This window comes from Brevibacterium moorei, from assembly GCF_024580735.1.
Classification (GTDB): Bacteria; Actinomycetota; Actinomycetes; order Actinomycetales; family Brevibacteriaceae; genus Brevibacterium; species Brevibacterium moorei.
The window spans coordinates 115,344-208,894 of the sequence record NZ_JANIJX010000003.1; the positions used below are offsets into that span (position 1 = coordinate 115,344).

The window sequence follows — 93,551 nt, forward strand, 5'->3', positions numbered from 1 at the left end:
ACTCCACCGGCGGGGTCGGGGACAAGATCACCCTGCCGCTGGGTCCGCTGGTGGCGGTCTTCGGCGCAGCGGTCCCACAGTTGTCCGGCCGGGGGCTGGGGCACACGGGCGGAACCCTGGACAAGCTCGAATCGATCCCCGGCTGGAGCTCCCGGATGGACCACGCGGCGATGCTGGGCCACCTGTCCGAGGTCGGGGCTGTGGTCGCAGCCGCCGGAGACGGCCTGGCACCGGCGGACAAGAAGCTCTACGCACTGCGCGACACCACCGCCACGGTCGACTGCATTCCCCTCATCGCCTCCTCGATCATGTCGAAGAAGATCGCCGAGGGCACGTCGGCCCTGGTGCTCGACGTCAAGGTGGGCTCCGGGGCCTTCATGAAGGACCTGGATTCCGCGCGTGAACTGGCGCGCACGATGGTGGACCTGGGAACCGCCCACGGGGTACGGACCTCGGCGCTGCTGACCGATATGTCCACCCCGCTGGGCCGCACCGTGGGCAATGCCCTGGAGGTCCGCGAGGCCCTCGAGGTCCTGGCCGGCGGCGGGCCCGCCGATGTGGTCGAACTGACTGTCGCGCTGGCCCGCGAGATGCTGCGCCTGGTGGGCATCGTCGACGTGGACGTCGCCGCCGCCCTGCGCGACGGCCGTGCGATGGACCGGTGGAACGCCATGATCGCGGCCCAGGGCGGGAACCCCACGGCACCGTTGCCGCAGGCGGCGCACGCCCACACCGTCACAGCACCGGAGACCGGCGTGCTGACCGGATTGGACGCCCTGGACGTGGGCGTGGCCTCCTGGCGGCTGGGTGCCGGGCGCGCCCGCAAGGAGGACCCGGTGTCCGCCGGAGCCGGTATCGAACTGCACGCGAAACCCGGTGATTCGGTGGTGGCGGGAGCCCCGCTGCTGACCCTGCACACCGACGACGAGGCGCGCCTGCCCCGGGCACTCGAGGCCCTGGAATCGGCGGCGACGATCGGCCCTGCCGGGGGCACTGCGCCGGGTTCGGTTGTGTTCGAACAGATCAGTGCCCGATGACAGCCGTCGCAGAGGAGAACAGGCGTCGATGAGGAAAGAGGATAGGAACATGCCCACTCGTGAACAGGTCGCCGGACTGGTCGACCACACCCTGCTCAAGCCGGAATCCACCCGCGCGGACGTTGCGGCCCTGGTGGCCGAGGGCCGCCGTCTGGGCGTCAAGGCCGTCTGCGTCTCCCCGAACCAGCTGCCGCTGGAGGATACGGGCGAGTTGACGGTGGCCACCGTCGTGGGCTTCCCCTCCGGTGCGGTCAAGAGCCAGATCAAGGCTGCAGAGGCGGCGCTGGCCGTGGCCCAGGGCGCCACGGAGATCGACATGGTGATCAACCTGGGGGCCGCCAAGGCCGGCGACTGGGAACTGGTCGAGGCCGATATCCGCGCCGTCGTCGCGGCGAGTGCGGCCGCTGCCGCCGACCTCGAAGTCCCTGTTCTGGTCAAGGTGATCATCGAATCGGCAACGCTGGACGATGAGGAGATCGTCGCGGCCTGCCGTGCCGCCGAAGCCGCGGGCGCGGACTTCGTGAAGACCTCGACCGGTTTCCATCCGGCCGGCGGCGCCAGCGCCCACGCCGTGGAACTCATGCGTCGGACCGTGGGGGACCGCCTGGGGGTCAAGGCCTCCGGCGGGATCCGCACGGCCGAGGTCGCATCACAGATGATCTCCGCCGGCGCCAGTCGACTGGGCCTGTCCGGCACCGCCGGAGTGCTCGACGGACTGGAGTAGGCCGGTGGGAGGGATCAGCGGACCAGCGTATCCAGGCCCCAGTCGGTGAGCGCCGTGGCCACACAGGCCCACAGCGCCGAACCCGCCAGCTGCCAGGCGATCACCTTGCGCCGGTTGACGCCCAGGGCGATCATCGCGGCGGTGCTCAGCTGACTGGGGATCACGACCTGGCCCAACAGGGCGAACCCGGCGACCCCGTAACGGTCGATCGCGCGTCTGACCCGACGCTCCAGTTTCGACTTCCGCCGGCGGATCGGCAGTCTGCGGCCGAAACGGCGCATCTGCCGCCTGGCGCGCTCGGCGACGGCGGCGGTAGCCAGCAGCGCCGCCGCGTTGCCGCCGAAGGCCGAAGCCAGGGTGACGGGATTCGACACACCGGCGAGGGTGCCGAGCAGGGCCGCGAAGTGCGATCCGACATAGGGCACGGCGCCCATCACCAGGACTACCACCCAGTGCAGCCAGTCCGGCAGCGATTCGGTATACGTCTGGAGGTTCTCCAGCAGCGATTCCACGCTCGTCATCCTTCTATTGGGGAAGTTGGCACAAAGGCGCCCGGACGCGAACGCCCGGGCTGCGTCCATCCTATCGACGGCCCCTGACACGGATGCCGGAGTGGGCGTACGGTTGAGATGTACGTCACCGGAATCCACTGGAGGAACACATGGCAGAGCACTACCACGACCCGTCGGACTTCGCCTACGCCAAGGAACTGGCAGAAGTGGCGCCCGCGCAGTCCGCCGGCTTCAACGATTTCAATGCGGCCGTCTTCGACCCGAGCGACGAGGTGCTGCCGATCAAGACCAAGGAGCTCATCGCGATCGGCGTCGCCGCGACCACGCAGTGCCCCTACTGCCTGGACGTCCATGTGGGCAATGCGAAGCGCGCCGGTGCGAGCAAGGCCGAGGTATCGCGTGCGGTCTTCGTCTCTGCGGCACTGCGCGCCGGAGGAGCCTTCACGCACGGCTTCCTGGTCCACAAGGCGGCCGACCAGGGCGCTGGGCTGGAGCACTTCACAGAACCGGGCGACAGGAGTTATGCCCGGATCCTGCGCCAGACCTCCGGCGGCGGTGTCGAGGGCTTCCAGGGCTTCGACAAGGCGGTGTTCGACCCTGCCGACGAGGTCCTGGGGGTCAAGGAGCGAGAGCTCATCGCGATCGCGGTGGCGGCGACGACCCAGTGCCCTTTCTGTGTGACCGGACACACCGGCAATGCGAAGCGCGCAGGGGCCAGTGACGAGGAGATCTCGCGCGCAGTGCTCATCGCCGCGGCCCTGCGCGCCGGCGGCGCCTACACTCACGGGCTGTTGGCCCTGAAGCTCTACGACGAGAAGTGAGTAGTCGCCGGCGTCCGGCGGGCCAGCCACCTGCCGGGCGCCGGCGCGCAGCGCAGTACCATGGGGGTATGCGTCAGCTTCCCTTCTCCAAGCACAGCCTTGGCCTGGCCATCATCGCTCTGGCCTTCGGACTGCTCAACCTCGCCTGGACCCAGTGGTTGCCCGGCATCGTCCTCGTCGTCATCGCATTTCTGCAGGTCGGCGGATCCTGGTGGGTGCGGGACCCCGACCGTCCCGAGGCTCCCTCGGGGCCCGTCCCGCATGGGACGGGGGCGCTGGCATTCACCGGGATGATCGCGGTGGGCCTGACGATCACCGTCTACGGGATCGCGGGGCTGATCAGTAGCGCAGGCAGCGACGCCCGCATCCTGGCGACCACGCAGCTGGTCGTCGTCTACGTCGCCTGGCTGGGCGCACGGCTGTACCTGCACAAGCTGGGCTGAGCCGCCCGCCCCGGCCCCGGAGAGCGCCGGCCGTCACCCGGGTGGATGTCCGCCCGGCCGGAGCGTGGCCTAGCCGAGGTCCAGATCATTGGTGAGGCCGTCGGCCATCGCCGCCAGCCTTGCCGCGGCCCTGGCCTGGGCCGCCGGGACCTCGGCCGCGGCATGGCCGGGAACCGGTTCATAGGCTTCCAAGTAGCACTTGAGTTTGGGCTCGGTGCCCGAGGGCCGGATGATCACCCGATCCCCGGTCTCGGCTTCCAGCAGCAGCCCGTCGGTCGGGGGCAGCTGCGCTGATCCTTGCGCCAGGTCGGTGACGGTGACGATGGGGACATCGCCCAGGGCCTGCGGAGGCCGGCCTCGCAGGCGCTCCATGGCGTCGGCGATCAGCGTGGTATCGGTGACGCGGAAGGTCAACGGACGGGTCAGATAGACTCCGTCGCGGGCCCGGATGCGCGCCAGCTCGTCGTCCACCGACATGTCCTTGGCCGCGAGCTGGGACACCAGCCCGGCGAAGAACACGGCAGCGGATATCCCATCCTTATCGCGCACCAATTGCGGGGCGACGCAGTAGCCCAGTGCCTCCTCGTAGCCGTATGCCACCCCCGGAACCCGGGAGATCCACTTGAAACCGGTCAGCGTCGTGCGGTGTGCGATTCCGTGCGCGGCACAGGCGGCCCCCAGGCCGCGGCTCGAGACGATCGAATTGGCGAATACCGCCTCGGGCCCCACATGGCCGAAACCGGCCAGGTACTCGCCCAGCAGCAGGCCCACCTCGTCCCCGGCCAGCTGCCGCCAGCCCACGGCAGCCGAGGCATCCGGGATGGCTGCGGAGAACCGGTCAGCATCCGGATCGTTGGCCAGGATCAGATCCGCGTCGACCTCACGGGCCAGCTCCATGGCCAGGTCGAGGGCGCCGGCCTCCTCCGGATTGGGGAAGACCACCGTGGGGAACTCCGGATCCGGCTCGGCCTGTTCGGGCACCGGATGCAGGTCCTTGCAGCCGGCGCGCTCCAAGGCCGCCAGCGCCGTGGTGGTGCCCACCCCGTGCATTGCGGTGTGCACGATTCGCAGCGGTGCGGTCTGGGTGACCCCGGCGGAGCCGATGGCCTCCAGATAGTCCATCACGATGGCCGGGCCCAGCCTCTCCCAGCCGTCGGCGGCCCTGGGCACCGCCGCCACGGACGGCACCCGGGTGATCTGCTCGGAGATGAGCGCGTCGAAGGGCGGGACGATCTGTGCGCCGGCGCCGGCCGCTGCCAACTCGTCTCCGGCCGGATCGCCGGTGCGCTCGTAGACCGCGCGCAGGGGGCGCACGCCCAGATAGACCTTGTAGCCGTTGTCGTCCTTCGGATTGTGGCTGGCCGTGACCATAACGGCCGCATCCGCGCCCAGATGCTCCAGCGCAAAGGCCGTCAGCGGGGTGGGCAGGCGCACGGGCAGGAGTAGGGCCCGCCCGCCCGCGGCCGTGACGACCGCCGCGGTGTCCTCGGCGAACTCCTCGGAGTGGTGCCGGCCATCGCAGCCGATCACCACTGAGAACCCATGGCCCACATAATCGTCGAGGAAGGCCGCCAGCCCCGCCGCGGCCCGGATCACCACGGCCCGGTTCATCCGATTGGGCCCGGCCGCCATCGCGCCGCGCAACCCCGCGGTGCCGAACTCGAGGGGTCCCGCGAACCTGTCCTCCAACTCGGTGCGGGCCGCGGCCTCGGCCGCGGTGCCGCCGAGCGCGAGGTCGAGCAGGTCGAGCAGAGCGGCGCGATCGGCTGCGTCCGGATCGTCGAAGGCCCAGGCCCGTACCACAGCCGGGTCGAATCCGGCTGAGAAGTGGTCGGGCACGCGCGCGGGTCCGTCGGACGCTGTCGTCTCAGAGGCCATCTCAGTCCTCCTCGGCGGCGATGCCGGCGACGATATCGGCCAACAGCCGGGAGATCCGGGGGCCGGCTGCCTGCCCCGCGGCCAGCACCTCGGCGTGATCCAGCGGGGTTGCGGATACCCCGGCTCCCAGGTTCGTCACCAGGGAGATGCCCATGAGCTCCATGCCGCAGGCGCGCGCGGCGATCGCCTCGAGCGCGGTCGACATGCCGACCAGGTCGGCACCCAACGTCCGGGCCATCCGGACCTCGGCCGGGGTCTCGTAGTGTGGTCCGGGGAACTGCGCGTAGACGCCCTCGGCCAGGCTCGGGTCGATGTGCTGGGCCAGGGCGCGCAACCGGGCGGAGTAGAGATCGGTCAGATCGGTGAAATCCGCCCCGTGCAGGGGAGAGACCGCGGTGAGGTTGAGGTGATCGGAGATGAGCACGGGGGATCCCGGCGCGAATTCCTCCCGGGTCGAACCACAACCGTTCGTCAAGACCAGGGTGGTGCAGCCGGCGGCGGCGGCGGTGCGCACTCCATGGGCCACCGCATCGACGCCACGGCCCTCGTAGTAGTGGGTGCGCGCCCCCAGGACCAAGGCGTGGCGGCCGGTGTCGCCAATGGCCACCGTGTCCAGCCGTCCACCGTGGCCGGCGACGACGGGGGAGTGGAAACCGGGCACCTGCTCAGCCGGCAGGGAGGCGACGGTCTCACCCAGCAGGCCGGCCGCCTCGCCCCATCCGGAGCCCAGTACCAGGGCGATATCGTGGCGTTGCACACCCGCGTTCCCATTGATTGTGGCGGCCGCCGAACGGGCTGTTTCCATATAGTCGTTCATGCCCGCTACCCTACCTGAGACCTTCTGCGCCCACGGTGTCCGCGATGCGGGAGGACCGGCCTCGTTAGACTTGTCCCATGGTGAAGATTCGACCCTTCCGGACCGGCGACGACCTGCGCTTGACGGAGCTCCTGCACGACCCGACGACCCCTGCGGAACACTTTGCGCGCTCGCTGCTGCGCGCCCCCTCGAGTGGGGCCACCGGAGAGGGCCCGGCCCTGTGCTGTGTGGTCGCGACTCTGGACGACGACGATGTCGTCGTCGGCGCCGCGGCAATCGCCGCGGCACCCCTGCACCCGGCGCGGGCCTGGGTGCATGTGGAGGTCGCGGCCGAGGAACGCGGCCACGGTATCGGATCCGCCCTGCTGGCGGCGGTCCGGGAACAGACAGTGGGGACGGACCTCGAGGGCCTGCCACTGCGCGCCAGGATCGCAGCCGAGGCGCCCGGCGCCGCGATCGCCGCCCACTGGGGCTTCGGTGAACTGTCCACCACCCGGGTGATCCGGGTACAGCCCATGGCCCTGGGCAATCTGGGCGCCGACCGGGTCGAGGACTTCCAGGTCACCGCGACCGGATCGGTCGCACTGACCCAGGCGTTCGGGGCCTGGTACGCGGGGGTCAACCGGGTGGACCCGGTGGCGCCCCTGAGTCCCGGGCGGATCAACGCAGCCTTCCTGTCCGAGGCCGCCGGCGCCTATGGAGCGGCCCTGCTGCGCCGCGCCGGCCGGATCAGCGCCTTCGCGGTGTCCTACGCCGTACCCGAAGCCGCGGGTCGGCCGGAGCAGGCCGCCCCGGGATCGGCGGATGCCGGGCCGGACGGCGTGCCAGAGGAGGCCACGGAGCTGACCGTCGGCGTGGCATTCGACGCCGAGGAGGCCGCTGTGGCCGCCACATCCTCCGATACCGACTATCAGGCAGCGCTGCAGGACGCGGGAGTGATCATCGCGCGCCTGTCGACCGATGTGCCGGTGGACGTGGAGGTCACCAGTGAGATGCCGGTGCTCGGTGAACTGCTCGACGGTCTGCTGACAGCGCACCTGGCCCGCGTGCTCTACACGTACACGACCCTGGGGGACTGAACTCCGGGAGACTGAGCCGGGAGAGCAGACAGCGCCGCGCCGCCACAACTCGTGGCGGCGCGGCGCTGTGCTATCACCGGGCCAGGGGGCTCAGCGCTTGAGCGCGTTCGCCTCGATGTCCTCGAGTGTGCGGCCGCGGGTTTCGGGCACGCGCAGGCTGACGAAGACGACGCCCAAGACGCAGATGACGCCGAAGATCGCGAAGACCGCCTCCTGGCTCATCCGGGCGGTCATGATCGGGAACAGCAGGCCGACGAGGAAGGAGCCGATCCAGTTGAAGGAACTGGCCAGGCCCGAGGCGCGTCCGCGGATCGCCAGGGGGAAGATCTCACCGACGATCACCCAGGTCAACGGAGCCCAGGTGAAGGAGTACAGGGCGACGTAGACGCACAGGAAGACGACGATGAGCATGGGCGAGGAATTCGGGGCCACCGTGTTGATGATGGCCGGCAGCAGGAACGACGCCGCCATGATGATGCCGCCGCCGATGAGCAGGAAGCGACGGTTGAAGCGTTCGGCGATCGCCATGTAGAGCAGGGATCCCAGGACCAGGATGACGCCCTGGATGATCGGCCACATGAGTGCCGATTCGGCGGAGTTGCCGGTGGCCTTCTCGACGATCAGCGGGATGTAGTAGAAGATCGCATTGGCGCCCTGGAACTGCTGGAAGGCGGCCACGCCGATGCCGGCGATCACCAGGTAGCGATAGCGCCCTGACAACAGGGTCGCCCAGCCGGCCTTGGCCTGCGCCGATTCCTCCAGGACCGCGGTGTTCTTGATCAGGGCCAGTTCGGCGTCGATCTCGGCGGGTTTGCGGATGTAGCCGAGTACCCTGGCGGCCTCTTCGTCCTTGCCGTGTTTGACCAGGAAGCGCGGCGATTCCGGCAGGCGGAGCACGCCGAGGAACAGGATGATCGCGGGCACCGCGGCCAGGGACAGCATGAGTCGCCAGGCCCAGGTCTCCGGCAGGTCTTTGAGCAGGAAGTCGACGACATAGGAGATGAGCATGCCGGAGACGATCATCGTCTGGTTCAGCCCCGACAGGCGCCCGCGCAGGCGGGCCGGTGCCAGTTCGGACATATAGGCGGGCACCAGGGCCGAGGCGGCACCGACTGCCAGGCCCAGGAAGATGCGCACGCACACCAGGTAGATCGAGCCGTTGTGCGGGGAGAGTCCGCACAGCACCGAGCCGAGGACGAAGACGAGGGCGGAGGCCAGGATCATATTGCGCCGGCCGAAGCGGTCGGAGAGCTGGCCGGCGATAGCGCCGCCGAAGATAGCGCCGAACATCACGCCCGAGGTGATCCAGCCGATCACCCCGGCGGAATCGCCCAGGCCCCAGTCGTTCTGCAAGAACGGCAGGGCGCCGGTCATCACACCGATGTCATATCCGAAGAGGATGCCGCCGAAGGCGCCGAAGAAGTAGATGAAGGCGCTGGATATTTTCTTGTCGCTGCCCAATTGTGCTCCTCGAGGCGTGTGGGTCGGCGTTTCGCAGAGGCGTCCGCGCTGACTCTCCGCCCAGTGTCTTATGCCCAGTACTGATGGGGATGGGGTGGGACCCACGTCCGGGAGGAGCCCGGAAGTGAGCGCTAACATTCGATCGTGAGGAAGCCTAGACCCGTGTCGGCCGAGGTGTCAAAGGGGTGCGCCGGTGCGGCGCGCCGCCGCGCGGTTCAGTCCTCGACTGTGGACGCGCGCACCACCAGGGTGGGTGCGATCGGGGTGGTGTCCGGCTCCCGGCCGTCGACCAGGTCGAGTACGGCCAGGACCGTGCGGTGGCCCAGTTCCACGAAGTCCTGGTGCACGGTTGTCAGCGCCGGACTGTAGAACCCGGATTCGGGGACGTCGTCGAAGCCCGCGACCGCGATCTGGCGCGGTACCCGGATCCGGGCGCGGTTGAAGGCGGCCAGCAGTCCCAGTGCCATTCCGTCATTGGCGGCGAATACCGCAGTGGGCCGCTGTTGAGGGGCTCGGGTGGCCAGCTGCGAGCCGAGTGCGAAGCCACAAGCCGCCGACCAGTCGCCGGGGAACACTTCGAGCTCGATTCCGAAGCTGGCGCAACAACCGCGGACCGCCCTGGTGCGCGCCTGGGCATCGGTCCAGTGTTCGGGACCGGCCAGCAGGGCGATGTGGCCGTGTCCCCGGTCCCGCAGATGCTCGATCACGGCCTCGGCGCCGGCTGCCTGGTCGACGCTCAGAGTGGTCAGGCGGGGCAGGTCGGCGGCCGCCGGCCCGACGGCCACAATCGGCACGTCGGTGTGTAGGCCGGCCAGGAACTCCACCACCCGGTTACGGGCGGCGATGACGACGATGGCCTCGACGGCGCGGTTCAGGCAGGTGTCGATCGCCGCGGCGAAAGCGGTCCGGTCGGATTCGGGGATGGTCGACAGGAGGGTGGCGAAACCATGGGACCTGGCTGCCTCCTCGATCCCGGAGAGCGTGCGGGTGGGGCCGTAGAGGAAGGACCCGACTGCGATCACGCCGATCAGCCCCGACCGGGAGGTGGCCAGGGTGCGTGCGGCGTTGTTGGGGCGGTAGCCCAATTCGGCGATCGCGGCCATGACGCGCTCACGGGTCGCCGGGCGGACTCCGGGGATGTCGTTGATGACGCGGGAGACCGTCTGGTGGGAGACACCGGCCAGTCCTGCGACATCGGCCATCGAGGGCCGCCGGCCGGCGGCCTTGCGGCGGGGCGCCGGTGGAGTGGGGCGCGGAGTGTCGGCTGGAGGGGTGGGCATTGTGAAATCGGTCCGTTCCGGGGATGAACAACGGGGGGCGAAAGGGATTCGACCCACCGTCAAGACTATTACCGGCCTGCGGGCCGAAGGGTGCCAGGGTGGGTGGGCGGTCCGGTCCTCCTCATCCCGCGGCCAGGTGCCAGAGGGCCCGGTGCTCCTGCCCGGGCTCCAAGACGATGAGGTTCGTGCCCGAGTTGAAGGCGTCGGGCGGACACGTGGACGGTTCGACCGCGAGCCCGCGCCGATCCATCCCTGCGATGCCGAGGTCCGCGGTGAATACCTGCACCCACGGCATCTCCCGGGAATCCCAGCTCAGGGTGACCCGCGGTTCCTGGGCGGCGGCACCGCACAGGGTCAGTGATACCGGCGCGGGTGGCAGACCGGTGTAGGCATGATCGATCCGGGCCGGACCGATTGGGCCGCCGGTGCGCAGATCGAGCTCGCCTGCGACCGGTTCCAGGGCACGCGGCAGCAGGGTCTGCGGATCGGGGACGAGGACCTCTGCGGCGGGCAGGCACAACCGCCACTCGTCGACCCGGCCGGTCGGCAGGGTCAGATAGGGATGGACCGCGACGCCGTAGGGCACGGGACCAGGGCCCACGCCCTGCGCCTCGACCCGCCAGGTCAATCCGGAATCGTCCAGCTGATAGGTGCAGCTGACGTCCAGCGCGCCGGGATACCCCGGCTGGGCCGGCACGCGGATGGTCAGGACGACCGAATCCGAGGTGGCCCGCGCGATCCGCCACTGGGTCCACATGGCCAAGCCGTGGATCGCATTGCCGCGGTCGGGCTCGCTCAGCGGCAGCTGCTGGATGCGGCCGGCGAAGGCGTAGCGCCCGCCGCCGATCCGATTGGGCCACGGTGCCAGCACAGAGCCCTGTGCGCCGCGGCGTTCGGAGCCAGGGGCGAAGGGGAGGATCAGATCGCGCTCGGCGTGGCGCAGGGCGGCCAGGGCGGCTCCGACGGGGTCGATCACCGCGGAATAGTCCCCGTGGGCCAGGTTTACGGACTCCGGTGCGTCGCGCAGTTCCATGCTTCCCTCCCGTCCGGAACACTGGCGGCCCGGACTCCAAGGCATTAATGTTAGCGTTAACAGTCGTGTCTGAACAGAAGCAAGGTGGATCGCCCACGATGGTCGAGAACATCCCCGAAACCGCCCAGCTCATCGCCTCAGGGTCCTGCATCCTGGGCCTCGAACTCGGATCGACGCGCATCAAGGCGTGTTTGACCGCACCGGACGGCCGCCCCCTGGCCACCGGCGGACACACCTGGGAGAACCGGCTGGTCGACGGCCACTGGACCTACGCGCTCGACGCGATCTGGGAGGGCATCGCCGCAGCCTACGCCGACCTGAGCGCCCAGACCACTGCCCGCTACGGCGCGGCCCCGACCAGGCTGCACGCCATGGGCGTGTCGGCCATGATGCACGGCTACCTGGCCTTCGACGCCCAGGGCGAACTCCTGGTGCCGTTCCGCACCTGGCGCGACACCACGACCGCGCGCGCAGCCGGGGAACTGACCTCGGTCCTGGGCGTGAACATCCCCCTGCGCTGGTCGGTCGCCCACTACTACCAGGCGGTCCTCGACGCCGAACCCCATGTGCCACAGGTTGACTTCCTGACGACCCTGTCCGGCTACGTCCACTGGCGCCTGACCGGTGAGAAGGTCCTGGGCATCGGCGATGCCTCGGGGATGTTCCCCATCGACTCCACGAGCTGCGACTACGACCGCGGAATGCTCGACGCCTTCGACGCCCACATCAGGGCCCTGGTGCCCGAGTCCGACCTGTCCCGCCTGCTGCCCCGGGTGCTCACCGCCGGCACCCCGGCAGGCACCCTGAGCGCCGCCGGCGCCCTGCTGCTCGACCCCACCGGGGCTCTGCAGCCCGGAACGGCACTGTGCCCGCCGGAGGGCGACGCCGGCACCGGAATGGTCGCCACCGACTCCGTGCGCCCCCGCACGGGCAATGTCTCCGTTGGCACCTCGATCTTCGCCATGGTCGTGCTGGAGAAACCCCTGCGGGAGATCCACCACGAAATCGACCTGGTCACCACCCCGGCCGGCGAGGCCGTGGCCATGGTCCACTGCAACAACGGGGCCGACGAGCTCAGCCGCTGGGTGGCCCTGTTCGTCCAGGCCGCGCGCCTGTTCGCCCCCGAGACCGAGATCGACCCCGACACCGCCTACGCCGAACTCCTGGCGGCGGCCCTGCGGGCCCAGCCCGACGCCGGCGGGCTGCTGTCGTACAACTACATCTCCGGTGAACCCATCACCGGCCAGGCCGACGGCCGTCCGCTCATGGTGCGCGGACCGGAGACGGCACTGAACCTGGAGAACATCATGCGCTCGCAGATGTTCTCCGTCTTCGCCACCCTGGCCATCGGCCTCGACGTGCTGCGCGCCGAGGACGTCGCCCTGGACTTCCTCAACGCCCACGGCGGCCTGCTCAAAACCGCCGATGTGGCAGCCCGGCTGCTGGCGGCGGCCGCCGGCACCCCGATCGTGGTGACCGAGGGAGCCGGGGAGGGCGGGGCCTGGGGCATCGCCCTGCTGGCCGCCTACCTGGACCACGCGCAGGCGCCCCTGCACACCTTCCTGGCCAATACCGTCTTCGCCGATGCTCCGGCGCAGACCGTGCGGCCAGAGCCCGTGGACGCCAACGGCTTCCGCCGCTTCCTCGACCACTACCGCCGCGGCCTGGACCTGCAGGCCACCGCCGTCGCGGCGACCGATAGGACCGCGCACTGACGAGCTTGCGCCCTGACCAGGTTGCGCACCGACCGGCTGCCGGGAAATCGCAGTATAGAAAGGACCGAATCACCCATGTCCGAGAAGACCACTCCGCACAAGACCGCGCGCCTGTCGACCACGGTGCGCGAACGCGTGGAGATCGCCAAGCACCGGGTCGCCGAACTGCACGCGGAACTGCCCCGCTGGGGCCTGGTCGTGTGGACGGCCGGCAATGTCTCCGAGCGCGTCCCGGTATCCGAGGACGCGACGCCGGGGGCCGATGACCTGCTGGTCATCAAACCCTCCGGCGTGCGCTATGAGACGCTGACCCCCGATGCGATGGTCGTGTGCGATCTGCACGGAAACCTGCTCGAGGGCGACTATGCGCCGTCCTCGGACACCGCGGCCCACGCCTACGTCTACCGGCACATGCCGCAGGTGGGCGGAGTCGTGCACACCCACTCCACCTACGCCACAGCCTGGGCCGCCCGCGGCCAGGAGATCCCCTGCGTGCTCACGATGATGGGCGATGAGTTCGGCGGCCCCGTGCCGGTGGGCCCGCTGGCGATCATCGGCGACGAATCGATCGGCAGGGGCATCGTGGAGACGCTGACGGGCAGCCGCTCGCCGGCCGTGCTGATGCGCAATCACGGCCCGTTCACCATCGGCCGCAACGCGGAATCGGCGGTCAAGGCCGCCGTGATGGTCGAAGAGGTCGCCCGCACCGTGCACATCGCACAGCAGCTGGGCGAGGTGCAGCCGATCGACCAGGAGATCATCGATCGGCTCTACGACCGCTACCAGAACGTCTACGGCCAATAAGCCCCGCCGCCCCACCCATCCCTGCGAAGAAACCTAGGAGCACCCACCATGATGGCCAATCCATTCGAATCCAAGGAGATCTGGTTCCTCACCGGCAGCCAGGGCCTCTACGGTCCAGAGACCCTGGACCAGGTCGCCGCACAGTCCCAGCAGCTGGCCGCCACATTGGACGCCGCATCCGATATCCCCGTCAAGGTCGTTTGGAAACCGGTCCTGACGGACTCCGAATCGATCCTGCGGACCATCCTGGACGCCGGAGCGAACGACGATGTGCTGGGCGTCATCACCTGGATGCACACCTTCAGCCCCGCGAAGATGTGGATCCGCGGCCTCGAGGCGCTGCGCAAGCCACTGCTGCACCTGCACACCCAGGTCCACGAGCGCATGCCGTACGCCGACATCGACATGGACTTCATGAACCTCAACCAGGCCGCCCACGGCGACCGTGAGTTCGGCTACATCCTGACGCGGCTGAACATCCCCAGGGTTACCGTGGTCGGACACGTCACCCACGCCGATGTGACCGGGCGGATCGGCGTGTGGGCCAGGGCCGCCGCCGGCTACGATGCCGCACAGCACATGAAGATGGTGCGCTTCGGTGACAATATGCGCAATGTCGCCGTGACCGAGGGCGATAAGACCGAGGCGGAGATCCGCCTGGGCGTGTCCGTGAACACCTGGGCCGTGAACGACCTGGCCGCTGCGATCGAGGCCGTCGACGAGTCCACGGTCGACGGGCTCATCGCCGAATACCTGGAGGCCTACGATGTGGCAGCCGAGTTGCTGCCAGGGGGAGCGCGGCACGAATCCCTGCGCTACGGGGCCCGGCAGGAGGCCGCGATCCGCGGCTTCCTCGAACAGGAGGGCGCCACCGCCTTCACCGACAGCTTCGAGGACCTGGGCGCCCTCAAGCAGTTGCCCGGCCTGGCCGTGCAGCGGTTGATGGCAGACGGCTACGGCTTCGGTGCCGAGGGCGACTGGAAGACCGGCGTGCTCATCCGCATCGCCAAGGTCATGGGCTACGGGCTGCCGGGCGGGGCCAGCCTGATGGAGGACTACTCCTACAACCTGGAACCGGGCAATGAGAAGATCCTAGGCGCCCATATGCTGGAGGTCTGCCCCTCACTGACCACCGGGCGCCCCAGCCTGGAGATCCACGAACTGGGCATCGGCGACCGCGAGGACCCCGTACGCCTGGTCTTCGACGCGGATCCTGCCCCGGGCGTCGTCGTCGCCCTGTCCGATATCCGCGACCGCTTCAGGCTCACGGCCAATGCCGTGGAAGTGGTGGGACCCGATGAGCCGCTGCCCAAGCTGCCCGTGGCCCGCGCCGTCTGGGAACCCGCTCCGGACTTCAAAACCTCCACGACCTGCTGGCTGTCGGCGGGAGCGGCCCACCACACGGTGATGACCACCGCCGTGGGCATGGACGCCTGGCGCGATCTGGCCACCATGGCCGGCATCGAACTGGCCGTGATCGACCAGGACACGACGGTGGCCGGGTTCCAGGACGCCCTGCGGTGGAACAACGTGTACTACCGCGTCGCGCAGGGGTTCTAGACCCCCGGTGCTGCGGCCCGTGATCCTGCATCCCGGGCTCCGGGCCGGAGCCGATCGGGTTCAGATCACGAGGTCGATGGGCACCGCCCGTGATTCGTCGACGAACCAGCCGTCGGCCCCGTGCAGCCGCGGCAGGCTGCGGCGTCCGTCGACAAACAGGTCCCCGGCTCCGCGCGGCCACAGCAGCAGAGTGGGGCCGAGACCCACGGCGGCCATGAAGTCCGAGCCGAACGGTGGCTGCCAGCCGTGGGCTGTGAGCATCACACGCGGCGAATCCCCGGTGGCGGTCCCCGCGGACCGGGCGGTCGGGCCCGCCTGACCGGCTAAACCAGCCGTTTCCACCGGCGGGCCCAGGGCGCGCAGCCGCTCTCCCAGTTCTGTTACGCGCCCGGGCGGGACCCGGACGTTCAAACACGGGCCCATTCGGTCGGGCCGCCAGACGATGGCCTCGCCCAAGGGCCCGGTGCCCAGCAGGAGGGCGCCGGGTCTGGCGTGCGCGCCCGGTTCGGGCGGGCTCTCCAATCCCAACAATGAGCGCAGTACGGCTGTCGGCGATGTGCCCGGCTGGGTGCCGTTCACGGTCATGACTGCAGCATTGGTCGTCGGATCGTGGACGCCGTCCGCGGGCCTGGCGATCTGTGCATCCCAGCCGGACTCTGGACCATCCGGGGTCAGGAGCACGCCGCGTCCCGGCTCGGACGGGTCCGCGAAGCGCTCGGGTTGCAGACCGTAGTACACGGCCTCGGCCGGCGCCGGGGTGGGGAAGATCAATCGGTGTGGAGCCGAGCTACCCGGGCCCGTCGACAGTGACCGCCGTCCGGCGACGATCCCCATGACCGACCCGGGTACGCCCACGGTCAACAGGTGTTCCAGGCGTTCGACGAGACCGCGGTTCGCCGGGGCCGCGAGGAGGTCCTCCCAATCGTCCAGGGCCAGGACCAGCGGCCCGATGGGGCGTGCTCCGGTCAGCAGTCCCACCAGGTATTCGAGAAGATCAGTGCGCGCCGGATCGATATGCACGGCGCAGGGGACGGCATCGGAACCGCGTGTGGAACCCCGTCCCGGCACGGGGTCGGCGACGATGATCGCCGGCGCCCGTAAGGAGGAGCAGGCCGCCTGGACGAAGGTGCGCAGCGCAGTGCTGCGCCCTCGCCCGTGGCCGCCGGTGATCAGCAGGTCCCCGCCGGCATAGCACCACGGTTCGGCCCCCGGCGAGCGTGGGTCCTCGACCGATCCCAGCTGTAGGGGATCGGTGGCAGGGAGTTCGGCGGGCAGCGGTGGGGGCACGATGCTGTGCGCACCGGCCCGGTCTGCGGAAGTCCTCGCCGCCGGGCCGGTGAGTTGTTCCCACAGGCCGTGTCCTTCTGTCCCCGGCAGGGGGATGCTCGTTTCCTCGCCCGAATGCAGGTCGCGTATGCGCAGCATCTCCGGCCCCGGAACCCGGGTGAAGTCCACATGGGCACTGTGGAATGATCGGACACCGGCTCCGGCGGCGATAACACCCAGGCCGGGACGGTCCGGATCCAGTTCGGCGGCAGCGGGACAGTCGACGACCTCCAGGGAATCCTGCGGATCGCGGACCCGCAGGGCGATGCGCAGGTTGATATTGGCCTTCATCCTGGCGGTCACCACACCGGCGGGACGCTGAGTGGCCAGCACACAGTGGATGCCGAGCGACCGGCCCAGGGCGGTCAGGGACTCCAATAGGGCCACACCTCCCGGGTCGTCGTCGATCAGCGCCTGAAACTCATCGATCATCAGCACCACGCGCGGCAGGTGACCCGGTCCGGAACCATCTGCCGTGTCCACCGCGGCATTGTGTGCGTCGATGTCGGACGCACCGCTGGCGGCGAGTACCGCCTCCCGGCGCGTGACCTCGGCCCTGACCGCGCGCAGTGCCCGCACCGCCAGACGTCCGGACAGATCGCTCGTGACCGAGTCGACGTGCGGCAGCGCGGCCAGGGGCGCGAAGGCCGCGCCGCCCTTGAAATCGACCAGGACCAGGCGCAGTTCCTCCGGGGACAGCGCGGCGGCCAAAGCCGTGGCCCAGGTCTGGAGGAATACCGATTTCCCGCTGCCAGTGGTGCCCGCCACCAGTGCGTGGGGGCCCTGGCCGAACAAGTCGAGGGCGATCGCGCCATCTTTCCCCACCCCGATCGGTACGGCAGCGGTCGGCACCGGGCCGGGTGGCCCGGACAGGACGTCGCCCAACTCGACCGGTTGTTCCCAGGCGGGAGTGCCGGTGGACCAGCGGGGCCAGGAGACGGCGAAGAGTTCGGGGCGGACCAGCCGTAGGTCCACCGGGCCGTCGATCACGATGCTCCAGTCGGCCGGCCCCGGGCGCTCGCCGGTCAGGAGTGACCGGTCCGTGGAACATTCCAACCTCCACAGCTCACCGCCCGCCGGTCCGGCGGTTTCCGTATGACCGGCCTGTCCGGTACCGCGCCACAGGTCGATCCCCGTGCTGCTGAGGAACAGGTGGATTCCCGCAACGGCCGCGCCCACGCAGGAGACTACCCGCCCCGTGCACGGGCACAGGATCGCGTCGACCCCGGCCAAGAAGTCCGGCATTCGCTCGCCGTGGACGTACAGGGCGGTCCGCTGTTCTGACCGGTGGCCGCCGGCTGCAGCCGGGGGTGGCGGAGTGGAGAGGACCCGATCGGCCAGGGACTGTAGAAGCAGTGAGCGGACCAGGGCCGTTACTGTGTCCGCGGGGCCCGTCACCCTGAGGCCATCGGCCAGGTCGATGCGTACGGGCACCTGTTCGAGCAGAGGATGCCAGCGTCCGTCCAGTCGGATGCCGGGGCGTCGGGGTGCCGGGGGCAGCAGCTCGGAGTGTCCGCGCAGGGGCTGCGGCAGGTCCTGCGGATCGGATTCGCCGATCGTCATCCCGTGGGCCGCGGCGACGGTGCCGTAGCCCAGTTCGACGTGTCCGGGCGGGGCGCGGCGGGTTGAGGAGAGCTCGTGCAGTTCGTGGCACAGCCGATCGATGTCGTGCTCGCGTTCGCGCACCCGCCTGCGGTATTCGGCTGCCGCCAGCAGACAGTCGGCGCGGTGCCTGCGTCGTTCGACACACCCGGTGAGCGCTGCCGTCAGCGGTCCCGAGAGGCTGAACAGGAGGAACCACCACATGCCCGTGGTCAGCGCCAGGACGACACCCAACAGGGCGGGTACCAGGTACAGCAGCCAGTGCGCACGGGTGGGCTCCGGGACCGGGCGCAGCACGGGCCAGTCCGCCGGGCCCTGGCCGCGGGGGGGGGGGGGGGGGGCGCCGAGCCACCACCGGCCGTCGAGCCCGCCCGCAGCAGGACGAGGGAGTGCCCGACGCGGATCCGGGACACACCGTGGTGGTTCGGCAGCTCCACCGGGGTTCCGGCCTCATCGGTCACGGAGAAACCGTGGGAGCTGGGCGAGACCGTCAGCGGCGCGCGGCTCAGGTGCGGGTCCGCCAGGGGCAGATCGGAGGGGCCGCGCGCGATCGTCCACGCACGTGCCGGCAGCGGCAGGATGTGGCCGGAATCGGGGCCGGTGACGACCTCGGCCCGCGGGCCGACAGCCGGCGGGGCGGGTGCGGAGCCCGGGTCCCAGAGGACCGTCGCCGCGGCCCTGCCCACCCAGCGGCCCCAGGTCTCGCCGGTGTCCGGCACGACGGTGCCCGAAGTGGTGTGCCCGGTCGCGGTGTGCCCCGCCCCGGGACGATCGTTGGCCTGTGAGGTTGGAGGTGGGCGGTGGCGGGCCGTCAGCACGTGGGCGAGCACTTCGGCGACGGGACGACCGGCGGGCGCGTCGACGCACAGGGCGCGCAGGGCGAAGGGAGAGCGGAGGAGGACGATCTGTTCCATGCGCGCACCGTAGACCGGGCCGCCGGCGCGGCGGAAGCCCGGAGAGACGGGCTGTGGACAACGTCCGCCCGTCCACAGGCGGATGATGCGCCGGTGGCCGGTGGACTCACACGGCGCAGCGGAAGCCCAGATGGGTGCTTGCGGAGTCCTCCGTCTGCGGTTGTCTGGCCGCCGGCCGGTACCTGTGGCAGTATTCGGGAGCGCACAGGTGGGATCCGCCCTTGACGGTGAAGGTGTGCCGGTCCGGGCCGAGTGCGGCCGGAGCCGTTGCACAGCAGCTCCCACCGGGGACGGCACCGGGCGAGGTGCCGGCCCGGTCGAAGGGACTGGCCGTCCATTCCCAGACATTGCCGATCATGTCGAGCAGGCCGAGGCCGTTGGGAGGATAGCTGCCCACCGGTGAGGTGGTCCGCCAGCGCCCGGTGTTGTGGTGGGGGAATTCGCCCTGCCAGGTGTTGGCCATGATGCGCCCGCCGGGGCGGGGCTCATCGCCCCAGGCGTAGACGGTAGCGGCCCCGGGTCCGCGCGCCGCGTACTCCCATTCGTCCTCACTCGGCAGCCGCCTGCCGGCCCAGGCGGCATAGGCCAGGGCGTCGGCGCGGCTGATGTGCACGACAGGGTGCGAGTCCTTGCCGACAAGGTCGTCGTCGGGACCGTGGGGATGGCGCCAGTCGGCTCCCTGGACCCAGGTCCACCAGCGTTGCCAATCGTCCAGTGGGACCGGCCCGGGGGTTGGGGTGAATACCAGCGAGCCCGGGGTCCGGCCCGGTCCCAGTGCCAGATCCGGGGGCAGGGGGAGTTCGGCCGTCGTCAGGTAGCCGGTGGCGGCGGTGAAGTCCGCGAACTGGGCGTTGGTCACCGGATGGGCCTCGAGGCGGAAGGCGGGGATGTGAACCCGTCTGACCGGTTTTTCCTCAGGATAGAAATCCTCGCTGCCGAGTTGTCCACAGCCGGCCGGTACGTCGATCAGCGCGGTCAGCTCAGACATGGCGGGCATCGTCGATGACCTGTTCGGCGTCGGAGAGCCAGCCGATCTGGTGCCAGTCGCCGTCGGGTCCGGGCCAGTCATTGACCCCGTCGGGTCCCGGTGTGGAACGGCCCCGACGGATCCGTTCGGCCAGTAGTTCGGTGAGTTCGGAGACGAGCAGTGGGTGCGCGGCGATGACGTTGTCGGTTTCCCCGGGATCGCTTACCAGGTTGTAGAGCTGGGCGGGCTCATAGGACGTGGTGGTGTGCGGGTCCTTGAGCACATCCATGCCGTCTCCGGTGGTGACGAACTCGAGCTTCCAATCACCGCGGCGGATGGCCAGGCCGCCACCGCCGGAACTGGAGATCAGGTCGGGGCGCACGGCCTCGTCGCCGCCCAACCACAGTGGGAGGTTCGATATCGAATCCTCGGCGGCGTCCTCGGGCACTGCCACGTCCAGGATCTGCGCGAAAGTGGCGAACAGGTCGCTGTGGGCGACGGTTCGGTCACTGGTCGTTCCCGGGGCCACTGTGCCGGGCCAGCGGATCACCGTCGGTTCGCGATGGCCGCCCTCCCAGATATCGGATTTGTGCCCGCGCCAGCCGTTCGAGGGATCGTGGCCCTGGGCGGCCAGGGTCTCGAAGCCCGCAACGCCCGATGGCCCGTTGTCCGAGGTGAAGACGATGATGGTGTTCCCTCCGGCACCGGCGGCATCGATCCGGTCGACCAGCTGGCCCACGTAGTCGTCGAGCTGGAGTACCCAGTCGCCATAGGGGCCTTTGCCACTGGCGCCCCTGTACTCGGCATCGGGGATGACGGGCCCGTGTACGAGATGGCTGGGTACGTAGAGGAACCACGGGGTATCCGGATCGGCCAGGAACCCGTCGAGCACGTCGAGCGCCCTGGCCTGGAAGTCGGAGGCGACACGGCCGATGTCGTAGCCGGGGACCATCGGACCCTTTTGGATCTGCTGCTGTTGGGAGTCCGTCACCCGGTCGAGGTTGAATTGGTCGCCTGCGAAGACGCTGGGTACGCCCTGGGGCATGCCGTTTTCGAGGTAGACGTAGGGTGGCTGGTCCAGGCTGGCCGCCGTGATGAAGGAGTAATCGAATCCCACTTGGTTCGGGCCGCGGCGCACGGGCTGCATGTAGTCGATGTCCAGGCCCTCGACATGCCACATATCGCGGGCTGCGAAGTCTCCGTTGCGGCCCATCCGGTTGGCGGGTTCCGGGTGTTCGTCCGCTGACAGGCCGAAGGCGTCGTAGTCGTTTCCGGAATCCTTGAGATGCCAGTCCAGCCCCAGATGCCACTTGCCGACCACGGCGGTGCGGTAGCCGTTGTCCTGCAGCAGCCGGGGCAGGGTCGGCCGGTCCGCCTCGACCAGGGCCATGGAGTCCCCTGGCAGGACCAGGCTTTTCAGCCGCGAGCGCCAGTTGTACCGGCCCGTCAGGGCGGCGTAGCGGCTGGGCGTGCACAGGGAACTCGTCGCGTGGGAATCGGTCATCCGCAGTCCCTGGGCGGCCAGGGCGTCGATGTGGCCGGTGTGCCAGCCGGCGTGGGGATTGAAGCAGGAGACGTCGCCCTGGCCCAGATCGTCGGCCAGGATGAACAGGATGTTGGGGGACTGTGATGGGGTGTCCGGCATGATGCTCACCTTTGTGTACTGGTATTTACTGCTGGTATTTTCCCGACACCTGTACACTATCGTGGGAGATCCGTATTCGGCATATGAACTTGAAAGATTAACATGCTGCACTTCCTCCAGGTGGCCGTCGGCTGGCTGACTCCCGTCTTCGTCGTCAGCAGCATGCTCAACGTCGGCCTGACCCAGCATCCCCTGAAGATCGTGGCCCATCTGCGCAATTGGCGCTTCCTGGTGCGGATGCTCATCGTCAGTTTCCTGGTGGTGCCGGCGCTGATGATCCTGGCCGCCGATGTCCTCCACGTCGAAGAGGTCTATCGGATCGGCCTGGTGCTCTTCGCCTGTGCGGCGGGGGCGCCCCTGTTGATCAAGCTGACGGTGCAGAGCCATAACACCGTGGCCCTGGGGGCGACGGTCCAGCTCGTTCTGATGGTGGCCACGATCGTGTTCCTGCCCTTCCTCCTGCCGTTGTTCCTCGGCGATGTCACGGTCGACAGCTGGGCGATGACGAAGTCCCTGGTGGAGCAGATGGTGTTGCCGATGGCCGTGGGCATGCTGTTGCTGTGCTTCGCCCGAAAGGTCACGGCGGTGGTGCAGCCATGGGTGGCGCGGATCAGCAGTATCGCGCTGTATGCGATGCTCGCGGCCTCGGTCATCGGGCACGCCCCGGCGATGGTCGATCCCGGTCTGTGGGTGGCCATCGTGGCCGGCGTGGTCGCCCTGTTGTTGTCGTTCTTCCTGGGCTATGGCAACGGCCAGGGCCGTCGGGAGCTCTCCGAGATCGGCGCCCTGGGCACCGCGCAGCGCAACACCGCGGCCGCGATGATCGTGGCCCAGGGGAATTTCGAGGACCCGCGGGTGTTCATCGTCGTCGCATTGCTCAACACCTTCATGATGTTCATCCTGATGGTCCACGCCGCGCTGTTCGCCAAGGACGTCGACATGGTGTTGTTCGAACCGCTGATGGCCGATGAGCCGACCGTCCCCACCGGCACTGGGGCGCCGGCCGGGCCTGCGAAGTAGCCCCGTACGGATCCGGTGTGGCGGTCTCAGCGCCGCAGCCCGCCGCGCGAGCTCGCCGAGACTTCCAGTGTGATGCCGCGTGGAGTCAGTGGTGCGATGAGCACCGGACGGTAGTGCGCCTTGATGCGCACCTCGATAGAGGCGCCATGGGCGCTGCCGCGCACGGTGGTTGCGCTCAACCGCGGATCGGCGGCGGTGCGGGTCACGAAGCGCTTGGCGGCGGCTTCGACGCCGGCGTCCGTGAAATCGATCGAAGGAGCGTCACCCGTCCCCGGTTCGAAGGATTCGGCGGCGGCCAGTACGGCGGAGTCGGCGATGGCGTGCAGCCGGGCGCGGGCCAGATAGATATCGGTGATCTGTACGGCGAGCACGATGAACAGCAGGCCGATCGTGGTGAACCCGATGATGAGCGGCAGTGTCGAGCCGCGGTCGTCTACGGGCTTCATCGGAACCCACTCGGGGAGTCGGCACCGCTGCGCGCTATCTGGTCGGTGTGCGAGGCGCGCACCGTGACGGTGCCGGGGCCCTCGCGTCCGAAGATCAGCGCGACTCCTGGCAGAGGCACTCTGAGCGCCACCCGGGCGGTGACCAGGGTACCGGCGGCCCGGCAGTCTGTTTCGCAGTCGGTGGACAGGTCCAGGCCGGCGTGCGTGACGCCGAAGTCGGCGAAGTGCATGCGCGCGAGTTCGTGCGCCGTGGCCGAGGCCACCTCCGGAGTACGGGCGGCGGCCCTGGCGGCGTCCACCGCGGTCGCCTGGGCCGCCATGGACGCCGCCTGGATCTGTGCGAAGGCCACCAACAGGTAGATCAGCGGGATCAGCAGGACCACCGAGCCGAAAATGAACTCCACGGGTGCGCTGCCGCGATCTCTCATCGTCGGCCCTCCTGTGGATCCTCGGCCAGGGACCGGGCCGAAATCTCCCAGAGCCGTGGTCCGACCGGACCGATCAGGGGCACCGGCACCCGGACCGTCACGGTGACGATCCGCCCCGGGCCCGGCGCGTCGACGGTGATGTCGCGGGCATAGGCCTCGCCCAGGGACACCGAAAGCAGTTCACGGGCCGTATCGCGTCCCGCCGCGCCGCCCTGGTCGGCCAGGCCTGCCGTGCGCGCGCCGCTCAATGCGGAATCGATCACGGTATTGCGCACGTGCACCGCGAAGCCGATCTGCAGGACGGCGGCGAAGATCAGCGACAGCAGGCCGGCCACCAGGGCGAACTCGGCGACGGCCGAACCCCGGTCCTCGCGCAGCCTCATCGTGGCCTCACCCCGCCCGCCGGACCTTGTCCATGCTGTCGTTGAAGAACTCGGTGAAGGCCTGGCCCGCGAGTGCCCATAATCCGACTACCAATGCCGCAGTCATCACCATGACAGTCTCGTGAGGCTTCCGCTACTCATCTTCTGTCCACGCTGGCACGATCCGGATCGTACCGGCTGGCTTCCTGGGGGTGACGACTACTACGCGGATGAGGCGGGACAGGGCCTCCCTACGCTGGGTGACGGGGAGTACATCCCAGTGTGTCAGGATGTCCCGAGCGGCTGCAGACATGTCCACTGGCAGTCGTGCCCGCTCCGCCGCGGCCGCAGACCTCCGACTCGCCAGATCCGACAGATCGGCCTCCATCTCGTCGACAGCCCCCTGATAGGCGCCATGCGTGATAGCACCCTGCGCCAGGAGCACCGTGAGATGGGCACGGCTCTGCCCCAGCCGGTGGATCTGCCGGTCCATGTCGGCCACATCGGCCACGATTCGTGTCCGCCGCTGCTCTGCTGCTGCAGCTGCAGTCGTCGCATGATCTAGGTCGTCGGCCAGCCGGCGCAGCCAGTCCAGCACTGCCCGTTCCACATAGTTCGCGTTGACATACCCGCCACGATGGGTGTTCTTCTCGCTGGACTGCCTGCACCGATACTGGGACCGTTCCTGGGGAGTCCCACGCCGCCGGGTCCCTCCCGTCATCATGCCGCCGCATGCGCAGCGGATGAACCCGGAAAGTAGGTAGGGGGAGCGGGCCACGTTTCGCGGTCCAGACTGTTGCTTGCGGCGCCGCGCGAGGTACGCCTCCCATTCCTGAGGAGTGATCACGGCTTCCTGAACGCCAGGGAGAAGCTCGCCATGTGAGCGGATGAACCCGGCTCCGAACCCAGTATCAAGACAGCGGATGAGAGTACGCCGTGACCAGAGGGAATCCACGGAGTGGCCGTATCCGCTGGCAGGGTGAAGGCCCAAGCCGTTGAGCCACTCCACAATCGGGCCGGAGCTCTCACCGGAGACGAACCGCCTGTAGGCCTCCGCCAGGACGGGCCCGGTCTCAGGGTCAGGCTCGAACCCCTCACCGGCCCGCCGATACCCGAACCGCGGTTTGCCGTTCGCCGGCAGACCCATCGACACGCGCCGTGCATGGGCCTCCCGCCACTGGTCCCCGATCCGCTCCGACTCGAACGCCGCAAACTCCACCATCATCCCGCGCGCCAACCGACCATGACTGGTGGACACGTCAATGTCCTCCGTCGCCGACTCGATCCGCCCGCCGGCCACACGCACCCGGTCATCCGCCACCGCCCAATCCCGCCGCGACCTCGACAGGCGGGACCATTTCCACAGCACGATCACCTCAGCCTCATGCTCCTCGATCATCTCCATCGTCTGAACCACCGCCGGCCGCCGCCACGTCCGCCCCGAGATCCCCGGATCCGCCTTCACCGCCACCACCTGATAGCCGCGCTCCTCACAGTGTCGCCGGCACGCCGACTCCTGCAGCTCCAGACTGATCGACTCCTCCCGCGCCACAGACTGACGCAGATACAAAACTGCCCTATCGGACATGATGGTTCTCCTCGAAAATGGGGTGCGCGAACACCGCCACGGGCAGGGCCCGGGCGCTCGCAGTGGTTACGGTTGCTGCCAATGACCACGACACACAGAAATCAGCGCATCGCGCTCGCTGGTGGTGAGGCAGTGGAGGCGGTCGATGAGGACGTCCTCGGTGACCCAGAGGGCTTCGGCGGCCTCGGCCGTGCTGGATGCCCAGCGGGCCGCGTCCTCGAGGTGTTCGGGCAGGATGAGGCGCCGCGCGGTCTCCCGCCGTACGCGGGATTCGATAGCGGGCGATTGCCCGCAGGTATGCCCCCAGTCGACGTGCACGAGCTCATGGGTGAGTGTGCAGCGTCGCTCCGGCTGCAGGCGCAGGCGGGTAGAGAGCAGGATGATGTCTATGCCGTTGGTGGCGCCGCGCATGCCCGGGGGCAGGTCGCCATGCCAGGACACGACGACGTGCTCACGGGCCAGCAGATCGGCCCACGGATGGGGGTAGGGTCGCACGCTCGCAGCTAATCACGAGGCACTGACATCACTCGGTTGGTAGCACGGTGTCTTTCGCCAAGCCGATCGATTTCGGGGAATCGATCCGCAGCCGCCCAGACTGTGTGCGGACGAGACCTTGTACGATCACGGTCTCGCGTTGCTTGAACCAGTCGTGGACCGCTGCACCGTCTCTAGTCGATACGCGAACCGAGAGTTCGACAGATCTGTTTCGCCTTGTGGTGTCGATGGTCAAGTCGGCATAGGAAGTAGATTCTTCGTCCCGCAGCTGGACAATCGGGCCGGTGAAAGTCTCCAAGTCGTGCTTTGGCGGGCGGACGAACCTCTTTGCCGTACGCTCTAGAAGCTCAGCCGCCTCCGACTCTATGGAGAAATGATGCTCGATGCTTTTTGGCAGGTCGCCGCCACGCGGAGACCATTGGAAGTCGACGTCCAGTCGATCCACCATGGATTCTGAGATCGTGGACTCGACAGCAGAGATGAACTCACGGCTGATACCCAACATGACCAGGTGGTTGACGAGCTCCTTACCGGGCACAACCGCCGGCTCGATAACCTCACGGTACAAAGCATCAAGAGACTGGGCCATCATGCGAGTAGCACGCCGGCCCACCGATTCACCATGGGCCGTCTTCCCAAACACCTCATCGTCCTGCTTAAGCTCATCGACCTGCTCCGTCGTACTCGGTGCAGGACTCACGACAGGGACCAAGAGCGGCACAATGTACGAGCCCTCACGAGTCTGCCCAAAGCGGGATTGGGAGAGAAGAACATCCCCCGCCGTCGAGTAGTTACCATTAATCTGAGCAGTCTGGTTCCGCGAGGTGGTGGCGCTCGCTCGCAGGACCTGACGCGCCGTCTTGAACAGGTTATAGCCGGTATCTACTGGGACGGAGCGGGACCAACTGGTGCCGGCCGCACGGAACTCTGATACGTCGAAGCGGTTTGAGATGAGCGTCTTGGACAAGTCGGGCACAGAGATCTTGTCAGCGGCTGCTACTCGGATGAGCACATCAGACCACGCGGAAGTAGACGGACGCACGTCGTATGGGATGCCAACCTCTGCCTCGGACTGACTGTTGCGCCAGAGCTCGCCAGCCGGTCCTCGTCCGATGAGAGTCCAAGCGCCGTTTTTGAGCGTGGACGTGAGGTCTTCACGATCGATGTCGGTCATTACTCGCCTCCCATGAACTGTGATTTGATCTCGCGTTCCCAGTCTCCCACTGTTTCTGGAGTGAACAGGTTGCGCTTCGGAACGTGGATGGATGTCTGCTTTTCCAAGGGCTTCAAGGTAGTTCTGTCCAAGGGGGCCCAATAGGCAGACGTGTGGTGCAAAGTGCTGCCATCTTCGTAGTCGATCCAGTCAGCTGGTTCTTCCGGGACTTGGACGACGACAAGGTATGGGTGAACTAGCATGCCTGACCACAACTGGGCCCACTTGTCCTTGATCGGCCAGGAGATGTGGGGTTCCTGCTTTGTGAACGCTTTGGTAGTGCACTTGATCTGGATGCGTAGCGGGCTGACCTCATACTCAATCTGCCCATCGACACCGATCGTATCCTCGTCGGCCGACGTCTCACCGAAACCGACACCGAATTGCGTGCACACTGATCGGACGTATGCCACTCCGTAGCGGCCCTGGCGTTGGGTGGCCAGGTGGAACGTGCTGGCCGAATCCCATCCCGGCTTGAACCGGCTCACTCGCCGGTCTCCTCGTCGTCGCCGGATGCGTGGCCGTGGTCTGCGGCCAGGCCGATCATGTCCTTCGTGGACATGCTGTCAGCCCTGGCCTGCAAGGCTTCGATTTCCGGGCTCGGCCCGGGCCGGGTCTTCTGCTCTTGATTGTCGGTCGGGCGTGGTGTTCCCGGTGCCGGCGGGTCAGCCACGGTAGTGGCTTGGGCGTCGTGTCCGTCGTCTGTGGTAGGTGTGTCGTCGTCTTGTGCATCGCTGGTTCCTGCTTCCGCGTGGACCAGGGCCGAGAGCATCGCCAGGGCGGCCTTCCGGGACCGGGCCGACAGGTTGTCGACTCCGGGTGGGAGTTCCGCGGCGAAGGGTGGCCCTGGGATGGGCTTTCCTGCTGCGGTGAACGCCTCAGCCTCGGGCACGCCGGCCAGCCACGCGATCGCACGGATCGTCTCATCGGACGGGTTGAACTTGTAGGTCCCGTTCCGAATCCCGTTGATGGTGGTACCGACGATCTTGTGGCCATGCTTCTGTGCCAGCAGCCCAAGGGCGCGACCTGATGCTCCGCCATGCTTGGCGACAGCTTGGTCGATTAGAGCCTTGAGCGAGGTATTCACGAGGTCCAGCCTCCTGGAGTGCGCGGCGGTAGGTACAGAGAGTCAAGTTTTCCCATGACAACTGACAAGTACATAATCCCACACGATCACAGGGCAAAAGTAGGGTGAGGCCACTTGTCGGCTTGACAAGTAGATAACAAATCGCGCACACTTAACTTGTCAACAGGACAACAGGAAGGCAGAATGATGACGACACGCACGCGGCGACACCTCAACCTCGTACGGAAGGAGACGTGGATGAAGGTCAAAGACCCGGCGATGATCCGCCGAAAGCGGAAGAATCGCCAGTACAGCCAGCGCGACCTGGCATTCCTGTGCAAGCGCTCGCAGGCGGCGATCTACCAGATCGAAAAGGGCACGCTACCGACGATCACGGAAGACTTCGGGCTCCTGCTGGCGGCCCGCCTCGGCGTCGACTGGGAGGACCTCTTCGAACTCGAAGAAGCTGAATTCAAGCCCAAAGTGACAAATCAAGCGCACGCGACAAATAAGTCGCCTCGCGCTCGCGGAAAGGCGGCGGCGTGATGGCAGTACGATTCCCTGATTCGGATCGGCCCATGCACTACAAGGAGATGCAGCAGTTAGAGGGCACGATCGCGTATCTGTCCGGCCGGCTCCGAGAAGCGGAACGCGAGGCAAGCGGCGCACGGGAACAGGTCGGACAGCTATCGCAGGAGATCAAGAGCCTGCGGTCTCGAATCCGCGCTCAGTCACTCGGACTCGAGGATCAGCTCTTCACCGCCGACGTAGGCGACGGCAGTTCGCCCCGCACGTCGCGTGTCGTAAAGCTCATCCTCGTACATCATCCGGTCGGCTTCGGGAACACGCGGGGGAGCGGACGGGTCGAGGTGGATGACCTGGAGATCGTAATCCACGTGCGGGCCAACCCAGAGACGCTGCTCGACTCCGTTCTCATCCGGACCAACGACGAGGACGCCGTCATTGAACCCAAGGTTCTCTCGGATCACGAAATCGAGGTCGTTGTGGACCCTGACGTTCATCTGGATCGTGACGTTCTCGATGGTCAGCATGGCGAGTCCGCTCATGATTCTTCTCCTTCGGTAGGTGGTTCTAGGGGTAGCGCCAATCCTACCGAGGGAGAGGCCCGCAAAGGCCACGACGAGAAAGGGGCTGCGTGATGGACAGCTACTGGGCCACGACACCCGACGACACCCTGGACCTGCGCATCGACGAGTTCGGCCGGGACATCGCGCACTGCGTGGCATCGGGTCTGCCTGTCACCGAGAACGACCCGACCGTGGTGCTGTTCCGCGAGGCGATCGCCGAGCGAAACAGCCGGAACGCCGGCCGCCAGAAGGCGGAGGTCGCCAAGCCCCCGCACGTGCATGCCGGTCACCAGTGGGCGCGCAAGACAGAAACGAAGTGAGCCCCCACCTACGGCAATAGGCGAGGGCTCTGACCTCCAGGAAGGAGATCGAGATGAACGAGCTGAACATCTTCAACTACCAGGGTACCGAAGTGCGGACGGTCCTGATCGACGGCGGACCGTGGTTCGTCCTCGCGGACCTCATCCGGGTTCTCGGGCTCAAGCAGTACCGACAGGACCGATTGGGTGACGACATGATTCAGAATCACCCCATTGCCGACACCCTGGGGCGGCTGCAGAGCACGGCAGTCGTTTCCGAAGCGGGAATGTACGAGGTCGTCATCCGGTCGGATAAGCCGGAAGCGGCGGTCTTCCGACGCTGGATCACTTCGGAGGTCCTGCCTTCGATCCGCAAGACCGGCAGCTACGGGACCGGTGCGCCGGCGCTGGATGATCAGCAGATCGTAGCCCGGGCGCTGCAGATCACCACAGCGCAGATCGCCGAGTTGGAGCAGACGGTCGAGCAGCAGGCCCCAATCGTCGCCTACCACGAGCGGTATGTGGCGGAGTCCGACGACATCATCACGATCGAGAATTTCGCAGGCCAGTACCAGACGACTGGCCCGCGGGTCCGTGAGCTCCTCGATCAGAGGCGGTTGGCCACACGCAAGAAGGTCGGTAGTCACTGGTCCCGCAAGGAAAACCGCATGGTCGAGGACTTCGAGTGGCGGGCGCGGCAGGGCCAGCGGTCGTCCGAGTGGTTTGACCTGAGACCCCAGCACAATGCGCCGCGCCTGCACAACGGCCAGGTCCGACAGACGTTGTACGTCCGCCAGTACTACGCGCCCGACCTCGCCGGGCGCCTCGGCCTGGTTAAGTCCACCGCGGTAGAGGTACAGGCCGAGATGCAGTTGGGAGGCCCCGATGCCGACGCGTGATGAGGCGATTGCCGGCGCCGGGCAGATCCTGGCCCGCGGGCTGGTGCGCACCTACATGGAGGGCACGGTCGCGGAGGCCGCGGCTCGCGCGTACACGCCGGGCGGCCCGCCCCTGGCTGAGCTGGAGGCCCGGATCGCGGCACTCCGCGCCGGGGCCCTCCCCACCACAATCCCCGCGGCTGCTGCCGCATAACCCCACACCCATTACCCGATAGGAGACCCCCATGGAATCGCTGCTGAATCAGATGCTCAACGACGCCCAGACCGAACAGGCTGCCCAAGCCAGAGCCCGACGTCGGATGCGCGCGAAGCACGAGAGGCGCCGTTTCTTCCTCCTGTACACGCCCCCGGCCCTCGCCCTCTCGGCCGGCTACCTGGTCGCGGTCGTCCACGACAACGTCAGCGGCCAGATGGGCGCCCTGGCTGGCGTGGCGATCCTCGCCCTGGCCGCCCTGCTCATCGAGGACCGGTGCCACTGATGACACCGAGGATCACGATCCGCCGAGCCCGCCCGGGCCAGTGGGAGGCCCGCCACGACACGGCCGGCACCATCGCCCTGACCATCACCCACCAGGCAGCCCTGGCCGCCGTCGACGTCTGGACCTGGGGCCGCCCCGAGTACCGCGCCGATCGACAGCCCCGCATGATCAGGTGGCACCGAAACGACCCGTGCCAGGTTCGTCCAATTCTCGATGAGAGGATTCTGGCCCTGCCCAGCGAGGACGCGCCAGACACCACGGTCTACGTCACCCCGACCAAGGTGGCCCCATGCTTCGGCGTGGCTACCTTCCAAGCCATCGGGAGCCTGCGGAACCTGTTCATGCCTCCGCTGACTCAGGATGACGTGGCCCTCGTCCCGCCGATGGAGGCGCCATGCTGATCGAAGAACTCAACGCCAGCGACGACCGGTTCACGCCGGGGGAGAAGTGCGAAGTCGAGCACCGCGACGAGTGCTACCACCTCGCCCGCCCAGCGGTCCTCACCCAGACGGTGCCCCTGCGCGGCACCCCGCGTGAGCAGTTCGAGGCCCGCCTCGTCCGGATCCGCAACAACCACGTGACCGTCCACCACATCGACAAGGCAGCGCTCACGATCACCCTGATCAACAGCACCGGCGGCCACGAACGACTCATCTACCGCCCCCGCTCACCACACCCGGCACCGCGCTCGCTGACCCCGATCCCGATCTACCCGCAGGCCCCGGCCAGGAAGGACGGCACCCGATGACCTCCTACACAATCACGCCTGACGCGCGGTGCCTGGTGCACACGACGATCACGCACACGGAGACCACCCCGCCGGTGGCCGAGGGGTTCGAGCAGGTCCGACCGGGAACGGCAAAGGAGCAGTTCCTCAACCGGCTGAGCCAGCTCAGCCGCTCCCCGGTGGGCATCCGCAATGTCAAGGGCAACCATTCGACGCTCACGATCACCTACCTGCAGGGCTCCGTGGAGTCGGGGTTCCCGCGGTGGCGCCCGGTCGAAGAGAAGTTCCACAAGCTGACCACCCGGCCCAGACGGGCCGATGACGACGAAGAGGAGATGCACCATGCAGCCTGAAATCAACCCGCAGGCAGAACCCGAGCAGCAGCATGACGAGGCCCGGGCCCGCAAGCATCGGCGCGAGGATCATGCACGCGAGTACCGGCGGGGCCGCTGGTTCATGGCCATCGCCGGGGTCATCGCCGTGGTGTGTGGCCTGACTGCCGTGATCACCTCCGGCTTCCGGCTGGCAGCGAGAGGTGGTGAGCCCGGGGACATGGTGGCGCTGGTCGTCTCCGCGGTGATCCTGACCGCCGCGATGCTCATCGTCGGGGGCGGGTGGACGTCGCACGCACTGACGTACCGGCATGCTCTGGACATGGACCGGGCCGGCCACTTGGTGGGGTCCGCGGCGGCGGAGATCTTCGACCTGCGCATGCAGCTCGACGCGGTCCGCCGTGGCTATGAGGCGGCCGCCCCGGCACACCAGATCGAGCCGGAGAAGATCCGGAACCGTATGGCGATCGCCTACGTCAGTCAGGGCGGTGACATCAACGATTCGGACACGTCGGTGCGGTATGTGGCCGGGTTCAACGGGGACACGGGCCAGCAGGACCCGACCGCCGGCACGTTCTTCCACGTGCATGTCCCGACTGGGGAGGCTGCCTGATGGCCGGGGAAACGATCATCACGCTGGTTGGCAACCTCACGGCCGATCCGGATCTGCGTTTCACCCCGAACGGTGCCGCGGTCGCGAACTTCACGGTGGCCTCGACGCCGCGCACGTTCGACCGTCGCAGCAACGAGTTCAAGGACGGCGAGACCATGTTCCTCCGGTGCGCCGCGTGGCGCGATATGGCGGAGAACGTGGCAAGTTCCTTGTCCCGCGGGACGCGCGTGGTCGTGCAGGGACGCCTGCGCACCCGCTCGTTCGAGACGAAGGAGGGCGAGAACCGCACGGTATTCGAGCTCGACGTCGACGAGGTCGGTCCCAGCCTGCGCTATGCCACCGCGAATGTGCAGCGTAATGCCCGGCCGGACCAGCGCGCTCAGGCCGATCAGCGTGGTTACGGTGGCGGGTCGGATTGGGGTCGGGCGCCGCAGGGCGACCCGCAGAACGTCCACGGTGCTGGCACGGGTACCGGGCAGACGACCGACGACCCCTGGGCCTCCGCCGCACCTGGTGGTGGCGCTGATTGGAGTCAGCAGCCCGCCCCGGCCGATAACGGCGAACCACCCTTCTAGCCCTGAAAGGGGAACCCATCATGCTCAAGACCACCTTTACCTTCACCGCGGGGGTCCTGGTCACACTCGCCGGCCTCGTCGTGGCGGGCCTCATCCTTGAGGCCCGCGACCAGCCAGCCCCACTGCCGGACGTCGACGAGGACGTCGACGAGCCCATCCCCGAAGACGACGAGGAGGAGGACGAACCGGCATACGGCTTTGTGGAGATCGACGAAGACTGGTTCGGCCCCCACCACCTCCCGGGCTGGATGAACGACACCAACATCTGACCCGCCCGCACCCATCCCGAAAGGCCCCACACCATGAGACTCAAGACGAAACTCCGTCACTTGCCGTACCGCCCGTTCCCCGTCCGCTCCCGGTACACGCCGAAGTCCGCCCGCCGGTTCCGCAAGTACATCAACGCGCAGAACCGCCGCGCCGGCCGCGCCCTGGCCGACCTGCGCCGCGCCCACGGGATCTCCCACCAGGAACTCGCCGCCTGGACCGTCTCCCCGAAGCTCACGCAGCAGGACATCCACCGGGTTGAGACCGGTGTCGGAACGACCCTCGACTACGAGGTCTATGACGGGTTCCTCGCCGCGTACATCGACATGAGCCCCGCCGGCCGCGCCTGGGTTCGCAGGTGACCAGCCATGTGGCAGCAGACCCCACTCCTGATGGCCCTGCCCGGCGGCCGGGAGTTCGACCTGCCGCCGCGGTGGGACGGCCGGCGGGTGGCGTGGTCGCCCTGGGAGACGGTCAACCTCGGCTCCCTGGCCTGGCACGGCGACCCGACGTGCTGCACGGCCTGCGGCGTCATCGACGAGCAGTACCAGGTCACCGCGTTTGGAACGATCCACCCGAACCCGGGCGAGACCACCACAGAGCAGGCTCTCCGGCGCACCCGGTCCGGCCGGCTCTACACGGTCGACGTCCGGCGCCCAGCCCGCCCACTCAAGGACCTGTGCGCCACCCGCTGCCGCCACTGCGGCCACGACAGCATCTACCAGCGCTCGACCGACACCGCCTGGGACCTCGACGACACCGACTACACCGCAGAAGGGAGCACAGCGTGACCACCGCCGCACCGCAGACCGGGGACCTGTTCGACCTGCTGGACGACAACGACCGACCTGCCGAAGAATTCATCTACCTCGGCCTTGGGCTCCCGGACGCTGAATTCCGGGAGCAGTTCACCGTGGCCGTGGGCCCGCTCAAGGGAAAGAGAATCTGGCGCGATCGAAGATTCGGAGATCCGGAAGGGACCCGATACGGCATCGACCTAGAGACTCACGACCGCCAATGGTGGCACCAGTACCTGAGCGACGGGAAGTGGATCTTCAGCTGGGAGATGGAAGCCACCTGTCCAGCATGCGGGCAGAAATGGCGGCGCATCTACTCGCCGAACTTCACTCAGGAAGCCCACTGCCCAGCAGCAGCCGAACGCCCAGACCGACCGGTCAAAGGCTGGCAGCCATGACCGCGCACCCGCCCGGCGACAAGTTCTCACGATGCCAGCTATGCCAAGTCACCTGGCACTCATGCAAGATCCTCACCCGTGACCGCGGCCGCCCCTGCTGCCCCAACTGCAACCACAACCCACCAGACGACGATACGGGCAGCACGCAGAAGAAGGAGGAAGTGAATGAGTGACCAGCCGATGCCCGGCCATGAGGACTGTCCCCACGACCTCACCGAGGAGCAGTCCATGAACGGCGCCTATCAGCGCGTCTACCGAGTCTGCGAACACGAGCACCTAGAACCGGTACACGCGGCGACCCCGTTCGATCTGATCGACCCGGAGGCCGGCCCGATCGTCGCCGACCACTGCAAGTGCTGCAACCGAATCATCACACGAGAGGAATACCGATGAAACACCAGACAATAGAAAGCTTCCTTGACGCCGCGCATAGCGACCAGCTGCTGATGCGATCCGGAGGTGAAGTCTGGCTGGCCTGGGAGACCGAGGAAGGGGAATGGTTCGCGGCCCGCCCCCGGAACGAGGACGACCCGGTCATAGTCACTGGCGACCGGTGGCGCCCATGTGGCCCGACCCTGGTCGAAGACCTGAAATTCCCCATAGAGGTCGTAGAGGCCACTGCCGCGTTCAACGCCCAGCGGGCCATCAACGATCTGAACCGGCGCACGAAGGAAGCAGAGAAGGCCTACTCGGACGCCGGGTGGGCGAGGCACATGGACCGCCAGGGAGGCGCGTGATGCCTGATCTGATCGCGGAGACGCTGGCCCGGCATCAGGCGGCGATGGTGCATGAGGCTGGGCCGGATATAGCGATGGCATGCGAATGTGACGACACCTACCGGACCTACCGCCAACATGCCGCCCACCAGGCGGAAGCCGTGCGTGCCGCGCTGCTGGGAGACGAGGCCGTGGAGATGGCCGCAGATGCCGCCGCAACTCATACCGCGATGCTCGGACGTACCTGGAGAAGTGCGGAGAACATGGCCCGGGCCGTCCTGACAGCCGTCACGACGAAGGAGGAAGAGGAATGAGCTGGACAAGTCCACTGCCAGGGAACCCATACGTACCAGGGCCGGAGGCCTCAATGTCGGCTGACCAAGGGAAGTTCCAGGCGCTCATGGCCCAGGCATACGAGACGCGGACGGCGACGCTGGTGGCCTATCTGGCGATGGTCAACGACCCGGACCGAGACCCGACGCCGGGCGAGATCGCCCTGGAACAGACGGTCGCACAGCGATTGGGGATCGAGTGATGAGCGAAAAGGAGACGCTTAAGGGCTACTTGGCAGAGCGCCACCGGATCGCAGCCGCGGCCACACCAGGTGAGTGGAAAGCCGACGTCGATGGAGAATTTGGAATCCTGCCGGGCATCATCCCAGACGACACTCACTACGGGGTCGGGAGCGCGGCGGACATCAGAGCCATCGCAGATGCACGCGCAGCGCTCCCACACCTCCTGACGGCCCTGGAAGGCGTGCTGCAGGTGCACCAGCCGATTGAAGCCGTCGACGAGCTGGGGCGGACGAAGCGCCCGATCCGCGTCTGCGCCGGGTGCGGGACGGATTCGGGACAGTGGCAGCTCTACCCCTGCCGCACTGTGCGCCCGATCTGCGCGGCCCTGGGGGTGGACCCAAATGAGCGGAGCTGAAGCGCGTATCGCGGTCTATGACCCGAACCGAGGCCAATGGATCATCGCAGAAGGCCACTTGGCCGGCGATGGGATGACGATCACCCACGGATACGAAACGCCTGACCTTATGACACGACTAGGCACAACAATGCCCCGCAGTGCTCGCACCACGATCAGCCTGACCATCGAGGTCCCGGTCTACTGGATCGTCACCGACGAGTACATGCGCCACTACCGGCCCGCCGCGGCAGATGACCCGCAGCTCGACCGGTCCCGCCAGATCAACAGAGGAGACGACCACCAATGACTCGTCCCAAGAAGACCGCTGCGTTCGCAGCTGCTCTCGTCCTCGCTGCCGTAGCCCTAGGCGGATGCGCAGGCCACGCGGAGAGCGGAAAGGGCCGCCTGACCTCGGACACGGTGAAGCTCAAGGACGGAAGGTCCATCGAGTGCATCTATCTGGACGACGTCAATCGCCAGGGCCAGGGCGGTATCTCCTGCGATTGGAGCGCGCAGTGAAGATCAGCCTGACCCTGGGCCTGTCCATCACACGCGCCCAGCCCCAGCCCGGCCCAACTCCGGAGCCTCTGCGCGAGGTCGACATGGGCGCCTACCTGGAGAACGCCGGACACCGGCCGGTCGGTTTCCACGCCCCACTGCACACGGAGGAGGACGACGAATGACAACGATCATCCTGGGCGACGGCAAGACGATCGACGAGTCCAGCGGCGTCTACAAGCCGCTGCGGCAGGTCGTGAACCTGGCCCAGGCCTACTACGAGCGGCCTGACCGCAGTCCGGTATCGCTCTACCTGCACTGTCGCCTCCGCACGGCTTGGGCACACTACGCCCTGGCCGACACGTCGAAAGCCCAGATCGTTTACGGCCGCGACAGCACCGACCAGACCCGAATCGACGTGATCTGGATGGTCGAGTGGCGCGACGAGATCAAGCTCGCCGAGGTCATCGAACCAACCCTGAACCTGCCTCGGGCCGTCGACGTCTACCCGTGGATGAACAGGCCCACCACCTAACAGCACGCGCCCACCCACAACGGTGCCGGCAAGTCCCCACGGCCTGCCGGCACCCACCCCTACCGCACACCACCGCAAAGGACACGAACCGCATGTCATGGGCCAGATTCGGCGACACCTCCGCCAACCACCCCGTCGTCAACCGAGCACTGGCGCTCGCCGACGCGGACGAGCGGATCGCCAACGAACTCTTCGGGTTCGTGGCCAGATGCGCGCTCGAATCCACCGCCCACAACATCGAGTACAAGATCCCCAAGGGCACCGCGCTCGCATTCGGTGGTTCCCCTACCCGCGCCCGCCTGCTCATCGACGCGGCGATCGCCTGCGGGTACTGGTCCGTCCCCGCCGACCCGGAAGCGGACTATTATGAGCTGCTCCAAGATGACGACTTCATCCACCTGGTCCCGTACGAGGAGCGGGAATGGGCGAAACAACAGAAGCGCGACCGGAACAAATACCAGATCGTCGTACCCGTGCGCCTGCGCGACGGTGACGGCTGCCGGTACTGCGGCCGCGTCGTCCAGTGGGGGTCGAACAACTCGGCCATGGCAGGCACCTACGACCATCTCGTCCCCGGCGTCGAGGCCGAGACGATCTCGGATCTGGTTGTGGCCTGCCAGAGCTGCAATGGCAAGTTCGGCGACATGCCCGCCGAGGACAAAGCCATCCACCTCATGCCCGTCCCGCTCAGCCCCTACCTCAGCGAGTCCACAGTGACGTGGCTCCGGGGCTTGAAGTGGGTCATCAACAACAATGTGAAGATCCCGTCCCCGTCGAAGCGCCAGTCCGCTCCGGGGGCACAGGTGTATCTCACCAAGAAGACTTCGGCCGGCAGCCAGCCGGTCAAGAACGCAGGCGGTCCGCAGGGCATCCCCACCACGGTGGGTGGCCCCGCGCCTGCAGCTGCTGGCCCGAAGGGTCCCCACACCAGGGACGACCCCGCAGCAGCACCCACGCCCGGTCCGAGGGAAACAGCCGCCAGCCAGGCGGCACCGGACCCCGCGGGCGTGGCCCAAACCGCTGGCCCGCGGGTCCCCGACCACCAGCCAGGTGGCCGGGACGACCCCGCAGCGTCCACGCCTGGTCCGCAGGGCATCCCCACCACGGTGGGTGGCCCCGCAGGCGCGGAAACCTCCGGTCCGAGGGAAACAGCCGCCAGCCAGGCGGCACCGGACCCCGCGGAGGACAAACAAGCACTAAGGCAACCCTTAGCGAGCGCGAAACCACGCGAGCGCAAGACCGGGTTGCAGGGTGTCTCACCTGGGAAAACACGGGCCATGCCACGGCCTGCCCGATCCTGCCCGGAACTGCCCGAAGGCGACTCCACGTCGACGGGCAGTTGCGGGTCGGGTCGGGACGGGTCGGGTAGGGCCTTGTCAGGAGGGGACGGGGCTGGGACTGGCCGGGAGCACGATCCTGCCAGCCTCAGACCTGCCCCTGCTCCTGGCACTAAGAGAAAGCGACGCCGCAGATGAAAGCCGCCGACTACCGCGCACTCCAAGCTCGGTCGTGGACAGAGGCTCAGTTCCAATCGCAGGTTGTGGCGATGGCTCGCAGTCTGGGTTGGATGAGCTATCACACTCACGATTCACGTCGGTCTGATCCGGGGTTTCCTGATCTGTGCCTCGTCCATCCTGGTCGGGCTCGGGTGATGTGGCGGGAGTTGAAGACGGAGACAGGCAGGCTTCGACCGGCGCAGAGGGATTGGTTGGGGGCGTTGGCTGATGCTGGGCAGGATGCGGGCGTGTGGCGGCCGAGTGATTTGGTGTCGGGTCGGATTGGACGGGAGTTGAGATGACGGTTTCGAAGCGGGAGTTCCAGCGGGTGTTGGCGCAGTTGGTGGTGTTGGTGGGTGATTTGGAGGTGACGGTGCAGCGGCGTGATGTGGTGGCCCGGAATCAGGGTGGCCATGGCGTGGCGGGAAATCCGTTGGTGTTCAATGTGGGTGCCGCCGAGGTGCTCGATGGGATTCGGGCGCTGGTGCAGGAGGTGTATGTGGCCGGCGTCCGGGTGGGGAACTTGAGGCAGTCGGGGTTCGTGTACTGCTCGGACGTGGGGGAGTTGGTCCGGGCGGCGTGTAAGTGGGCGTGGTGGATGGCGCGTCGGGATGAGGCGGACGCCTGGTTTGAGCGTCTGTCCGATCTGCTGGTGCGGGGTCTGCGTGTGGTGGATCTGCCGGTGGAGCGGGTGAGCCTGGGGGACTGTGGTGCCATTGTGGCGGGCGGGGAGTGCTTCGGGCAGGTATGGGCGGTCGAGGGTGAGCCGGTGGCGGAGTGCCCGGACTGCGGCGCCCGGTGGGACGTAGCCGAGAGGCAGGCGGCCCGGGTGGCCGAGGCTGCCGGGTATGTGGCCCGTCTGTCGATCGTGGTCGGTGTGCTGCAGCGTGAGGGCGTGCCGGTGAAGCTGGGTACGGCGAAGCAGTGGGTCAAGCGTGGCCGCCTGACCGCGGTGGATCGGGACGATGATGGGGTGGCCCTGTACGCGGTGGGGGACGTGGCGGCGTTGGCTGAGGCCTCGCGCGCGTCTCGGGCGGCGTCTTGACATTCGGCGGGTTTGTACCCTACCTTGAAGGCATAGTCGAATGATTGTCGGAAGGGCCAGGTTGAGCGTTGCTCACCCTGGCCCTTCTGCATGTTCGACTGTTCCTCGGGGTCACGCCTGATGGATGGGGATGGTTACCGGGCCCGGGCTTCGTGGGGAGGCTCGGGCCCACACCACCGGCAACGCTGGTTGCCGGTAGCATGGTGGCCATGAAGATCCCCACACTTCCCATAGTCCTGACCGTCGCCGGCGTCCTCGCATTGGCCGGCTGTGGTTCCAGTGACTCTGCCCCGGCCGAGACTCCGGCAGCATCGCCGGTTGAATCGATCGTTGATACTGCTGCTGATGAGCAGGCTGCCGATGATCCGAACGGAATCACCAAGGGTGCGACTGAAGAGTATATGAACTCCGATCAGACGGACCATTACAAATTGCGGGTACTCAAGAGCGAGACCAGCACGAGTATTAAAGACGGTGGGTCGAATCCCGATTACGACGGTGGCAATGACCGATACACCACGGCTAAGCCGAAGCAGGGAAAGCAATTCCTCGTCGTCGAATACGAAGTTGAGAACGTCGGTAATAAGCCGTCGATGCCAAGCCTGACCCCGATGGCGGGAATCGGGAATGGATCATTCGCCCAGACCGGCGCCGATGACGATATCAGCGGGAACCTGAGCCGGGAGAATGATGAGGCCTTCGGGCAGTTCATCAACCCCGGTGACAAGGTGAAGGTCATTGCAGTCATCTCGGTCCCGGCAGATGCCAAGCCCGAGTACTTCATCCTGTCAGACCCGGCCTTCGACGGCACCGCGCAGGTGCCGTTCAAACTGTAGGACCAGCAGCAGGCGCGCGGCCTCGACCATCACGGTCGGGGCCGCGCGGGTTTGGGGAGTGAGCATGGCGGCGTCGCGCACGGGCACCACGAAGTGGATGCGCATCCGCGACCGTCGCATCCAGGCTGCGATCAACGACGGCCTGACGCACTGCCCGCGCTGCCGTGTGGTCCTCGACTATGAGCGAGGGAAGCGGCCGAACTCGGTCGAGGTCGATCACATCGTCCCTGCATCACTCGGTGGTCTCGACGTTTACGAGAACACGCAAGTGGTGTGCAGGCGGTGCAATCAGTCGATGGGGGATAAGCAGCCCCGCCGGCGGAAGCAGGTGCGCCGGGCCCGGGAGATTCGGCCCACGGTGGCAGCCCGGTGGTAGCCCGGTCGGGGTATTCGAGGGTATCCCGTCCGGGTGGTATCGCCGGGTGGTGGCGGGGTTATCAGACTAGTGTTATTCTTATCCGGTAAAGAGGTACCCAGGGGGTATACCCCAAAGGGGCCTGATTCCCGTACCCCGCGGCATAGCGAAATATCTCCCCGATATTTTTCCAAATCTGTCCCCGGAAATGTGGCATAGGCCCGATTGGCACCACGATTTCCCAGAAATGCCCAGCGATTCCCCGAATGAAGCATTTGACTTGGCTCTGATTGTGGCCCTTCTGAGGCGATTCCCTGACGGCATCAAATCACACGGTATTAACCCTGGTGAGAATAGTATTTCGTAACGCGCCCCGATAGAATTGGGGTATGGGGAAATGTGAATGCGGGAAGGATATCGCGCCGGCCGGTCGTGGCCGTATCCCGCGGTACTGCTCGAACGCCTGCCGGCAGCGCGCCTACCGCGCCCGCCGGGCAGCTGGCCCCCAGGCCCTGCCGGAGCGGATGACCTCCCGGGCCCGCTGGACCCGCGCCGCCGGCAAACGCCCCCTGACAGTCCGCGGTCGGCCCGCCTCCTCGACGAACTCCTGGACCTGGACGACATTCGACCAAGTCCAGGACGGGCCCGGCGACGGCTACGGCATCATGCTCGGCGGCGGCCTCGCCTGCTGGGACCTCGACCACTGCATCGACGATGCGGGCGCGCTCGCAGCCTGGGCCGCGGACCTGCTCGCCGGCATCCCGGACCCCGTCTGGGCCGAAGTCTCCCTGTCGGGCCGCGGCCTGCACATCTTCGTTGAGGCGCCCGAGGCCCGGGGCCGCCGAGACGGCAACATAGAGTACTACTCCCGAGCGCGGTTCATCCGCGTCACCGGCAACCCTTGGAGGAAGCATGGCCGTGAAACTGCACGCCGTAGCCGCCGAGGAACCCCACGTGCAGCCTGACCAGCCCGAGGCCCAGTCCGTCGCCGCCGCGGCAGCCGCCGGCGACCGTGTCGGGGAGCTCGCCGCGATGCGCCGGCGGATCGCCCGCGCGATCGACGATGAGGGCACGCCCGCCCGGGACCTGGCCGCGCTGACCCGCCGGCAGATCGAGATCGGCAAGGAGATCGAATCGCTCCAGGCTCAGGAGGAAGAGGAGGCGACCCATGGTGGCGTCTCTGAAGACGAGGCCTTCGACCCGGACGAGGTCTGAGCGGAAGCTCTCGGAGGTCGCCTCCCACCTGGTCATCCCCTCGGGGATCACCACCACCGCCTGGCCCGGCGTCCGTGACCGCTGCGCGAGCTTCGGCGTGGGCTTCGACCGGTGGCAGACCGGCATCGGCCAGGTCGCCCTGGGCAAACGCGAGACCGGCAAGTACGCCGCGGGCATCGGCGGCGTCGTCATGTCCATCCCCCGCCAGGTCGGCAAGACCTACCTGATCGGCTGGATGCTCTTCGCGCTGGCCACGATCCTGCCGAAGCTGACTATCATCTGGACGGCCCACCGCACCCGCACCGCCGACGAAACGTTCATGGACATGTCGGCCATGGCCAAGCGGCGCCGCGCCGCGAAGCACGTCGCCAACATTCGCTCGGGCAACGGCCGCCAGGAGATCGAATTCACCAACGGCTCCCGGATCCTCTTCGGCGCTCGCGAGTCCGGATTCGGCCGCGGTTTCGCCAAGGTCGACGTGCTGGTCCTCGATGAGGCGCAGATCCTCTCCGAGAAGGCCATGGAGGACATGGTCCCGGCCACGAACGCCGCACCCAACGGCCTGGTCTTCATGATGGGCACGCCACCGCGGCCCACGGACCCCGGAGAAGTGTTCACGAATCGTCGCCAGAAGGCCCTGGACGGCAACGAGAACACCCTGTACGTGGAGATGTCCGCCGACAAGGACGCGAACCCGGACGACCGCCGCCAGCTGCGCAAGGCGAACCCGTCCTACCCGCACCGGACCTCCGAAGAGGCGATCCAGCGTATGCGCGACCTGCTCGGCCCCGACAGCTTCAAGCGTGAGGGACTAGGCATCTGGGACGAGACCCTCAAGCGCAAGCACCCGATCCCGAAGGCACGCTGGGACAAGCTGCGCGGCACCCCGCCAGACGAGGGCATCGACGCGTTCGGCATCAGGTTCTCCGCAGACGGCGCCGAGGTCGCGCTCGCCGCGGCCCGCCGCGACCCAGACGGCCAACTCTTCGTCGAGGGCATCCGGTCGGCGCCCATGTCCGCCGGCACTCAGTGGCTCGTCGACTTCCTCGTAGACCGCAAGGACACCGCCGCGCAGTTCGTCATCGACGGCCGTAACGGCGTCGGCTACCTCGTCGAAGCCCTCCGCGAGGAAGGCGTGCGCAACAAGCGGCTCATCTGGACGCCGACCGCAGACCAGGTCATCACCGCCCACACGATGTTCCTCGAGGCCGTCAAGCAGGGCACCCTGTCCCACTCGGGCCAGCCCGAACTCGATGCCCAGGTCGAAGGCGCCGGCCGCCGCGCGATCGGCAAGGCCGGCGGCTGGGGCTGGGAAGCCCCCGAAGATGGCTCCGTGACCCTGCTCGAAGCCGCCACCACCGCGGCCTGGGCCGCCAAGACAACCCGCCGCCGTCCCCGCAAGGGAGGCCGCAAACAGATCCTCTAGAAGGGAGTCGCCGTGGAGTGGACCGCCAACGATATCCAGAACATCAAGATCACTGGCATCGACGACGCGGAACTGGCCACCATCAAGAAGCTCTTCACCGTCTGGCGCGCCCGCCGCGAGAAGAACATGAAGCGGTCCCTCTACTACGACACCGAACAGGCCTTCAAGGACCTCGGCATCGCCCTGCCGCCCCAGCTGAAGAAGGCCAAGTTTTGCCTCGGCTGGGCCACCCAGGCCGTCCGCAAACCCGCCATGCGCTCGCAGTTCGACGGCCTGCGCCTACCCGGTTCGGAAAATCCGTTCGAACTCGGCGAACTGTTGGCCGTGAACAATTTTGGCCTGTACCTGGGTCAGGCGATCGTTTCGGCCTACACGCACGGCATGGCCCTGTACACGGTCACCAAGGGCGGTCCGGGGGAGTCCCCGGTGCAGATGCACGCCCACTCCGCCGAGAACGTCGCCGCCCTATGGGATCCCCGCCTGCGTCGCCTGGCCGCGGCCCTGACGATCGCCGAATACTCCACGGACAAGCCCAAGCGGTTCACCGTCTACCTGCCCGACGCCGTCATCGAATGCCAGTTCACCAAGACCACCGGCTGGACGGCCGAACGGCTCCCGAACCCGATCGGCCGCGTCCTGGCCGTGCCGATCACCCACGACCCCCAGCTGCGCCGCCAGTTTGGCCGGTCCCGCCTGACGAACTCCGTCATGGGGCTCACCGACATGGCAGCCCGCAGCTACGTCCGCATGGAGGGCAACGCCGAACTCTACTCCGCCCCACAGCTCGCCCTACTCGGCGTCGACGAGGCAGCCTACGAGGACATGTCCGAAACGCGCCGTTTCAAGCTGGCCATGCGCCGCCTCCTGGCGATCACGAAGGATGAGGACGGCGACACCCCCAGCCTGCAGCAGCTCACCCAGGCATCCATGACACCGCACAGTGACATGCTGCGCACCATCGCGATGGCGTTCACCGGAGAGACCGGCATCCCACCGTCGTCCCTCGGCGTCCTCCACGACAACCCCGCCAGTGCCGAGGCGATCCGCGCCGCCGAGCACGACCTGCTCATCGACGCGACCTACCAGAACAAATACGTGCTCTCCGCACAGGTCCGCGATCTCATGATCCTCACCGTCATGGTCCGCGACACGCTGACCGAAGAGCCGGCCGACTGGTGGAAGCTCACCACCAGGTTCGCCGACCCTGAGTTCCGCAGCCAGGCCGCAGGCGCCGACGCAGTCCAGAAGCTCTCCGCCTCCATGGACCAGCTCGTCAAACACCCCGTCCTCCTCGAACAAGTGTTCGACGAGGGTCAGGTGCAGCGCATCCTCGACGACCAGCGCCGCGCCCGCGGATCCAACCTGGTCGACAACCTCCTCGGACAGGCCCCGGGCAGCGAACCGGAACCGGCCACCACCGACGCCCCCGGACGGGGTTGACGCCACCGACATGAAGGCCCGCTTCGACGCCCTCGGCATCGCAATCCGCTCCGGCGTCGACCCCGACGACGCAGCACGCCGCCTGGGCCTGACCGGGGTGAAGTTCACCGGAGCGATCCCCGTATCGTTCCGCCCACCCCGAACCGAAGCGGACGACCTCGAGGACAAGTAAATGCCAACCCGCGCCCAGACCAACCGCCTCGCAGACGCTCAGAACGCCGTCACCGACCAGGTCCAACAGGAACTGGCCCGCATCTGGGCCAAGCTCGACGCCGACCCGCTCCGCGCTCGCCAACAGCTCGAGGAGATCTTCCCGGCCCTGCTGGAGAAGTTCGGCGATGTGGCGGCCACGGCGGCGGCCGAATGGTTTGAAGAGCGCACAGGCCAGCGTGCAGTCCTCGCCGACCCCATACCCGCCGACCAGGCCAACAGTTCACTCCGTTGGGCTATGGGCCCCGCCTTCGACGGCGACTGGGACACTGCGCTCGCCAACCTGGCCAGTGTCGCTGATCGCCTGGTAAGGGCCCAGGGCAAGGACACAGTGCAGACCTCGGCTCAGCGACGGAAGGTCCGCTTCGCACGGGTGCCAGCCGGGCGGACCACCTGTTCGTTCTGCACCATGCTCGCCTCCCGTGGATTCGTCTACACCGACCGGAATACAGCTGGTGGGCTCAATCGGTATCACGCGCACTGTGATTGCCAGATCGTCCCGGAAGATGGCACTGTGCCGGCCGGGTACGACCCGGAAGCGCTCTACGACCAGTACCAGGAAGCCCGCTCTCAGCTGCCCGATGACGGTAAGTACGCCACCGCCGAAGAGATCATGACGAAGATGCGCGAGCTTCACCCGGAGAGGTACACGGACGGTATCTGGCCGAGACTCCCCACCGGGACGAGCAAGGATGGGACGCTCCAACTGAGCAAGTACGAGCAGCATAGACGCGACCTTCTGGCCCGCCTATACCAAGAGGGGAAGACCTCAGGGGGCGACTACCTGATGCCTCCAAAGCACCCAGCAGAACCGCCCGAATGGTGGCCGACTGATCTGCCGGCACTACGCTCTAAAGAATGGAACCACATTCTCTATGGATTCGGGTCCGGGGGTGCTCACCAAAAGGGGTACGAATGGATCAGCGGAGGGACGCCGTTTCCGCCGACATGGGGGCCTGAGAAGATCGCCCAGAACATCGCAGAATTCCTCCAGACGGTTGACATAACCGACACGTCGCAGGCGACCTACGAGGGTATGATTGAGGGATCACCGATCAGAGTGGCCATTGGACGAAGGAAAGGAAAAGCCCGTGTTATCACAGCGTTCCCTCCTAGCTGACCAACCCACGATGGAAATGATCGCCCAGGACCTCATCGACCTCATCCGGTCGGAGATCGGAGATGACCGGGCCGTCGAGATCCAAGACGTGCTGCACGCCGATGGGCCAATGGCACCGGTGACCATGGCCGTTGATCAGCTTGTCGAACACCACGTCCGGGTGCCAGCCGACCTGATGCAGCGCTTCGCGCGGGTGGCTGAAGAAACTGGCGACACCGAAGACTATGCCGACCTGTATGCCGACCAGCAAGCGATCGTAGCCAGACAGCCGGTCTAGACCGGCTCAGCATATAGTCCAACCCCCGACCACCCATCGGGGGTTTTCTTATGCCCGGAAGCGCTCCGGGCTCCACGATTTTCGGGCCCCGCACGGGGCCTGTGCCATATCCGATTGCCGCACGGCATGAAAGGACGGTGCCCTCATGGGTGACACCACCGCCAGCACCACCGACCCGAAGACCCCGCCGCCGGCGCCCGCCGGGGACCAGACCGATTGGGAGGCGAAGTACCACGCCGCCGTCGCCGAGTCCCGCAAGTGGGAGACCCGCGCGAAGTCCAATCGTGACGAACGGGACGCGGCCCAGACTCGGGCGACCGAGCTGGAGCAGGCGAACCAGGGCCTCACGGACAAGGTCGCGGGGTTCGAAACGGCGAAGGCCCGCACGGACCTCGTCGCGAAGATCGCCGGTGAGAAGAACGTCGACGCCACAGTCCTGGCCCTCATGGCCGGGGACACGGAGGACGCGCTCACGAAGGCGGCGGAAACCCTGCAGGGCGCGGCACCGTCAGCGCCGGTCGTTCCCAGCGCCGGTGACAATCCTCCGGCGCCGCCGGTGTCCGAGGAGATGCAGGCCGTTCGCAGCCTGTTCAGCAACGACTAACAGAAGGAGGCCCTGATGGCTGTATTCGACAGCAAGCAGGCCAAGGTGCTCATGCCGCGCACGATCGCTGACGGCATGATCACGAAGACCCAGTCCACATCGACGGTCGCGAAGCTCTCGGCGTCCGAGCCGCAGAAGTTCGGCGAGGTCGACTACATCATTTTCGACGACTTCCCCCGCGCCGAGTTCGTCGAGGAAGGCGCCGACAAGGGGTCGACCTCGGGCGGGTTCCGATCGGTGACTGCGAAGCCGCACAAGGCTCAGGTCACGATGCGGTTCAACGAGGAAGTCCAGTGGATGGACGAGGACAACCAGCTCGGTATCCTCGACCAGCTGGGCGCCAAGGGCTCCGAGGCCCTGTCCCGCGCCCTGGACCTGGGCCTGTACCACCGCATCAACCCCCTGTCCGGAGCGGTCATCACCGGGTGGGACAACTACCTGACGTCGACGACCAACGTCGTCACCGACGACGACGAGTTCGATCAGGTGATCCGCGAGGCCGTGGGCCTGCTGGTCAACCGCGACGACGACCCCATTACCCCGACCGGCCTGGCCCTGGCCCCGGATGCGGTCTGGGACCTGGCCAACCTTCAGGGGAAGCTGGCCAACGGCGACCCGTCCGGCCAGCAGCGCTACCCGAACCTCGGCTTGGGCGCCAACATCGAGTCCTTCCTGGGCCTGAATGCGGCCTCCGGCTCGACCGTCTCCGGCAAGCCCGAAGCCGCCAAGCCCACGGGCGTGCGCGGCATCGTCGGCGATTACACGAACGGAATCCGCTGGGGCATCCAGCGGGATCTGCCAATCGAGCTGATCCGCTTCGGCGACCCGGACGGCGGCGGAGACCTCAAGCGGAAGAACCAGATCGCCCTTCGCCTCGAGCTGGTCTATGGCTGGTACGTCTTCGCGGACCGCTTCGCCGTGATCAAGGCCGCCGGCGCCGATGAGGGTGGCGACGCGGGGGAATGACCGCCCGCTACCAGGCCGCGTACTGACCGGCCTGGTAGCGGGCGGCCCCGCGCCCACCCACACCCCGAATGACTGATTGGAGACCACCATGGCCGAATGGAAGGCGCCCCTCCCGGCGGAAGCCAAGGAGGGAAACTCTGGACACCCGGAGGACCACAACAAGCTCAACGCCGCAGTGAAGGAGATCCGCGATCTGGTGGACTCCGGCGCGCTCAACGGCAAGGACGGTAAGGGTACGCCCGGCGATGATGGCCACAGCCCGGTCATCACCTTCGACGGCACCAAGATCGTCGTGGACGGCACTGCGGGCCCGGACCTGAAGGGAAAGCCCGGCGACGCTGGCAAGTCCCCCAAGGTGACCATGAACGGCACCAAGATCGTCATCGACGGTGTCGAGGGCCCGGACCTGAAGGGGGCACCGGGCGACAAGGGTAAGGACTCGGACGTGACCAAGGCGGCATTCGATGCCCTGGCCGCCCGCGTGACCAAGCTGGAAACGCCGCCCACCGAGGGCTGATAAGGAGGTCTGGCCATGGCCGATGAGACACCACCTCCGGTCGAGCCCTGGCCCATGGCCACGGTCGAAGACCTGAAGGCCCGCTGGCCGGACTTCCCACCCGGGGCCGACGCCCACGCGGGAGTCCTCCTCGAGGACGCCTCGCAGTTCATCATCGACGTCTGTCCCACCGCGGTCCACGCCACGGCGTCCACGCGCCGGCGGATCGTCTGCGCGGTCGTCCGCCGGGCCATGGCCGCCGAAGCCTCCGACATGGACGGCCTGTCCCAGCAGTCGCTGACCACGGGCCCGTTCGCCATGTCCCAGACACCCGCCAACCCGCACGGGGACTTCTACCTGACCAAGGCCGAGAAGAAGGCCCTGGGCCAGGGCGGGCAGAAGGCATTCGGCGTGGACATTGCCGGTGGCGGCCCGGCCTGTGAGCACCAGCCCTGGTGCTCACAGTTCTTCGGCGCTCGCTCCTGCTCGTGTGGCGCGGACCTGACCGGGGGTGAGCCCCTATGGGAGCGGTGAGGCACCCGCACGGGGAGACCATCACCGTCCACCCCTACATAGACGGAGCCTTGGACGCCAACGGCAACCCGGTCCCGGCGTTCGGCGACGACTACACCCGCACGGGTATCGCCGTCGCCCCGCACGTCGAACCGGCCGAGATCGATCCGAACCGACGCATGGTCGTCGACGGATTCGACCTCTACGACACCGTCGACACGCCAGTCACCGACCGGGACCACATCACCGTCCGCGGCCACCGCTACCGCGTCGTCGGCGAGATCGCACGATGGTCCGACCCCTTCAAGGCTGCACAGTCCGGGGCCGTCATCACCATCACCCGAGCGAAAGGCTGACCATGGCCAAAGGCAAGATCAAGCTCAACACCAAGGCCTTCGCCCAGCTGCGCAACTCCGCCGAGGTGATGGCCGACCTGAACCGCCGCGCCCGCAAGATCTCCAACGCCGCCGGCGAAGGCTTCGAAGCCCACGACGCCCAACCGGGCACCAAGGGCCGCAACCCCCGCGCACGCGCATCAGTCGGCACCGACAGCCTCAAAGGCCGCCGCCGCCAAGCCCAGGACAACGTCCTCCAAAAGGCACTGAACGCAGGGAGGCAGTAATGCCCGAATTCCCCAGCGCTCGCCGCCTGCTGCGGGAGCATCTGGCGGGCCTGCTCGACGTGCCCGTGGTGACGCGGGTGCCTGCGGAGAGGCCGCCGGGGTTCGTGCGGATCCTCAACGCCGGGGGCGCCGGCCGCCTGGGTCCGGTCCTCGAGGAGGTCGCGCTGACTGTCGAATCGTGGGACGACTCGGAGGTCGTGGCCGAGGATCGCGCCAACCATATCCGGGGACTCCTGTGCGAGGCACCGGAGTGGGCGGGCCGCCCGGTCTACCGGTATCGGGAGTCGGGCCCGCCGGTCGATCTGCCGGACGAATCCGAGCAGCACCGGTTCACATTCACTCTCACGATCCGGCTCAGGGGAACCTGAGCCGGCACGCTTCATGCACTCCAAAGGGGCCTACGCAAATCCTGCTGAGGAGCACGCATCATGGCTGGTACATCCACCCAGAACGTCGCCGTTGGAAAGCCGAATCTCAAGGTTTCCGGCGGCGTCATGTTCGCCCCGCTGGGCACGACCCGGCCCACGTCTCTCGAAGCCGCGATCGACGCGGCGTATGCCTCGCTGGGGTATGTCTCCGATGACGGTGTCACGGAGACCTCCGAGCGGTCCACCGAAGACATTCGAGCGTGGGGCGGCGACAAGGTCCGCACCGTGCAGACGGAGTTCGGCACCACTCTGCAGTTCACGCTCATCGAGTCTCTCCGCGCCGAGACGCTGAAGTTCGTCTATGGCGCCGACAACGTCTCCACCGAGGGCGGTGTCATCACGGTCAAGCGGAACTCGCAGACCCTGCCGCACGGTCAGCTGCTCATCCCGATGCTCGACGGCACGAACTCGCGCCACCTCGACGCGGGCCTGGCCCAGGTGACCGAGGTCGGCGACATCTCGTATGTCGACGGGGAGGCAATCGCTTACGAGGTCACCGTCTCGTGCGACCCCGACGACGACGGCAACACCCTCATCGAGCGCATCGCAGTCGCCCCCGCTGATGGCGGCGGGGAGACCGGTGGCGGCGATGAGGGCGGTGCCACGGGGGAATGACCGCCCGCTACCGGGCCGAGTACTGACCCGGTAGCGGGCTCCACAGATTCCCAGGGCGGCGGAACCCATTCATGCGTAGGCTCGCCGCCGCCCTGGGTCCACACACTTTTTCGAGCCTGCGCGCACCACACGATAGGAGCCTCGCATGGCAACCGGACGCAAGACGATGAGCCCGAAGCGCAAGGGCGAAAAGCAGTACCCCATGGTGTCCTTCGAGATGCCCGATTTCGATGGGGAGTTCACGCTGCCGAAGCTGGACACCCTCCCGCTGGGCATCGTCGCAGCCCTCGACACGGGCAGCTTCGGCGAGTTCATCACGTTCCTGGACAAGCACGCCCCGGACTCGGCGCCCGCGGTCCGGGATATCGCCGGGGAAGAGGTCGAGGTGCTCATGGAGCACTGGTCGACCGCGTCCGGGGTCACCGCGGGGAAATAGTCGGCCTGGCCCGACTCATCGACCAGCACAGTCACGCGCTCAACGCCGACCTGCTCAAGCACGGTCTGCGGCTGCGTTGGCTCGATGATCCGGACCAGGACTTGACCATGGGCGACCTGCTGGACTTCGTCGAGTACGCCACCCCGGACATGGCGATCGTGCAGGTCACCGTCGATGACCACGAGTGGTCCATGACGAACCAACTGCTGGCCGCCATGGTCGACCGCCTCAACATGGACGCCTGGGCTCAGGGCGGCGGCAAGGGCCGCAAGCCCAAGCCGATCCCGCGCCCGGGTGTCGTAGACAAGTCGACGAAGACGTACACGGTCGAAGCACCGTCGACCGTCACTGAGATCGACGCGTGGATTGCCTCCAAACGATCCGCCTGACCGAACCGTAGAAGGGGAGACCGCATGTCTGTCGAACTGGCGACCGCCTATGTCAGCATCCTCCCCACCACTCGTGGTCTCGGTCAGGCGCTCGTCAAGGACGTGGTCCCGCAGGCCGCCACCGCAGGGCAGAAGGCCGGCTCGTCGATGGGCGCGTCGATCGCGAAGTGGGCCGGCCGCGCGGCGAAGACCGGCGCGGTCGCGGCCGGCGCCGTGATCGGTGCGACGCTGATCTCCGGCGTGAAGTCTGCGATCAACCAGCAGACCGCGGAGAAGGTCCTCGGTGGCCTGTACGGGTCGGCGGACAAGGCCATGGAGACGATGGCGAAGCTGCGCAAGGTCGCGGCCGCCAGCCCGATGGAGTTCGACGCCTATGCCGGTGCCGCCCAGTCCCTGGCCTATGCCGGGGTCGAAGGTGACAAGGCCGTCGGAATCCTGAAGAACGTCGGCACGGCGATCACCGCGGCCGGCGGCGACACGGACAGCATGGATTCGGCGTCCTCGGCGATGCTGAAAATGGTGAACAGCGGCGAAGTGCAGCTGGACACGCTCAACATGCTCTCCGAGGCCGGTGTCCCGATTTTCGCGGGCCTGGCAGAGGCCTCGGGGAAGTCCGCCAAGCAGATCAAGACGGACGTGTCCAAGGGCAAGGTGCAGATCGACCAGGTCATCGACGTCATGGCCAATGCCGCGGGGCCCACGTGGGAGAAGACCCTCAAGGCCGGCGAAGAGGGCGCGCAGTCGTTCGGCAATCAGTGGAAGATCCTCGTCGACCGGATCAAGGTCGCAGTCGGTGAGCAGATCATGCCGCTGCTGGAGAAGCTCGCGCCAATGATGAAGCCCATCGGAGACGCGATCATTGCCGGGATCGGCAAGCTCCCGGACATTTTCGACACCATCGGCCGTGTCGGTGGGACCACGATCGGCATCCTGAAGGATTGGGCGCCGATGATCCTGGGGATCGCGGGCGCGGTCGCCGCGTGGATCGTCGTGCAGAAGATCCAGAACGCCCTGTCGTGGGCGGCCTACCTGTGGTCGTCCAAGGACGTCATCCTGGGTGCCGCGCGGATCGCGATCACGAACGGTATCGCAGCAGCCCAGGCCGGCCTGAACGCGGTCATGTCGGCGAACCCGATCGGGCTGATCATCGCGGGCATCGTCCTGCTGATCGCCGCGTTCGTCATGATGTACAAGAAGGTCGGCTGGTTCCGCGATTTCATCAACGCGGTCTGGAACGGCATCAAGGTCGCGGCGAAGGCCGTGGCCGACTGGTTCATGACGTACGTCGTGCCGGTCCTGGCGGCCGTCTGGGACGGTATCGCAGCCGGTGCGATGTGGCTGTGGAACAACGCCCTGAAGCCCGCGTGGGACGGGATCAAGACCGCGGTCGCCGCGGTCGTCGACTGGTTCTCCACGAACGTCGCCCCAGTCCTGCAGGCCGTCTGGGACGGTATCGCGACCGGTGCGATGTGGCTGTGGAACAATGCGCTGAAGCCCGCGTGGGACGGGATCAAGACCGCCGTGGCCGCGGTCGTCGGCTGGTTCTCCACCTATGTCGCCCCGGTTATCCAGGGCACCATCACGGTGCTCGGCGCGATCTTCCAGTGGCTCTACACGTACATCATCAAGCCCGTATTCACCGGCATCAAGATCTACATCACCGTGTGGTGGACGATCATCAAGGCGATCTTCACCGCGGTCGTCTGGTTCATCAAGACTGTCCTGGCGCCGATCTTCACGTTCCTGTGGGGTGTAGTCCAGGTCGCATTCAACCTGATCAAGGTCGCCATTCAGGTGGCCTGGGGCATCATCAAGATCATCTTCGCCGCGATCAAGATGTTCATCCAGAACGTCCTGGCGCCGGCGTTCACGTGGTTCTACAACTCCGTGATCCTGCCCGTGTGGAATGGCATCAAGGTCGCCATTCAGGTGGCCTGGGCAGTTATCAAGGTCATTCTCGTCGCGATCAAGGCGTTCATCCAGAACGTCCTGGCGCCGACGTTCACCTGGTTCCGTGATTCCGTGATCAAGCCCGTGTGGAATGGGGTCAAGGCGGCGATCCAGGCTGTCTGGAATTTCATCAAGAACTACGTCTTCACGCCGATCAAGGCGTTCATCCAGAACGTCCTCGCGCCGGCGTTCACGTGGTTCTACAACTCGGTGATAAAGCCGGTCTGGAACGGCATCAAAGCCGCGATCCAGGCGGCGTGGACGTTCATCAAAACGTACATTTTCACGCCGATGAAGAACTTCGTCCACAACACGCTGGGGCCCGCGTTCACCTGGTTCCGCGACACCGTCACCCACGTGTGGAACACGATCCGGGGCAACCTGGAAAAGGTCTGGACCAAGATCCGGGTCTACGTGTTCACACCCCTGCAGAAGTTCATCATGAAGACCCTGCCGGACGCGTTCAAGCATGGCAAGGACGCGATCGGGCGGGCCTGGGACAAGCTCCAGGACGTCGCGAAGAAGCCGGTCCAGTTCGTCGTAGACACCGTCATCAACAAGGGTGTCATCGACAACTTCAACAAGATCGCGTCGTTCTTCAAGGTCAAGGAGATCCCACACGTCTCCCTGCCGAAGGGCTTCCGCACTGGTGGCCACATCTCGGGCCCGGGGTCCGGCACCTCGGATTCCATCCCGGCGTGGCTCTCCGATGGTGAGTTCGTCGTCAACGCGCGCGCCACCCGCCGCTACCTCCCCCTGCTCCACGCGATCAACGGGGAAAAGGGCGCCGGCTACCGCCAGATGATGAAGGTCGCCGCTCGCCGTGGCCTCCGCGGCATGCACGACTACCTCGAATACGGGGGCGAGAAGCTCTCCGCATTCAAGAAGGGCGGTTCGGTCGGCAAGACCGACTCCTCGCCCATGATCCTCAAGGCCCAGCAGTGGGCCAAGAGCCAGGTCGGCAAGCCCTACATTTGGGGCGGCGTCGGCCCCGCCGGCTACGACTGCTCCGGTTTCATGTCCGCCATCACGAACGTCCTGACCGGCCGCAGCCCGTATCACCGGCTGTTTGCCACGTCGTCGTTCGCAGGCGGCCACGGCGCCGGCGGCTTCAAACCCGGCCTCAAGAGCGCATTCTCGATCGGCGTGCACCAGGGCAGCCCAGGCCACACCGCCGGCACCCTCGCCGGCATGAACGTCGAATCCTACGGCCACCACGGCCCCGCCACAGGATCCGGCGCTCGCGGTGCGACGGACCGGCTGTTCAATCAGCATTTCTATCTGCCGCAGGCCGGTGGTCAGTTCATCGGCGGTGGTGGGGGAGGCGTCGACATTATGTCGATGCTCAACCCGTTCACTGTGCTGAACAAGCTGATCGACAAGGTGCCCGGGGCCGGTGGGTTCACCGACCTGATGAAGGGTGCCGCGAAGAAGGCGATCTCCTGGCCGGTCGAGTTCATCAAGAAGAAGGCCGCCACGCTGATCGACGTCGGTGGTCAGGTGGTGGACTCGCTGGCCACGGGCGCGGCCAAGGCGCAGGTCCGCTCTGTCGCAGCCCTGTATGGCTGGGGCAGTGGGGCGCAGTGGGACGCGATCGACTGGCTGGTCTCGCACGAGTCCTCCTGGAATCAGAATTCCGCGAACCCGACCACCTCGGCGCGGGGCCTGTTCCAGAAGATGACCAGCATGCACGGCCCGGTGGAGAAGACCGCGGCCGGGCAGGCCGGCTGGGGTCTGAAGTACATCAAATCCCGGTACGGCACGCCGACGGCCGCCAAGGCGTTCTGGCAGGGCCACAACTACTACCGGCACGGTGGCCTCGTCCCGAAGCTCTACGACCAGGGCGGGGTCCTCGAACCGGGCGTGTCCCTGGTGGCGAACAAGACGCGCCGGCCGGAGTACATTCTGCCGGCCGACGTGACCGACCAACTGCTGGCCGGCGCCGGGACGCAGTCGTCGACGTCGATGCTCGCCGGGCACCTCACGGTGCAGGCCGTCGACCTCGATGCCGCGTTCCGGAAGCTCGACACCGAACGCCGCAAGCGTGAGGCGTTGGCGCTCATCTAGAGGAGAGGACGAACCCGTGATTCCCAAGCCGATCGTGTCCCTGCATGGCAGTGGGGAGTCCGTGACTCTCGACCCGCGGGCCGGGGACTTCGTGCTCATGCAGGGCTCGACTGGCCTGGGGTGGGGGCCGCAGGAGTTGACGACGGCGGCTCTGCCCGGTGGTGGGTCGGTGCTGCGGCATCGGCGTACCGCCGAGGCTGACGTCGTCGTGCCGTTCCTCCTGTCGGATCGGGACTACTATGTGCGCCGGGATCACCGCCGCCGCCTCGAGCGTCTCTTCGATGATCGGGTGGAGATCCGGGTGACGCACCCGGACGGCTTGGTCCGCTCCCGCTACGGCTACTACGCTGACGGTCTGCAGGGCGCCTATGGGTCGGGGGAGGACTCGCACGACGGGCAGAAGCTTTCGCTGACGATCCGGTGTGTGGACCCGTGGTGGTATGGCGCCGCCCGGGGCGAGCGGTTCCAGGTCAAAACCCGGCGGAAGCCGTTCATTACGGGTGTTTCCGGCGATGCTGTGCGAATCAACCGGCAGCCCAACGGCGGTTTCGAGCATGCGACTGCCGATCCGTGGACGTTCGGTGGTGCGGATGCTCAGGCGTGGGCCTACGACTCGGCCGAGCACGTCTCGGGCTCCCGCTCTGTCCGGGTGACGTCGGCGGAGGGTTCCGGTACCCCGCATATCCTCACGCCCCAGGCCTCCAGTGGTGGGCTCGCCGGCTTTGGGATCCCCGCATATGGCCTGCAGGTCAAAGCGTCGGCGGGGATCACGCACCTGCGCATGCAGATCTGGCATCTCAGCACGTCCACGCCGCCTGTATGGCGGCCGATCGGCCCGAACCCGACGTTCAAAGCGTCCACGGACTGGCAGCGCCTCGACATCGCCGCACTCACGAATCCCGGCGGCGGGCAGCTCGCCTTGCAGGTCCAGGCGCTCCGCTCGGTCGGCGGGCAGCTGCGGGACGTGCCGGCGGGGGAGTCGTTCTGGATCGACGAGGTTATCGAAGAGGCCACCGGCCGCGCCGGCGCATTCTTCGACGGCGACACGACCGCCCCGGGCAGGGCGTACACGTGGGTCTCCGGGCCGGGCTCGACTGCGCAGGAAGAGGCGAAGTCCCAGACAGGTGCCCTGCCGTTCTTCCCGATCCGCCTGTCCGGCTCCACCGTCCAGGGAACCTACCGGATGACCGTCGCCGGCGACCTGCCCGCCTATGGCGTCGCCACGGTCACCGGGCCGGGCCGGGACGTGACGATCACGAACCAGGCCACCGGCGAGCAGATCTTGATCGCCGGTGACATCACCGATCCGATCATCATCGACTCCCGCCCGGGATCCTACGACGTCACCTCGCAGGGCCAGGACATCTGGGACCGCGTCACCGGGGAACCCTCCATCCTCGTCATGAACCCCGGCCAGGTGGAGTTCTCGATCGCCATGGTCGACGCCACTGCCGCCTCGACCGTGGAGATCACCTATCAGGAGACATGGAAGGCAGGCATGTGATGACCATGCAGGTGCGCATGTACGACCCGGGACTGACCCCGCGCGGCATCCTGCCCGTCCTCGGCGGCTCCGCTGTCCTGCGCAACTCCAACGTGAGCACGTTCTCCCTGAACGTCCACACTGAGAACCCGATCGCAGCCCGGTTCACCACCGGCTGGCACATCGCACTCGAAGACGACAGCACCCAACTGCTCACCGGCCAGCCCGACAAGATCTCCGTGACCAGTCAGAACGGCGTCCACGACCTGGTCATCTCCGGCCAATCGCACCTGCGCTGGGTCCGCGACATGATCACCCTGCCCACACCCTCCCGCCCCGTCGACCAGCAGACCGACACCGCCAACTACAAGGTCAAGGGCACGGCCGGGCAGGTCATCTACGACATGCTCCGCACCCACATAGGCCAGACCGCCCGGGACGAGAACCGCCGCCCCATCACCATCACCCGCGGCCCCGACGGCGCCCAAACCCTCGTCGACTCCCGCTTCCAGAACCTCCTCGACGAAACCCGCGCGATCCTCGGCACCCTCCGCCTGACCACCTGGATGGAGGGCAGCCAGATCCACGCCGGCGCGATCGCCACCCGCAACCTCACCCGCTCCGTCCGCCTCTCCGAAGCCTCCGCCGGACTCACCGGGTACACGTACGAACTCGAAGCACCCACAGTCACCCGCGTCCTCGTCGCCGGCCAAGGCGTCGGTGCCGCCCGCACGATGAAACTCCACACCGGCAACCCGAACGAGTGGGGCGTCAACGTCCTCCAATTCCAAGACCGCCGTGACACTGACGATGCCGACGAGCTCGAAAAAGCTGGCACCGACACCCTCACCGAAGGCCAGGAGAAAGCCTCCATCACCCTGGAAACCACCGACACCATCGGAAAACGCTTCGCCCGCGATTTCGACCTCGGCGACACCGTCACCGTCACCCTCGCCACCGGCGTCCAAATCCAAGACATCGTCCAAACCGCCGACATCACCTGGGACGAAAAAGGCCGCCAAGTGAAACTCCAGATCGGGCCCACCCAAGAAGACCTCGACGCCCCCGCCTGGGTCAAACGAGTCCACAAACTCCGCACCGACCTCCGACGACTCCAAACCGTCTAACACACCACACACGACACCCCCAGCCCCGCCAGCACCACACCATGTGGCGCTCGCGGGGCTGTTTGATGGAAGGGACCCCTGATGGCTGATCCGACAGCATATGACCTCGTCCAGGATGACCGCCTGACAGATCTGGAAACCCTCGTCACGCCGCAGCCGAAGCCTCCAGCAGGCACCGAATACAGCTTCCCGGTGGTGGGGCAGGACATTACGGATGCCGAGTACCGGCAGATGATGATGGCCCAGGGTAATGGTGTCTTGGACCAGGGTGGGCAGCCCTACTGGTTGCGCAACCTCGACAACGCCACCGACACTGCACAGATCACCGTGTCGAAAACTGCGGAGGACGCCAAAGCGGTCATAGGCGGGTTCTTCCACCGTCTCACAGCTGACAAGACGATCAGCCTCCCTCCCGTCACCAAAGCCACCACTTACTATGTCTGTCTCACCTACGATCCGCAGCAGGCAACCAACCCCGCCGGGCCCATCACCCTCCAGGTGTACGCGGGCACACCACCGACCACACAGGGCAAAATCCACATCACCCTCTGGCGCGTCCCCCGCAACCCCAACCAACTCCTCGCCGCCACCACCCCGCAGCGAGTCCGCCCGAAGATCGCCCCGACCATCACCGTGGACCACTTCGTGGACCTCCCCGACCCCTCCACTGTCCTCTGGGGCACACGGGCCTCCGTCACCAACGAGCCACCCGAACGCGAATACCGGGCCTGGGGATCATCGGAAGAAACCGGTGCACCGGAAACATGGAAGCGCGTCGGCGGTACTTGGCATGAACGAGCCGACACCGCCTCCTATAAATGGCCTGGGCACGGGCACCGGGCGGCCTACAAGACGGAAAACGGGCGCGTCTACCTCCGTGGCAGGGTCACCCGCGCAGACGCTACAACGTTCAACCCCAATGTGGACGGCGGGGACGGTTTCAATGTCCTGCAGCTGCCCGATGACATGGCGCCGGCGGCGGAAGAGCGGTTCATCGTCACTGGGGGATTCTCCCAAGCGACGGTCCCTTTCGGTGCACTCCACGTCAAAGCTGACGGATCATGCCGACTATTCGTCAGCAACAACATCATGACGTGGGTGGACCTAGCCGGGATCAGCTTCGACCACAAGAGTTCAGAATCATGACCTCGGCTGAAGACATCGGCCCTTGTATCTGAGAGGACACGGAAAGGAGCCGCGCGTGTGGATGACATCATGCAACTCCTCAAGTCCCTCGGCGGGCCAGCAGGTCTGGTCGGCGGGGTCGTCTGGGTCTTCCTGTACTTCCGCAAGACGGATCGGGAGCTGCGTGACGAACAGCGTGCCGACAACGACTCGCTGCGCAAGGAGCGCGACGAGCTCATTGAGCGGATCCGCCAGCTCAATGACGATAACGAGCACCTGCGCAACCAGCTTCGGGAGCGGCCATGAGTAGACATGCACGCCACCGCCGGCACCTGCCTGCCCAGTGGAAGCTCTGGCTGGCGATCACCCTCGCTCTGGCTGGTGTGGCTTTGCTGGCGTTCAATCAGTGGGAGGCTCGCCACGAGGCGGCCCAGCAGGCGTCCAACGCGGAGCAGCTCGCCACGGAGGTGCAGCGGGCTTGCGCGCAGGGCGACATTCTCGTCGGCGGCCGCTCGATCTGCCAGCAGGCCAACGACACACAGGCCAAGGCCCAGGACGTCGACGCCGGCGCCCTGGCCGGCCCGCCCGGGCCCCGTGGTGCGCCCGGCCGTGACGGTACCGACGGCAGCCCAGGCCCTGCAGGGCCTGCAGGCCGGGCGGGGAAGCCCGGGCAGGGTTCAATCATCCCCGGCCCTGCCGGGCAACCGGGCAAGGACGGTCAAGCGGGCCAGGATTCCACTGTCCCGGGCCCCGCCGGCAAGCCCGGGGCGCCTGGGGAGGACGGGAAGCCGGGGGAGCGTGGCCCGGTGGGCCCGGCTGGTGATGACGGGAAGCCTGGCCGTGGCATCAAGACGATCACGTGCAGTTCGGGTAACGACTGGCACGTCACCTACACCGACGACACCACGACCACGGTTGACGGGCCCTGCCGTGTCCCCACCCCAGAACCGAATCCTGAGCCCACGCCTGCGGGGTAGCTCGGGTTTCATCGATGTCAGGACCGCTCCGGCGGTCCTTTTTCATGCCCACAAGGAGGCACGAATGAGTACCAGCCAGAACGGCTATATCGCCAACGACCGCAGCCTCATCAAGACGAGCACGGTCGCCGGCGCTCGGTTCCCGGTCCGCAAGGGTGACGTGTCCATCGTGCTCATGCACGTGGCGCAGCGGTTCCATGCCACGGTCGAGCCTCTCAACCCGAGGGAGTGCTACGGGTATGCGGAGCGCAAGATTCGCGGCAGCTCCACCACCCTGTCGAATCACGCGTCCGGCACCGCAATCGACCTGAACTCGTCTGATCACTGGCTCGGCGACGTTGGAACGTTCTCGAAGGCCCAGCGCAAGGCGATCGCGAAGATCCTCGCAGGCTGTGACGGCGTAATCCGGTGGGGCGGCAACTATCGCGGCCGCAAGGACGAGATGCATTTTGAGATCAACAAGGGCACCGCCGCCGTCAAGGCCCTCGCACAGAAAATCACCAAGGGCGGGACCAGCGTGCCCGCCGAGAAGGGAACCGACATGGACCGCATCCACTCCGGCAGCCACTCCAAGCACCAGACCATCCCAGCCGGCAAAACCGTGCGCATCCGCACCAACGCCAACGGCGACTACACGATGGGATCGACCAAGAAGGGCCAGTGCCTCGTCACCGGGTACACGCTCGGCGCCACCGGCCTGCTCGCCCACGAGAAGGTCAACATCCGCCGCGTCATCGTGGACTACAACGCGAAGAAGAAGAGGTCCACCATCCGGTCCCGCGGCGTCTTCCACGAGCTCCACGGCACGGGCAACGGCACCTACGTCCGCAAGGACGGCGCATTCGTCGATGGGAAGTGCGGGTACGGGCCCCACGGGGACGAGAAGCCGCGCCTGCACATGGAGATCGAGAACCCCACCAAGCACCCGATCACCATCACCTACGCCGGCCACGACACGATTGGAAACTGACATGAAGCTCGTCATCACCCCGAACGCGCAGGCCTCCCAGACGGAGCACCCCGGTAAGGCGACGCTGCGCACGTTCATTCAGACGCTCATCCCGACGCTAGCCCTGGCCCTGATCGCAGCGCCCCCGGTCGTGCAGGCGATCATTGACGAGTTCGCCCGCCATGATGTCACCCTGCCGGCATGGGTCTATGCGGCCCTGTCCGGTGTCGCCGTCGCCGCGTCCCTCATCTCCGCCCTGGTCGCCCGCATCATGGCGATCCCGCAGGTCGAAGCGCTGCTGCGCACGATCGGCCTGGGCGCGGCACCGAACCAGGTGCCGGCCGACGACCACGCCGACTACGTCCACATCGACCCCGACCAGCTCACTGCTGATGATGGTGCCGAGGCTGTGGACTATGACGACTTCGAGCTGGTTGATGAGGCCGGCGCCGAGGATCCTGACCCGGTCGAGATCGGGGACGACTCGGACGGCGACGGGGACGAGGCCGAGGTGGTAGATGACACGGACACCACCCCTGCCCCTGCTGACTACGAGCCGAGGCACTGATGGCAGAAGGACCAGACTTCACCGACATGGACGACACTCAACTCGAGCTGGCCCGCTTGGAGGTCGAGCGGCAGCAGCTGATCCGCACGAACCGCAAAGCCGTGGCCCGGGAACTCAAGCGGGCGACGGAGGACCTCGCGACTCAGTACCCGGACGTGTTCGCAGAGGAGTTCACGGCCGAGGGCGTAGAAGGCTGCCCCCTGTGCGTCCACGTGCCCATCGGCGAACCCGCCGCCGACGACCCCCACCTGCAGTACAAGAAACAGAACGCCGGATGACCTGTCACGGGTTTGTCCGCGATATGTTCCAACCGAAAGTGCCCCACCCTCTCGATGAGGGTGGGGCACTTTCGTCGTTGCAGCGGCTATTTCTTCTTCAGCTCGATCGTCATTTCGCTACCCATGGCCGACGCCTTGTAGCTGATGATGTCGTCCTTGTACGTGAATTCCTTCGTCTTGTCGTCGGACGCCAGGAGAGACTTAGCCGTCTTGTCCTTGTCGTTCTTCGAGACCCAGGTGTAGTCCCCGGCAGTCTTGGGCGCTGTGAAGGACCCGGCCCAGTACAGGCTCTTGGTTTTTTGGTCGTCGCTGATCCAGTAGATCGTGATCGTTTTCTTGGTGATCGTGGCTTCCTGGTAGCCGGACTGGTCTACGTCCTTCTGTTCCCACGCGCCGGTGAGGTCTGGCGCGACTGCTGCCTCGGCGGTTACTCCGGCATTGGACGAGCCAGCGTCAGCCGCAGGAGAGGACGAGCATGCGGTGAGCAAAAGAGTGGCAGAGGCCGCAACAGCAGCCAGTTTTACAGGGAACGACATCTGTGGTCTTTCTCGAAAAGGGAGGGGTATCTCTCTGATCATAGACTGAGAGTCCACTGTGCGACTGATGTAGTAGCTCACACCTCGATCACGGGGTGACTCGTGAGACCGTCATGACCGTTATCAGCACCCAGCCCGGGACATCGCCCCGGTCGGAGGCCAGTGCCCTGCGCACCCCTGGACGGGCGGAATCCGCGGAAGAACCGGCGGACAAGCGGGAGGACAGAGAGTGCAGGAGGGCCGCTAGACGCAGCCAGAGCAGGGTGAGGTGGGACATGGGGTCTCCTTCGGGACTTCGATGGTGCGCGGGTGGAATGGGTGGGAAGACGGGGGTGGCCGGACTCAACCTCCCAGATTCAGTACGGCCAGGGACGGGTAGACGGCGAAGACGACGGTCACCGGCAGGACGAACATGACGACGGGAACCAGCATGCCGACCTCCTTCTTGCCGGAGAGCTCCATCAGCGACCTGCGGCCCTCCTCACGGACGTCGGCCGCCTGGGCGCGCAGGACCTCGGCCAGGGGAGTGCCGCGGGCGATCGCGATGGCGATGCCGTCGACGAACTGCACCAGACTGGGAATCCCCGTGCGGCGGGCCATCGTGTCCAGTGCCTCGACCAGGCCGGTGCCGGTGCGGGCGGCGGCGAGCGCACCAGCGAGTTCGCCGGAGAGCTCCCCTGAGGCGGTGCGGCATACGCGCTGCAGGGCGTCGACGGTGCCCTCACCGGCCATAATCGACAGGGACAGCAGCTCCGCGATTGTGGGGAACTCCGCAAGGATCCGCTCCTCACGGCGCTTGACGCGCTGGGTCAGCCACCAGTCGTTGCCCAGATGGCCCGCGGCCCCGCCGAGCACGATGAGGGCCAGGGCGAGCAGCGGATGGAAGCCGCGGCTGAAGGAGACGAGGCCGGCGAGCACGGCACCTGCGAGCAGACCCGCGACGATGCACAGGATCTGGCGGGCGCGGAAGCCCTCCACCGTGGCCCCCGGCCCCAGTCGGGCCAGGCGGGTCTGGATCGAGGTATCGGTGGTCAGGCGGCGCGCCGCCCACCGCGCCGAATCGGTGATCAGGCCGCGCAGGAGGCCGCCCATACCGCCGGCCGTGGGCGCTGCCGGGGCGTAGACGTGCGGGCCCAGGGCGGTGTTCGAGCGCAGATAGGGGGCAATCCGGTCGGCCAGGGTCGGTCTGCGGAACAGCGGCAACGCGCAGACCAGGAAAGTCAGGGAGGATCCCAGCGCCAGGCCTGTGCCGATCACCACCGCAGGATGGGTCCAGGTCAGCATGATGGCCTCCTCATCGCAGCACCCGGGGTTCCTCCGGCAGCCTGCCGATTCGCTTCATCGCCGAGTAGGCCGCCAGCGAGACGACCAGCCCGCCGCCCAGTAGCAGGGATCCCTGCACGCTGTCGTAGGCGGTAGTCGTCTCCGTGCGCGTGGCGAGCAGGGCCAGGACGATCCAGGGCGCGGCGACTGCCAGCCGGGCGCCGTTGACGGTCCAGGACTGGCGGGCGATCAGTTCCGCCCTGGTGCGCGCGTCCTCGCGCAGAAAGCTCCCCAGGGTTTTCAGCATCGTGCCAAGATCTGTGCCGCCGACCTCCCGGGTGATGCGCAGGGCTGCGACGATCCGGTCGGCCACAGGGTCGGCGGCGGCTGCCTTGAATGCGTCGAGGGCGGCGCCGAACGATCCCGTCGCCCGGTATTCGGATGCGAAGACGGCGAACAGGCCCCGCAGCTGGTCCGGTCCGCGTTCGGCCAGGCCGCACACGGCCTCGGGCAGGGACAGGCCCGCCCTGATCCCGGAGTTCAGGTGGTCGATCGCCTCCGGCCACAACCCGCGGCGCTGAACCTGGGTGCGGCGGGCCCGTGCCCGAACGAAGAAGTAGGGGCCGGTGGTTGCGAACAATGCGAAACAGGCGCTGATGCTCACGACCGAGGTGAACAGCAGTCCCACGGCACCCACCAGGAGGCCGGATAGGGCACACAGGCCCAGCAACTGGGCGACCGAGGTGCGCGGAAGGCCCGCGGCGGTGAGCATATCGCGGGTCTCCGTGGTGAAGCGTGTGGGAGTGCGCAGTGGGCGTTCGATCCGCCACATGGACCACCAGATCAGGAAGAGGCCGATGCCCAGTCCCAGACCCGCCAGAACGGCCTGTGTCGATGAGCTCATGCCGCCTGCTCCAGAATGTCGTGCAGGTCGAAACCCGAGCCGGCGAACCGGTCGCCCAGATGTGAGAAGCCGGAACCGCGCAGCAGCCGGCCGGCCCGGTCACGGGTGAACAGGGTCTCCAACTCGACGACATCGCCTTCGACCCCGCCGGGTACCGCAGCGATCTCCTCGACAGTCCGGTGGCCCTGCGCGTTCATCCGCAGGTGCACGATGATGTCCACGCAGCCGGCGACTGTGGGCACGACGAACCCCGCGTCGACGTTCGACGAGGCCAACAGCGGCAGCGTGCACAGTTTCGTCACGGCGGAGCGGGCGGAGTTGGCGTGGATGCTCGACATGGCCGGCAGGCCGGAATTCATACCGATCAGCATGTCGAAGGCCTCGGCTTCGCGGACCTCGCCCACGATGATCCGTGAGGGCCGCATGCGCAGGGCCTCCTTGACCAGGGTGCGCAGGGTGACCTCGCCGGTGCCCTCCAAAGACGGCTGGCGGCACTGCAGGGCCACCCAGTCGCGGGCCCGCACAGATAATTCAAACACTTCCTCACAGGTGATGACTCTCTCGCGACTGGGGATCGAGCCGGTCAAAGCGGCCAACATTGTGGTCTTGCCGGCCTGGGTCGCGCCGCTGATCATGATATTCGCCCCGCAGGTCACCGCCGCGTGTAGGAAGTGCGCCGCAGCAGGGGTCAGGGAGCCTGCGGCCACCAGGGCGTCGAGGCCGTGCGGGCGGGTGACGAATTTACGGATGTTCACGGCCGGGTACCTGCGGGTGATATCGGGCAGGACCACGTGGAGGCGGGAGCCATCGGGCAGACTGGCGTCGACGAAGGGGCTGCTCAGGTCGACCCGGCGTCCGGTGGTGCGCAGCATCCGCTCGATCAGATCATCGACCTGGGCCTCCGTGAAGACCGTCGTGGTCAATTCGCTGACCCCGGACCGGCTGACGTAGACCGCGTGTGGGCCATTGAGCCAGATCTCTTCGACTTCGGGATCGTCCAGATACTTCTGCAAGGGGCCGAAACCCACGACATCGTCGGCGATCAGACGCCCCAGCTCGTCTTTGTCGGCGACGATTGGCAGGCTCCCGGAGAGGGTACGCTCATCGTAGTCGGCAATGGTCTCGGCGATGAGTTCACGGGTCAGCCCGGAGTCCAGCCGCGGGTCGATGCCGCGCTCGCGGATACGATTGTGCACCTCGCCGGAGATGATATCGATGGGCTCCAAGGGGACCTCGCTACGCTGATGAGTGTTGTGAGTCACGTCTATCTGTTACTGACCTTATAGAGCGTTTCGGACTGTTTGCAAGAGTTTCTTGTGAAATATTTCCGACTTCGCGTGGGACTTGCTCATGGTGGGGTGTGGCGAGTTCCAGGGGGTGCCTGTCGTGTCGACCGGGCGTCCATTAGGATTGAGGCATTATGGCCATGGACTTTGCGGCTGAAATCGCCGCCCTGCAACAGACGTTCTCCTCGATTCGCGAGGTCTCCGATGTCGACCTGCTGCGCAGCGAGGTCGCCGAGCTCACGGAACAGGCTGCTGCTCCGGACCTGTGGGATCACCCGGATGAGGCCCAGGCCGTCACTTCGAAGCTCTCGCACCGTCAGTCGACCCTGGAGCGGTTGGAGAAGTTCGACTCCCGGATCGAGGACGTCGAACTCCTCGTCGAGATGGGCGAGGAGGAGAACGATCCGGACGCTCTGGCCGAGGCGGAGGCCGAGATCGACAAGCTCCGCGAGGACTTGGGGCAGTTGGAGATCTCCACGTTGCTCAACGGCGAATACGATGAGCGCGCAGCCGTGATGACCGTGCGCTCGGGCGCCGGTGGTGACGATGCGACGGACTGGGCGCAGATGCTCACGCGGATGTACATCCGCTGGGCGGAGCAGCACGACATCGGCGTGCAGGAACTTGATACCTCCTATGCCGAGGGTGCGGGGATCAAGAGCGCCACCGTGCAGTTCAACGCCCCGTACGCCTACGGCAAGCTCAGTGTGGAGGCCGGTACACACCGGCTGGTGCGCATCAGCCCGTTCGACAACCAGGGCCGGCGCCAGACCTCGTTCGCAGCCGTCGAGGTCGTGCCCCTGATCGAGACGACCGACCACGTCGACATCGACGAGAACGACTTGCGCATTGACGTCTTCCGGTCCTCGGGCCCCGGCGGCCAGTCGGTCAACACGACCGACTCCGCTGTGCGCATCACGCACATCCCGACCGGCACCGTGGTCTCGATGCAGAACGAGAAATCACAGATTCAGAACCGCGCCGCCGCCATGCGCGTCCTGCAGTCCCGCCTGCTGCTGCTCAAGCGGGAGGAAGAAGAGCGGGAGAAGAAGAGCCTGGCCGGCGACATCAAGGCCAGCTGGGGCGACCAGATGCGCTCGTACGTCACGCACCCCTACCAGATGGTCAAGGACCTGCGGACGGGATACGAGGTCAACAACCCGCAGGGTGTGTTCGACGGTGACATCGACGGGTTCATCGAGGCCGGCATCCGGTGGCGCAAGGAACAGGAAAAGGAAGCAGCCCAAGAGGCTTGAGAATGGCTAAGAAGCATGCGGGGTCGGTCGCCGATGAGCGGCCCGCACCGGAGAAGAAAGTGGTGGCGCGCAATCGGCGCGCCCGCTACGACTATCACATCGAAGAGACCTTCGAAGCGGGCCTGGTGCTCACCGGCACCGAGGTCAAATCCCTGCGCGAGGGCCGCGCCTCACTGACCGACGCCTTCGGACTGATCTTCCAGGACGAGGCGTGGCTCGAACAGGCGTACATCCCGGAGTATCTGCAGGGATCCTGGACGAACCACTCTGCGCGCAGGCGCCGCAAGATGCTGCTGCACCGCGACGAGATCCTCAAGATCGAGCAGAAGTTGGGCGAGTCCGGGCGCACCCTGGTGCCCTTGGAGATCTACTTCCTGGGTTCACGGGTCAAGGTCGAGATCGCGATCGCCAAGGGTAAGAAGGACTGGGACAAGCGGCAGGCGATCAAGGAGCGCCAGGACAACCTGGAGGCCCGCCGTGCCATGTCGGATGCCCTGCGGAAGAACCGCGGCAAGAACCGCTGACTGGCGCGACCCCTGTTCCTGGGGTATCGTTGAGCTTCGTCGGTTTTCTATTTCGTGTGCGGGAACGCGGCGGGGAATAGTGAGCCGGTGTACGGTGTTCCACCGGTGTGCCGAATGATCGGAAGGTCGGTCGGTACACGGTTTGGTAACTGAATATGGGGATGATCGGTTTCGACGTGGGACAACGCGTCGAGAGAAGCGGGCCGAGAACGCGAAGTCATCTCGTTAATGTCCTTCGCAAACAATAGGTGCTAAGTCTAACAACCGCACCGAGTTCGCCCTCGCAGCCTGAGCTAGCGAGCGACTCCGTCAGTCCGGGTTTGCTTCCGCCCCGGTAGCTGGCGTCGTTTAGGGAGCCACTGCTGAGAACACATGTCGAGGGTGTTCTCGGGACTTTTACTCGACTCCGTTCGTTGGTTCACATGTTCGTGTGAGAACCAGGACCTAAGAAACACAGTCACGGACTGCGCCCGGAGAAGACTCGGCAACTTGCTTGCGGACGGGGGTTCGATTCCCCCCATCTCCACCAGATAGGCCTCGGAAACCTTGAGTTTCCGGGGCCTTTGCTTGTTTCATAAGGGTTTTCCCAAGAACTTCCCCCGGCAGAGAACGACATGATGTTCGTTCAGATGACGCGGAATGGTCGTGCGGTGGTCACGGTCGTGATGAAACCCGACGACCCATTCCATCATCGCCCGCGGTCAAGCTGCGAAGAGAGATCACGAGTCTCTTGCGGTTGGCCAGCCGTGCTTCTTCACATAGAACCGCTCGGCCTTCCAAAGATCGCCCACCGGTAGTCTGCGGGCCTGCTCTATTTCTCCCCGCATCCCCGGATCCCGGTTCAGCACACAGGCGAACACTTCGTCCCGCGATGCGAGGATCGCCTCCTGCTGCACCTCCGGCAAGGCGCGGATCTTCTCTCCAAGTTGCTCGAAGCCGGCGACTCGGGTGTTCCCTCGGCGCGAGGCGAAGACCAGGAGAACCAGTACGATTCCGGCCAGCGCGATGTCGAGCCAGGTCACGACGAATGCGAACGGGGAGACGTCATCGGACATGCGGGCCCACCTGGCCGTCGCACCGCAGCAGACGATGGAGACAAGAGCCGCTACAGCGAATTCGTACCTGCACAGCCGGCCCTGCTTCCACCAAGTCACGCCGATCATCAGCAGACCGATTCCACCGAGGAGCAGGCTCAGCGGCATGAGCACTTCGCTGAGGCCGCTGTTCATCGGAACGTTGTCGCTCGGAGCACGTCCCGGGGTGATCATCATGGGTCCCCAGGTCTGCACCACCCCGATGACCGCCGCACAGCAGATCAGGGTCACCATGTTCCATATGCCCTCGCGGGTGAGTTCGCCCTTGAGGTCGGAATGGTCCTTCGCCATCAGTCGTTCGAGACGCCCGTACGGGAGGTCGCCGAGCGAACCGCTACCGGAGACGTACTTCACTGCTGAGCTGCGTTCGGTTCCCATGGATACCAGCCTGTCATGATTCCTACAACTGCAGAGTGTTCTCTCTCGACAGTGCCGGCCGGTGACGTTTGCACTGGTCGGCACTGTCGGATTCGCAGCGGTGTCAGAACTCGGGCCCATCCGTCGTAGGCTTGATCACATGCCGAAACTTCTGCGTATCGATTCGTCCATCAACCCCGATTCCGTCTCCCGTGAACTCACCGGGGCCTTCGCCGCATCCTGGCAGGCCGCCGGCGGCTCCGTGGTTCACCGTGATGTGGCCGCCCAGAATCTGCCGCACCTGCCGGAATTCGCCCTCCACTTCGCCCACCGCCCCGGTATCGCCGCCGACGACCCCGCCGCGGCACTGCAGGACGAACTCATCGCGGAACTGGAGGCGGCTGACGCAGTGGTCATCGGAGCCCCCATGTACAACTACTCCCTGCCCTCGCCCCTGAAGGCCTGGTTGGACTACCTGCACGTACCCGGCCGCACCACCGCCGACGTCGCTACCGAGGGCCCCTTGGCCGGCAAGCCCGTCATCGTCATCACCACCCGGGGCGCCGCCTACGACGACCCTGCGTTCCTCGCGTCCCACGACCACATCCTGCCCGTTTTCGACGTCCTGCTGGGCGGGGCCATGGGCATGGCGGTGGAATCGATCGCGGTCGACCGCACCCTGGCGGACCTGCTGCCCGAACTAGATCCGGCCCTGGCCGGTGAACTGCGCGCGGCGGCGACGGTGCGGGCGCGGAGCCGGGCGGAAGAGCTCGCCCGCACCCTTGGCTGACGAGGCCTCGGCCCCGGCTGGGTCCACGGCCGGTCCCGGTGCGGTCACGCGCCGTGGAGGACTCGTGGCCTGGGCCGAACGCCGGCAGGTGTCGCTGTACCTGGCGGCCCTGGCGTTCGGCGCCGGCCTCGGCCTGGCACTCCCGTGGCCCGCAGCGGCGGGCCTGGCCGCGGGAGTGAACCCCACCCTGGGCTTATTGCTCTTCTCGACCTTCCTGGGCGTGCCGTTCGCCCGACTGGCCGGCGGCGCCCTGCGCGATTGGCGCTTCCTGCTGCGCCTGGGGCTGCTGAACTTCCTGGCCGCACCCGTGATCGTCTTCTGCCTGTTCCGATTCGTCGCCGGCGACGCGGCCCTGCTGCTGGGCGTGCTCCTGGTCCTGCTGTGCCCCTGCGTGGACTACGTCATCGTGTTCACCGGGCTGGCAGGGGGCGCAGCCGACCGGCTGCTGGCCGCCACCCCTCTGCTCATGTGCGCCCAGGCACTGCTGCTGCCGGGCTACCTGTGGCTCTTCGCCGGCCCCTCGGCCCTGGCCGGCCTGCACCCTGCACCCTTCGCCGAGGCCTTCGTCACCTTGATCCTGCTTCCCCTGGTGGCGGCCCTGACAGTCCAGGCCCTGGAGCGCCGCCTCCGCTGGGCGCGCTACCTGCACGGTGCCATGTCCGGTCTCATGGTGCCCATCATGATGGTGGTGCTCGCCCTGGTGGTTGCCTCGCAGATCAGCGGGGTGGTGGCCCATCTGCTGGCACTGGCCACAGCCGCGCTGGTCTTCGTCCTCTTCGCCGGGTGCATGACCGCACTGGGCTGGGCCGTGGGACTGCCCGGCGGGGACCGGATCGATGTGCCCGCCCGGCGGGCCCTGCTGTTCAGTGGAGTGACCCGGAACTCCCTGGTCGTGCTGCCACTGGCGCTGGCCACCGGCCACGCCCTGACACCGGTCGTCGTGGTTACTCAGACGCTGGTGGAGTTGTTCGTCATGGTCACCCTGGTGTGGGCCGTACCGAAGATCGTTAGCATTAAGGGATGCGAAAGACCGCGATCCTCGCCCTGACATCCCTTCTGGCCCTCGCCGGGTGCTCCGGCTCGGGTGGTGCACCCCAACCGGCTGAGACCTCGGCCGCCGCCCAGCAGTCCACACGGGCCGACGGCGGGTCCGACCCCGCCACCTCGGCCAAGCCAGGGGCGCCGGCCGCCGCAGGTGTGTCCGCTGCGGACCGGAACCGGGCCCAACAGATCGTCGCGGACATGGACACGGCAGAGCTCGCCGGCTCCGTCGTCATCGCTCAATACGACGGCACCGATCCGCAGACCGCGCAGGACCTGGTGGAGAAGAACCACCTGGCCGGGGCCATCGTGATGGGCTACAACCTGCCCCAGACCCCCACCGCGGACGCCGTGCGCACGACCACGAGAACGATCGGCGAGGCCCGCGGAGACCGCGCCTGGCCGGTATTCATCGGCGTCGATCAGGAGGGCGGTCCGGTCGCCCGGCTGAAGGACGCCGCGACCGGCTACCCGCCGCTCATGGCCGCAGGGGCCGCGCGGGACGCGAAGACCATCACGGCGGCCTACTCCGGCCAAGGTGGCGAACTGCGCGAACTCGGCTTCACCGCCGACTTCGCCCCCGACGCGGACGTCACGATCGGCGCGGCGGACCCGACGATCAACGTCCGCTCGGCCGGCGACGACCCGAAGGCGGTGGGAACGACGGTGGCAGCCGCGATCACCGGCTACAACACCGCGGGCGTGGCCTCGAGCGCCAAGCACTTCCCGGGCCACGGCGCCCTGACCGTCGACTCCCACTCGGAACTGCCCGTGTCGAAGAAATCCATCAAGCAGATGAAGAAGCGGGACCTGGTGCCCTTCACCGCGGCCGATGAAGCGGGCGTGCCGATGACGATGGTCGGCCACATCGGCCTGCCGGGCAACACGGACGTGCCCGCCTCGCTCAGCCCCGCCGTGTACAAGGCCCTGCGCGCCCAGGGCTTCGACGGGGTCGCGGTGACCGATGCCCTGAACATGGGCGCGATCAAGGAGCCAGCGGGACAGGAGACCGTCAAGGCCATCCGCGCAGGTGCCGACCTGGCACTCATGCCGGCCGACACGACCGCGGCGATCAAGGCCCTGACCCAGGCGATCGACTCCGGCGACATCTCGAAGAAACGCATCACCGAAGCCGCCGGGCGGGTCGTCGCCATGCAGCTGTGGCAGGACCGCGCCGCCGCCCAGGCACCCGACCACGGCGATGCCAAGGCCGCGACCAAAGCGGCGGACACCGCGCTGACAGGACTGTCGGAGAAATCCCTGAGCGTCCTCAAGGGTGCGTGCACCGTGACGAAGCCCGCCAAGGCGATCCACATCGTCGGGGGAGAGGAACCCGCGCGCAAAGCCCTGACCAAGGCAGCCAAGGCCGCAGGCCTGAGCGTGCGCGAATCCGCCGGGTCCGGCACGACGAGCGTTGCCCTGGGGACGGGAACCTCGGCGCGGGTGGTCGTCAACACCGGTGCGCCGTGGAAGAAGGCCCCGGCCGGGGCACGCACCGTGCTGGCCACGTATTCGGACAACCCACACGCCATGGCGGCCGTCGCGAAGTACCTGGCCGGAGAGCTCGAGGCCACCGGCCGGGTACCCGCCACGTGGCCCGGAACACAGCCGAAATGCGCCAGGGACTAGGCTGGACTCCCGGTGTCCTGGCCGCCTCGCGGCCGGCCGGCACCGCGAGCTGCGCCCACGCCGATAGACCCTCTGCACCGACAGACCCTCTGACAGGAGACCCATGACCCTGGTATTCGACGGACACAACGATCTGGCCTGGTATCTGCGGGAGGAATGCGATAGCGATATCGCCCCGGTCAACGACCCGCAGGCCGTGCCGATGACCACCCTGGACCAGCTGCGCGAAGGCGAGGTGGCCGCCCAGTTCTGGTCGGTCTACGTAGACTCCGCGATCTCCGGGCCCGCCGCCGTGACCGCCACGCTCGAACAGATCGACATGGTCCACCGGATCATCGCCGCCCACCCCGACCGGCTGGTCTACACGCCCACCGCCGCCGACATCCGTGCGGTCTGGGGCAGCGGCCGCACCGCCTCGCTGATGGGCGCCGAGGGCGGGCAACAGATCGACGAATCCCTGGGCGTGCTGCGCGCCTACGCCCGCCTGGGTGTGCGCTATATGACCCTGGCCTGGTCGACCACCCACAGCTGGGCCGATTCGGCCACCGACGAACCCGTCCACCACGGACTCAGCGAATTCGGCAAGCAGGTCGTGGCGGAGATGGACCGGATCGGAATGATCCCCGACCTGTCCCACGTATCCGCCGAAGTCATGCACCAGGTGCTCGACCAGACCCAGCTGCCCGTGGTCTTCACCCACTCCTGCGTCGCGGACATCAATCCGCACCCGCGCAACGTCCCCACCGACGTCATCGACCGCCTGCCGGCCAACGGCGGGGTTCTGGGCATCACCTTCGTCCCATCGTTCGTATCCGCCGAACGCCATGCCTGGGCACAGGCCGGCTCCACGGGGCCCGAACCCGAGGTGACCGTCGCCCAGGTCGCAGACCACTGCGACTGGGTGCGCAACCGGATCGGCGCACAGTACCTGGCACTCGGCGCCGACCTGTGCGGCACCGACTCCATGCCCACCGGCCTGGAGAACGCGGGGAAGTACCAGGCCCTGTTCACCGAGCTGCGCTCGCGGGGCTGGAGCGAGGCCGAACTCGACGGGATCGGCGGACTGAACCTGCTGCGCGTCCTCGAAGCCCACGATCCGGCGTATCTGGCCGAGTTCGGGGCCCGGGACGAGGCCGCGGATGCCTGATTCCCCGGTTCCGAGCCCGGCTGCGCGCCTGCTCGTCGTGGTCAACGACCCCGAGTCGGGTCCCGGGCACCTGGCCGGCTGGCTGGTGGCCGCCGGGGTCGAGTTCGATGTGCGCTTCGGCGCGCACGGAACTCTTCCCGCGGTGGACGAACTGGACGCCTACGACGGCATGATCGCCCTGGGCGGCGGTTTCATGCCCGATGACACGGCTCGCGCACCCTGGCTGGCCCGCGAGGCCGGTCTGGTGGCCCGCTGCCTGGCCGATGGCATCCCGCTACTGGGCATCTGCCTGGGCTGCCAGCTGCTGGCCCAGGTCGCAGGCGGCACGGTCGCTGCTGCCACCGGCGCTCCGGAAAAGGGCTCCACGCCCATCACCATGACCGAGGCCGCAGCCGGCGATACGCTGTTTCGGGGCCTGCCGCGCACCACCCGGTTCATCGAGAGTCACGTCGATCGGATCACCGCACTGCCGCAGGACGCGGTGGTGCTCGCCGGCAGTGCGGTGCTGGACTATCAGGCCTTCCGCATCGGTGAGGCGGCGTGGGGCGTACAGTTCCATCCGGAACACGAGGGCCCGGACGCGATGGAGCGGTGGAATGCCGAGGCCCTGGCCGCACTGGGATTCGACAAGGACGAACTCATCGCCAGGGCCAGGGTGGAGCAACCGGCTACGGAGGCGGCGGCCCGCACTCTGGTGCTGGCATTCGTCGCTGTGGCCGAGGCCCGGGCGCGGGCCAGGCAGGGTACCGAAGGCGCGCAGTCGGAGCCATAACCCAGCCCGCTCTGAATGCAAATTCAGACGCTGTGAGAAGAGCGACGTGGACCCGGAACGGTGTACGCATCCTGTGGAAAACTCCGCATCCGTTCGATATGTGATTCATTCCCGCGAATCGGTACCGGACGACGTGTGTTGAGCGATCCGCGAGAAACCGCGGAAGGCGGCTTCTGGGACGCGGGGGAGGGCTCAAGCCACCCGGTGAATTCTGCTGTCCACCCCCTGTGCACAGCTATGCACAGGGGGTGGTGTGATAGGGCCCGGACGGTTGAAATCGCACTGGAAAATCGGCTTATGTAGGGGTATCGTCTTCTCTTGAACACAAGATCTAGTGGTTGTCGGGGTGAAGCCCCTACTACCCGAATTCCGCACCGGCTCCGTTATCCCAGGGGCTGGGAGCTTGCGGGGACGCGGATCCTGTGACCTGCAGATACACGCCCGAATGTTGGAGGAAACCCGATTATGGTCACCGTCTACACCAAGCCGTCCTGCGTCCAGTGCAATGCGACGTACCGGGCGCTGGATGCGCGTGGAATCGAATACCGTTCGGTCGACCTGAGCCAGGATGCGCAGGCCCTGGACATCGTCAAGGCCATGGGCTACATGCAGGCACCGGTCGTCGTCACCGACGACGATCACTGGTCGGGCTTCCGTCCCGATAAGATCTCGGCCCTGGCGTCCGAAACGGAAGCGCCCAGCGTGGCCTGAGATGCTCGTCGTCTACTATTCCAGTAGCTCCGAGTACACGCACAAGTTCGCCCGCAAACTCCGGCATCCCACGCAGCGTCTGCCCCTGCTGACGCGCGATGAGATGCCGGAGATCGACGAACCGTACGTGCTCATCACGCCGACCTACGGCGCCGGGCCCAATCGGGGCTCCGTTCCGAAACAGGTCAAGAAGTTCCTCGCCACCGCAAAGGCCAATCGCACCAATCTGCTCGGTGTGATCGGGGCTGGGAACACGAATTTCGGCCAGAATTATTGCCGCGCCGCCGACCTGGTGGCAGCCAAGTGCAACGTCCCCGTGCTCTACCGGTTCGAACTCCTGGGCACCCCGGAGGACGTGGCCAAAGTCGACGAAGGGTTGGAAGAACTGTGTCAACGACAGCAGAGAAGCGAGATCTAGAGGCCGTCATCCGCGAGGACACGGATCTGGACTACCATGCGCTCAACGCCATGCTCAACCTCTACGACGCCGACGGACGGATCCAGTTCGAACGCGATAAGCAGGCCGCCCGCCAGTACTTCCTGCAGCACGTCAACAACAACACGGTCTTCTTCCACGACCTCGAGGAGAAGCTGAAGTACCTGGTCGAACACGACTACTACGAGCGCGAGGTGCTCGACCAGTACTCCTTCGAGTTCATCTCCCGGCTGTCCAAGCAGGCGTACAAGAAGAAGTTCCGCTTCCAGACCTTCCTGGGCGCCTTCAAGTTCTACACCTCCTATACGCTGAAAACCTTCGACGGCAAGCGCTACCTGGAGCGCTTCGAGGACCGTGTCGTCATGGTCGCGCTGTTCCTGGCCTCCGGCGACGAGGTGTTGGCAAGCCAGCTGGTCGAGGAGATCATCTCCGGGCGCTTCCAGCCGGCCACCCCGACCTTCCTCAACGCGGGCAAAAAGCAGCGCGGCGAACTCGTCTCCTGCTTCCTGCTGCGCATCGAGGACAATATGGAGTCGATCGGCCGCTCGATCAACTCCGCCCTGCAGTTGTCCAAGCGCGGCGGCGGCGTGGCATTCAGCCTGACGAACATCCGCGAATCCGGTGCCCCGATCAAGAAGATCGAGAACCAGTCCTCCGGCGTCATCCCGATCATGAAGCTGCTGGAGGACTCGTTCTCCTACGCCAACCAGCTGGGCGCCAGGCAGGGCGCAGGTGCTGTGTACCTCAATGCGCACCACCCGGACATCTACAAGTTCCTCGACACCAAGCGGGAGAACGCGGATGAGAAGATCCGGATCAAGACGCTGAGCCTGGGCGTGGTCATCCCCGACATCACCTTCCAGCTGGCCAAGCGCAATGAGGACATGTACCTGTTCAGCCCGTACGACGTGCAGCAGGTCTACGGCAAGCCGTTCACGGAAGTCTGCGTGACCGACGAGTACTACAACATGGTCGACAATGCGGCGATCCACAAGAAGAAGATCAACGCGCGCGAATTCTTCCAGACCCTGGCGGAGATCCAGTTCGAGTCCGGCTACCCGTACATCATGTTCGAGGACACCGTGAACCGGGCCAACCCGATCGACGGCAAGATCACCATGTCGAACCTGTGCTCGGAGATCCTGCAGGTCGCCGATCCCAGCACCTACAACGACGACCTGAGCTACGCCCAGATCGGCAAGGACATCTCCTGCAACCTGGGTTCGCTCAACATCGCCCTGACGATGGACTCCGATGACTTCGGACGGACCGTCGAAACGGCGATCCGCGGACTCACCGCGGTCTCCGAGGCATCGCACATCACCTCGGTGCCCTCGATCGAACGCGGCAACGATATGTCACACGCGATCGGCCTGGGACAGATGAACCTGCACGGCTACCTGGCCCGCGAACGGATCCACTACGGCTCAGACGAGGGTCTGGACTTCACGAACATGTACTTCTACACCGTGGCCTTCCACGCGGTGCGGGCGTCCATGGAGCTCGCGAAGGAACGCGGCCGGACCTTCGACGGCTTCGAGCGCTCCAAGTACGCCAGCGGGGAATACTTCGACAAGTACATCGACGGGGTGTGGGAGCCGCGCACCGACAAGGTCGCCGGCATCTTCGCCGAGGCCGGGATCCACATCCCGACCCAGGACGACTGGCGCGAACTCAAGGCACAGGTCGCCGAACACGGCATCTACAACCAGAACCTGCAGGCCGTGCCGCCGACGGGTTCGATCTCCTACATCAACAACTCCACCTCCTCGATCCACCCGGTCGCCAGCCGGATCGAGATCCGCAAGGAGGGCAAGATCGGCCGCGTGTACTACCCCGCGCCGTTCATGGACAACGACAACCTGGAGTACTACCAGGACGCCTACGAGATCGGCTACGAGAAGATCATCGACACCTACGCCGAGGCGACGCAGCACGTCGACCAGGGCCTGTCACTGACGCTGTTCTTCAAGGACACCGCCACAACCCGTGACATCAACAAGGCGCAGATCTACGCGTGGCGCAAGGGCATCAAGACGATCTACTACATCCGCATCCGCCAGCTGGCCCTGGCCGGCACGGAGGTCGATGGCTGCGTATCCTGCATGCTGTGACCGTACACATCACACAACTGTCTGTTACGAATAACTGGGTGGATAAATGATTTCGGGCGAGAAGCTCACTCTCGTGTCGCACGTCGACGCGATCAACTGGAACCGGATCCAGGACGATGTCGACTCCGAGGTGTGGGACCGGCTGACGGCCAACTTCTGGCTGCCGGAGAAGGTGCCGCTGAGCAACGACGTGCAGTCCTGGGCGACGCTGACGGAGGATGAGAAGACGCTGACGATGCGCGTCTTCACCGGGCTGACACTGCTGGACACGATCCAGGGCACAGTGGGCGCGGTCTCTCTGATCCCCGACGCCCTGACCCCGCACGAGGAGGCCGTCTACACGAACATCGCGTTCATGGAGAGCGTGCACGCGAAGTCGTACTCCTCGATCTTCTCCACCCTGTCGAACACGAAGCAGATCGACGAGGCCTTCCGCTGGTCTACGGAGAACCAGAACCTGCAGCGCAAGGCGAAGATCGTGCTGGACTACTACCGGGGCGACGACCCGCTCAAGCGCAAGGTCGCCTCGACCCTGTTGGAGTCCTTCCTGTTCTACTCCGGCTTCTACCTGCCCATGTACTGGTCGAGCCACGCGAAGCTGACGAACACGGCGGATCTGATCCGCCTGATCATCCGCGACGAGGCCGTGCACGGCTACTACATCGGCTACAAGTACCAGCGGGGCCTGGAACTGGAGTCGGAGGCGCGCAAGCAGGAGCTGAAGGACTACACCTTCAACCTGCTGTTCGAACTGTACGAGAACGAGGTCCAGTACACCCACGACCTGTACGACGGCGTGGGCCTGAGCGAGGACGTCAAGAAGTTCCTGCACTACAACGCGAACAAGGCGCTGATGAACCTGGGCTATGAGGCCATGTTCCCGGCGGCGGTGACCGATGTGAACCCGGCGATCCTCTCGGCGCTGAGCCCCAACGCGGACGAGAACCACGACTTCTTCTCCGGTTCCGGCTCCAGCTACGTCATCGGCAAGGCCGTCAACACCGAAGACGAGGACTGGGACTTCTAAGTGATCCCAGGTCACAGGCCCGGTGGCCTGTCAACTGGCAGGCCACCGGGTTTCACCCATAAGCCGGGCGGAAGCATCGAATTGATGCTCAGCCCACAATTTGCCCGCACTCAAATAATAGGAGGAGGTGAACATGGCAATCCGTAAAGGTCGCGCGCGTAGCGCAATCACAGGTCGCTTCGTAACGAGAGCGACGGCCGCACGCCATCCGCGTACGACCGTCGTAGAGAAGCCCGCAAAGAAATCTAAGTAAATCAACAGGCTGACAGCAGGGCTATGGACTGGTCCTCCTTGCCCTGCTGTCGCCATCGTACCTGACGTGCACCTCGGCGTGTTACACAATGCGCCGGTCGTGCGGGAAGTGCATTTCTTCTCACAGATCTGAGATCGTAGCGTCAGGCACTTTGCGACTAGAGCGAAAGGCTCACCGTGTCAGACATAAACAAGCGTGTAGTACAGCGTCAAGGCGACGGCAGTTGGGCAGTGGTTAAACCCGGTGCCAGCCGTGCAAGCGCAGTCGTTCCAACGCAGGCCGATGGTATCGATCGGGCTCGTGCCATCCTCCGGAATGACGGTGGAGGCGAACTCCAAGTCCGCGGACTCAATGGGAGGATTCGTGCCCAGGACACAATCGCGCCAGGGAACGATCCGAGGACGTCTCGTGGGTAGAGTACGTTCGGTAACAGGACGGGTGTAGTTGGACGTCTGAACTGTGCGGTCCTATGCTGACTTGAAATGTTGGCATAGGGCCGCGCCGCAGGCTATCTCAGTTTGGTCGGCACGGGAGTCCGTTTGAAGTGAGTGTTGATTTGGACAGCATCGGTGTGTTCCAGAAGGCTCGTGCTGGTTACGTTACCGCGCGCAACGCTCAGCGCAACCTTATCGCCGGTGCTCTGAAAGCCGCCGGCTTCAGTGTGAAGACGCGGGGCATTGCTGGTCGCGGGCTGCGGAACTATACGAGCGGTGGACGGCTCGATCCGCCGTTCGACCTCTCCAACTGGATGTGGGTCGCAGGGCAACGGGACGACGTGTTTGTGACTGTCAGTCTCCAGACTCTTGATCGCGACCCGAACTCGGGCAATATCCATGCGCTCATGGATCGAATCGGCATCGATGTGTATCGGGCCGATGATCCGGTCGACGCGCAGGACCCGCTGTCTGAGAAGTCCACCACCGGGCTGCAGCTTCCGCTTGACCACAAAGGCCTGAGCGATCTGATCTCGCTCGTGGAGCAGCGGGCCGCCAAGCTGCACTAGAGCATTCGCTCTACGCGCCGTCCCCACTCCTCTCCGGTGATCTCATACACGACCTCGCCCAGTTCCGCCCCTGGTAGTGGATCGTCCCAGCGCCGGACCTCGGTCCTGAAGCGGCGCATCCCGAACTTCTCCATACCCATCGGGAGGGGGGTGTTGACCGCAACCATGACTTATTCTCTGGTTCCGGCTCCAGCTACGTCATCGGCAAGGCAGTCAATACCGAAGACGAGGACCGGGACTTCTAGAGTCCCGGAATTAGCCCGAAGCCCATCAAGGCTGGTCGGAGGCCCGGACCCGCAGGAATCTGCGCGGTCCGGGCCTCTTTCGTGTCTTCTCTCGACAGCCATGGGAAGACTGCGATGACAGTGGACATCGTCAGTCGCTCGATTGACCTCAACACAGGCTCCTACATAGACTGATCGGCTCATCATTTTCAGGAAGCAGCGTTCGCGAAGGGAAACCCAGCATGACTGTGAGTGAGGCGGCTCTCGATCTCTCCACTGTAGATTTCGTCACGAGCGATACCCACTTCGGGCACGCTCGCATCATCGAACTCTGCGGCCGCCCGTTCAGTAGCGTTCAGGAGATGAACGGCGAACTGATCCGCCGCTGGAACAATGTCGTGGGTCCAGATGCCACTGTCCTTCATCTTGGCGACCTTGCGCTCGGAGAGCGAGAACGCTCGATCGGTCTCACTGCCGCACTCAATGGCCGAAAACTCATCGTGCCCGGCAATCATGACGTCTTCTGGTCGCACTACCGCGCGAGCGCGAAGTACAAAGCACTCAATGCAGAGCTGCTGGAACACGCTGGGTGGCAGTTGCTGACAGAGGAGGTCACCGCGGCGCTTGATGGGCGCGAGGTGGTCATCAGCCACTTTCCATATGCAGGAGACTCGCACGGCGAGGATCGGTATGCCAAGTTGCGTCCTACCGACACCGGGCTGCCGCTCATTCACGGGCATACTCACGACATCGACCATGGGCCACAGGGAAACTCCTTTCACGTCGGAGTCGACGCGCACGATTTCGAGCCTATGCCGATGAGCGAAATCTCCCAGTGGTTGGCACAGATGAGCTGACTACCGGGACTGCATCGGGTGATGCGTGGAGTCCACTAACGCGATTAGGACGGCCACTCGAACCCTCTGTTTGTTCCATAGGAATCACGCCGAGCTGCGTAGGCCATGGTGGCCAGCTCGGATGCGTCGTTGCCGATGAGGACACGCATCGGTCGCTCTGGGCGACGGAGGTGTTCGGTGAGTGCCCTGGCCGCAATGCGGGGGTCCGCATCCTGGGCGGACGCGGCGGCATCGTTATGGGGCCAGGGGATTTCGGAAGTTCCGAATGCGGCGGTGCGCTGGCTATCGTACTGATCCAGGGGATGGGCAAAGGGCATGCTTGAACCCGCCCAGTCTGTAGCGAATCCGCCCAACTGTGCGATCGTGACGTAGATGCCGAATGGTGCCACCTCGGCGGCAAGGGCCTCGCTGAAACCCTCTAAGCCCCATTTGCCGGCGTTGTAAAGGCCGAACATGGGCATGGAACCGATGGCGCCGACTGTCGAAATTTGCACGAGATCCCCACCTCCGGAGGCGCGGAGGTGGGGTATCGCGGCACGGGAGACCCACATAGCGCCGAACAGATTTAGGTCGAGGTGGTCCCGAGCCTCGGACTCGGTGACTTCCTCGAGGGCGCCCACGAACCCAGTGCCGGCGTTGTTGACGACAATATTGAGCCCGCCGAAGATCTTGGCAGCACAGTTGATGGCATTTTGCACGTCGGTCGCATCTCGGACGTCGAGTACGACCTCTGCCGCGGTATCCGGATGATCCCTGACGAGGTCGTCTAGAGCTCCTCGCGCACGGACCGTTCCGACGACGTTATCGCCATTGGCTGCGGCAGCCTCGGCGAATGCGCGTCCCAGCCCGCGTCCGGCACCGGTAATCAACCATGTGCGTGGAGTGGAAAGTGACATGGTCATAACAGACTCCCTAAGCGAGACGATACGTCTCGTCATTGTTACTCACACGGTCCGAACGAGTCAAGACGGACCGTCTCGTTGACTCAGTTAGGATGTTTTTCATGTCGGCCTCACCTCAGAACGCGTCAAATGAAGATGCATCCGTCGCAGCATCCACACATAACCGAGGAAAGGCGAGTGTGAACTCCAGTGACAAGCGTGCCTTTGCCCCGGGGCCCAATGTTGCTCGTCGCAGTGAACGAGCGCGCACGGCAATCCTGACGTCGGCACTTCAACTGGCCCGAGATGTCGGCTATTCTCGGATGAGCATCGAGGGAATCGCTGCGGACGCCGGTGTGGGGAAGCAGACCATTTATCGGTGGTGGCCGTCCAAGGCTGCGGTAGTGTTCGATGCCATCCTGGAGCAGAACAGTCAGGACGGCGGCGAGGTCGTCATCCCAGACACTGGGGATGTGGGGGGCGGATCTGCGGACCCTCATCCGTGCCACGGTTACTGAGCTGAGAGACGCTTCGACGGATCGATTGCAGCGTGCGCTGGTGGCAGAGGTCCAAGCCGATCTGGATGTATCCCGGGATCTTGTTGAACGACTCCTCCGACCTCAAATGGAGGCCACTGCGCTGCGAGTCGAGGCAGCTGTCGTGGTGGGGCAGGCTTCTGAATCGGTGGATTCGGAGTTGGTGGTCGAGTTGATCTTCGGCCCGATCTTTCACCGGTGGTTGTTGAGGACAGGGGAGCTGAACGACGCCTATGCCGATCGACTGACGGCGGCTGTATTACGTACGATCCGGCCTTAGCATCGCGCGCCGCTCCCACTCCTCCCCGGTGATCTCATACACGACCTCGCCCAGTTCCGCCCCTGGTAGCGGATCGTCCCAGTGCCGGACCTCGGTCCTGATGTGGCGCATCCCGATCTTCTCCATGACCCGCCGGGAGGGGGTATTGACCGCCATCGTCTCCGCCCACGCGCGCTGCAGCCCGACTGTTCCGAAGGCGTACTGCAGGAGCGCTCTGGCCCCCTCCGGCGCATACCCCTGGCCCCCATTGCGAGCGCAGCACCCGCCAGCCGATCTCAGCCTCGTCGGGTTGCAACGCTGCCTCGGGTTCCAACGTCGCGCCGGGTTCGGAGTCGCCGCGGCCCAAGTCCCACCAGCCGACGAACCGGTCGCCTGCATACCCGACCCACCAGCCGAGGCCTACGGCATCCGCGCTGGTGTCGGCGCACCTCGGCGTCCAGAACTCGTCGGTCTCCGCAAGGCTCCGCGCACGGCCCAGCAGAAACCGCATCACTTGGGGATCCGTGTCCAGCTGCCGGTGCAAGGGCAGGTGTGCCGGCGTCATCGGCCGCAGTTCGAGCCTTTGCGTGGTGATGACCGGACGTGTCATGTGGGCGTCCCTGTCTGCGCGTAGCGGCGTGAGAGCAATCGGTACTGTGGCGTGAGGGCGGCGATCCCCGCCAGGATGATGCACCCGATCCCGGTGGCCAACAGGATCAGGGCGATGCCGCGATTGTGCCCGCTGCCCAGCACCGGCGCCCAGAGGGCGGCCCCCGCCTCGGTGCGCAGGGCGGGGATGATCCAGAGTTCGGCCAGGGGAGCGACCAGCAGCGCGGTGATCGGTGCCGCTGCGGCTTCGAACGTATTGGCGAAGCCGAACACCCGCCCCTGCTTCTCATAGGGCACGACGCGCTGGATGACCGTCTGTTCGGCGGCCTCGATCGCGGGAATCAGGGCCATGAACACCCAGATCCCGAGGATGAAGACCCATCCCTGTTCGCGGATCGTGCTGAGCGCTCCGATCAGGCCGATCGCCGCGGCCAGCAGCAGCATCGTGCGAATCGGATTGCGGCCCAGCCCCTTGAGTGCGACGACCGAGCCGCCGACGATGAACCCGGTCGACATGACGGCGAACCAGATGCCCCACCCCTGCACGCCGAACATCTCGATGCCGTAGGGGTCCATCACGGCCATGGCTGCGCCGCTGAATAGGTTGTTCACGGTTGTGAACAGGACCAGGGCCACCAGCCCGGGGACGGCCACCACGGCCAGCCAGCCGCCGCGCAGGTCGACCCAGCCGGTTACCTCGCCCGCGGTCGCGATCCGGCGTTCCGGGATGCGCAGTGACAGCAGGTGGAGGAGGGTCAGTGTCAGCGCTCCGACCCCGATGAGCAGGGTCGGTCCCATGCCGAGGAATCCGACGGAGAGTCCGCTGAAGACGCTGGTGACGATCATCCCCACGCCCTGGACGGTGCCCACCAGGCCGTTGGCGTTGGGGCGGCGCTCGGCCGGGACCAGCAGGGTCACCGTCGTCGACAGCGCGATGGAGCGCAGTTGTTCGACCACAGCGCCGGCCAAGAGGACGATGGCGAACAGCCAGAACCACGGCAGGCCGAGGTCGATGATCCGTTGCTCGCCAATTGCGAAGAAGGCGGCGGAGTCGAGGGCGAATACGATGAGGGCGGCGAGCGTGGCCCAGGTCATGACCGCCTTCTTGCGGAACCGGTCGACGAGGGTGCCGAAGAACATGCTGAAAACGGAGACGAAGAGCATATAGGCCGCGGCGATGACGCCGGCGACGATCACATTGCGCGTCTGCGCATAGGCCCAGAAGGTCAGGGCGAACCAGACGAAGCTGGTCGTCACATTCGCGGCGGCTGTGTTGACCAGCACGTGCAGAAAGGTCCGGTAGCCCTGTGGCGCCGTCACTTCGTCCGCATCTGCGCTCCCGGCTGATTCCATAGGGGCCACCTCCAAGGGGCGGGCGGTAGTGAGGTCAATAAACCACAGTCGGCCGGCGGGGTCAAGGGCTGTGTGCGGGCCGGACTCGGCGGGCGCGGGCGAGGCGAACCGAATAGCATGCGGATATGCCCTCGAATCCGACCTTCCCCGTTCCTCCTGACGCTTCGGGTCTGGAGTGGTCCATCAGCATCGACGAAGTCGCCGAGCGGGCCCCTGCCTATCGGACATCACCGGATCGGCCTGCGCCCGACAGGCCTTCACCCGCCCGCCCACAGCCGGACCACAATTTGTTCGCCCACGACCGGGACCGGACACTGCGGACCGCCAGCGTGGGCAAGATCTTCCTGCTCATCGAGGTCTGCACCCGGTTCCACGACGGCCGCCTGGACCCGGCCGACCGGCTCCAGGTGCCCGCCGAACACGAGGTCGCAGATTCCGGCCTGCTCTACCTGTTCCGCGACCGGGCGATCACGCTCGACGACGCCTGCCTGCTGGTGGGCGCGGTGAGTGACAATCTGGCGACCAACGGGCTGCTGGCCCGCTGCGGGCTCGAAGCGGTGCAGGCGGTGGCGCCGGCGCTGGGACTGGAGCAGACCTCGCTGCTGGATTTCATCCGCGACGCCAGGACCCCTGAGCTGCCGTGGACCCCGTCCTATGGCACGGCGGGGGAACTCTCGCGGCTCATGCGGCTGCTGCAGGACGGCGCTGTGGTCTCCCCGGAGGTGTCCGCGCGGGTTTTGCGCTATCTGGCAGCCGATACAGATGTGTCGATGGTGGCAGGGGGATTCCATATCGACCCCTTGGCACATATCGAGGCGGACGGTTCCCTGCTGGTCCGCCACAAGACGGGCAGCGACTCCCAGATCAGGGTCGACGTCGGCCTGGTGGAAGGGCCGGCCCGCACCGTGAGCTATGCGGTGGGGGCGAACTGGCATGCCTCAGCGGTCGATCACCGCGTCGGGGTCGAGGACTATATGCGGTCCCTGGGAGAGGTCATAAGGGCCCTGGTCCTCGGCTGAGGCCAGGGCCCCGGCCCCGTGGAACGAGCTCGGAGCCTCACCAGCGGTTAAGCTTCGTCTCCAGCTCGGCGCGGGCGGCTGCGAACTGGCCGCTCAGTTCGGCTGCCAGTTCGGCCACCGGACGCGATTCGGTAATCGCGCCGATGCCCTGGCCCGAACCCCAGATCTCCTTCCAGGCCTTGGGCGCGGTCTTGCCGTCGGCCCCGGTGGCGAAGGTCATCTGGGTGGGATCGGACTGCGGGAGGTCGTCAGGGTTCAGCCCCGCCTGGCTGATCGAGCCGCGCAGGTAGTTCCCGTGCACCCCGGTGAACAGGTTGGAGTAGACGATGTCCTCGGCGCCGGAGGACACGACCATGTCGCGGTAGCCCTCGACGACGTTCGCCTCGGGGGTGGACAGGAACGCCGAGCCCATATAGGCGGCGTCCGCGCCGGCGGCCAGGGCTGCCAGGATGGAGCGGCCGTGGCCGATCGCGCCGGACAGGGCGATGGTCCCGTCGAACCAGCTGCGGATCTCCTGGAGCAGGGCGAAGGGGGACTGGGCGCCCGCGTGCCCGCCTGCGCCGGCGGCCACGGCGATGAGGCCGTCGGCTCCCTTTTCGACGGCCTTGTGGGCGAAGCGGTTGTTGATGACGTCGTGTAAGACGATGCCGCCATAGGAGTGGACGGCCGCGTTGACGTCTTCCCTGGCGCCCAGGGAGGTGATGACGATCGGCACCTTGTGGTCGACGACGACGCCCAGGTCGTGTTCGAGCCGGTTATTGGTCTTGTGCACGATGAGGTTCGTGGCGAACGGCGCCACGGGTACACCCGGATTGGCCGCGGCATAGGCGGCATTCGACTCCGAGATGTCGTCGAGCCAGTCGGCCAGGGCCTCCTGCGGGCGCGCATTGAGGGTGGGGAAGGAGCCGACGAGTCCGGCCTGGCACTGGGCCTTGACCAGTTCGGGCCCCGATGCGATGAACATGGGGGAGCAGATCACGGGCAGGGAAAGCCTGCCGTCGAGGATTTCGGGTAGGGCCATGAGCGTCTCCTTTGGGCTGCATGATCGTTCGTTCAGTCTTACTGTAGTCCACTTTCAGGGTATACAGTCCAATCTGACTGTTTTTCGTGTGAAGGAAGAGCGGGCCCGGAAGCGCATCCGGACCCGCCCCAGCCGGTCCTCCGAAACGGACCCGTGTCAGTTGTTCGTGAAGTGCGCCTCGCGCTTCTCGACGAACGCTGCCATACCCTCGGTTTGGTCGGCAGTGGCCAGCGAGGAGTGGAACAGTCGGCGCTCATAGTCCAAGCCCACCTGCAGGCTGGTCTCGAAGGCGACGTTGACGGCCTCCTTGACCATCGCCGAGGCTATCTGCGATTTGGCGGCGATCGTCCCGGCGACCTCCCTGGCGGTCGCCAACAGGTCATCGGGCTCGGTCACCCGAGCCGCCAAGCCGGAGCGCTCGGCCTCGGCCGCGTCGATCATCCGCCCGGTCAGGCACAGGTCCATCGCCTTGGCCTTGCCGATCGCGCGGGTCAAGCGCTGGGAGCCTCCCATCCCGGGCAGCACGCCCAGGTTGATCTCCGGCTGGCCGAACTTCGCCTTGGTGCTGGCGATGAGGATGTCGCACATCATCGCCAGCTCGCACCCGCCACCCAGGGCGAATCCGTTGACGGCGGCGATCACGGGTTTGCGTACATCGGTCAAGCGCTGCCAGCCGGCGAACCAGTCGTTGACGAATGCCTTGGAGAAGCCCAGGTCCGCCATTTCCTTGATGTCCGCACCGGCGGCGAAGGCGCGGCCCGCACCGGTGATGATGATCGCCGAGACCTCCGGGTCCGCGTCGAAGGCGGCCGCGGCGGTGGTGACCTCGGCCAGGATCTGATTGTTCAGCGCGTTGAGCGCCTCAGGGCGGTTCAGCGTGATGGTCGCGATGCCCTCGCCCGATTCGGTCAGGATGGTTTCATAGGTGCTCATGCGAAGACCTTCTGTTCGTGTTCGTCGGTCAGGATGGAATCGATCTCGGCGGGATCCACGGCCTCCAGGGTCGCGGGGTTCCAGGAGGGGTTGCGGTCCTTGTCGATGACCTGCGCGCGGATGCCCTCGACCAGATCGGGGTGCTCGCCCAGGTTCAGCGCCACCCGCAGATCGCGTTCCAGTACATCGTGCAGGTCCATGTCAGCTGCACTCCGGATCATCCGCAGGGTCAGTTCGACCGAACGGGGGGACTTGGCGGCGATCGCCGCGGCCGCCTCCTGCGCGCGGGGCTCGGGGCGGGAGCGCAGAGCCGTCACGACCTCGGCGGCGGTATCGTGCGCGAAGGCGGCGTCGATCCACTCGAGGTCGCCTGCCAGGGCAGGGGCGCCCGGTTCCGCGGCGAAGCGGCGCACGGTCGCCTCGGAGGCATCGGCGGCCAGGGCTTCCTGGAGTTCGGCCAGGCGCTCGGCCGGCACATAGTAGTCGGCCAGGCCATAGGCCACAGCGTCGGCTGCACCGATCGACTCGCTCGACAGGCCCATGTAGATGCCGATCCGGTGGGGCATGCGGGCCAGCAGATAGGTCGCGCCCACATCGGGGAACAGTCCGATGCCCGTCTCCGGCATCGCGATCTTCGTCGAATCGCTGACGATGCGCACACTTCCGTGGGCGGAGATTCCCACGCCGCCGCCCATCGTGATGCCATCCATGATTGCGATATAGGGCTTGGGATAGGTCGCGATCAGGTCGTTCATCCGGTACTCCTTGGAGAAGAAGTCCAGCGCGCCTCTGGTGCCCTGCGTGATGGCCGCGTGGACGGCCTTGATGTCGCCACCGGCGCACAGTCCGCGTTCGCCGGCGCCGGTGATCAGTACGGCATCGACTGCGGCATCGGTCGCCCAGGCGCGCAGGGCCTCGTCCACCAGGTGGACCATCTCCTCGTTCAGCGCGTTGATCGCGCGCGGACGATTGAGTTCGATGTGGCCCAGCCGGCCCCGTACCGTTGTGATGACGGTGGGATCGACCGGTGGTGTGGCTTCGTTGCTCATCAACCTACTCCTGTGCTTTTGCGGGAAATGATCACTTTCATGATTTCATTGGTGCCCTCGAGGATCTGGTGCACTCTCAGATCGCGGACGATCTTCTCGATCCCGTACTCCTGGAGGTACCCGTAGCCGCCCAGTAGCTGCAGCGCCCGGTTGGCCACGTCGAAGCCCGTATCCGTCGCCTTGAGCTTGGCCATGGCCGACAGCAGGGAGGTGTCGGGATCGCCTGCGTCATAGGCCCGGGCGGCCCGCCACAGCAGGGACCTTGCGGCCTCGAGGTCTGCCTGCAGCTGGGCGACCTCGAAACGCAGCGCCTGGAACTGTGTCAGGTCCTGGCCGAACGCCTGGCGCTCGCCCAAATATGCCACCGCCTGTTCGAGCGCGGCCTGCGCCCCGCCCAGGGAACAGGCACCGATGTTGAGCCGGCCGCCGTCCAATCCGCTCATCGCGATCTTGAAGCCCTGCCCCTCCTCGCCGAGTCGGTTGGCCACCGGCACGCGCACGTTCTCCAGGTAGACCTGCCGGGTCGGCTGGGCCCGCCAGCCCATCTTCTTCTCATTGGCGCCGAAGGACAGCCCGGGGGTGTCGCGGTCGATGAGGAAGCTGGAGATGCCGCGGGCCCCGGCCTGTCCGGTGCGGGCCATGAGGAGGTAGACATCGGTTTCGCCCGCTCCGGAGATGAACTGCTTGGTGCCGTTGAGCACGTAGTGCTCACCGTCGCGCCGGGCGGTCGAGGCGATCGCGGCGGCATCCGAACCCGCATTCGGCTCGGTCAGGCAGTAGCTGGCCAGGGCTTCGAAGGACGTCAGGCGCGTCAGCCACTTCTCCTTCTGTTCGGGGGAACCGTAGCGGGAGACCATCCACGTAGCCATATTGTGGATGGAGATGTACGAGGCGACCGCCGGGTCCGCGGTCGACAGGGCTTCGAACACGACGACCGCGTCCATCCGTCCCAGGCCCGAGCCGCCGTAATCCTCGTCTGCGTAGATCCCGCCCATGCCCAACTCTGCCGTCGCTTTGATGGCGTCGATGGGGAAGTGGTGTGCGGCGTCCCATTCCAGTGCATGGGGTGCGAGCTGTTCGTCTGCGAATTGGCGGCACATGGCCGCGAGCTCGAGTTGGTCCTCGTCCAACCCGAACGGGCGGGCCGCCGCGCTGCTGTGTGCCATGGAGGTCCTCCGATCATCTGGCCGACCACACCGCTGTGGTCTGGACTACAGACTAACAGAACACTAGGACGTCCAAGTAATAGGCTGGTGTGCCTGGATACGCCCCGGACGGGACGGGCGACGCTGCCACCGGCGGACCGGAGGAGCCGCCTTCAGGCGCGCTCGGCCTCGAGCCCGGAACGCAGGAGTGCCAGCGAATCGAGCAGGGCCGCGACTTCCTCCGGGCCGGCACCAGGGCGCGCGAAGACCTCGGCGTTCAGCGCAGCAGCGGCACGGGCGACCAGTTCGCGCCCGGCCGGGGTGATCTCCACCAAGGTGGTGCGCCCGTCCGTGGGATGCGGCTGCCGGCGGGCCAGGGCGGCGGCCTCCAGCCGGTCCACAGAATTCGTCGTCGAGGTGGCATGGACCTGCAACCTCTGCGTGATCTTGTTCATCGGCAGGCTGCCCCTGCGCGTGAACGACAACAGTGCCAGCACCTCGAACCGGGCGAAGGTCAACTGCAGGGGTTTGAGCACCGCGTCGATGCGGGCCTGGAACAGCTGTTGGGTGCGCATGATGGAGATGACCAGGGTCATTCCATCGGCCGCATCATCCCATCCGTGGGCCAGCCATTGCCTGCGGGACTCCGCGATCGGATCCGTCTCCTCTGCCATGGGCCTCAGTGTATTAAATCCGAGTATTGAATCCGAGGGCGCCGGTCGGTGGGAACCCGAGTGTGGAACGGATATGCGTGTTCTGCGAGGCCGTGGAGTGACGGGCTGCAGTGGGCGTGGCACGATATGAGACATGTGCGGACGTTTGAACATGCAGGCGGACCCGAGGGATCTCGCCGCCGACCTCGGCGCCGTCTACGAGGCCTATGCCGCACGGCCGCGCTACAACGTTCCGCCCGGCGCCGTCCTGCCGATCATCGTCAGCCGACCGAACGAGGACGGGGAACTGTCCACCCAGATCCGCTCGGCCCGTTGGGGTCTGGTGCCCGGCTGGGCCAAGGACGTCAAAATCGGCTTCCGCGCCTTCAATGCCAGGGTGGAGACCGTGGCGAGCAAACCGATGTTCCGCGCGGCCTTCGCCGCCCGGCGCTGTGTGGTCGCCGTCAATGGATACTACGAATGGCAGGCGCTCGCGGAACTGGGGGAAACCGGAACCGCTGCATCGAAGGCCCGGACGTTAAAACAGCCATGGCTGATGCATGCGGCAGACGACGACTGGTTGTTCATGGCGGGGCTCTACGAGTTCAAGCGGCTGTCAGACGGTGAACGCACCGGAGAGGGCGACCCTGCCGTCTACGGTGACTGGCTCGTTTCGACGACCATCATGACGTGCCCCGCCCGCGGTCACCTGGCAGAAGTCCATGACCGGATGCCCATCATGCTGGACCGGGGACAAGTGGACACCTGGATCGAACCCAGCATGGCCGGCGACGCAGCTTCCGCTGCGCTCGCGGGGTTGATCGACGGTTTCGATCCGGAGCGGATCCTGCGGTATCGGGTGGATCCGGCCGTCGGCAATGTTCGCAATGACTACGAGTCGTTGACCGCACCGCTGCCCGAACCGGCCTGAATCGCCGCCGCCAGCGCCCGGATGTCCTCGGGAGTGGTGCGGCAGCAGCCGCCGATGATGCGGGCTCCCGCCGCTGTCCAGGCCCTGGCATGGACGGCCAGATCGACATCATCGGAGCCATCGCCACTCCACGTCTGGGTTGCGGCGGAATAGACATGACCCGAGTTGGGGTAGCAGATGCCGGGCAGCCCCGCGGTGTCAACGGCCAGCAGTGCCGGCTCCACGGAATCGGCACTGCAGCAGTTGACACCCACGGCAATCGGGGGATTGGCGACACGCGCCAGCCGCCGGGTGAGCTCGGTCAAGTCCCCGCCATCTGGCAAAATCGGCCCGCTGCTGCAGCTGAGCCACCACCGCGCTGATGGGTACGCGGACATGACATCGGCGATGAGCAGGGCCTCGTCGACCCGGGGAATGGTCTCCCAGGCGAATAGTCTGCAACCCGCCTCGTACAGGAGGGCTGCGCGATCTCGGTGATAGGAATAGAGCGCGCCGCGCTCAATGGAGTATGCGCCGGAGTACTCGGAGCCGTCGGCCAGGTGGACACCATAGGGGCCCAGCGCGGAGGCGGCCCAGGTCTGGATGCCGGTGCTACGCGTATAGTCCTGGGTCGCGTTCTGCGCTAGATACCAGGAAGAGGCCATGAGCTCTTGGGCGCGCGCAGTGGAATAGCCGGCGCGCACGAATGCCGGAACCGAGGCCTGGTAGGCCAGGGATTCGACGATCCTGGCGCCGGCCTGTAGATAGTCGCGATGCATGGTGGAGACGAGCTCCGGTTCCGTGGCCAGGATGGCGGCCGACCACAGATCACCGGACACATCGACCCCCATGTCCTGCAGGTGGGTCCCCGATGCTCCATCGAGGACCAAGGGAGTAGGGGAGGCGGCGAGGGCCGCCTGCAGCGTGGGCGGGAGGTCGGGGTGGTGGTTCGTCTGTGGCATGCCCACCAGGGTATGTGATCAGGGTCATGCCCGCCCGGTTTGCGGGCCGGTTGCGGGTCGTGTAATGTTTTCTCTTGTCGCCAGGACGGCCCAGCGGTTCGCAGGGAACACGTTCTAGGCGGCGATGAACAAGAAGTTGAGCATCCCTTCACCGGGAATCATGGTGGCCGAGTGTGGTCGTGTGTTTCACGGGTGGGTGTGTGCCTGTTGTTTGAGAACTCAATAGCGTACTTGAATAGTTTTTTTCGTGATGCCAGAACTAAGTAGTACATATTTTCTGGCTGAAAATAATAATGATGGATGATATGAGAGGACGATGCTGGTTTCCGGTGTTGTTCTCTTTCTCGTCAGTCTGTTCTTTTCGGTTGGGATCGCTTGATCACAAGCATTTTTTTGTGGAGAGTTTGATCCTGGCTCAGGACGAACGCTGGCGGCGTGCTTAACACATGCAAGTCGAACGATGAAGTGGCACTTGTGTCATGGATTAGTGGCGAACGGGTGAGTAACACGTGAGTAACCTGCCCCTGACTTCGGGATAAGCCCGGGAAACTGGGTCTAATACCGGATACGACCCCGGTCCGCATGGACTGGGGTGGAAAGTTTTGTCGGTTGG

At 66.3% G+C, this 93,551-nt stretch carries 115 protein-coding genes, 1 rRNA gene, 1 other RNA gene and 1 pseudogene (1 of these 118 only partly in view); 83 read left to right on the forward strand and 35 right to left on the reverse strand.

Annotated features, from left to right (window positions below; genetic code table 11):
* On the forward strand, positions 1-1,037 hold the 3' portion of the coding sequence (locus NQ034_RS03325; protein ID WP_257047013.1) for a thymidine phosphorylase. 256 nt of this gene lie to the left of the window's left edge; 1,037 of the gene's 1,293 nt are visible here — the last part of the coding sequence; its start codon lies beyond the left edge, outside the window; it ends in the stop codon at positions 1,035-1,037.
* 49 nt (positions 1,038-1,086) lie between these two features.
* Positions 1,087-1,761, forward strand: coding sequence for a deoxyribose-phosphate aldolase (deoC, locus tag NQ034_RS03330; RefSeq protein WP_257047014.1), 675 nt, complete (start codon positions 1,087-1,089; stop codon positions 1,759-1,761).
* Positions 1,762-1,775: 14 nt separating this feature from the next.
* Here deoC and NQ034_RS03335 read toward each other — a convergent pair whose 3' ends face one another.
* On the reverse strand, positions 1,776-2,273 hold the full coding sequence (locus tag NQ034_RS03335) for a hypothetical protein (protein WP_257047015.1): 498 nt from the start codon (positions 2,271-2,273) through the stop codon (positions 1,776-1,778).
* Between the two features lie 149 nt (positions 2,274-2,422).
* On the opposite strand from NQ034_RS03335, the gene NQ034_RS03340 reads away from it, so the two are divergent.
* On the forward strand, positions 2,423-3,094 hold the full coding sequence (locus NQ034_RS03340; protein WP_257047016.1) for a carboxymuconolactone decarboxylase family protein: 672 nt from the start codon (positions 2,423-2,425) through the stop codon (positions 3,092-3,094).
* A 68-nt stretch (positions 3,095-3,162) separates the two neighbouring features.
* Complete coding sequence (locus NQ034_RS03345; protein ID WP_257047017.1) at positions 3,163-3,537, forward strand: hypothetical protein; 375 nt, start codon at positions 3,163-3,165, stop codon at positions 3,535-3,537.
* Positions 3,538-3,606: 69 nt separating this feature from the next.
* Here NQ034_RS03345 and NQ034_RS03350 read toward each other — a convergent pair whose 3' ends face one another.
* Positions 3,607-5,415, reverse strand: a complete 1,809-nt coding sequence (locus NQ034_RS03350) for a phospho-sugar mutase (RefSeq protein WP_257047018.1) — start codon at positions 5,413-5,415, stop codon at positions 3,607-3,609.
* 1 nt (position 5,416) lies between these two features.
* Positions 5,417-6,232, reverse strand: a complete 816-nt coding sequence (locus tag NQ034_RS03355) for a purine-nucleoside phosphorylase (protein ID WP_257047019.1) — start codon at positions 6,230-6,232, stop codon at positions 5,417-5,419.
* A 77-nt stretch (positions 6,233-6,309) separates the two neighbouring features.
* On the opposite strand from NQ034_RS03355, the gene NQ034_RS03360 reads away from it, so the two are divergent.
* On the forward strand, positions 6,310-7,311 hold the full coding sequence (locus NQ034_RS03360) for a GNAT family N-acetyltransferase (RefSeq protein WP_257047021.1): 1,002 nt from the start codon (positions 6,310-6,312) through the stop codon (positions 7,309-7,311).
* A gap of 90 nt (positions 7,312-7,401) precedes the next feature.
* Here the strand turns inward: NQ034_RS03360 and NQ034_RS03365 are convergent, their stop codons facing one another.
* The 3 genes from NQ034_RS03365 to NQ034_RS03375 form a co-directional block, all read right to left on the reverse strand.
* Positions 7,402-8,772, reverse strand: a complete 1,371-nt coding sequence (locus NQ034_RS03365; RefSeq protein WP_257047022.1) for a sugar porter family MFS transporter — start codon at positions 8,770-8,772, stop codon at positions 7,402-7,404.
* 215 nt (positions 8,773-8,987) lie between these two features.
* Positions 8,988-10,052 carry a LacI family DNA-binding transcriptional regulator gene (locus NQ034_RS03370; protein WP_257047023.1) on the reverse strand — a complete coding sequence of 355 codons (1,065 nt, stop codon included), beginning with the start codon at positions 10,050-10,052 and terminating at the stop codon, positions 8,988-8,990.
* A gap of 121 nt (positions 10,053-10,173) precedes the next feature.
* Positions 10,174-11,085 carry an aldose 1-epimerase family protein gene (locus NQ034_RS03375; protein WP_257047024.1) on the reverse strand — a complete coding sequence of 304 codons (912 nt, stop codon included), beginning with the start codon at positions 11,083-11,085 and terminating at the stop codon, positions 10,174-10,176.
* A 65-nt stretch (positions 11,086-11,150) separates the two neighbouring features.
* On the opposite strand from NQ034_RS03375, the gene NQ034_RS03380 reads away from it, so the two are divergent.
* The 3 genes from NQ034_RS03380 to araA all read left to right on the forward strand — a co-directional run bounded on the left by NQ034_RS03380 (position 11,151) and on the right by araA (position 15,164).
* Positions 11,151-12,800 (forward strand): FGGY-family carbohydrate kinase, encoded by a 1,650-nt coding sequence (locus tag NQ034_RS03380; RefSeq protein WP_373456816.1) that lies wholly within the window; start codon positions 11,151-11,153, stop codon positions 12,798-12,800.
* Between the two features lie 75 nt (positions 12,801-12,875).
* On the forward strand, positions 12,876-13,604 hold the full coding sequence (locus NQ034_RS03385; protein ID WP_257047025.1) for an L-ribulose-5-phosphate 4-epimerase: 729 nt from the start codon (positions 12,876-12,878) through the stop codon (positions 13,602-13,604).
* Between the two features lie 51 nt (positions 13,605-13,655).
* Positions 13,656-15,164, forward strand: coding sequence for an L-arabinose isomerase (gene araA / locus NQ034_RS03390; RefSeq protein WP_257047130.1), 1,509 nt, complete (start codon positions 13,656-13,658; stop codon positions 15,162-15,164).
* A gap of 60 nt (positions 15,165-15,224) precedes the next feature.
* Here araA and NQ034_RS03395 read toward each other — a convergent pair whose 3' ends face one another.
* The 4 genes from NQ034_RS03395 to NQ034_RS03410 form a co-directional block, all read right to left on the reverse strand.
* Positions 15,225-18,389, reverse strand: a complete 3,165-nt coding sequence (locus tag NQ034_RS03395; protein WP_257047026.1) for an FtsK/SpoIIIE domain-containing protein — start codon at positions 18,387-18,389, stop codon at positions 15,225-15,227.
* Positions 18,305-19,006, reverse strand: coding sequence for an FHA domain-containing protein (locus tag NQ034_RS03400; protein WP_257047027.1), 702 nt, complete (start codon positions 19,004-19,006; stop codon positions 18,305-18,307). The genes NQ034_RS03395 and NQ034_RS03400 overlap by 85 nt, the downstream gene beginning before the upstream one ends.
* A gap of 106 nt (positions 19,007-19,112) precedes the next feature.
* A complete protein-coding gene (locus NQ034_RS03405) occupies positions 19,113-19,994 on the reverse strand; it encodes a formylglycine-generating enzyme family protein (protein ID WP_257047028.1) in 882 nt (293 codons plus the stop codon).
* Complete coding sequence (locus NQ034_RS03410; RefSeq protein ID WP_257047029.1) at positions 19,987-21,618, reverse strand: sulfatase family protein; 1,632 nt, start codon at positions 21,616-21,618, stop codon at positions 19,987-19,989. Before NQ034_RS03410 ends, NQ034_RS03405 begins: the two co-directional genes overlap by 8 nt.
* 102 nt (positions 21,619-21,720) lie before the next feature.
* On the opposite strand from NQ034_RS03410, the gene NQ034_RS03415 reads away from it, so the two are divergent.
* A complete protein-coding gene (locus NQ034_RS03415) occupies positions 21,721-22,638 on the forward strand; it encodes a bile acid:sodium symporter family protein (protein ID WP_257047030.1) in 918 nt (305 codons plus the stop codon).
* 26 nt (positions 22,639-22,664) lie between these two features.
* Here NQ034_RS03415 and NQ034_RS03420 read toward each other — a convergent pair whose 3' ends face one another.
* The 8 genes from NQ034_RS03420 to NQ034_RS03455 form a co-directional block, all read right to left on the reverse strand.
* A complete protein-coding gene (locus tag NQ034_RS03420) occupies positions 22,665-23,084 on the reverse strand; it encodes a Tad domain-containing protein (protein ID WP_257047031.1) in 420 nt (139 codons plus the stop codon).
* Positions 23,081-23,512, reverse strand: coding sequence for a hypothetical protein (locus NQ034_RS03425; RefSeq protein ID WP_257047032.1), 432 nt, complete (start codon positions 23,510-23,512; stop codon positions 23,081-23,083). The genes NQ034_RS03420 and NQ034_RS03425 overlap by 4 nt, the downstream gene beginning before the upstream one ends.
* Positions 23,509-23,895 (reverse strand): TadE/TadG family type IV pilus assembly protein, encoded by a 387-nt coding sequence (locus NQ034_RS03430; RefSeq protein ID WP_257047033.1) that lies wholly within the window; start codon positions 23,893-23,895, stop codon positions 23,509-23,511. The genes NQ034_RS03425 and NQ034_RS03430 overlap by 4 nt, the downstream gene beginning before the upstream one ends.
* Positions 23,896-24,028: 133 nt before the next feature.
* Positions 24,029-25,462 (reverse strand): recombinase family protein, encoded by a 1,434-nt coding sequence (locus tag NQ034_RS03435; RefSeq protein ID WP_257047034.1) that lies wholly within the window; start codon positions 25,460-25,462, stop codon positions 24,029-24,031.
* Between the two features lie 66 nt (positions 25,463-25,528).
* The gene (locus tag NQ034_RS03440; protein WP_257047035.1) at positions 25,529-25,957 is read right to left on the reverse strand and encodes an ImmA/IrrE family metallo-endopeptidase; all 429 of its coding nucleotides are present in this window, start codon (positions 25,955-25,957) and stop codon (positions 25,529-25,531) included.
* 28 nt (positions 25,958-25,985) lie between these two features.
* The gene (locus NQ034_RS03445; RefSeq protein ID WP_257047036.1) at positions 25,986-27,131 is read right to left on the reverse strand and encodes a hypothetical protein; all 1,146 of its coding nucleotides are present in this window, start codon (positions 27,129-27,131) and stop codon (positions 25,986-25,988) included.
* Positions 27,131-27,658 (reverse strand): DUF4365 domain-containing protein, encoded by a 528-nt coding sequence (locus NQ034_RS03450; RefSeq protein ID WP_257047037.1) that lies wholly within the window; start codon positions 27,656-27,658, stop codon positions 27,131-27,133. The genes NQ034_RS03445 and NQ034_RS03450 overlap by 1 nt, the downstream gene beginning before the upstream one ends.
* Positions 27,655-28,257, reverse strand: coding sequence for a hypothetical protein (locus NQ034_RS03455; RefSeq protein WP_257047038.1), 603 nt, complete (start codon positions 28,255-28,257; stop codon positions 27,655-27,657). The genes NQ034_RS03450 and NQ034_RS03455 overlap by 4 nt, the downstream gene beginning before the upstream one ends.
* A gap of 237 nt (positions 28,258-28,494) precedes the next feature.
* On the opposite strand from NQ034_RS03455, the gene NQ034_RS03460 reads away from it, so the two are divergent.
* Positions 28,495-28,782: a helix-turn-helix transcriptional regulator gene (locus NQ034_RS03460; RefSeq protein WP_257047039.1), complete on the forward strand. Its 288-nt coding sequence runs from the start codon at positions 28,495-28,497 to the stop codon at positions 28,780-28,782.
* A 185-nt stretch (positions 28,783-28,967) separates the two neighbouring features.
* Here NQ034_RS03460 and NQ034_RS03465 read toward each other — a convergent pair whose 3' ends face one another.
* Positions 28,968-29,303, reverse strand: a complete 336-nt coding sequence (locus NQ034_RS03465; protein ID WP_257047040.1) for a hypothetical protein — start codon at positions 29,301-29,303, stop codon at positions 28,968-28,970.
* 92 nt (positions 29,304-29,395) lie between these two features.
* On the opposite strand from NQ034_RS03465, the gene NQ034_RS03470 reads away from it, so the two are divergent.
* The 53 genes from NQ034_RS03470 to NQ034_RS03730 all read left to right on the forward strand — a co-directional run bounded on the left by NQ034_RS03470 (position 29,396) and on the right by NQ034_RS03730 (position 62,384).
* Complete coding sequence (locus NQ034_RS03470; RefSeq protein WP_257047041.1) at positions 29,396-29,644, forward strand: hypothetical protein; 249 nt, start codon at positions 29,396-29,398, stop codon at positions 29,642-29,644.
* A 53-nt stretch (positions 29,645-29,697) separates the two neighbouring features.
* Positions 29,698-30,522, forward strand: coding sequence for a BRO family protein (locus tag NQ034_RS03475; RefSeq protein WP_257047042.1), 825 nt, complete (start codon positions 29,698-29,700; stop codon positions 30,520-30,522).
* On the forward strand, positions 30,509-30,715 hold the full coding sequence (locus NQ034_RS03480) for a hypothetical protein (protein ID WP_257047043.1): 207 nt from the start codon (positions 30,509-30,511) through the stop codon (positions 30,713-30,715). The genes NQ034_RS03475 and NQ034_RS03480 overlap by 14 nt, the downstream gene beginning before the upstream one ends.
* 31 nt (positions 30,716-30,746) lie before the next feature.
* Positions 30,747-31,001: a hypothetical protein gene (locus tag NQ034_RS03485; protein WP_257047044.1), complete on the forward strand. Its 255-nt coding sequence runs from the start codon at positions 30,747-30,749 to the stop codon at positions 30,999-31,001.
* Complete coding sequence (locus NQ034_RS03490) at positions 31,001-31,402, forward strand: hypothetical protein (protein WP_257047045.1); 402 nt, start codon at positions 31,001-31,003, stop codon at positions 31,400-31,402. The genes NQ034_RS03485 and NQ034_RS03490 overlap by 1 nt, the downstream gene beginning before the upstream one ends.
* Positions 31,396-31,749 carry a hypothetical protein gene (locus NQ034_RS03495; protein WP_257047046.1) on the forward strand — a complete coding sequence of 118 codons (354 nt, stop codon included), beginning with the start codon at positions 31,396-31,398 and terminating at the stop codon, positions 31,747-31,749. The genes NQ034_RS03490 and NQ034_RS03495 overlap by 7 nt, the downstream gene beginning before the upstream one ends.
* Positions 31,746-32,081 carry a hypothetical protein gene (locus NQ034_RS03500; protein WP_257047047.1) on the forward strand — a complete coding sequence of 112 codons (336 nt, stop codon included), beginning with the start codon at positions 31,746-31,748 and terminating at the stop codon, positions 32,079-32,081. Before NQ034_RS03495 ends, NQ034_RS03500 begins: the two co-directional genes overlap by 4 nt.
* Positions 32,071-32,673, forward strand: coding sequence for an SLC5/6 family protein (locus tag NQ034_RS03505; RefSeq protein ID WP_257047048.1), 603 nt, complete (start codon positions 32,071-32,073; stop codon positions 32,671-32,673). Before NQ034_RS03500 ends, NQ034_RS03505 begins: the two co-directional genes overlap by 11 nt.
* Entirely contained in the window at positions 32,673-33,248 is a 576-nt protein-coding gene (locus NQ034_RS03510; RefSeq protein ID WP_257047049.1) for a single-stranded DNA-binding protein, read from the forward strand. Before NQ034_RS03505 ends, NQ034_RS03510 begins: the two co-directional genes overlap by 1 nt.
* Positions 33,249-33,268: 20 nt before the next feature.
* A complete protein-coding gene (locus NQ034_RS03515) occupies positions 33,269-33,517 on the forward strand; it encodes a hypothetical protein (RefSeq protein WP_257047050.1) in 249 nt (82 codons plus the stop codon).
* Positions 33,518-33,550: 33 nt separating this feature from the next.
* A complete protein-coding gene (locus NQ034_RS03520) occupies positions 33,551-33,877 on the forward strand; it encodes a hypothetical protein (protein ID WP_257047051.1) in 327 nt (108 codons plus the stop codon).
* Between the two features lie 6 nt (positions 33,878-33,883).
* Positions 33,884-34,306, forward strand: a complete 423-nt coding sequence (locus NQ034_RS03525; protein ID WP_257047052.1) for a hypothetical protein — start codon at positions 33,884-33,886, stop codon at positions 34,304-34,306.
* Complete coding sequence (locus NQ034_RS03530; RefSeq protein ID WP_257047053.1) at positions 34,303-34,710, forward strand: RNA-binding protein; 408 nt, start codon at positions 34,303-34,305, stop codon at positions 34,708-34,710. Before NQ034_RS03525 ends, NQ034_RS03530 begins: the two co-directional genes overlap by 4 nt.
* 165 nt (positions 34,711-34,875) lie before the next feature.
* Positions 34,876-35,103, forward strand: a complete 228-nt coding sequence (locus tag NQ034_RS03535; RefSeq protein WP_257047054.1) for a hypothetical protein — start codon at positions 34,876-34,878, stop codon at positions 35,101-35,103.
* Positions 35,100-35,447: a hypothetical protein gene (locus NQ034_RS03540; RefSeq protein ID WP_257047055.1), complete on the forward strand. Its 348-nt coding sequence runs from the start codon at positions 35,100-35,102 to the stop codon at positions 35,445-35,447. Before NQ034_RS03535 ends, NQ034_RS03540 begins: the two co-directional genes overlap by 4 nt.
* Entirely contained in the window at positions 35,447-35,740 is a 294-nt protein-coding gene (locus tag NQ034_RS03545; protein ID WP_257047056.1) for a hypothetical protein, read from the forward strand. The genes NQ034_RS03540 and NQ034_RS03545 overlap by 1 nt, the downstream gene beginning before the upstream one ends.
* Before the next feature lie 53 nt (positions 35,741-35,793).
* Positions 35,794-35,961 carry a hypothetical protein gene (locus NQ034_RS03550; protein WP_257047057.1) on the forward strand — a complete coding sequence of 56 codons (168 nt, stop codon included), beginning with the start codon at positions 35,794-35,796 and terminating at the stop codon, positions 35,959-35,961.
* The gene (locus NQ034_RS03555; protein WP_257047058.1) at positions 35,961-36,356 is read left to right on the forward strand and encodes a hypothetical protein; all 396 of its coding nucleotides are present in this window, start codon (positions 35,961-35,963) and stop codon (positions 36,354-36,356) included. The genes NQ034_RS03550 and NQ034_RS03555 overlap by 1 nt, the downstream gene beginning before the upstream one ends.
* Before the next feature lie 130 nt (positions 36,357-36,486).
* Entirely contained in the window at positions 36,487-36,645 is a 159-nt protein-coding gene (locus NQ034_RS03560; RefSeq protein WP_257047059.1) for a hypothetical protein, read from the forward strand.
* Positions 36,642-36,857 (forward strand): hypothetical protein, encoded by a 216-nt coding sequence (locus NQ034_RS03565; RefSeq protein ID WP_257047061.1) that lies wholly within the window; start codon positions 36,642-36,644, stop codon positions 36,855-36,857. Before NQ034_RS03560 ends, NQ034_RS03565 begins: the two co-directional genes overlap by 4 nt.
* Positions 36,854-37,021 (forward strand): hypothetical protein, encoded by a 168-nt coding sequence (locus NQ034_RS03570; RefSeq protein WP_257047062.1) that lies wholly within the window; start codon positions 36,854-36,856, stop codon positions 37,019-37,021. Before NQ034_RS03565 ends, NQ034_RS03570 begins: the two co-directional genes overlap by 4 nt.
* Positions 37,018-37,371, forward strand: coding sequence for a hypothetical protein (locus tag NQ034_RS03575; RefSeq protein WP_257047063.1), 354 nt, complete (start codon positions 37,018-37,020; stop codon positions 37,369-37,371). The genes NQ034_RS03570 and NQ034_RS03575 overlap by 4 nt, the downstream gene beginning before the upstream one ends.
* 92 nt (positions 37,372-37,463) lie before the next feature.
* Complete coding sequence (locus tag NQ034_RS03580; protein ID WP_257047064.1) at positions 37,464-38,846, forward strand: hypothetical protein; 1,383 nt, start codon at positions 37,464-37,466, stop codon at positions 38,844-38,846.
* The gene (locus NQ034_RS03585; RefSeq protein WP_257047065.1) at positions 38,843-39,169 is read left to right on the forward strand and encodes a VRR-NUC domain-containing protein; all 327 of its coding nucleotides are present in this window, start codon (positions 38,843-38,845) and stop codon (positions 39,167-39,169) included. Before NQ034_RS03580 ends, NQ034_RS03585 begins: the two co-directional genes overlap by 4 nt.
* On the forward strand, positions 39,166-39,912 hold the full coding sequence (locus tag NQ034_RS03590) for a hypothetical protein (RefSeq protein WP_257047066.1): 747 nt from the start codon (positions 39,166-39,168) through the stop codon (positions 39,910-39,912). Before NQ034_RS03585 ends, NQ034_RS03590 begins: the two co-directional genes overlap by 4 nt.
* A gap of 209 nt (positions 39,913-40,121) precedes the next feature.
* Entirely contained in the window at positions 40,122-40,748 is a 627-nt protein-coding gene (locus tag NQ034_RS03595; protein WP_257047067.1) for a DUF4352 domain-containing protein, read from the forward strand.
* A gap of 64 nt (positions 40,749-40,812) precedes the next feature.
* Positions 40,813-41,124: an HNH endonuclease gene (locus NQ034_RS03600; RefSeq protein WP_257047068.1), complete on the forward strand. Its 312-nt coding sequence runs from the start codon at positions 40,813-40,815 to the stop codon at positions 41,122-41,124.
* A gap of 368 nt (positions 41,125-41,492) precedes the next feature.
* Positions 41,493-42,068, forward strand: coding sequence for a hypothetical protein (locus NQ034_RS03605; RefSeq protein ID WP_257047069.1), 576 nt, complete (start codon positions 41,493-41,495; stop codon positions 42,066-42,068).
* Positions 42,058-42,318: a hypothetical protein gene (locus NQ034_RS03610; RefSeq protein ID WP_257047070.1), complete on the forward strand. Its 261-nt coding sequence runs from the start codon at positions 42,058-42,060 to the stop codon at positions 42,316-42,318. Before NQ034_RS03605 ends, NQ034_RS03610 begins: the two co-directional genes overlap by 11 nt.
* Positions 42,272-43,744 carry a terminase large subunit domain-containing protein gene (locus NQ034_RS03615; RefSeq protein WP_257047071.1) on the forward strand — a complete coding sequence of 491 codons (1,473 nt, stop codon included), beginning with the start codon at positions 42,272-42,274 and terminating at the stop codon, positions 43,742-43,744. The genes NQ034_RS03610 and NQ034_RS03615 overlap by 47 nt, the downstream gene beginning before the upstream one ends.
* A 12-nt stretch (positions 43,745-43,756) precedes the next feature.
* Positions 43,757-45,184, forward strand: a complete 1,428-nt coding sequence (locus tag NQ034_RS03620; protein ID WP_257047072.1) for a phage portal protein — start codon at positions 43,757-43,759, stop codon at positions 45,182-45,184.
* Between the two features lie 10 nt (positions 45,185-45,194).
* Entirely contained in the window at positions 45,195-45,356 is a 162-nt protein-coding gene (locus NQ034_RS03625; RefSeq protein ID WP_257047073.1) for a hypothetical protein, read from the forward strand.
* The gene (locus NQ034_RS03630) at positions 45,357-46,514 is read left to right on the forward strand and encodes a VG15 protein (RefSeq protein ID WP_257047074.1); all 1,158 of its coding nucleotides are present in this window, start codon (positions 45,357-45,359) and stop codon (positions 46,512-46,514) included. It begins immediately after the preceding gene.
* Between the two features lie 10 nt (positions 46,515-46,524).
* Positions 46,525-46,791, forward strand: a complete 267-nt coding sequence (locus tag NQ034_RS03635) for a hypothetical protein (RefSeq protein ID WP_257047075.1) — start codon at positions 46,525-46,527, stop codon at positions 46,789-46,791.
* A gap of 145 nt (positions 46,792-46,936) precedes the next feature.
* Entirely contained in the window at positions 46,937-47,395 is a 459-nt protein-coding gene (locus NQ034_RS03640) for a hypothetical protein (RefSeq protein WP_257047076.1), read from the forward strand.
* A 15-nt stretch (positions 47,396-47,410) separates the two neighbouring features.
* Entirely contained in the window at positions 47,411-48,361 is a 951-nt protein-coding gene (locus NQ034_RS03645) for a phage major capsid family protein (protein ID WP_257047077.1), read from the forward strand.
* A gap of 88 nt (positions 48,362-48,449) precedes the next feature.
* Positions 48,450-48,878: a hypothetical protein gene (locus NQ034_RS03650; RefSeq protein ID WP_257047078.1), complete on the forward strand. Its 429-nt coding sequence runs from the start codon at positions 48,450-48,452 to the stop codon at positions 48,876-48,878.
* Between the two features lie 15 nt (positions 48,879-48,893).
* Entirely contained in the window at positions 48,894-49,391 is a 498-nt protein-coding gene (locus NQ034_RS03655; RefSeq protein WP_257047079.1) for a hypothetical protein, read from the forward strand.
* Positions 49,388-49,726: a hypothetical protein gene (locus tag NQ034_RS03660; protein ID WP_257047080.1), complete on the forward strand. Its 339-nt coding sequence runs from the start codon at positions 49,388-49,390 to the stop codon at positions 49,724-49,726. The genes NQ034_RS03655 and NQ034_RS03660 overlap by 4 nt, the downstream gene beginning before the upstream one ends.
* 2 nt (positions 49,727-49,728) lie before the next feature.
* Positions 49,729-49,992 carry a hypothetical protein gene (locus NQ034_RS03665; RefSeq protein ID WP_257047081.1) on the forward strand — a complete coding sequence of 88 codons (264 nt, stop codon included), beginning with the start codon at positions 49,729-49,731 and terminating at the stop codon, positions 49,990-49,992.
* Complete coding sequence (locus NQ034_RS03670; RefSeq protein WP_257047082.1) at positions 49,992-50,360, forward strand: hypothetical protein; 369 nt, start codon at positions 49,992-49,994, stop codon at positions 50,358-50,360. Before NQ034_RS03665 ends, NQ034_RS03670 begins: the two co-directional genes overlap by 1 nt.
* Before the next feature lie 60 nt (positions 50,361-50,420).
* A complete protein-coding gene (locus tag NQ034_RS03675; protein ID WP_257047083.1) occupies positions 50,421-51,035 on the forward strand; it encodes a phage tail tube protein in 615 nt (204 codons plus the stop codon).
* 145 nt (positions 51,036-51,180) lie between these two features.
* Positions 51,181-51,471 (forward strand): hypothetical protein, encoded by a 291-nt coding sequence (locus tag NQ034_RS03680; protein WP_257047084.1) that lies wholly within the window; start codon positions 51,181-51,183, stop codon positions 51,469-51,471.
* Between the two features lie 107 nt (positions 51,472-51,578).
* Complete coding sequence (locus NQ034_RS03685; RefSeq protein WP_257047085.1) at positions 51,579-51,860, forward strand: DUF5361 domain-containing protein; 282 nt, start codon at positions 51,579-51,581, stop codon at positions 51,858-51,860.
* A 24-nt stretch (positions 51,861-51,884) separates the two neighbouring features.
* Positions 51,885-55,877 carry an aggregation-promoting factor C-terminal-like domain-containing protein gene (locus NQ034_RS03690; protein WP_257047086.1) on the forward strand — a complete coding sequence of 1,331 codons (3,993 nt, stop codon included), beginning with the start codon at positions 51,885-51,887 and terminating at the stop codon, positions 55,875-55,877.
* A 16-nt stretch (positions 55,878-55,893) separates the two neighbouring features.
* Complete coding sequence (locus NQ034_RS03695; protein ID WP_257047088.1) at positions 55,894-57,381, forward strand: hypothetical protein; 1,488 nt, start codon at positions 55,894-55,896, stop codon at positions 57,379-57,381.
* Entirely contained in the window at positions 57,363-58,487 is a 1,125-nt protein-coding gene (locus tag NQ034_RS03700) for a Gp37-like protein (RefSeq protein ID WP_257047089.1), read from the forward strand. Before NQ034_RS03695 ends, NQ034_RS03700 begins: the two co-directional genes overlap by 19 nt.
* An 81-nt stretch (positions 58,488-58,568) precedes the next feature.
* Complete coding sequence (locus NQ034_RS03705) at positions 58,569-59,633, forward strand: hypothetical protein (protein WP_257047090.1); 1,065 nt, start codon at positions 58,569-58,571, stop codon at positions 59,631-59,633.
* A 69-nt stretch (positions 59,634-59,702) separates the two neighbouring features.
* On the forward strand, positions 59,703-59,918 hold the full coding sequence (locus tag NQ034_RS03710) for a hypothetical protein (RefSeq protein ID WP_257047091.1): 216 nt from the start codon (positions 59,703-59,705) through the stop codon (positions 59,916-59,918).
* Complete coding sequence (locus NQ034_RS03715; protein WP_257047092.1) at positions 59,915-60,589, forward strand: collagen-like protein; 675 nt, start codon at positions 59,915-59,917, stop codon at positions 60,587-60,589. The genes NQ034_RS03710 and NQ034_RS03715 overlap by 4 nt, the downstream gene beginning before the upstream one ends.
* Positions 60,590-60,653: 64 nt before the next feature.
* Positions 60,654-61,559 (forward strand): M15 family metallopeptidase, encoded by a 906-nt coding sequence (locus tag NQ034_RS03720; protein WP_257047093.1) that lies wholly within the window; start codon positions 60,654-60,656, stop codon positions 61,557-61,559.
* A gap of 1 nt (position 61,560) precedes the next feature.
* Positions 61,561-62,106 carry a hypothetical protein gene (locus NQ034_RS03725; RefSeq protein WP_257047094.1) on the forward strand — a complete coding sequence of 182 codons (546 nt, stop codon included), beginning with the start codon at positions 61,561-61,563 and terminating at the stop codon, positions 62,104-62,106.
* Positions 62,106-62,384, forward strand: a complete 279-nt coding sequence (locus NQ034_RS03730) for a hypothetical protein (protein ID WP_257047095.1) — start codon at positions 62,106-62,108, stop codon at positions 62,382-62,384. Before NQ034_RS03725 ends, NQ034_RS03730 begins: the two co-directional genes overlap by 1 nt.
* A gap of 86 nt (positions 62,385-62,470) precedes the next feature.
* On the opposite strand, the gene NQ034_RS03735 is transcribed toward NQ034_RS03730, so the two are convergent.
* The 5 genes from NQ034_RS03735 to NQ034_RS03755 form a co-directional block, all read right to left on the reverse strand.
* Positions 62,471-62,920, reverse strand: a complete 450-nt coding sequence (locus NQ034_RS03735; RefSeq protein ID WP_257047096.1) for a hypothetical protein — start codon at positions 62,918-62,920, stop codon at positions 62,471-62,473.
* An 88-nt stretch (positions 62,921-63,008) separates the two neighbouring features.
* Positions 63,009-63,197, reverse strand: a complete 189-nt coding sequence (locus NQ034_RS03740) for a hypothetical protein (RefSeq protein ID WP_257047097.1) — start codon at positions 63,195-63,197, stop codon at positions 63,009-63,011.
* Between the two features lie 65 nt (positions 63,198-63,262).
* Positions 63,263-64,204, reverse strand: coding sequence for a type II secretion system F family protein (locus tag NQ034_RS03745; protein WP_257047098.1), 942 nt, complete (start codon positions 64,202-64,204; stop codon positions 63,263-63,265).
* A 10-nt stretch (positions 64,205-64,214) separates the two neighbouring features.
* Entirely contained in the window at positions 64,215-65,087 is an 873-nt protein-coding gene (locus NQ034_RS03750) for a type II secretion system F family protein (RefSeq protein ID WP_257047099.1), read from the reverse strand.
* On the reverse strand, positions 65,084-66,313 hold the full coding sequence (locus NQ034_RS03755; RefSeq protein ID WP_257047131.1) for a TadA family conjugal transfer-associated ATPase: 1,230 nt from the start codon (positions 66,311-66,313) through the stop codon (positions 65,084-65,086). Before NQ034_RS03755 ends, NQ034_RS03750 begins: the two co-directional genes overlap by 4 nt.
* Before the next feature lie 194 nt (positions 66,314-66,507).
* On the opposite strand from NQ034_RS03755, the gene prfB reads away from it, so the two are divergent.
* The 3 genes from prfB to ssrA all read left to right on the forward strand — a co-directional run bounded on the left by prfB (position 66,508) and on the right by ssrA (position 68,682).
* Entirely contained in the window at positions 66,508-67,629 is a 1,122-nt protein-coding gene (prfB, locus tag NQ034_RS03760) for a peptide chain release factor 2 (RefSeq protein WP_257047100.1), read from the forward strand.
* Between the two features lie 2 nt (positions 67,630-67,631).
* Entirely contained in the window at positions 67,632-68,153 is a 522-nt protein-coding gene (gene smpB, locus NQ034_RS03765) for an SsrA-binding protein SmpB (RefSeq protein WP_257047101.1), read from the forward strand.
* A gap of 157 nt (positions 68,154-68,310) precedes the next feature.
* Positions 68,311-68,682, forward strand: a transfer-messenger RNA (tmRNA) gene (ssrA, locus tag NQ034_RS03770).
* Between the two features lie 190 nt (positions 68,683-68,872).
* Here the strand turns inward: ssrA and NQ034_RS03775 are convergent.
* Positions 68,873-69,625, reverse strand: a complete 753-nt coding sequence (locus NQ034_RS03775; protein ID WP_257047102.1) for a hypothetical protein — start codon at positions 69,623-69,625, stop codon at positions 68,873-68,875.
* A 139-nt stretch (positions 69,626-69,764) separates the two neighbouring features.
* On the opposite strand from NQ034_RS03775, the gene NQ034_RS03780 reads away from it, so the two are divergent.
* The 12 genes from NQ034_RS03780 (at position 69,765) to NQ034_RS03835 (ending at position 81,608) form a co-directional block, all read left to right on the forward strand.
* Positions 69,765-70,394, forward strand: coding sequence for an FMN-dependent NADH-azoreductase (locus NQ034_RS03780; protein ID WP_257047103.1), 630 nt, complete (start codon positions 69,765-69,767; stop codon positions 70,392-70,394).
* Entirely contained in the window at positions 70,387-71,442 is a 1,056-nt protein-coding gene (locus tag NQ034_RS03785; protein ID WP_306427954.1) for an arsenic resistance protein, read from the forward strand. The genes NQ034_RS03780 and NQ034_RS03785 overlap by 8 nt, the downstream gene beginning before the upstream one ends.
* Entirely contained in the window at positions 71,415-73,064 is a 1,650-nt protein-coding gene (locus NQ034_RS03790) for a glycoside hydrolase family 3 N-terminal domain-containing protein (protein ID WP_257047104.1), read from the forward strand. The genes NQ034_RS03785 and NQ034_RS03790 overlap by 28 nt, the downstream gene beginning before the upstream one ends.
* 103 nt (positions 73,065-73,167) lie before the next feature.
* Complete coding sequence (locus NQ034_RS03795; RefSeq protein ID WP_257047105.1) at positions 73,168-74,211, forward strand: dipeptidase; 1,044 nt, start codon at positions 73,168-73,170, stop codon at positions 74,209-74,211.
* Positions 74,204-74,983 carry a type 1 glutamine amidotransferase gene (locus tag NQ034_RS03800; RefSeq protein WP_257047106.1) on the forward strand — a complete coding sequence of 260 codons (780 nt, stop codon included), beginning with the start codon at positions 74,204-74,206 and terminating at the stop codon, positions 74,981-74,983. Before NQ034_RS03795 ends, NQ034_RS03800 begins: the two co-directional genes overlap by 8 nt.
* Positions 74,984-75,445: 462 nt before the next feature.
* Entirely contained in the window at positions 75,446-75,694 is a 249-nt protein-coding gene (nrdH, locus tag NQ034_RS03805; RefSeq protein ID WP_257047133.1) for a glutaredoxin-like protein NrdH, read from the forward strand.
* Between the two features lies 1 nt (position 75,695).
* Positions 75,696-76,112: a class Ib ribonucleoside-diphosphate reductase assembly flavoprotein NrdI gene (nrdI, locus tag NQ034_RS03810; protein WP_257047107.1), complete on the forward strand. Its 417-nt coding sequence runs from the start codon at positions 75,696-75,698 to the stop codon at positions 76,110-76,112.
* Entirely contained in the window at positions 76,082-78,244 is a 2,163-nt protein-coding gene (gene nrdE / locus NQ034_RS03815; protein ID WP_257047108.1) for a class 1b ribonucleoside-diphosphate reductase subunit alpha, read from the forward strand. Before nrdI ends, nrdE begins: the two co-directional genes overlap by 31 nt.
* A 46-nt stretch (positions 78,245-78,290) precedes the next feature.
* The gene (nrdF, locus tag NQ034_RS03820) at positions 78,291-79,271 is read left to right on the forward strand and encodes a class 1b ribonucleoside-diphosphate reductase subunit beta (RefSeq protein ID WP_257047109.1); all 981 of its coding nucleotides are present in this window, start codon (positions 78,291-78,293) and stop codon (positions 79,269-79,271) included.
* Between the two features lie 429 nt (positions 79,272-79,700).
* Positions 79,701-79,940 (forward strand): DUF2188 domain-containing protein, encoded by a 240-nt coding sequence (locus NQ034_RS16360; protein ID WP_257047110.1) that lies wholly within the window; start codon positions 79,701-79,703, stop codon positions 79,938-79,940.
* A 128-nt stretch (positions 79,941-80,068) separates the two neighbouring features.
* Complete coding sequence (locus NQ034_RS03830; protein ID WP_257047111.1) at positions 80,069-80,527, forward strand: hypothetical protein; 459 nt, start codon at positions 80,069-80,071, stop codon at positions 80,525-80,527.
* A 466-nt stretch (positions 80,528-80,993) separates the two neighbouring features.
* Entirely contained in the window at positions 80,994-81,608 is a 615-nt protein-coding gene (locus NQ034_RS03835) for a metallophosphoesterase (RefSeq protein WP_257047112.1), read from the forward strand.
* A 44-nt stretch (positions 81,609-81,652) separates the two neighbouring features.
* Here NQ034_RS03835 and NQ034_RS03840 read toward each other — a convergent pair whose 3' ends face one another.
* Entirely contained in the window at positions 81,653-82,510 is an 858-nt protein-coding gene (locus NQ034_RS03840; protein WP_257047113.1) for an SDR family NAD(P)-dependent oxidoreductase, read from the reverse strand.
* Between the two features lie 101 nt (positions 82,511-82,611).
* Between NQ034_RS03840 and NQ034_RS16365 the strand changes: the two genes are divergently transcribed.
* Positions 82,612-83,007, forward strand: coding sequence for a TetR/AcrR family transcriptional regulator (locus NQ034_RS16365; RefSeq protein WP_373456817.1), 396 nt, complete (start codon positions 82,612-82,614; stop codon positions 83,005-83,007).
* Entirely contained in the window at positions 82,961-83,305 is a 345-nt protein-coding gene (locus NQ034_RS16370) for a TetR-like C-terminal domain-containing protein (protein WP_373456818.1), read from the forward strand. Before NQ034_RS16365 ends, NQ034_RS16370 begins: the two co-directional genes overlap by 47 nt.
* On the opposite strand, the gene NQ034_RS03845 is transcribed toward NQ034_RS16370, so the two are convergent.
* The 3 genes and pseudogenes from NQ034_RS03845 to NQ034_RS03850 all read right to left on the reverse strand — a co-directional run bounded on the left by NQ034_RS03845 (position 83,285) and on the right by NQ034_RS03850 (position 85,246).
* Positions 83,285-83,683, reverse strand: a complete 399-nt coding sequence (locus tag NQ034_RS03845; RefSeq protein ID WP_257047114.1) for a GNAT family N-acetyltransferase — start codon at positions 83,681-83,683, stop codon at positions 83,285-83,287. The genes NQ034_RS16370 and NQ034_RS03845 overlap by 21 nt on opposite strands.
* Positions 83,595-83,894: pseudogene (locus tag NQ034_RS16375) on the reverse strand (GNAT family N-acetyltransferase); the annotation flags it as partial. The pseudogene NQ034_RS16375 and the gene NQ034_RS03845, both read right to left, overlap by 89 nt.
* The gene (locus NQ034_RS03850) at positions 83,891-85,246 is read right to left on the reverse strand and encodes an MFS transporter (protein WP_257047115.1); all 1,356 of its coding nucleotides are present in this window, start codon (positions 85,244-85,246) and stop codon (positions 83,891-83,893) included. The gene NQ034_RS03850 and the pseudogene NQ034_RS16375, both read right to left, overlap by 4 nt.
* Positions 85,247-85,371: 125 nt before the next feature.
* On the opposite strand from NQ034_RS03850, the gene NQ034_RS03855 reads away from it, so the two are divergent.
* Complete coding sequence (locus NQ034_RS03855) at positions 85,372-86,265, forward strand: serine hydrolase (RefSeq protein WP_257047116.1); 894 nt, start codon at positions 85,372-85,374, stop codon at positions 86,263-86,265.
* Positions 86,266-86,302: 37 nt separating this feature from the next.
* On the opposite strand, the gene NQ034_RS03860 is transcribed toward NQ034_RS03855, so the two are convergent.
* From NQ034_RS03860 to NQ034_RS03880, 5 genes are all read right to left on the reverse strand, one after another.
* Positions 86,303-87,286, reverse strand: coding sequence for an NAD(P)H-dependent flavin oxidoreductase (locus NQ034_RS03860; RefSeq protein WP_257047117.1), 984 nt, complete (start codon positions 87,284-87,286; stop codon positions 86,303-86,305).
* A 156-nt stretch (positions 87,287-87,442) separates the two neighbouring features.
* Positions 87,443-88,219, reverse strand: a complete 777-nt coding sequence (locus NQ034_RS03865) for an enoyl-CoA hydratase (RefSeq protein WP_257047118.1) — start codon at positions 88,217-88,219, stop codon at positions 87,443-87,445.
* Positions 88,216-89,268 carry an enoyl-CoA hydratase/isomerase family protein gene (locus NQ034_RS03870; RefSeq protein WP_257047119.1) on the reverse strand — a complete coding sequence of 351 codons (1,053 nt, stop codon included), beginning with the start codon at positions 89,266-89,268 and terminating at the stop codon, positions 88,216-88,218. The genes NQ034_RS03865 and NQ034_RS03870 overlap by 4 nt, the downstream gene beginning before the upstream one ends.
* On the reverse strand, positions 89,268-90,434 hold the full coding sequence (locus NQ034_RS03875; RefSeq protein WP_257047120.1) for an acyl-CoA dehydrogenase family protein: 1,167 nt from the start codon (positions 90,432-90,434) through the stop codon (positions 89,268-89,270). The genes NQ034_RS03870 and NQ034_RS03875 overlap by 1 nt, the downstream gene beginning before the upstream one ends.
* A gap of 152 nt (positions 90,435-90,586) precedes the next feature.
* A complete protein-coding gene (locus NQ034_RS03880; protein WP_257047121.1) occupies positions 90,587-91,087 on the reverse strand; it encodes a MarR family winged helix-turn-helix transcriptional regulator in 501 nt (166 codons plus the stop codon).
* A 133-nt stretch (positions 91,088-91,220) separates the two neighbouring features.
* On the opposite strand from NQ034_RS03880, the gene NQ034_RS03885 reads away from it, so the two are divergent.
* The gene (locus NQ034_RS03885) at positions 91,221-91,997 is read left to right on the forward strand and encodes an SOS response-associated peptidase (RefSeq protein ID WP_257047122.1); all 777 of its coding nucleotides are present in this window, start codon (positions 91,221-91,223) and stop codon (positions 91,995-91,997) included.
* On the opposite strand, the gene mmuM is transcribed toward NQ034_RS03885, so the two are convergent.
* Positions 91,958-92,938 carry a homocysteine S-methyltransferase gene (gene mmuM, locus NQ034_RS03890; protein WP_257047123.1) on the reverse strand — a complete coding sequence of 327 codons (981 nt, stop codon included), beginning with the start codon at positions 92,936-92,938 and terminating at the stop codon, positions 91,958-91,960. The two genes, NQ034_RS03885 and mmuM, sit on opposite strands and share 40 nt — an antisense overlap.
* Before the next feature lie 392 nt (positions 92,939-93,330).
* Between mmuM and NQ034_RS03895 the strand changes: the two genes are divergently transcribed.
* Positions 93,331-93,551 (forward strand): 16S ribosomal RNA (locus NQ034_RS03895); the annotation flags it as partial.

Bases quoted from the DNA above. Each gene is read 5' to 3' on its own strand.
- NQ034_RS03520 (WP_257047051.1), top strand. From the start codon at position 33,551: ATGAGACTCAAGACGAAACTCCGTCACTTGCCGTACCGCCCGTTCCCC.
- NQ034_RS03375 (WP_257047024.1), bottom strand. From the start codon at position 11,085: ATGGAACTGCGCGACGCACCGGAGTCCGTAAACCTGGCCCACGGGGAC.
- NQ034_RS03420 (WP_257047031.1), bottom strand. From the start codon at position 23,084: ATGAAGCCCGTAGACGACCGCGGCTCGACACTGCCGCTCATCATCGGG.
- NQ034_RS03655 (WP_257047079.1), top strand. From the start codon at position 48,894: ATGGCCGATGAGACACCACCTCCGGTCGAGCCCTGGCCCATGGCCACG.
- NQ034_RS03540 (WP_257047055.1), top strand. From the start codon at position 35,100: ATGAAACACCAGACAATAGAAAGCTTCCTTGACGCCGCGCATAGCGAC.
- smpB (WP_257047101.1), top strand. From the start codon at position 67,632: ATGGCTAAGAAGCATGCGGGGTCGGTCGCCGATGAGCGGCCCGCACCG.
- NQ034_RS03725 (WP_257047094.1), top strand. From the start codon at position 61,561: ATGAAGCTCGTCATCACCCCGAACGCGCAGGCCTCCCAGACGGAGCAC.
- NQ034_RS03650 (WP_257047078.1), top strand. From the start codon at position 48,450: ATGGCCGAATGGAAGGCGCCCCTCCCGGCGGAAGCCAAGGAGGGAAAC.
- NQ034_RS03845 (WP_257047114.1), bottom strand. From the start codon at position 83,683: ATGCAGGCGACCGGTTCGTCGGCTGGTGGGACTTGGGCCGCGGCGACT.
- NQ034_RS03565 (WP_257047061.1), top strand. From the start codon at position 36,642: ATGACTCGTCCCAAGAAGACCGCTGCGTTCGCAGCTGCTCTCGTCCTC.
- NQ034_RS03475 (WP_257047042.1), top strand. From the start codon at position 29,698: ATGAACGAGCTGAACATCTTCAACTACCAGGGTACCGAAGTGCGGACG.
- NQ034_RS03700 (WP_257047089.1), top strand. From the start codon at position 57,363: ATGGAAGGCAGGCATGTGATGACCATGCAGGTGCGCATGTACGACCCG.
- NQ034_RS03875 (WP_257047120.1), bottom strand. From the start codon at position 90,434: ATGGCACACAGCAGCGCGGCGGCCCGCCCGTTCGGGTTGGACGAGGAC.
- NQ034_RS03340 (WP_257047016.1), top strand. From the start codon at position 2,423: ATGGCAGAGCACTACCACGACCCGTCGGACTTCGCCTACGCCAAGGAA.
- NQ034_RS03445 (WP_257047036.1), bottom strand. From the start codon at position 27,131: ATGACCGACATCGATCGTGAAGACCTCACGTCCACGCTCAAAAACGGC.
- NQ034_RS03615 (WP_257047071.1), top strand. From the start codon at position 42,272: ATGGTGGCGTCTCTGAAGACGAGGCCTTCGACCCGGACGAGGTCTGAG.
- NQ034_RS03870 (WP_257047119.1), bottom strand. From the start codon at position 89,268: ATGAGCAACGAAGCCACACCACCGGTCGATCCCACCGTCATCACAACG.
- NQ034_RS03745 (WP_257047098.1), bottom strand. From the start codon at position 64,204: ATGCTGACCTGGACCCATCCTGCGGTGGTGATCGGCACAGGCCTGGCG.
- NQ034_RS03385 (WP_257047025.1), top strand. From the start codon at position 12,876: ATGTCCGAGAAGACCACTCCGCACAAGACCGCGCGCCTGTCGACCACG.
- NQ034_RS03780 (WP_257047103.1), top strand. From the start codon at position 69,765: ATGCCGAAACTTCTGCGTATCGATTCGTCCATCAACCCCGATTCCGTC.
- NQ034_RS03790 (WP_257047104.1), top strand. From the start codon at position 71,415: ATGCGAAAGACCGCGATCCTCGCCCTGACATCCCTTCTGGCCCTCGCC.
- NQ034_RS03835 (WP_257047112.1), top strand. From the start codon at position 80,994: ATGACTGTGAGTGAGGCGGCTCTCGATCTCTCCACTGTAGATTTCGTC.
- NQ034_RS03505 (WP_257047048.1), top strand. From the start codon at position 32,071: ATGCAGCCTGAAATCAACCCGCAGGCAGAACCCGAGCAGCAGCATGAC.
- NQ034_RS03545 (WP_257047056.1), top strand. From the start codon at position 35,447: ATGCCTGATCTGATCGCGGAGACGCTGGCCCGGCATCAGGCGGCGATG.
- NQ034_RS03510 (WP_257047049.1), top strand. From the start codon at position 32,673: ATGGCCGGGGAAACGATCATCACGCTGGTTGGCAACCTCACGGCCGAT.
- araA (WP_257047130.1), top strand. From the start codon at position 13,656: ATGGCCAATCCATTCGAATCCAAGGAGATCTGGTTCCTCACCGGCAGC.
- NQ034_RS03635 (WP_257047075.1), top strand. From the start codon at position 46,525: ATGGAAATGATCGCCCAGGACCTCATCGACCTCATCCGGTCGGAGATC.
- NQ034_RS03750 (WP_257047099.1), bottom strand. From the start codon at position 65,087: ATGAGCTCATCGACACAGGCCGTTCTGGCGGGTCTGGGACTGGGCATC.
- NQ034_RS03665 (WP_257047081.1), top strand. From the start codon at position 49,729: ATGGCCAAAGGCAAGATCAAGCTCAACACCAAGGCCTTCGCCCAGCTG.
- NQ034_RS03490 (WP_257047045.1), top strand. From the start codon at position 31,001: ATGACACCGAGGATCACGATCCGCCGAGCCCGCCCGGGCCAGTGGGAG.
- NQ034_RS03580 (WP_257047064.1), top strand. From the start codon at position 37,464: ATGTCATGGGCCAGATTCGGCGACACCTCCGCCAACCACCCCGTCGTC.
- NQ034_RS03500 (WP_257047047.1), top strand. From the start codon at position 31,746: ATGACCTCCTACACAATCACGCCTGACGCGCGGTGCCTGGTGCACACG.
- NQ034_RS03860 (WP_257047117.1), bottom strand. From the start codon at position 87,286: ATGGCCCTACCCGAAATCCTCGACGGCAGGCTTTCCCTGCCCGTGATC.
- NQ034_RS03675 (WP_257047083.1), top strand. From the start codon at position 50,421: ATGGCTGGTACATCCACCCAGAACGTCGCCGTTGGAAAGCCGAATCTC.
- deoC (WP_257047014.1), top strand. From the start codon at position 1,087: ATGCCCACTCGTGAACAGGTCGCCGGACTGGTCGACCACACCCTGCTC.
- NQ034_RS03705 (WP_257047090.1), top strand. From the start codon at position 58,569: ATGGCTGATCCGACAGCATATGACCTCGTCCAGGATGACCGCCTGACA.
- NQ034_RS03460 (WP_257047039.1), top strand. From the start codon at position 28,495: ATGAAGGTCAAAGACCCGGCGATGATCCGCCGAAAGCGGAAGAATCGC.
- NQ034_RS03855 (WP_257047116.1), top strand. From the start codon at position 85,372: ATGCCCTCGAATCCGACCTTCCCCGTTCCTCCTGACGCTTCGGGTCTG.
- NQ034_RS03465 (WP_257047040.1), bottom strand. From the start codon at position 29,303: ATGAGCGGACTCGCCATGCTGACCATCGAGAACGTCACGATCCAGATG.
- NQ034_RS03350 (WP_257047018.1), bottom strand. From the start codon at position 5,415: ATGGCCTCTGAGACGACAGCGTCCGACGGACCCGCGCGCGTGCCCGAC.
- NQ034_RS03885 (WP_257047122.1), top strand. From the start codon at position 91,221: ATGTGCGGACGTTTGAACATGCAGGCGGACCCGAGGGATCTCGCCGCC.
- NQ034_RS03710 (WP_257047091.1), top strand. From the start codon at position 59,703: ATGCAACTCCTCAAGTCCCTCGGCGGGCCAGCAGGTCTGGTCGGCGGG.
- NQ034_RS03405 (WP_257047028.1), bottom strand. From the start codon at position 19,994: ATGTCTGAGCTGACCGCGCTGATCGACGTACCGGCCGGCTGTGGACAA.
- NQ034_RS03715 (WP_257047092.1), top strand. From the start codon at position 59,915: ATGAGTAGACATGCACGCCACCGCCGGCACCTGCCTGCCCAGTGGAAG.
- NQ034_RS03550 (WP_257047057.1), top strand. From the start codon at position 35,794: ATGTCGGCTGACCAAGGGAAGTTCCAGGCGCTCATGGCCCAGGCATAC.
- NQ034_RS03430 (WP_257047033.1), bottom strand. From the start codon at position 23,895: ATGAGGCTGCGCGAGGACCGGGGTTCGGCCGTCGCCGAGTTCGCCCTG.
- NQ034_RS03735 (WP_257047096.1), bottom strand. From the start codon at position 62,920: ATGTCGTTCCCTGTAAAACTGGCTGCTGTTGCGGCCTCTGCCACTCTT.
- NQ034_RS03645 (WP_257047077.1), top strand. From the start codon at position 47,411: ATGGCTGTATTCGACAGCAAGCAGGCCAAGGTGCTCATGCCGCGCACG.
- NQ034_RS03410 (WP_257047029.1), bottom strand. From the start codon at position 21,618: ATGCCGGACACCCCATCACAGTCCCCCAACATCCTGTTCATCCTGGCC.
- NQ034_RS03370 (WP_257047023.1), bottom strand. From the start codon at position 10,052: ATGCCCACCCCTCCAGCCGACACTCCGCGCCCCACTCCACCGGCGCCC.
- NQ034_RS03435 (WP_257047034.1), bottom strand. From the start codon at position 25,462: ATGTCCGATAGGGCAGTTTTGTATCTGCGTCAGTCTGTGGCGCGGGAG.
- NQ034_RS03355 (WP_257047019.1), bottom strand. From the start codon at position 6,232: ATGAACGACTATATGGAAACAGCCCGTTCGGCGGCCGCCACAATCAAT.
- NQ034_RS03525 (WP_257047052.1), top strand. From the start codon at position 33,884: ATGTGGCAGCAGACCCCACTCCTGATGGCCCTGCCCGGCGGCCGGGAG.
- NQ034_RS03495 (WP_257047046.1), top strand. From the start codon at position 31,396: ATGCTGATCGAAGAACTCAACGCCAGCGACGACCGGTTCACGCCGGGG.
- NQ034_RS03720 (WP_257047093.1), top strand. From the start codon at position 60,654: ATGAGTACCAGCCAGAACGGCTATATCGCCAACGACCGCAGCCTCATC.
- mmuM (WP_257047123.1), bottom strand. From the start codon at position 92,938: ATGCCACAGACGAACCACCACCCCGACCTCCCGCCCACGCTGCAGGCG.
- NQ034_RS03345 (WP_257047017.1), top strand. From the start codon at position 3,163: ATGCGTCAGCTTCCCTTCTCCAAGCACAGCCTTGGCCTGGCCATCATC.
- NQ034_RS03630 (WP_257047074.1), top strand. From the start codon at position 45,357: ATGCCAACCCGCGCCCAGACCAACCGCCTCGCAGACGCTCAGAACGCC.
- nrdI (WP_257047107.1), top strand. From the start codon at position 75,696: ATGCTCGTCGTCTACTATTCCAGTAGCTCCGAGTACACGCACAAGTTC.
- NQ034_RS16365 (WP_373456817.1), top strand. From the start codon at position 82,612: ATGTCGGCCTCACCTCAGAACGCGTCAAATGAAGATGCATCCGTCGCA.
- NQ034_RS03730 (WP_257047095.1), top strand. From the start codon at position 62,106: ATGGCAGAAGGACCAGACTTCACCGACATGGACGACACTCAACTCGAG.
- NQ034_RS03560 (WP_257047059.1), top strand. From the start codon at position 36,487: ATGCCCCGCAGTGCTCGCACCACGATCAGCCTGACCATCGAGGTCCCG.
- NQ034_RS03480 (WP_257047043.1), top strand. From the start codon at position 30,509: ATGCCGACGCGTGATGAGGCGATTGCCGGCGCCGGGCAGATCCTGGCC.
- NQ034_RS03415 (WP_257047030.1), top strand. From the start codon at position 21,721: ATGCTGCACTTCCTCCAGGTGGCCGTCGGCTGGCTGACTCCCGTCTTC.
- prfB (WP_257047100.1), top strand. From the start codon at position 66,508: ATGGCCATGGACTTTGCGGCTGAAATCGCCGCCCTGCAACAGACGTTC.
- NQ034_RS03740 (WP_257047097.1), bottom strand. From the start codon at position 63,197: ATGTCCCACCTCACCCTGCTCTGGCTGCGTCTAGCGGCCCTCCTGCAC.
- NQ034_RS03800 (WP_257047106.1), top strand. From the start codon at position 74,204: ATGCCTGATTCCCCGGTTCCGAGCCCGGCTGCGCGCCTGCTCGTCGTG.
- NQ034_RS03690 (WP_257047086.1), top strand. From the start codon at position 51,885: ATGTCTGTCGAACTGGCGACCGCCTATGTCAGCATCCTCCCCACCACT.
- NQ034_RS03425 (WP_257047032.1), bottom strand. From the start codon at position 23,512: ATGAGAGATCGCGGCAGCGCACCCGTGGAGTTCATTTTCGGCTCGGTG.
- NQ034_RS03590 (WP_257047066.1), top strand. From the start codon at position 39,166: ATGACGGTTTCGAAGCGGGAGTTCCAGCGGGTGTTGGCGCAGTTGGTG.
- NQ034_RS03680 (WP_257047084.1), top strand. From the start codon at position 51,181: ATGGCAACCGGACGCAAGACGATGAGCCCGAAGCGCAAGGGCGAAAAG.
- NQ034_RS03595 (WP_257047067.1), top strand. From the start codon at position 40,122: ATGAAGATCCCCACACTTCCCATAGTCCTGACCGTCGCCGGCGTCCTC.
- NQ034_RS03575 (WP_257047063.1), top strand. From the start codon at position 37,018: ATGACAACGATCATCCTGGGCGACGGCAAGACGATCGACGAGTCCAGC.
- NQ034_RS16370 (WP_373456818.1), top strand. From the start codon at position 82,961: ATGTGGGGGGCGGATCTGCGGACCCTCATCCGTGCCACGGTTACTGAG.
- nrdF (WP_257047109.1), top strand. From the start codon at position 78,291: ATGATTTCGGGCGAGAAGCTCACTCTCGTGTCGCACGTCGACGCGATC.
- NQ034_RS03795 (WP_257047105.1), top strand. From the start codon at position 73,168: ATGACCCTGGTATTCGACGGACACAACGATCTGGCCTGGTATCTGCGG.
- NQ034_RS03775 (WP_257047102.1), bottom strand. From the start codon at position 69,625: ATGGGAACCGAACGCAGCTCAGCAGTGAAGTACGTCTCCGGTAGCGGT.
- NQ034_RS03400 (WP_257047027.1), bottom strand. From the start codon at position 19,006: ATGGAACAGATCGTCCTCCTCCGCTCTCCCTTCGCCCTGCGCGCCCTG.
- NQ034_RS03850 (WP_257047115.1), bottom strand. From the start codon at position 85,246: ATGGAATCAGCCGGGAGCGCAGATGCGGACGAAGTGACGGCGCCACAG.
- NQ034_RS03535 (WP_257047054.1), top strand. From the start codon at position 34,876: ATGAGTGACCAGCCGATGCCCGGCCATGAGGACTGTCCCCACGACCTC.
- NQ034_RS03625 (WP_257047073.1), top strand. From the start codon at position 45,195: ATGAAGGCCCGCTTCGACGCCCTCGGCATCGCAATCCGCTCCGGCGTC.
- NQ034_RS03515 (WP_257047050.1), top strand. From the start codon at position 33,269: ATGCTCAAGACCACCTTTACCTTCACCGCGGGGGTCCTGGTCACACTC.
- NQ034_RS03640 (WP_257047076.1), top strand. From the start codon at position 46,937: ATGGGTGACACCACCGCCAGCACCACCGACCCGAAGACCCCGCCGCCG.
- NQ034_RS03470 (WP_257047041.1), top strand. From the start codon at position 29,396: ATGGACAGCTACTGGGCCACGACACCCGACGACACCCTGGACCTGCGC.
- NQ034_RS03605 (WP_257047069.1), top strand. From the start codon at position 41,493: ATGGGGAAATGTGAATGCGGGAAGGATATCGCGCCGGCCGGTCGTGGC.
- NQ034_RS03865 (WP_257047118.1), bottom strand. From the start codon at position 88,219: ATGAGCACCTATGAAACCATCCTGACCGAATCGGGCGAGGGCATCGCG.
- NQ034_RS03670 (WP_257047082.1), top strand. From the start codon at position 49,992: ATGCCCGAATTCCCCAGCGCTCGCCGCCTGCTGCGGGAGCATCTGGCG.
- NQ034_RS03360 (WP_257047021.1), top strand. From the start codon at position 6,310: ATGGTGAAGATTCGACCCTTCCGGACCGGCGACGACCTGCGCTTGACG.
- NQ034_RS03840 (WP_257047113.1), bottom strand. From the start codon at position 82,510: ATGACCATGTCACTTTCCACTCCACGCACATGGTTGATTACCGGTGCC.
- NQ034_RS03585 (WP_257047065.1), top strand. From the start codon at position 38,843: ATGAAAGCCGCCGACTACCGCGCACTCCAAGCTCGGTCGTGGACAGAG.
- NQ034_RS03600 (WP_257047068.1), top strand. From the start codon at position 40,813: ATGGCGGCGTCGCGCACGGGCACCACGAAGTGGATGCGCATCCGCGAC.
- NQ034_RS03685 (WP_257047085.1), top strand. From the start codon at position 51,579: ATGGGCGACCTGCTGGACTTCGTCGAGTACGCCACCCCGGACATGGCG.
- NQ034_RS03485 (WP_257047044.1), top strand. From the start codon at position 30,747: ATGGAATCGCTGCTGAATCAGATGCTCAACGACGCCCAGACCGAACAG.
- NQ034_RS03555 (WP_257047058.1), top strand. From the start codon at position 35,961: ATGAGCGAAAAGGAGACGCTTAAGGGCTACTTGGCAGAGCGCCACCGG.
- NQ034_RS03880 (WP_257047121.1), bottom strand. From the start codon at position 91,087: ATGGCAGAGGAGACGGATCCGATCGCGGAGTCCCGCAGGCAATGGCTG.